The 108,788-nt window shown below is 54.4% G+C and carries 96 protein-coding genes, 2 tRNA genes and 2 rRNA genes (1 of these 100 only partly in view); 67 read left to right on the forward strand and 33 right to left on the reverse strand.

The window, feature by feature from the left end; all coding sequences use genetic code 11:
• The 9 genes from H573_RS18210 to H573_RS18230 all read left to right on the forward strand — a co-directional run.
• Positions 1–2,004, forward strand: partial view of a hypothetical protein gene (locus H573_RS18210; protein WP_051171297.1) — the 3' portion only. It extends 273 nt beyond the left edge of the window; 2,004 of the gene's 2,277 nt are visible here — the last part of the coding sequence; its start codon lies beyond the left edge, outside the window; its stop codon occupies positions 2,002–2,004.
• Positions 2,001–4,379 carry a beta-glucosidase gene (locus H573_RS18215; protein WP_084498077.1) on the forward strand — a complete coding sequence of 793 codons (2,379 nt, stop codon included), beginning with the start codon at positions 2,001–2,003 and terminating at the stop codon, positions 4,377–4,379. Before H573_RS18210 ends, H573_RS18215 begins: the two co-directional genes overlap by 4 nt.
• Positions 4,380–4,476: 97 nt before the next feature.
• Entirely contained in the window at positions 4,477–6,612 is a 2,136-nt protein-coding gene (locus H573_RS0113135; protein WP_027874673.1) for a molybdopterin oxidoreductase family protein, read from the forward strand.
• Between the two features lie 82 nt (positions 6,613–6,694).
• Entirely contained in the window at positions 6,695–9,214 is a 2,520-nt protein-coding gene (locus tag H573_RS0113140; RefSeq protein ID WP_027874674.1) for a TonB-dependent receptor, read from the forward strand.
• Between the two features lie 107 nt (positions 9,215–9,321).
• Positions 9,322–10,785, forward strand: a complete 1,464-nt coding sequence (locus tag H573_RS0113145) for a M20 family peptidase (protein ID WP_027874675.1) — start codon at positions 9,322–9,324, stop codon at positions 10,783–10,785.
• A 169-nt stretch (positions 10,786–10,954) separates the two neighbouring features.
• Positions 10,955–11,950 (forward strand): sulfotransferase, encoded by a 996-nt coding sequence (locus H573_RS19140; protein ID WP_051171299.1) that lies wholly within the window; start codon positions 10,955–10,957, stop codon positions 11,948–11,950.
• Between the two features lie 469 nt (positions 11,951–12,419).
• Entirely contained in the window at positions 12,420–16,475 is a 4,056-nt protein-coding gene (locus H573_RS18225) for a non-ribosomal peptide synthetase (protein WP_051171300.1), read from the forward strand.
• A gap of 5 nt (positions 16,476–16,480) precedes the next feature.
• On the forward strand, positions 16,481–17,794 hold the full coding sequence (locus H573_RS0113160; protein ID WP_027874676.1) for a glycosyltransferase: 1,314 nt from the start codon (positions 16,481–16,483) through the stop codon (positions 17,792–17,794).
• 19 nt (positions 17,795–17,813) lie between these two features.
• On the forward strand, positions 17,814–18,512 hold the full coding sequence (locus H573_RS18230) for a 4'-phosphopantetheinyl transferase family protein (protein ID WP_154653900.1): 699 nt from the start codon (positions 17,814–17,816) through the stop codon (positions 18,510–18,512).
• On the opposite strand, the gene nhaC is transcribed toward H573_RS18230, so the two are convergent.
• Together nhaC and H573_RS0113175 are read right to left on the reverse strand one after the other, a co-directional pair.
• On the reverse strand, positions 18,509–19,933 hold the full coding sequence (nhaC, locus tag H573_RS18235; protein ID WP_036256781.1) for a Na+/H+ antiporter NhaC: 1,425 nt from the start codon (positions 19,931–19,933) through the stop codon (positions 18,509–18,511). The two genes, H573_RS18230 and nhaC, sit on opposite strands and share 4 nt — an antisense overlap.
• 88 nt (positions 19,934–20,021) lie before the next feature.
• Complete coding sequence (locus tag H573_RS0113175; protein WP_036256850.1) at positions 20,022–21,269, reverse strand: cytochrome P450; 1,248 nt, start codon at positions 21,267–21,269, stop codon at positions 20,022–20,024.
• Between the two features lie 155 nt (positions 21,270–21,424).
• Between H573_RS0113175 and H573_RS0113180 the strand changes: the two genes are divergently transcribed.
• The 17 genes from H573_RS0113180 (at position 21,425) to H573_RS18255 (ending at position 37,277) form a co-directional block, all read left to right on the forward strand.
• Positions 21,425–22,303 carry an SDR family NAD(P)-dependent oxidoreductase gene (locus H573_RS0113180; RefSeq protein WP_027874678.1) on the forward strand — a complete coding sequence of 293 codons (879 nt, stop codon included), beginning with the start codon at positions 21,425–21,427 and terminating at the stop codon, positions 22,301–22,303.
• Positions 22,304–22,317: 14 nt separating this feature from the next.
• Positions 22,318–22,974, forward strand: coding sequence for a TetR/AcrR family transcriptional regulator (locus H573_RS0113185; protein WP_234701876.1), 657 nt, complete (start codon positions 22,318–22,320; stop codon positions 22,972–22,974).
• Between the two features lie 165 nt (positions 22,975–23,139).
• Positions 23,140–24,114 (forward strand): Rieske 2Fe-2S domain-containing protein, encoded by a 975-nt coding sequence (locus tag H573_RS0113190; protein ID WP_027874680.1) that lies wholly within the window; start codon positions 23,140–23,142, stop codon positions 24,112–24,114.
• Positions 24,115–24,164: 50 nt separating this feature from the next.
• Positions 24,165–24,935 (forward strand): acetoacetate decarboxylase family protein, encoded by a 771-nt coding sequence (locus tag H573_RS0113195; RefSeq protein ID WP_027874681.1) that lies wholly within the window; start codon positions 24,165–24,167, stop codon positions 24,933–24,935.
• Positions 24,936–25,100: 165 nt separating this feature from the next.
• A complete protein-coding gene (locus tag H573_RS0113200) occupies positions 25,101–25,664 on the forward strand; it encodes a hemerythrin domain-containing protein (protein ID WP_154653901.1) in 564 nt (187 codons plus the stop codon).
• Between the two features lie 17 nt (positions 25,665–25,681).
• Positions 25,682–27,085, forward strand: coding sequence for an oxygen-independent coproporphyrinogen III oxidase (gene hemN / locus H573_RS0113205; RefSeq protein ID WP_051171302.1), 1,404 nt, complete (start codon positions 25,682–25,684; stop codon positions 27,083–27,085).
• A 137-nt stretch (positions 27,086–27,222) separates the two neighbouring features.
• On the forward strand, positions 27,223–27,957 hold the full coding sequence (gene fnr / locus H573_RS0113210; RefSeq protein WP_027874684.1) for a fumarate/nitrate reduction transcriptional regulator Fnr: 735 nt from the start codon (positions 27,223–27,225) through the stop codon (positions 27,955–27,957).
• A gap of 120 nt (positions 27,958–28,077) precedes the next feature.
• Complete coding sequence (locus tag H573_RS0113215) at positions 28,078–28,677, forward strand: Yip1 family protein (protein ID WP_027874685.1); 600 nt, start codon at positions 28,078–28,080, stop codon at positions 28,675–28,677.
• A gap of 188 nt (positions 28,678–28,865) precedes the next feature.
• A complete protein-coding gene (gene ccoN, locus H573_RS18240; RefSeq protein WP_036256783.1) occupies positions 28,866–30,299 on the forward strand; it encodes a cytochrome-c oxidase, cbb3-type subunit I in 1,434 nt (477 codons plus the stop codon).
• Positions 30,296–30,904, forward strand: coding sequence for a cytochrome-c oxidase, cbb3-type subunit II (gene ccoO, locus H573_RS0113225; RefSeq protein WP_027874686.1), 609 nt, complete (start codon positions 30,296–30,298; stop codon positions 30,902–30,904). The genes ccoN and ccoO overlap by 4 nt, the downstream gene beginning before the upstream one ends.
• A gap of 9 nt (positions 30,905–30,913) precedes the next feature.
• A complete protein-coding gene (locus H573_RS19375) occupies positions 30,914–31,084 on the forward strand; it encodes a cbb3-type cytochrome oxidase subunit 3 (RefSeq protein WP_084498078.1) in 171 nt (56 codons plus the stop codon).
• Positions 31,077–31,967: a cytochrome-c oxidase, cbb3-type subunit III gene (gene ccoP / locus H573_RS0113235; protein ID WP_027874687.1), complete on the forward strand. Its 891-nt coding sequence runs from the start codon at positions 31,077–31,079 to the stop codon at positions 31,965–31,967. The genes H573_RS19375 and ccoP overlap by 8 nt, the downstream gene beginning before the upstream one ends.
• A 6-nt stretch (positions 31,968–31,973) precedes the next feature.
• Positions 31,974–33,428 carry a cytochrome c oxidase accessory protein CcoG gene (gene ccoG, locus H573_RS0113240; RefSeq protein WP_084498079.1) on the forward strand — a complete coding sequence of 485 codons (1,455 nt, stop codon included), beginning with the start codon at positions 31,974–31,976 and terminating at the stop codon, positions 33,426–33,428.
• Positions 33,429–33,443: 15 nt separating this feature from the next.
• Positions 33,444–33,962 carry a FixH family protein gene (locus H573_RS18245; protein ID WP_036256785.1) on the forward strand — a complete coding sequence of 173 codons (519 nt, stop codon included), beginning with the start codon at positions 33,444–33,446 and terminating at the stop codon, positions 33,960–33,962.
• Complete coding sequence (locus H573_RS18250) at positions 33,955–36,393, forward strand: heavy metal translocating P-type ATPase (protein WP_036256787.1); 2,439 nt, start codon at positions 33,955–33,957, stop codon at positions 36,391–36,393. The genes H573_RS18245 and H573_RS18250 overlap by 8 nt, the downstream gene beginning before the upstream one ends.
• Positions 36,386–36,559, forward strand: coding sequence for a cbb3-type cytochrome oxidase assembly protein CcoS (gene ccoS, locus H573_RS19380; RefSeq protein WP_084498080.1), 174 nt, complete (start codon positions 36,386–36,388; stop codon positions 36,557–36,559). The genes H573_RS18250 and ccoS overlap by 8 nt, the downstream gene beginning before the upstream one ends.
• Positions 36,552–37,277: a sulfite exporter TauE/SafE family protein gene (locus tag H573_RS18255; protein WP_051171303.1), complete on the forward strand. Its 726-nt coding sequence runs from the start codon at positions 36,552–36,554 to the stop codon at positions 37,275–37,277. The genes ccoS and H573_RS18255 overlap by 8 nt, the downstream gene beginning before the upstream one ends.
• A 13-nt stretch (positions 37,278–37,290) precedes the next feature.
• On the opposite strand, the gene H573_RS0113265 is transcribed toward H573_RS18255, so the two are convergent.
• From H573_RS0113265 to mtnA, 10 genes are all read right to left on the reverse strand, one after another.
• Entirely contained in the window at positions 37,291–38,190 is a 900-nt protein-coding gene (locus H573_RS0113265; RefSeq protein ID WP_027874689.1) for a hydroxymethylglutaryl-CoA lyase, read from the reverse strand.
• A gap of 2 nt (positions 38,191–38,192) precedes the next feature.
• A complete protein-coding gene (locus tag H573_RS0113270) occupies positions 38,193–40,163 on the reverse strand; it encodes an acetyl/propionyl/methylcrotonyl-CoA carboxylase subunit alpha (RefSeq protein WP_027874690.1) in 1,971 nt (656 codons plus the stop codon).
• Position 40,164: 1 nt separating this feature from the next.
• Positions 40,165–40,959 carry an enoyl-CoA hydratase/isomerase family protein gene (locus tag H573_RS0113275; protein WP_027874691.1) on the reverse strand — a complete coding sequence of 265 codons (795 nt, stop codon included), beginning with the start codon at positions 40,957–40,959 and terminating at the stop codon, positions 40,165–40,167.
• Between the two features lie 11 nt (positions 40,960–40,970).
• Positions 40,971–42,578, reverse strand: a complete 1,608-nt coding sequence (locus tag H573_RS0113280) for a carboxyl transferase domain-containing protein (protein WP_027874692.1) — start codon at positions 42,576–42,578, stop codon at positions 40,971–40,973.
• Between the two features lie 17 nt (positions 42,579–42,595).
• Positions 42,596–43,765 (reverse strand): isovaleryl-CoA dehydrogenase, encoded by a 1,170-nt coding sequence (locus H573_RS0113285; RefSeq protein WP_027874693.1) that lies wholly within the window; start codon positions 43,763–43,765, stop codon positions 42,596–42,598.
• Position 43,766: 1 nt separating this feature from the next.
• Complete coding sequence (locus H573_RS0113290) at positions 43,767–44,174, reverse strand: MerR family transcriptional regulator (protein ID WP_027874694.1); 408 nt, start codon at positions 44,172–44,174, stop codon at positions 43,767–43,769.
• 150 nt (positions 44,175–44,324) lie between these two features.
• Positions 44,325–45,005 carry an acireductone synthase gene (gene mtnC / locus H573_RS0113295; protein WP_027874695.1) on the reverse strand — a complete coding sequence of 227 codons (681 nt, stop codon included), beginning with the start codon at positions 45,003–45,005 and terminating at the stop codon, positions 44,325–44,327.
• The gene (locus tag H573_RS0113300) at positions 45,002–45,550 is read right to left on the reverse strand and encodes a 1,2-dihydroxy-3-keto-5-methylthiopentene dioxygenase (protein WP_027874696.1); all 549 of its coding nucleotides are present in this window, start codon (positions 45,548–45,550) and stop codon (positions 45,002–45,004) included. The genes mtnC and H573_RS0113300 overlap by 4 nt, the downstream gene beginning before the upstream one ends.
• 15 nt (positions 45,551–45,565) lie before the next feature.
• Positions 45,566–46,189 carry a methylthioribulose 1-phosphate dehydratase gene (locus H573_RS0113305; RefSeq protein ID WP_027874697.1) on the reverse strand — a complete coding sequence of 208 codons (624 nt, stop codon included), beginning with the start codon at positions 46,187–46,189 and terminating at the stop codon, positions 45,566–45,568.
• Positions 46,186–47,244 (reverse strand): S-methyl-5-thioribose-1-phosphate isomerase, encoded by a 1,059-nt coding sequence (gene mtnA, locus H573_RS0113310; RefSeq protein ID WP_027874698.1) that lies wholly within the window; start codon positions 47,242–47,244, stop codon positions 46,186–46,188. Before mtnA ends, H573_RS0113305 begins: the two co-directional genes overlap by 4 nt.
• A 97-nt stretch (positions 47,245–47,341) precedes the next feature.
• Here mtnA and H573_RS0113315 point away from each other — a divergent pair, with 97 nt between their 5' ends.
• On the forward strand, positions 47,342–47,815 hold the full coding sequence (locus tag H573_RS0113315; protein WP_161624269.1) for a DUF2489 domain-containing protein: 474 nt from the start codon (positions 47,342–47,344) through the stop codon (positions 47,813–47,815).
• Between the two features lie 5 nt (positions 47,816–47,820).
• Here H573_RS0113315 and H573_RS19145 read toward each other — a convergent pair whose 3' ends face one another.
• Genes H573_RS19145 through H573_RS0113335 form a run of 4 tightly spaced genes read right to left on the reverse strand, consistent with a single transcriptional unit; the run spans position 47,821 to position 50,946 of the window.
• Positions 47,821–48,417 carry a TetR/AcrR family transcriptional regulator gene (locus tag H573_RS19145; protein ID WP_051171304.1) on the reverse strand — a complete coding sequence of 199 codons (597 nt, stop codon included), beginning with the start codon at positions 48,415–48,417 and terminating at the stop codon, positions 47,821–47,823.
• A gap of 10 nt (positions 48,418–48,427) precedes the next feature.
• Positions 48,428–49,324: a GIDE domain-containing protein gene (locus H573_RS18265; protein ID WP_051171305.1), complete on the reverse strand. Its 897-nt coding sequence runs from the start codon at positions 49,322–49,324 to the stop codon at positions 48,428–48,430.
• A 6-nt stretch (positions 49,325–49,330) separates the two neighbouring features.
• Positions 49,331–49,906: a LemA family protein gene (locus H573_RS0113330; protein ID WP_027874700.1), complete on the reverse strand. Its 576-nt coding sequence runs from the start codon at positions 49,904–49,906 to the stop codon at positions 49,331–49,333.
• A 38-nt stretch (positions 49,907–49,944) separates the two neighbouring features.
• Complete coding sequence (locus tag H573_RS0113335) at positions 49,945–50,946, reverse strand: cysteine synthase A (protein ID WP_027874701.1); 1,002 nt, start codon at positions 50,944–50,946, stop codon at positions 49,945–49,947.
• A 155-nt stretch (positions 50,947–51,101) separates the two neighbouring features.
• Between H573_RS0113335 and H573_RS18270 the strand changes: the two genes are divergently transcribed.
• From H573_RS18270 to H573_RS0113350, 3 genes are read left to right on the forward strand one after another with little or no spacing between them, the layout of a single operon-like run.
• Entirely contained in the window at positions 51,102–51,509 is a 408-nt protein-coding gene (locus H573_RS18270; RefSeq protein ID WP_154653902.1) for a DoxX family protein, read from the forward strand.
• A gap of 3 nt (positions 51,510–51,512) precedes the next feature.
• On the forward strand, positions 51,513–52,073 hold the full coding sequence (locus H573_RS18275; RefSeq protein WP_036256790.1) for a sigma-70 family RNA polymerase sigma factor: 561 nt from the start codon (positions 51,513–51,515) through the stop codon (positions 52,071–52,073).
• Positions 52,070–52,744: a ChrR family anti-sigma-E factor gene (locus H573_RS0113350; protein WP_027874702.1), complete on the forward strand. Its 675-nt coding sequence runs from the start codon at positions 52,070–52,072 to the stop codon at positions 52,742–52,744. Before H573_RS18275 ends, H573_RS0113350 begins: the two co-directional genes overlap by 4 nt.
• A 65-nt stretch (positions 52,745–52,809) precedes the next feature.
• Here H573_RS0113350 and H573_RS0113355 read toward each other — a convergent pair whose 3' ends face one another.
• The 4 genes from H573_RS0113355 to H573_RS0113370 all read right to left on the reverse strand — a co-directional run bounded on the left by H573_RS0113355 (position 52,810) and on the right by H573_RS0113370 (position 59,632).
• Complete coding sequence (locus H573_RS0113355; RefSeq protein ID WP_154653903.1) at positions 52,810–55,353, reverse strand: TonB-dependent receptor; 2,544 nt, start codon at positions 55,351–55,353, stop codon at positions 52,810–52,812.
• Between the two features lie 169 nt (positions 55,354–55,522).
• A complete protein-coding gene (locus H573_RS18280) occupies positions 55,523–56,296 on the reverse strand; it encodes an alpha/beta fold hydrolase (RefSeq protein WP_161624270.1) in 774 nt (257 codons plus the stop codon).
• Between the two features lie 120 nt (positions 56,297–56,416).
• Positions 56,417–57,307, reverse strand: a complete 891-nt coding sequence (locus H573_RS0113365) for a GGDEF domain-containing response regulator (protein WP_027874704.1) — start codon at positions 57,305–57,307, stop codon at positions 56,417–56,419.
• A 3-nt stretch (positions 57,308–57,310) separates the two neighbouring features.
• A complete protein-coding gene (locus tag H573_RS0113370) occupies positions 57,311–59,632 on the reverse strand; it encodes a hybrid sensor histidine kinase/response regulator (protein ID WP_161624271.1) in 2,322 nt (773 codons plus the stop codon).
• Between the two features lie 542 nt (positions 59,633–60,174).
• On the opposite strand from H573_RS0113370, the gene H573_RS0113375 reads away from it, so the two are divergent.
• Genes H573_RS0113375 through cheD form a run of 6 tightly spaced genes read left to right on the forward strand, consistent with a single transcriptional unit; the run spans position 60,175 to position 64,700 of the window.
• Complete coding sequence (locus tag H573_RS0113375; RefSeq protein WP_027874706.1) at positions 60,175–60,537, forward strand: response regulator; 363 nt, start codon at positions 60,175–60,177, stop codon at positions 60,535–60,537.
• Positions 60,538–60,547: 10 nt separating this feature from the next.
• Entirely contained in the window at positions 60,548–62,614 is a 2,067-nt protein-coding gene (locus tag H573_RS0113380) for a chemotaxis protein CheA (RefSeq protein ID WP_205618943.1), read from the forward strand.
• Positions 62,615–62,631: 17 nt separating this feature from the next.
• On the forward strand, positions 62,632–63,159 hold the full coding sequence (locus tag H573_RS18285) for a chemotaxis protein CheW (RefSeq protein WP_051171308.1): 528 nt from the start codon (positions 62,632–62,634) through the stop codon (positions 63,157–63,159).
• 9 nt (positions 63,160–63,168) lie between these two features.
• The gene (locus tag H573_RS0113390; RefSeq protein ID WP_027874708.1) at positions 63,169–63,585 is read left to right on the forward strand and encodes an STAS domain-containing protein; all 417 of its coding nucleotides are present in this window, start codon (positions 63,169–63,171) and stop codon (positions 63,583–63,585) included.
• Positions 63,586–63,618: 33 nt separating this feature from the next.
• Entirely contained in the window at positions 63,619–64,047 is a 429-nt protein-coding gene (locus H573_RS0113395) for a hypothetical protein (protein ID WP_027874709.1), read from the forward strand.
• 38 nt (positions 64,048–64,085) lie between these two features.
• Entirely contained in the window at positions 64,086–64,700 is a 615-nt protein-coding gene (gene cheD / locus H573_RS0113400; protein ID WP_051171309.1) for a chemoreceptor glutamine deamidase CheD, read from the forward strand.
• 89 nt (positions 64,701–64,789) lie between these two features.
• Here the strand turns inward: cheD and H573_RS0113405 are convergent, their stop codons facing one another.
• Positions 64,790–65,677, reverse strand: a complete 888-nt coding sequence (locus H573_RS0113405; protein WP_161624272.1) for an HDOD domain-containing protein — start codon at positions 65,675–65,677, stop codon at positions 64,790–64,792.
• A 114-nt stretch (positions 65,678–65,791) separates the two neighbouring features.
• On the opposite strand from H573_RS0113405, the gene H573_RS0113415 reads away from it, so the two are divergent.
• From H573_RS0113415 to H573_RS0113435, 6 genes are all read left to right on the forward strand, one after another.
• Positions 65,792–66,151 (forward strand): response regulator, encoded by a 360-nt coding sequence (locus H573_RS0113415; RefSeq protein WP_027874713.1) that lies wholly within the window; start codon positions 65,792–65,794, stop codon positions 66,149–66,151.
• 12 nt (positions 66,152–66,163) lie between these two features.
• On the forward strand, positions 66,164–66,631 hold the full coding sequence (locus H573_RS19150; RefSeq protein ID WP_051171310.1) for a hypothetical protein: 468 nt from the start codon (positions 66,164–66,166) through the stop codon (positions 66,629–66,631).
• A gap of 2 nt (positions 66,632–66,633) precedes the next feature.
• Positions 66,634–67,026, forward strand: a complete 393-nt coding sequence (locus H573_RS18295; protein ID WP_051171311.1) for a DUF454 family protein — start codon at positions 66,634–66,636, stop codon at positions 67,024–67,026.
• A 102-nt stretch (positions 67,027–67,128) separates the two neighbouring features.
• Positions 67,129–67,977 carry a CheR family methyltransferase gene (locus H573_RS0113425; protein WP_027874714.1) on the forward strand — a complete coding sequence of 283 codons (849 nt, stop codon included), beginning with the start codon at positions 67,129–67,131 and terminating at the stop codon, positions 67,975–67,977.
• 60 nt (positions 67,978–68,037) lie between these two features.
• Entirely contained in the window at positions 68,038–70,974 is a 2,937-nt protein-coding gene (locus H573_RS19850; RefSeq protein WP_051171312.1) for a methyl-accepting chemotaxis protein, read from the forward strand.
• A 56-nt stretch (positions 70,975–71,030) separates the two neighbouring features.
• The gene (locus tag H573_RS0113435; protein WP_036256792.1) at positions 71,031–72,128 is read left to right on the forward strand and encodes a protein-glutamate methylesterase/protein-glutamine glutaminase; all 1,098 of its coding nucleotides are present in this window, start codon (positions 71,031–71,033) and stop codon (positions 72,126–72,128) included.
• 12 nt (positions 72,129–72,140) lie between these two features.
• On the opposite strand, the gene H573_RS0113440 is transcribed toward H573_RS0113435, so the two are convergent.
• From H573_RS0113440 to H573_RS0113450, 3 genes are all read right to left on the reverse strand, one after another.
• Complete coding sequence (locus tag H573_RS0113440) at positions 72,141–72,422, reverse strand: late competence development ComFB family protein (RefSeq protein WP_027874716.1); 282 nt, start codon at positions 72,420–72,422, stop codon at positions 72,141–72,143.
• A 117-nt stretch (positions 72,423–72,539) separates the two neighbouring features.
• A complete protein-coding gene (gene arfB / locus H573_RS0113445; protein ID WP_027874717.1) occupies positions 72,540–72,953 on the reverse strand; it encodes an alternative ribosome rescue aminoacyl-tRNA hydrolase ArfB in 414 nt (137 codons plus the stop codon).
• A 13-nt stretch (positions 72,954–72,966) separates the two neighbouring features.
• The gene (locus H573_RS0113450; protein WP_027874718.1) at positions 72,967–73,914 is read right to left on the reverse strand and encodes a glutathione S-transferase family protein; all 948 of its coding nucleotides are present in this window, start codon (positions 73,912–73,914) and stop codon (positions 72,967–72,969) included.
• 265 nt (positions 73,915–74,179) lie between these two features.
• Between H573_RS0113450 and H573_RS0113455 the strand changes: the two genes are divergently transcribed.
• From H573_RS0113455 to H573_RS0113525, 15 genes are all read left to right on the forward strand, one after another.
• Positions 74,180–75,736 carry a fatty acyl-CoA reductase gene (locus tag H573_RS0113455; RefSeq protein ID WP_027874719.1) on the forward strand — a complete coding sequence of 519 codons (1,557 nt, stop codon included), beginning with the start codon at positions 74,180–74,182 and terminating at the stop codon, positions 75,734–75,736.
• A gap of 209 nt (positions 75,737–75,945) precedes the next feature.
• A complete protein-coding gene (locus H573_RS0113460; RefSeq protein ID WP_027874720.1) occupies positions 75,946–76,416 on the forward strand; it encodes a Na+/H+ antiporter subunit E in 471 nt (156 codons plus the stop codon).
• Complete coding sequence (locus H573_RS0113465; RefSeq protein ID WP_036256795.1) at positions 76,416–76,697, forward strand: MrpF/PhaF family protein; 282 nt, start codon at positions 76,416–76,418, stop codon at positions 76,695–76,697. Before H573_RS0113460 ends, H573_RS0113465 begins: the two co-directional genes overlap by 1 nt.
• Entirely contained in the window at positions 76,697–77,011 is a 315-nt protein-coding gene (gene mnhG, locus H573_RS0113470; RefSeq protein ID WP_027874722.1) for a monovalent cation/H(+) antiporter subunit G, read from the forward strand. Before H573_RS0113465 ends, mnhG begins: the two co-directional genes overlap by 1 nt.
• A gap of 48 nt (positions 77,012–77,059) precedes the next feature.
• The gene (locus H573_RS0113475; RefSeq protein WP_267878908.1) at positions 77,060–78,034 is read left to right on the forward strand and encodes a Na(+)/H(+) antiporter subunit B; all 975 of its coding nucleotides are present in this window, start codon (positions 77,060–77,062) and stop codon (positions 78,032–78,034) included.
• Positions 78,027–78,383: a cation:proton antiporter subunit C gene (locus tag H573_RS0113480; protein WP_036256799.1), complete on the forward strand. Its 357-nt coding sequence runs from the start codon at positions 78,027–78,029 to the stop codon at positions 78,381–78,383. Before H573_RS0113475 ends, H573_RS0113480 begins: the two co-directional genes overlap by 8 nt.
• Entirely contained in the window at positions 78,377–79,852 is a 1,476-nt protein-coding gene (locus tag H573_RS0113485) for a monovalent cation/H+ antiporter subunit D family protein (protein ID WP_027874725.1), read from the forward strand. The genes H573_RS0113480 and H573_RS0113485 overlap by 7 nt, the downstream gene beginning before the upstream one ends.
• On the forward strand, positions 79,849–81,321 hold the full coding sequence (locus H573_RS0113490) for a proton-conducting transporter transmembrane domain-containing protein (protein WP_027874726.1): 1,473 nt from the start codon (positions 79,849–79,851) through the stop codon (positions 81,319–81,321). The genes H573_RS0113485 and H573_RS0113490 overlap by 4 nt, the downstream gene beginning before the upstream one ends.
• Positions 81,318–81,569 (forward strand): hypothetical protein, encoded by a 252-nt coding sequence (locus tag H573_RS0113495; RefSeq protein ID WP_027874727.1) that lies wholly within the window; start codon positions 81,318–81,320, stop codon positions 81,567–81,569. Before H573_RS0113490 ends, H573_RS0113495 begins: the two co-directional genes overlap by 4 nt.
• Positions 81,559–83,259 (forward strand): Na(+)/H(+) antiporter subunit D, encoded by a 1,701-nt coding sequence (locus H573_RS0113500; protein ID WP_036256801.1) that lies wholly within the window; start codon positions 81,559–81,561, stop codon positions 83,257–83,259. Before H573_RS0113495 ends, H573_RS0113500 begins: the two co-directional genes overlap by 11 nt.
• A gap of 85 nt (positions 83,260–83,344) precedes the next feature.
• A complete protein-coding gene (locus H573_RS0113505; RefSeq protein ID WP_027874729.1) occupies positions 83,345–83,848 on the forward strand; it encodes a lipocalin family protein in 504 nt (167 codons plus the stop codon).
• A gap of 64 nt (positions 83,849–83,912) precedes the next feature.
• Positions 83,913–84,263, forward strand: coding sequence for a DUF4870 family protein (locus tag H573_RS0113510; protein WP_027874730.1), 351 nt, complete (start codon positions 83,913–83,915; stop codon positions 84,261–84,263).
• Positions 84,264–84,358: 95 nt separating this feature from the next.
• A complete protein-coding gene (rnk, locus tag H573_RS0113515; protein WP_027874731.1) occupies positions 84,359–84,772 on the forward strand; it encodes a nucleoside diphosphate kinase regulator in 414 nt (137 codons plus the stop codon).
• Between the two features lie 72 nt (positions 84,773–84,844).
• On the forward strand, positions 84,845–85,564 hold the full coding sequence (locus H573_RS0113520; RefSeq protein ID WP_027874732.1) for an SIMPL domain-containing protein: 720 nt from the start codon (positions 84,845–84,847) through the stop codon (positions 85,562–85,564).
• 125 nt (positions 85,565–85,689) lie between these two features.
• Positions 85,690–86,562 carry a hypothetical protein gene (locus H573_RS0113525; protein WP_154653905.1) on the forward strand — a complete coding sequence of 291 codons (873 nt, stop codon included), beginning with the start codon at positions 85,690–85,692 and terminating at the stop codon, positions 86,560–86,562.
• A gap of 61 nt (positions 86,563–86,623) precedes the next feature.
• Here the strand turns inward: H573_RS0113525 and H573_RS0113530 are convergent, their stop codons facing one another.
• From H573_RS0113530 to H573_RS0113545, 4 genes are read right to left on the reverse strand one after another with little or no spacing between them, the layout of a single operon-like run.
• Positions 86,624–87,466 carry an SDR family NAD(P)-dependent oxidoreductase gene (locus tag H573_RS0113530; RefSeq protein ID WP_027874734.1) on the reverse strand — a complete coding sequence of 281 codons (843 nt, stop codon included), beginning with the start codon at positions 87,464–87,466 and terminating at the stop codon, positions 86,624–86,626.
• Positions 87,463–88,410 (reverse strand): alpha/beta fold hydrolase, encoded by a 948-nt coding sequence (locus H573_RS0113535; RefSeq protein ID WP_051171313.1) that lies wholly within the window; start codon positions 88,408–88,410, stop codon positions 87,463–87,465. The genes H573_RS0113530 and H573_RS0113535 overlap by 4 nt, the downstream gene beginning before the upstream one ends.
• Before the next feature lie 39 nt (positions 88,411–88,449).
• Positions 88,450–89,265, reverse strand: a complete 816-nt coding sequence (locus H573_RS18305) for an SDR family NAD(P)-dependent oxidoreductase (protein WP_036256804.1) — start codon at positions 89,263–89,265, stop codon at positions 88,450–88,452.
• An 8-nt stretch (positions 89,266–89,273) separates the two neighbouring features.
• Positions 89,274–90,755 carry a flavin-containing monooxygenase gene (locus H573_RS0113545; RefSeq protein ID WP_027874736.1) on the reverse strand — a complete coding sequence of 494 codons (1,482 nt, stop codon included), beginning with the start codon at positions 90,753–90,755 and terminating at the stop codon, positions 89,274–89,276.
• Positions 90,756–90,866: 111 nt separating this feature from the next.
• Here H573_RS0113545 and H573_RS0113550 point away from each other — a divergent pair, with 111 nt between their 5' ends.
• Positions 90,867–91,544 (forward strand): TetR/AcrR family transcriptional regulator, encoded by a 678-nt coding sequence (locus tag H573_RS0113550; RefSeq protein WP_027874737.1) that lies wholly within the window; start codon positions 90,867–90,869, stop codon positions 91,542–91,544.
• On the opposite strand, the gene H573_RS0113555 is transcribed toward H573_RS0113550, so the two are convergent.
• The 4 genes from H573_RS0113555 to H573_RS0113570 form a co-directional block, all read right to left on the reverse strand.
• Complete coding sequence (locus H573_RS0113555) at positions 91,522–92,538, reverse strand: 1-acyl-sn-glycerol-3-phosphate acyltransferase (protein WP_154653906.1); 1,017 nt, start codon at positions 92,536–92,538, stop codon at positions 91,522–91,524. The two genes, H573_RS0113550 and H573_RS0113555, sit on opposite strands and share 23 nt — an antisense overlap.
• Before the next feature lie 81 nt (positions 92,539–92,619).
• Positions 92,620–94,737, reverse strand: a complete 2,118-nt coding sequence (gene recQ, locus H573_RS0113560; RefSeq protein WP_027874739.1) for a DNA helicase RecQ — start codon at positions 94,735–94,737, stop codon at positions 92,620–92,622.
• A complete protein-coding gene (locus H573_RS0113565; protein WP_027874740.1) occupies positions 94,737–95,270 on the reverse strand; it encodes a DUF2058 domain-containing protein in 534 nt (177 codons plus the stop codon). The genes recQ and H573_RS0113565 overlap by 1 nt, the downstream gene beginning before the upstream one ends.
• Before the next feature lie 67 nt (positions 95,271–95,337).
• Positions 95,338–96,552 (reverse strand): BaiN/RdsA family NAD(P)/FAD-dependent oxidoreductase, encoded by a 1,215-nt coding sequence (locus H573_RS0113570; protein ID WP_027874741.1) that lies wholly within the window; start codon positions 96,550–96,552, stop codon positions 95,338–95,340.
• Positions 96,553–96,752: 200 nt separating this feature from the next.
• On the opposite strand from H573_RS0113570, the gene H573_RS18310 reads away from it, so the two are divergent.
• Positions 96,753–99,317, forward strand: a complete 2,565-nt coding sequence (locus H573_RS18310) for a methyl-accepting chemotaxis protein (RefSeq protein WP_051171314.1) — start codon at positions 96,753–96,755, stop codon at positions 99,315–99,317.
• 77 nt (positions 99,318–99,394) lie between these two features.
• Here H573_RS18310 and ilvC read toward each other — a convergent pair whose 3' ends face one another.
• Positions 99,395–100,870, reverse strand: coding sequence for a ketol-acid reductoisomerase (ilvC, locus tag H573_RS0113580; protein ID WP_027874742.1), 1,476 nt, complete (start codon positions 100,868–100,870; stop codon positions 99,395–99,397).
• 130 nt (positions 100,871–101,000) lie between these two features.
• Here ilvC and ilvY point away from each other — a divergent pair, with 130 nt between their 5' ends.
• From ilvY to H573_RS0113620, 8 genes are all read left to right on the forward strand, one after another.
• Complete coding sequence (gene ilvY / locus H573_RS0113585; RefSeq protein ID WP_027874743.1) at positions 101,001–101,912, forward strand: HTH-type transcriptional activator IlvY; 912 nt, start codon at positions 101,001–101,003, stop codon at positions 101,910–101,912.
• 44 nt (positions 101,913–101,956) lie between these two features.
• A complete protein-coding gene (pssA, locus tag H573_RS0113590) occupies positions 101,957–102,784 on the forward strand; it encodes a CDP-diacylglycerol--serine O-phosphatidyltransferase (RefSeq protein WP_027874744.1) in 828 nt (275 codons plus the stop codon).
• 52 nt (positions 102,785–102,836) lie between these two features.
• A complete protein-coding gene (gene msrP, locus H573_RS0113595) occupies positions 102,837–103,802 on the forward strand; it encodes a protein-methionine-sulfoxide reductase catalytic subunit MsrP (RefSeq protein WP_027874745.1) in 966 nt (321 codons plus the stop codon).
• Between the two features lie 11 nt (positions 103,803–103,813).
• Complete coding sequence (locus H573_RS0113600; RefSeq protein WP_051171315.1) at positions 103,814–104,425, forward strand: protein-methionine-sulfoxide reductase heme-binding subunit MsrQ; 612 nt, start codon at positions 103,814–103,816, stop codon at positions 104,423–104,425.
• Positions 104,426–105,096: 671 nt separating this feature from the next.
• Positions 105,097–106,630, forward strand: a 16S ribosomal RNA gene (locus H573_RS0113605).
• Positions 106,631–106,790: 160 nt separating this feature from the next.
• A tRNA-Ile gene (locus H573_RS0113610) sits at positions 106,791–106,867 on the forward strand.
• 53 nt (positions 106,868–106,920) lie between these two features.
• A tRNA-Ala gene (locus H573_RS0113615) sits at positions 106,921–106,996 on the forward strand.
• Between the two features lie 252 nt (positions 106,997–107,248).
• Positions 107,249–108,788 (forward strand): 23S ribosomal RNA (locus H573_RS0113620); the annotation flags it as partial.

Below are 108,788 nucleotides of genomic sequence, written 5' to 3' on the forward strand. Positions count from 1 at the left end.
GCCAATGGTGCCAAGGGCCCCAATGTGCCGTTCTATCGCATTGGCACGCCCACTGGCGGCAGCCTGCATTACCCTGAGGCAAGCATGGCGGGTAACGGTGCCGATTTATTCGTTGTGGCGCTGGGCCGAAAAAATGGCGAATTATTTTTCCGCGTGGATTGGCAGACGCTAATTGACCACAGCGTGCCGGTTGCAGCCTTTGCCATCGACAACCAGGAAGGGGGCAGCGACGAGTGGCCGGGTATTGCAGGCCTGCGCAGCCTCGGGGTCGATGCCCTGCTGATGTTATCGGCTAATGGGGCCTTTATTGATTATAAAGATGGCAGTGGCCCACAGTTTGTGGCACCGGTCACTGTGGATATGGCATCGCGGTCGTTTATTGCGGCGCTGCCGCAGAGCAGCTTGGCGACGGACCAGCCGTGGACGCTGTACGTTGCCTCGGGCATCAACAATGGCGAAGGTGGTTTCCTTAATGACAACGCCGGCTTTCGCAGCCTGCCCAATCAGCCGCCGGTATTTAACCTGGCATTTCGCGACTACGACGATGAGCCGGCGTTATTTAATTTTTGGTTTGATGAAAGTCAGTCGACGGCGCTGAACACGGGTGATGTTTCCGCCTTTTCCAGGGAAATTGACTGGGCGCGAATGGGCGAGACGGAGCCCGAGCCGCTGCGCTATGGCTACAGCAATCGCTGGTATCTGTCCTCGGTATCGGGTGCCGAGCTCGGTGATGGGAGCTTCGCGGCGGGTGTTGATCGCAGCGAGGCGGGGGTGGTCGCCGACCCCGGTTACTACGATGCTGTTCAGCCCTACGGTATTTATATTCCCAGCAGTTACTCGCCATCTTCTGAGTCGCCGAGCCTGTTTACCTGGCTGCTGCACAGCTTTACGCAGAACCATAATCAATACAGTGCCAGCGTCCCGAACTACTTGTTAGCGGCCTGCGAAAACCTTCGCCAGTCAGTGTGTGTTACGCCGCTGGGCCGGGGTTCCGCCGGCTACTATGAGGCCGCCGCAGAGCTGGATTTTTGGGAGGTATGGCGCGATGTGGCGGCGCATTTCAATATCGACAGCGAAGCCGTGTTTACCACCGGCTACTCGATGGGCGCGATTGGCTCGATCAATCTCATGGTGAAATACCCCGAGGTATTTTTCGGCGGGGTGATTCTGGCCGGCTCCCATGCCAATGCCAACCTGTTGCCGTGCTCGCTGGATAACAACGGCTGCGTCGAGCCCAAGGGGCCGGAGTTGATGGAGAACCTGAAATGGAACGGTTACTACCAGGCCCACGGCACCTTTGATCAACTTGTGCCCTTTCCGGATGCGCGCGCCACGGCAGACGGCATGCGCGACTTCGGCTATCGCTATGTCTTCGACCACTACTTAGTTGAGGATCACATTGTCTGGACCCTGAAAGATGCCGGCTACTCTGCCTTTGAAAAAGCCGCGCAGTGGATGGTGGACTGGCAGGCTTCAGAAGGGCAGCGTCGCTCTGCCCCGGGTGAGCTGGTTTATCGCTGGGAGCCAGATAAGGTGAATACAGATTGGGGCATCGGGCCTACTGGGGCGTGGTGGCTAGAAGAACTTGAGGCAGTTGCAGGCGCCGAGTTTGCCGAAATTCGCGCCCAGTCCGGCGCCTTGCCCGAGCCCAGCATTTCGCCGGAGCCCAGCGTCGGCGAGTTGATTTTTCCCGATGCGACTACCCTGAGCCCCGCAGTACGCGACAGCCAGTTGTGGCAGCGAGGGAGTGCCGAGGCGGCGACCGGAGAGCTGCGGGCCAGCCTGGTTCAGGTGGCGGCGCTAACGATCAATTTGCGCGAGGCAGGCATTGCTGAGCGCGACGATAAACGTCTGGTACTCAGTAGCGATGGTCCCTACCAGCTTCGCCTCACCGGCCTTGATGATGGCCAAAGCGCTGAGGTTGAGGGCAGGCGCTGGCAGGTGCGTAACGGCGAGCTTGTATTGAGTATGCCGGCGGGCGACAGCCAGGTGGTGTTCCCATGAAGTGTGGTGTTTCCAGGAAGCGTGACTTCCCCGTTAGCTGGCTACTTTTTCTCGCCGCAGTGAGTGCCCTGTTAGCTGCCTGCGGTGGCAGCTCTTCACCCTCTGGCACAACGCCAAGCCCGGTAAGCCAACATTGCGGCGAGCTTAGCGAACGACCGTGGTGTGACGTCTCGCTATCAGCCGCGCAGCGCGCGGAATTGTTGGTGTCCGCAATGAACCTGGAGCAGAAAATTGATTACCTCGCGGGAGACGATCCCCAGGCCTCGGCCAGTGGTGACCCCTATGTCGGTATCGTCAATGGTATCGATGCCCTGGGCATCCCGCCGCTGAGAATGAGCGACGGCCCGGTTGGCGTGCGCGGTAGTCCGGCCACGGCGATGCCGATACCTCTGGCCTTGGCGGCAAGTTTTAACCCGGCGTTAGCGCGTGAAACCGGCGCGGCGATCGCCAATGAAGTGCGTAACAAGGGTAATGATCTTGTTCATGCGCCGGTGGCCGATTTAGTGCGCAACCCCTTGGCGGGTCGCAGCTTCGAAACCTTTGGCGAGGATCCCCTGCTGGCAACACGAATGGTTGTGGAGTGGGTGAAAGGTAGCCAAGCCCAGGGCGTAATGGCCAATATCAAACACTATTTGATGAACACCCAAGAGGGCATCGTTAGTGTGCCGCCCGTCGCTGCGGTGGTGGGTGGTCGCTCGGTGGTGAATGCGGTGGTGGATGAGCGCAGTATGCGCGAGTTGTATATGCCGCCCTACGAAGCCGCGGTGAAGGAGGCAAATGTTGCTTCGGTAATGTGCGCTTATAACTACGTGAATGGTGCTCCAGCGTGTTCTTCAGAGTACTTGTTGAAAAGCGTATTACGCGATGAATGGGGGTTTGACGGCTTTTTAGTTACCGACTACTTCTTTGCCCAGAAGGATACGGTGCAAACTGCAAATGCCTCGCCCATGATCGAAATGCCCTACGGCGTATTTTTCTCACAGCCTTTGTTACAGGCAGCTGTGCAATCTGGCGCAGTGCCCGAGCAGGTTCTGGACGACAACCTTACCCAGATATTTCGGCGCTTGTTCAGTGTCGGTTTTTTTGACCGCCCCCGTTATCAACGCAACGACGACAATATCGACCAGGCGGCCCATGCGGCATTGGCACAAGATGTTGCCGAGCAGGGGGCGGTGTTGCTGCGCAATGAAGGGGTGTTGCCGTTGAGCGATGATGTTCGCCGCATCGCAGTGATCGGCGCGTCGGCGCAAACGCGCCCGAGCGGCGGTGGTTCCTCTTTTGTCACGCCATTTCGTTTTAAAACGCCACTCGAGGCGTTAAGGGAACGGGCGGGCGAAGATGTAGAAGTTTCGTACTATGATGGCGGTGATATCGCTGCCGCAGTAGCGGGCGCCGCCGAGGCAGATGTCGCACTGGTGTTTGCCAGCAATTTGGCAACCGAGGGCAGCGACCGTTTTTGTTTGGCACTCGACTGCACACTCGCCGATGCGCCTGACTCCCTATTGCTAAACAACCTCCAAGGGGGAGCCCCCACCTTATTGGATCAGCTGACAGATCCGGTATTTGCCAGTTCGCCAATACGCGAGGTACTTGATCAACTGTTTGCGCCGCTGCTGTTAGGCGCGCCGTTGCTGCCGGTGTCTCACGACAACCAGGATGCATTAATCACAGCGGTGGCGGCAGCAAATCGCGATTCCGTGGTGGTGTTACAAAATTCGGGGGCGGTGCTCACGCCGTGGCGCGAGCAGGTTAACGCGCTATTGCAGGTCTGGTACCCAGGGCAGGAGGGCGGTAGTGCCATCGCCCGGCTGCTGTTTGGCGATACCGACCCCGGCGGCCGCCTGCCGCTGAGCTTTCCGGAAGAGGAGCTGGACAACCCTGTTGCCGGAGACCCTCGGCGCTACCCGGGCCTCGCCAATCAAGCGGAGCATAGTGAAGGGGTTTTTATCGGCTATCGTTGGTTTGATCAGCAATCGCGTGAGCCCGCCTACCCCTTCGGCTACGGTTTGTCATATAGCGAGTATTCGTTGACGGACTTGCGAGTTGAGCGCGACGAGGGTGGGGTTGTGGTAACGGCGCGGGCGAGCAATATCGGCGACCGCGCCGGTTGGGTGGTGCCGCAGCTATATGTTGGCCTGCCAAGCCCGGCTGCTGGTATTGAGCAGCCGCCGTGGGCGCTAAAAGACTTCTCCAAGCATTGGTTGGCACCGGGCGAGTCAGCAAGCCTGCGCTATCAGCTTAGCCCACGGGATTTGAGCTATTGGGATCAAAGCGGCAAAGACTGGGCCATGGTGGCCGGTGACTACCAATTCGCGCTGGGCTGGTCCTCTCGCGACCGTGTTATGCAACGGCAGCTATCGCTGGGTGGCCTGTGAGTGCAGTTTACGGCGCTTGCTGCTAGAGTGTATTCACTGAATACATTGTGCGCGATGGCGCGCAGATAATAATAAGCGTGTGCAAGAGAGGCCTGTTATGCCGCGATCCGGTACGTTTTATCGAACCTGTAACCTCTGTGAAGCCATGTGCGGTGTGGCGATAACGCTGGAAGAGGAGCAGATTATCGCGATAAAAGGGGATGAAAACGACCCTTTTAGTCGCGGCCATATCTGCCCCAAAGCGCTGGCTCTAAAAGACCTGTATGAAGACCCCGATCGCCTGCGCAAGCCGATGGAAAAGCGCGATGGCCAGTGGCATGAGCTGGAGTGGGAGGAGGCGCTGGATAAAGTTGCCGAGCGTATGCGCAGTCTCCAAGAGGAGCATGGGAAGGATGCACTTGGGGTCTATTTGGGCAACCCAAATGTGCATAATCTGGGTGGAACCCTGCTCAACGGCGGCTTTTTGCGCGCGCTGAAAACGCGCAATAAATTTTCTGCGACGTCGGTAGATCAACTGCCCCACCATATGGTCGCCTGGAAACTGTTCGGGCATCAATTGCGCATCCCTGTTCCCGACATCGATCGCAGTGATTATTTTGTCATTATGGGCGGCAACCCGCTTGCGTCGAATGGCAGCATTATGAGTGTGGCAGACGTGCGCGGTCGGCTAAAGCAGGTAAGGCAGCGCGGCAAAGTGGTGGTGATTGACCCGCGGCGAAGCCAAACGGCAGAGCTGGCTAATGAGCATCACTTTATACGCCCGGGTAGCGATGTACTGCTCCTCTTGGCCATGTTGAATCACTTGTTTGTCTCAGAGCAGGTGACGGCCGGTCACTATCGCAGTTTGCTCGATAGCGACCCAATGGCGCTAAAACCGCATTTTGATGCCTACACTCCCGAGCGGGTGGCGGAACATATTGGCATCAGTGCCGCCGATATTCGCAGACTCGTCGACGAGTTTTGCGCGGCCGAGGCGCCGGTGCTGTACGGGCGCATGGGCGTGTCGGTGCAGGAGTTTGGCGCGCTGTGTCAGTACTTGATTATGCTGTTCAACGTGCTGACCGGGACTCTCGATAGCCCCGGCGGCTTGATGTTCACCACGCCCGCAGCCGATATTTTGCCCCAGACTGGGCGCGGAAATATGGGGCGCTTTCACAGCCGGGTTCGTCAGCTACCAGAATTTAATGGCGAGCTGCCGGTCTCGACGCTGGCAGAGGAAATTACCACCCCCGGTGAAGGCCAGATTAAAGGCATGGTGCTGATCGCGGGGAACCCCGTACTGTCGACGCCCAATGGCGACCAGTTAGATAAGGCCTTTGCCAGCTTGGACTTACTGGTGTCGGTAGACTTCTATCTAAATGAAAGCAGTCGCCATGCCGATTTTATTTTGCCGCCAGTCAGCCCGCTTGAGCGCGAGCATTTCGATGTAATTTTTAATCTGTTGGCGGTGCGCAACAATGTTCGCTATGCGCCAGCATTATTTCCTCCCGGTGCTGATGCCCGCCACGACTGGCAAATTTTGTTGGGGCTGCGGGACCGCCTGGCACCGCCCCGCTCGCTGAAGGAACGGCTGAGCCGCCGCGTTGAACAACGCCTCGGGCCAAGCGGTCTGTTGGCCTTCCTATTGCGTCGGGGCCCCTACGGCGCAGGTTTGCATCCCTTTAAGGGACTGACTCTTTCCAAGCTCAAATCCGCCCCACACGGTATTGATCTGGGGCCGCTCCAGCAGCAGTTGCCGAAGGGGCTGTTTCACAAAGATAAGCGAATTCACTTGAGCGCGGCGTTTTTCCTGGCGGACCTACCCCGTGTTGAGCAACGCTTCTTCGAACAACAACGCGCAGCAACATTCTTACTTATCGGCCGCCGGGATGTGCGTAGCAATAATTCTTGGCTGCACAATAGCCAGCGCTTGGTGAAAGGGAAGTCGCGCTGCACGGTATTGGTTCACCCCGACGATGCCCGGCGCTTGAATATTGCCGACCATGACACCGTGCGAGTCAGCTCGCGGGTTGGCAGTGTTGAGTTACCGGCATCAGTCAGCGACGAGGTGATGCCCGGCGTGGTGAGCATTCCACATGGTTGGGGCCATCACCGCAGTGGCACGGCCTGGCGCCGCGCAGAGGCTAACGCCGGGGTGAGTGTTAACGACCTCACTGACGAGCAGTTTATTGACACCCTGTCGGGAAATGCGGCATTGAACGGTGTGCCGGTGAACGTAGAAGCGGTTGCATAGGCGATGGCACGGGATTTGCCTCGCAGGGTTTGCCAACAATAAAAAAGATAACCATGTCCCATCGAATGCTGGAGAGCTGTGAATGAAAACGAACAAAGCTGTGTTGTTCCCGCTGGCGATGTCTGCGCTATCGACGTTGTGTGTCGCGCCGAGTTTCGCGCAAACTGAAAATCGCGCCATGCTGGAAGAGGTAGTGGTCACCGCTCGGCGGCGTGAAGAGAGTTTGCAGGATACCCCGCTGGCGGTATCGGCGCTGGGCGCGGATATGCTTGAGCAAATGGGTATCAGCGATATTGAAGACGTGGAAACACTGGCGCCCAGCCTTCAGTTCTCGCAGACCAACTACAAAGCGCCGGCGGTCTTTATTCGCGGCATTGGCCAGCGCTCGGGCAATCCCGTGTTGGACCCTGGGGTGGGCATGTACTTGAACGGTGTCTATGTGCCGCGCTCTGATGCCCAGCTGCTCGATGCGGTTGATGTGGCATCGATACAGGTATTGCGGGGCCCTCAGGGCACACTGTTCGGCAAGAACAATATTGGTGGCGCCATACTGGTAGATTCGAAAAAACCGTTTACCGACGGCTTTGAATTTGGCGCAAAACTTGGCGCGGGGAATTACGGGCAGAAAAGTGCCAAGCTCGATGCCAACCTACCGCTCAGCGACAGCATCGCTATGCGTGTCGCGGTGAATGCCAAGCGCAGCGATGGCTCAATCGATAATGTCGCCGCTGACTATGCGCTGTTTGATCAGGACCGCATGGCGGTGTCATCGCGGCTGATTTGGTATGTCAACGATGAGTTCGAAGTCGACGTCTTCGGCTTTTTAAGTCGCATCGATGAGCGCGGCTCACCCTACAACTGCGTTTTTCAAAACAGCAGTGCCATTCTTGCGCAGGGCATTTACCGAGGGGCTGATGGTTCGGATTTACAGGCCGCCTGTAACGAGAGCTCTGAATTAGCGAAAACCTTTAAGGTCAGTCAAACCGCGGAGGATGCGGTCTATGCGATCGACAACCATATGCTGGCACTCACCTTGCGCGGCTCGGTTGCGGGAATAGATGTAGAGAGCATTACCAGCTACGCGATGCAGGACAATATCCGAATTAGTGGCGACTCTGATGGCACGGCGATTCGTGCAGTGGCGGTTGGCCCTGATGCCGGTTATCAGGTACTCAATGGCTCTGATGATCCGTCGGTCGGCGATGCTGTTCGCGAGCAATTCAGTCAGGAGGTGAAATTCAACGGCACCGCCTGGGACGATACCTTGAATTACACCTTTGGTGTGTTCTACGCCGAGGAGAGTTTGGAAAATAGCATTGACGGCACCGAGGTGGGCGACAACGGCTTGGTGGCGGTAGGGCCGGGCGCTGCGGTTGATCTGGGCATTCCGCTTCCCAATGCCCTGGTGTTGCCCGTGCAGGCCAACGCCGTTGCCTTGGCCGACTACGAAAACACCACTGCGGCAGTGTTTGCGCAGGGAACATGGGATATGACCGAGACCCTGCAGCTGACATTGGGTTTGCGCTATACCGAAGAAGAGCGCAGTACGGTGCAAATTCAAGGCACGCCGGACTACGATGAATACGCGACTCGGCTCAATGCCCAGATTGGTAGCAATCCCGCAATATTGCTGCCCGTCACCCATGTGATGGACGGTATTTTTTCGCCGGTGCCGCTGGCGCAGTATTTTGCCTATGAGGCGCCCTCGGTTCCTCTGCTGTATGCGGCGCCGCTGCGCGGTGATACGCGCTTCTCGGAATTTACGCCAGCGGTCACGCTCAATTACCTGGCCGATGATGAACTGCTTGAGTCCCTGAATCTCGACAGCTTTATCGCCTATGCCACCGTGAGCAAGGGCTTTAAGTCGGGTGGTTTGGATGTGCGCTCGACGCAGACCGATTCGTCGATCAAGCAGTTTGAGCCTGAGATTGTCGTCAACAAAGAGATCGGTTTTAAATTAGATGCCTTGGATAGCCGCCTGCGTTTCAATGTGGCGGTGTTCCAGATGGATTACACCGATCTACAGGTCGCGCTTTATGAGCGCGGCACCACTCAAACAGAAGTGGTGCAGTTTACCGGCAATGCGGGCGAGGCCGTGGTCGACGGGTTTGAATTTGAGATTACCGCCCTGCTGGGGGATTTCACCATCAATGCCAATGCCGGGTATACCGACGGCGACTTTATTGACTATGACCTGGGTACCAATACCGCTGATGGCTTTGCGATTGTTGACCGCAGCGGCGAGGCGTTTCCCCAGGTGCCGCAAAATGTTCGCGGCGTTGTCGTGCAATATGATTGGCACTCGCCGATTGGTCTGATTATTCCACAGCTGCAGTACTACTATTCCGATGAAATATTCATCGGTACGGATTACCTCAGCGGTGACTACGCGAGCTCGACCATCGGCCAGTACGAGCTTTTCAATGCCAGGGCGCGTTGGCAGATCAATGAACAGATGGGCGTATCGGCCTACGTGAATAACCTAAAAGATGACCCATACTTTGTTGGCGGGATCGCAGTAACCAGCGTGATCGGGGTTGCCAATCGCGTTCCCGGAACGCCGCGAGAGGTGGGCGTAGAGTTTAGCTACCAATTTCAATAAACTGTAATGCCGCCAGGCCCGAGGGTGGTTAAGCCATATACGGGCCTGCGTGTTGGTAAAGATGGACGCGGGCCGACAGTCGGCCCACTAGAAATGGACGAGGAACTATGAAGCGTATATTTGGCATGTTGCTGGGTGCAGTGCTGCTACTGACCGCGGTGCTGGTAATTCGCACACTGCAATTCGCGCCACCACAATTTGAGGCGAGCGAAATCTTGGCTGACGTTGATTGGTCAGAGGCGGAGTTGGCAGCGGGGCTTGCCGGAGCGCTGCGTTTTCCCACCATTTCGAATATCGATGCTGATGCCGTGGATCAGCAAGCATTTGAAGACTTTCAGGCCTATTTAAAACAGCGCTTCCCCAAGGTGTTTGCACAAATTCCCCACCAGCGCCTGCCCGGCGGTACCTTGCTGTTTCGCTGGTCGGGCAGCAGTGAAGCGTTAAAACCTATTATGCTGATTGCCCACCAAGACGTGGTGCCCGTGATACCGGGTACCGAAGATCAGTGGAGCTATCCTCCCTTCGCGGGGACCATCGCCGATGGTTACATTTGGGGGCGGGGAGCAATCGACGACAAAGCCAGTGTGATCGGTATTGTAGAAGCCACTGAGCGTTTGCTTGAAGAGGGTTTTGTTCCGCCGCGCACGGTTTATTTGGGCTTTGGTCACGACGAAGAGGTGGGCGGCAAGGGTGCACAGGCCATGGCGGCACTGTTGGCTGAGCGTGGTGAGTCGCTGGCCTTCTTGCTAGATGAGGGCGGGGTGATCGCCAAGGACATGCTACCCGGTGTCGCGGAGCGCGTCGCATTGATTGGCCCGGCTGAAAAGGGCTATGTCAGTTTGAAACTCAGTGCCGACGGTGGCGGTGGTCACTCCTCCATACCACCGCCGCAAAGTGCGGCGGGCATTGTTGCGGCGGCAGTGGCGCGCCTCGAGGCCAATCCGCTACCTGCTGATATGCAATATACGGTGGACTTTATTCGCTATTTGGGTGACAGCGTACCTTTTTACCAACGCTTGCTGTTTGCCAATAACTGGCTGTTTGAGCCGCTTTTGGAAAAAGTACTGAGCAGTCAAGCGCCGATCAACGCCGGTATGCGCACGACGACGGCCGTTACCATGTTGCAGGGCAGTGTGCGGGACAATGTACTGCCGATTATCGCCTATGCCGTGGTGAACTTCCGTATTCTTCCGGGCGATACGATTGATGGTGTGCAGCAGAAGGTGGCGGAGATCATTGATGATCCTCGCATTCGCATTGAGACCTACGGCGGCTTCGGCAACAATCCCTCTGCGGTGGCCTCGCCCGAATCGGCGGGTTTCAACGTACTCGCTGACCTCGTCCGACAAGTGAGTCCCGGCACCTTGGTAGCACCGCGGTTAGTGGTCGCGGCGACTGATGCCCGACACTTCGAGGAGGTATCGGAAAACAGTTATCGCTTTATCGGAGTAGAGGTTGGCCCAAAAGAAATGAAGGGTATTCACGGTACCGATGAGCGGGTCTCTATTGCCAGCTATGTTGAGGCGGTGCGTATTTACTATCATCTTCTTCGCCGCAGCGCTGAATTATAGGTGCTGCTTCTCGCCACTATTTCAGTGTGTTATAGCGGGTAAAAAAAGCCCGCTTTTTGTTGTTGACGACCAAAAACGTCTATCCGTTCTTGGATTTTCTTACCGCTATTCTTATACATTGCCGCCCAAAGCGTGAAGCAGCGCTGTTTAATAGCCCGAGAGACTCCACATGCGTTATCCCGTTGATCCCCATTTCCCAGTGCGCGATGAAGATGCGTCACTGAAAGCTGACCTTGCTGAGCAAAAGGTAAAGCCGATATTTATTATGGGCTTGCACCGTTCCGGCACTACCTTTCTCTACGACAGTGTGGCCAGGGCCTTTCCTCTGGCACAGCTAACCCTCTACGATTTTTTCTACTATGACCGTCTGCTCCGCAACCAACAGCAGGGCGGTGCGAAACAAGACGCGCAGCGCTTGAATGCCTGCTTCGCTGCACTGGGGATTAAAGACCGCAATATCGACTCGGTGCCCGTTTCCGCCGAGGAAGTTGAAGAGTACGGCTATCTCCTCAGGCGTCGCTTCGGCAGTTTTAAGCTCAACGAGCACAGCGCCGAGTTTTTTGAGGAAATGTGCCGAAAGCTTTTGACCGTGCACGCCGGTAGTGAGGCGGTCTTGCTCAAGAACCCCTGGGATACCGGTAATGCGCGCTGGATGGCGGAGCGATTCCCCGAGGCGAGGTTTATCTACATCAGCCGTGAGCCCATCGCGGTGCTCAATAGCATGCTAAACGCGCTGCTTTCCTATCTAGAGGGGCCGCAACATTATCTTGAAATGCTGTTGGACCGTGGGGACGGGCGCCGTAGTTATCGCGCTGGTTATATTGTGTGGCTGGGACTACGGGGACTGCGCAAGCTGATTGGTCGCCGTGCCATTGCCCGCCTCGCGAGGCCGCTGCTGGCGCGAACGGTGGCCAAACAAGTGGCGGCCTACCGCCGCGAGTTGGCGGCAATGCCGGGCCATCAAACGGTCGAGGTGGATTATTCCGCGTTGCGAGAAAACCCTGACGCCGTGATGGAGAGTCTTGCGCCACTACTGGCGGTATCGCGTCGCGCCAGTGATGAAAACATGCGAGCGGTCACTGCCGAGCGGCCCGTTAATCCGGTTTTGCGCGATTACGCCGAGCATCTGGATAGGTTAGTGGAGCGAGAACTGGGCGCCGCTTGATAAGGGATGCCCCCGTCATTCCCTCAAGGCCTGGAAACAGGCCTTATTCACCCGCAGATATTTCCCCTCATTGACAAAAAATATGCGCCATCGGCAGGGCGTTATTTACTTGTGTACGCATAAACCCCTATAGCTATTTTTAAGAGGCTGTATGGCAAGTGTTTTATTGCTCAAAAGCACGCTATGACACATTAGGTGCGAATTGACTATGTCACACTCGTTTCCCAGTGTGCTGCAAGGTATTGAAATATAAGTAAAAATTCTTATCTCCATGTTCTTATGTGTGACTTAAGTCACGCTGGTCGTTTAGTGATGTCCTTATCATCCCTGTGTGTCTTAGCGATTTACACATATAAAAATGCGGCTGCTTAACAGCCGAAATAAAAATGAAAAAATTAAGCAGGGGCTGTTTCCGATTCGTCGGTAGGTTTCCTGTTTAGTGCGATACCTAGCCAGAGAGACGAAGAAGATGGAAAAGTTACCCCGCTCGCAAAATTCGCGAGACCCGTACCTGAGAAAGGACCTTGAAGCCGAGCTGCATTTAAGCCGGGGTAAAGTTGCCACAGGCGGCGCACTTGAGTTGCCAGCCTCACCCGTTAGACCTCTGACGCAGGTTCCCCAACTTCTGCCAATTGCAACAGCGCAGCGCGGTATGTGGATGGGCGAGAAGATCGGCCCCGCCGATGCGGTATATAAACTTGCCGAGTATGTCGATATCCGCGGCCATATTGATGCCGCGGTATTTCTCCGCGCGACTTCCATCTTGACCCAAGAGGCGGAGTCAACGCGAGTACAGATTATTGAAACCGCCGATGGACCTCGCCAATTGGTGGCAGAGGCCTATATGGGAGAGTTGCCGGTTGTCGACTTCAGTAGCCATGCCGACGCCGAGCAGCGTGCATTGCGGTGGATGAACGATGAGCTGCGCCGCCCCGCAGACCTCGCAGAAGATGCACTGTGGTTCAGCGCGCTAATCAAGGTCGAGGATGAACGGTTTTTTTGGTACCACCGCTGCCACCACATCACCATTGACGGTTTTGGTGGCGGTCTGATCGCGCGCCGAATGGCAGAAATTTATAATGCGCTGCTCAGTGGCGAGGAGCTAGGTGAGTCGCCATTTTTACCCTTGGTAACCCAGTTGGAGCAGGAAAAGCTCTATCGCGAATCTGCGCGTTTTGAGCGCGACCGAGATTACTGGAAGCAGCAACTGAGTGGCTTGCCCGATGCAATTTCGCTGTCGCGTCGCAATGCCCAGCGCAGTGGTGGCCTGCGGCGCAGCGGTATTACCCTGTCGCTAGAGCACTCTGCGAAAATTCGCGACATCGCCCAGCAATATGGCGGCTCAGTACCGCAGTTATTAATTGCCATGCTCGCGGTTTACACCTACCGCATGACGGGTCAGCAGGACCTGGTCTTCGGTATGCCGGTTACGGCACGAGCAAACCGCACGCTGCGCAGCATCCCGGCAATGATGGCCAACGCCGTGGCGATTCGCCTGGCGATGGCCGACGATGCTAGCCTTGTCGACCTGCTTGGGCAAACAGCGAAAACCGTAAGGAATGCGCTTCGCCACCAGCAGTATCGCTATGAGGAGCTGCGGCGTGATCTCGGCCTGCTTGCACAGGGGCAGCAGATCTCCTGGATGGGAGTGAATATTGAACCCTTTGATTACGACCTGGGCTTCGGTGGCCACGAGTGCAGTGCACACAACCTGTCGAATGGCACCGTAGAAGACATGACAGTGTTTGTGTTTGATCGCGGTGCCAAGCAGGGCATGAATGTGGTGATTGACGCTAACCCCGCGCTTTACAGTCAGCGAGAGCTCGATGAGCACCGCGATCGATTGGCGCGATTAATCGAAGCGATGATTGCCGCCCCTGAGGGCGCGATCGGTGACTTTGACCTGCTCTCCGAGCAGGAGCGGCACCTGCAGCTGCAGGCCTGGAACGATACCAAGCAGCCGTTGCCGGACAGCCACTTGCCAGCGTTGTTTGACAAAAGTGTCGCCGCTTTCCCAAGCCACGCCGCGGTATCTGACGCCGGGCAAACGCTGAGTTATTCAGCGTTCGGGCAACAGGTCAATCAATTGGCCCGGGCATTGAATGTATTGGGCGTAGGGCCGGGTAAGTTGGTGGCCGTGTCCCTGCCGCGCACCGCGGCAATGCCGATGACGCTGTTGGCGATTATGAAGTGCGGAGCGGCGTATTTACCGCTGGATCCAGAAACCCCCGCTGAGCGCCTGGCCATGATATTGGACGACGCCAAGCCCAGCTTGCTGCTCAGCAGCGTTGAGACCGCCGAAAAGTTGCCTGACTGTGAAATACAAGCGCTGCTGTGGGAAGAGCTCAACTTAAACGCCTTTTCCGGCGACGATGTGCCCCTTGCTGATATTGGCGCAAACAGTCCGGCGTACATCATTTACACCTCCGGTTCGACGGGGCGCCCCAAGGGCGTGGTGATTGGCCATCGCAGCTTGATGAATTTTTTGCTGGCCATGCAGGATGCCTTGGCACTTCAACCCGAGCAGCGGATGTTGGCGCTAACGACCGTGTCGTTTGATATAGCTGCGCTAGAGATGTTTTTGCCACTGCTTGCCGGTGCTCAAGTCCATGTCGCTACCCGCGACATCGCCAGAGACCCGGCGGCGCTGGCCGCGCTGGTGAATGAGCAGGCGATCACGCATATTCAAGCGACGCCTTCGCACTGGCAGGCGCTGCTTGAAGATAATACCGAGGCCTTTACGGGTGTTCAACCGCTGGTGGGCGGTGAGGCGCTGCCGATGGAGCTGGCGCGCAAAATGCGTAAGCTCGGAGCGCCGATTATCAACTTATACGGCCCGACAGAGACAACGATCTGGTCCACGATGATGACTCTGGACAAGCTGGACGGTGGGACGCCGGCCATTGGTCGTCCGATCTGGAATACGCAGGTCTATGTACTGGGTGACGACCTTCAGTTGTTGCCAAATGGCGCTGCCGGGGAATTGTACATTGGCGGAGAAGGCCTCGCGCTGGGTTACCACAAACGTCCCGACTTAACCGCCGAACGTTTTATTGCCAATCCTCACGGCGAGGGCTTGTTGTACAAAACCGGTGACCTTGCGCGCTGGCGTGATGACGGTGCACTGGAATACCTGGGACGCAATGACTTCCAGATTAAAATTCGCGGCTTTCGTGTAGAGACTGAAGAAATTGAATCGCAGTTGATCCGCTGTCAGGGTGTGCGCCGTGCGGCGGTGGTACTGCGTAATGACCCCGCTGGCGTACCAAAGCTGGTGGCGTTCCTGCTCGGTGAGGAGGACTTCGATGCCCAGCACACTGCCTTGGAGGCTGCCACACTGCGCCAACAGATCGAGCGCAGTCTAGCGGAATACATGCTGCCCTCTCACTATCAGGTGCTGGATGATTTCCCGCTGAATGTGAATGGCAAGCTAGACCGCAAAGCCTTGCCGGAGCCTCAGTGGCAACTTGTTAGCGAATACACGGCGCCGCGCAATGCGCTGGAAACGCAGCTGGCCGAGTTGTGGTGTGAAATTTTCAAACTGCCGCGTATCGGCATCCACGATAGCTTTTTCGACCTGGGTGCTGACTCGATTACCGCGGCGCGTATGGTATCGCGTCTGCGTGATGTCGTGGGTAAAGACGTACCCCTGGCGGCCATCTTTGAGGCGACGACGATCGCTGAATTGGCGGAGCAGCTGGAGCGCGGTGACCAAATAGACCCCTTGGCAGGCGTGCAAGCCCTCAACCCCTTAGCCGCGCGTGGCGAGGGTGACGCTCTATTTTGTATTCACCCGGTACTCGGCTTGAGCTGGGGATTCGCGGGGCTAAATCAATACCTGCCTGAAGATACGGCCTTGTTTGGCATTCAGTCGCGTGGCCTCTCTGGCGGGCAAGAGCTGCCTGCGAGTATCGAGGAAATTGCCGCAGACTATATTGCATTGATGCGGGACCGCCAGCCACAGGGCCCCTACCGTATATTGGGCTGGTCGATGGGCGGCGTTATCGCCCAGGAAATGGCGCGTCAGCTGCGCGAGCTGGACGAGTCAGTGAGTTTCCTTGGCGCTTTGGATTCCTACCCCTTTGTGTCGCAGCAGCGTGATGACAAGGCCGGTCAGGTGCGCAGCATATTGGAATTTCTCGACATTGCGGTAGAAGGCGAGCTGCCCGATACCATGGAGGAGCTGAGTGAACTCCTGTGCCGCGAATACGACGTGCTTAACCTGGAGTTTGTCAAACAGTTGCAGGGTAAACAAAGCGCCTTAATTGACGATGTCAGTGCGGTGATTAGCAATAACCTGCAGCTGTTGCAGAATTTCCAGCCGCGACCTGTAGACGTGGACATGCATTTTTTCCAAGCGCTGCAAACGGCCACATCACAGCAGCTGCATCACCGCCCAGATGCCTGGCAGGACGCCGTCGCGGGTCTCAATATTTATCCGGTGGAATGCCACCACCAACAGATGCTGGACGCGGAACCGCTGGCAGTAATCGGACCCTTTGTTAAGCGCGCGCTGGCAGGTTGATAAGCATGAAAATCGCGATCTTCTCCATCGGCACCCAGGGAGATGTCCGCCCTTTTGTCGCGCTAGGCTTGGGCTTGCAAGCGCAGGGGCACCAAGTGTGTATTGTGACGGGCGACAGCTGTGAACAGTTGGTACGCCGTCATGGCCTCGATTACGCGCCGCTGACCGCCGACTTTTTGGAAGTAATGGCCAAGGACCCGGAAGTACTTCAGCGCGGCCTGAACCCCGTTGCGCTTTTGCGTACGGCGCGGCGGGAGTTGTTGGCAATGTCTGCAGACTGGGTCACACAGGCCACGCAGGCGGCGAACGGCGCTGACTTGTTGTTGGGTTGCGGCATGGTGGCCTCGCTGGCCGCCGCCATGGGCGAACGCTACGACATTCCGGTGGTCGAGACCCACTTGCAACCGGTGACGCCGTGTCCTGATATTCCGCCGATGATGTTGCCACCGCCGCGCCGCCCGCGCCCCGGTCTGGTAAACCAAGGCTTGTATCACGCCTGTCGCGTGCTGACGTGGCAGATGCTCAGCCCCGCCTATCGTCAGGTTCGTGAAAAACTCAATTTGGCGCCACTGCCCTGGTATGGGCCGTTTTACCGGCGTCGTCGGACTCACCATGTGTTGTATGGGTTTAGCCCGAGCATTATTCCGCCATCGCGTTATTGGCCAGAGTCGGTGCGGATAGCGGGGAACTGGTTTCTCGATGAAGCTCAGACGTGGCAGGCGCCGGAATCACTGGACGCATTTTTAGCCGCCGGGGACAAACCCATATATGTGGGCTTTGGCAGCATGCTCGGTGATGACAGTGCGGCGCTCAGTGAGGTGTTTTTAAAGGCGCTGAGAAATAGTGGCCGCCGCGCCATTTTTGCAACAGGTTGGGGAGGCTTGGCAGATGTCGACGACGACAATGTGTACTGCCTGACATCGGCGCCTCACGACTGGCTGTTTCCGCGAGTGGCAGCGGCCATTCACCACGGCGGGGCGGGTACGACGGCGGCAGCGGCAAGGGCGGGAATTCCGTCGATAATTATGCCGTTTTTTGGCGATCAGCCATTTTGGTCGTGGCGCTTGCAGCAACTTGGGGTGGCAACCCCTTCGCTGGATCGCAACAGCTTGAATGTCGCGGATGTTGAGCGGGCTATTGAGTCGGCAACAGACGCGGCGCTGCGTCAGCGTGCAGCTACTGTGGGTGAGCAAATGCGCGCCGAAGATGGCGTGGCGGCGGCCATAGCGCAGTTGTCCACGTGGGGCTACCTGTCCCCCGTCAGTGAGTCAAGCCCCGCCGTTGATCGCGACCTTACCGAGCCCAGCCTTGCGCAATAGTGGCGCGGACACGCAGAGCTTGTCATCACCCCTGCCCGCAGGTGGATTTATAGAGCAGGTCTCGTTGCTGCCAATGCCCGAATTGGCCGTCAACGCGGTTCACTGTCGTTTTAAACAAAGCCGTTATACCCGAGACCTGTTGGCGTCTTGGGGCATTGCATTACCAGCCTCTTTGGCGCGGGTGTCCGCCGTGCGCCAAGCGCAATTCCTTGCCGGTCGTTATGCTGCTTGTTATGCGCTGGGTTTAGAAAATGTAGAGAATCGCAGCCCAGCAAGGCGAGATACCGGCGAGGTGATATGGCCGCAGGGGATTACCGGTTCCATCAGCCATTGCGACGACAGCGCGCTGTGCGTGGTTGGGCGTGGAGGGCATTTGGGGATCGATATTGAGCCATTAGTCGCCAGCGATGCCATTGACGAGCTGTGGCGTTTGGTGGGTGATGACAAGGAGTGGCAGCTCCTATCTCGATTGCCTCGCGATTGCGCGTTAACTCTGCTGTTTTCTGCCAAAGAGAGCTTGTACAAAGCGCTGTTCCCGCGCTTGCAGCGCTACATCGATTTTTCCGAAGTGCGTGTTATCGCGGTCGACCTGGAGCGGCGTACGCTCCAGTTCAAGCCGCGCTCCGCACTGGGTTTGGCCTTGCCAAGGGGCTGCATATTTACGGTGTATTGGCAGTGGCTGGGAGAGCGCTGCCTAAGTTACACGCGCTGCGACTAGGCCTCTTCTATCGCTATGTTGAAGCGCATATACAGCATCGACATAAAGGGGCTGATCAAATTAAAAAAGCAAAAGGGCAGGTAGCTGAGCGTTGCAACGCCGAGAGCGGTGGCATGAAATGCGCCGCAGGTGTTCCAGGGAACCAGTACTGAGGTGGCGGTTCCGGCGTCTTCCAGCGTGCGGCTGAGGTTGCGCTGACTCAGCCCCTGCTGGGCGTACATGTCGCCGTACATTCGCCCGCCAATAAGAATGGTCAGATACTGCTCGGCCGCCGTGAGATTGAGCACCCCACAGCTGCCAGCCGTGGTTGCCACGAGCGACGTCCGGCTGCGCGCCAGTCTTTTTAGTCCGCTTGTAATGTCGCCGAGCAAGCCCGAGGCTTCCATCATGCCACCGAAAACCACGGCGCTTAAAATAAGCCATATTGTATTGAGCATGCCTGCCATGCCGCTGCTGGCCAGCAAGGTATCGCTAAAGCTGTGACCGGTGATGATCTCGCTACTTCCTACAATGGTTTGCACCAGCCCCTTGTACAGCCCACTTGCCGAACGCTCGCCACCAATTTGATAGACCAATTCCGGCTGCACATAGGCGGAGATCACCGTGCCGATGAGCGTTGCAATAAACATCACGGGCAGCGCCGGAACGCGTTTTACGATCATGACAACGACGAGCAGCGGCGCAAGCAATAGCCAGCCCGACAGGGTCATGCTGGTGCTCAAGGCATTCATAATCGCTTGCGTCTCGGCGACCTCCCTTCCACTGCTGTGGTGTATACCCAGCCCAACAAAAATAAGCAGGGCAATGGCAAACGAGGGCAGTGTGGTGAGGGCGAGGTAGCGCACGTGACTGAACAACTCGACATTGCACACACCTGCGGCCAGGTTGGTGGTATCGGAAAGGGGGGAGAGTTTGTCGCCAAAGTAGGCGCCAGAGATCACGGCTCCCGCGGTAATGGCTTCACTCATACCGAGCCCCGCCCCGGTTGCCATCATGGCAATGCCGATGGTGGCCGCAGTGGTCCAGGAACTGCCAATGGCCGTTGACACAATGGCGCAGACAATTGCCGCGGCAGCATAAAACCAACTGGGGTCGGCCAGTTGCAATCCATAGTAGATAAGCGTCGGTACAATACCGGCGACCGTCCAAGTGCTGGATAGCGCACCAATCATAAACAGCATTAAGATGGGGATGATCGCAACGCCGATTACTTTTAGCATGCCGTCTTGCAGGGTTTGCCAGGAGCGGCCGCGGTGCAGGCCGATAACGGCCGCGACGCCGCCCCCGAGCAGCAGTGCCAGCTGGTTGGGGCCTTCTATACCGGCATCGCCGTAGAGATAGACATTGAGACCGAGCAGGCCGATTACCAAGCATAGCGGGAGGAGTGCTATGCCGACATGATTAGAGCGGGCTGGGGTCATTGGCTACCACACATTGCTGTTTGTTGTTTGTAGTGGCCAGAATAGCGGGCGCGTTGCGGTGGCGCCACTTTGGCGCCACCACAGAGGCTTAGCGGTTGGTTTTTACCCGCAGGGATTTAAAGCTAATGGAGTTGTGGTCCTCCAGGTCGCGCTCGGGCTCCTCTGCCAGTGTGGCATTGGGGAACTGGCGGAAAAACTCGCGCATACTCAAGTAAAGCTGATGTTTTGCCAGCGCGGCACCGATGCAATAGCGAGGGCCATAGCCAAAGAGTACGTCGGGATTGAACTCGCGGCGTACATCCAGGCGGTAGGGGTCGTCGAAAAAATCGGGGTCGTGATCTTTTAAGTGGGGCATCATTAACACCATTTGCCCTTTTTTCACTTGCTGCCCAAGCAGTTCACGGTCTTCTGGTACGTAGCGGGCGAAGCCCATCTTCGAGTTGCCTGCCCAGCGCATAATTTCGCTAAAGGCATTAGAGAAGGTGGCGGTAGACTCCAGTGCCAGGGGGATCTGATCTGGGTTCTTCAGAAAGGCATAGGCCGACCACTGTTGAGCCATCAGTGTGGTGTCGGCGCCGGCGCCGATCAGTGCCAGGATCAAGGTAACGATATCCCACTCGTCGAAATCGTCATTTTCCGCTTCCACTTGCAGCAGCGCGCTGAGGAAGTCCTCTTCACCTACAGGTGACAGGCGGCGCTCGGCGATGACTTCCAGCAAGATGTCGATGGCCAGGTTGCTGTCTTGCTGGGCTTTTTCCCTGCGCTCATCGGAGATGGTCGGGTTCCAGGTTTCGGTAAAGGTCAGCACCGTCTGCTTGATCTGGGGCCAGTATTTTTCTGGAATACCCACCATGCGAGTGATGGAGATAAAGGGGATGTGTCGCGCGACATCTTCAATGTAGTCGAATTCATCGGCGTCTTTTAAGCCCTCGAAAAGGCGGACGATATCGGGCTCGATGCGTCGGTTGATGTTATCAACAACATTGCGAGAAAACGCCGGGGAGGTGATCTTGCGAATAAGGCGGTGGTGGTCAGGGTCAGCCAGCAGGCTGTGACCCACCAGGGCGCGCTCGAAGTTATTCCAGTTTTCTTCCAGTGGCCGTGGCGGCGCAAACTCCCAGTCGTAAAAGTCTGAACTCAGGTACTCATTCTTCCAGCAGTCCATGATGTCCGGCATGCGGGTCATAATCCAGCACATCCAGGGGGCGTACCATACTAGTCGGCCGCGCTCAGAAAGCGCTTTGCATTGGGGGCCGGGGTCCATGGCGTATTCCATGGAATTAGGGTTGAAGATCGATTCGATCGGGGGCAGTTCCTGCTGTTCAGTGGTTTGCATTGCGTACACTCCTTTATCTTTATTGTTAAACGCCGCCGCCAAGGCACGCGAAATACTGCGCTGTTTGCGAAAAAATATACTACCGTGTATTTTTATTCTCAAGTGACATTATTTTTAATTACCGCGCGTCGCGGCGATAACAATAAGGAGCAGTAATGCAAAACTTTACAGACAAGGTAGCGGTAATAACCGGCGGGGCCAGTGGTGTGGGGCGCGCATTGGCGCTCGCGCTTGCCGATGAAGGCGCCAGACTGGTGATTGCAGACATCGAAGAAAATGCCTTGCAGCGCTGCAAAGCGGAATTGGAGGAGCGCGGAGCCCAGTGTTTAGCGCAACGCGCCGATGTTACGCAGCCGGAGTCGATGGCGGCCCTCGCTGAGGCGGCGTTTACACACTTTTCTTCCGTGCACCTCGTTTTTGCAAACGCCGGTGTGGGGACGGGCGAAGGTGGCAATATGTGGGAGTACAGCGCCAATGATTGGGAGTGGGGCTTTCGGGTAAATACCTGGGGCTTGATCAACACCATTAACGCCTTCGTCCCGCGCTTGGTGGAGCAAGGTGAAGAGGCGCACTTTGTGGTGACGGGCTCAGGGAATGGTGCCTTTTTGGTGCTGCCAGACACACCGATCTACACCGCGACCAAGGCAGCGGCGCAGGCGATTACGGAAAACCTGCATTTTCAGTTGCAGGCCCAGCAATCGCCGGTGAAGGTCAATGCCCTGTTCCCCGGCCCGCATGTGGTGAATACCGGCATCTTTAACTCTGAGCGCAATCGCCCAGAGGATTTGCCCGTCGACCCGAACAAGCCCGATTCGGGTATTCACTCGGTCGATGATATGAAGGCGATCATGGCGCAATACGATATGGAGTTGAAAACCACCGAGCCGGATGAAGTTGCTGCGTTTGCGCTCAACGGGCTGCGCGAAGACAAGTTTTGGATTACGCCAATGTCGGAGAAGTCCAGAGCTGCCTTTATTGAGCGCACCCAGGGCATTCTAAATGGGGTTACACCAACGCCGCCGAACGTACTGTAGGAGGCATTCGCTTGATGGACCGGCTTACGCTACCATTCGATGCTTTGACAGAGATGGGAGAATCATCGGTGCCAGCGAGTCAGCTTGGGCGGCGAGAGCGCAAAAAGAAAGCCGTGCGCGACACCATTCGCAAAGAAACACTGCGTTTGATCGGTCGTCACGGTGTTGAGGGGCTGACGATTGACGCTATCTGTGACTGCGTGGATATCGCCAAGAAGACCTTCTATAACTATTACGCGACCAAACACGATCTCATGGTGGAGCTGTGTCAGGCTGAGTTGTTGCAGCGGACTGACCAGCTTATTGACGAAGTGTTGGACAGTGGTAAGTCTCTTGAACAACAACTCAGCCACATCGTTGAGGTATTTATTAACCGGGAGCAGCTGGCAGGAGGCGTTGAGCGAGAGCTGATTGCCTATTCGGTTGGCACCATGTCAGCTAACATCAGCCAAGGTGCCAGTCAGCTGGCGTTTATAAACAGCAGTTTTCTTCGACTGTATGAGCGCAATAGCAAAGACTTAAAGCCGGGGCTGAGCCCGGTGTTTTGTGCGGAAATGACGGTGGGCATGTTTAATGCCATTACGCTGAACTGGGTTCACGATGAGGATTATGATTCGGAAACCCGCTACCGTGAATTACTTGCCTTTATTCTAAGCAGTATGCTCGCTTAAAACGTCCCTTTACGCTGGCCCCAGCAGTGGTGGCCAGTGTTCTTATCTTCCTGCCTTACCAATCAGTAATCATTTCTCCGCTGCTCTCGCTTGACCGAAATAGGGAAACCGTATACTTTTTTTACATCACGGTTACCTTTTTTGAGAGAAGGGTCAGGAGGGAGAATGAATAATAGATATAAGAAGCCCATCCCATGTGGCTGGTTTGCCATTGAATACAGCAAAGAGCTCGCCCCTAAGGATGTGAAGCCGCTGAAGTATTTCGGCCGAGACCTGGTGCTGTTTCGCACTGAATCGGGTGAGGCAGTATTGCTAGACGCCCACTGCCCGCACTTGGGTGCCCACTTGGGGCACGGTGGTCAGGTGAAGGGGGAAAGCATCGCCTGTCCCTTCCACGCCTGGGAATTTAACGGCGAGGGCTTTTGTACCAAGGTGCCCTACGCGAAAAATATGCCGCCGAAAGTCGATGGCAAGCAGGCCATTGGCAACTATCCTGTGGTTGAACTGAATCAAATGATTTGGGCCTGGTATCACCCCCAAGGGGTGGCGCCGCTGTGGGAGGTTGAGCGCCACGCCGAGCTGCACTCCGACGAGTGGACGGAGATGGATGTCTTCGACTGGCAGATTAACTCTATCATTCAGGAGACCGGTGAAAATGCCGTGGACATCGCGCATTTTGTGACCGTTCACGACTCTCCGGAAATGCCGGATGGCCACGTCACCATCGATGGTTACAAGCGCAGCACGCTGATGGACAGCCTACAACACGCCATTGATGAAGAGGGCAATGTAGACCTGAGTGGCGAGAATTATGACCAGGGACGCTTGGAAACCTATTCATTTGGCCCGGGACAAACCTACCAAAAATTCTCTCGCATGTTCGATATTGTCATGATGGGCACTATCACACCTATCGACGACCAGAACATTCACATGCGCTTTAACTTCTCTATGCCTAAACAGCAGAGTGGTGAGCACAACCTATATGCCAATGCCTTCCGCGACGAGATCGTTCGCCAAGTCGGTCAGGATATCCCTATTTGGGAGAACAAGGTGTATCTGGAGCAACCTACTCTGTGTGATGGCGATGGCCCGATCGCAAAATACCGTAAGTGGTTTGAGCAATTCTACGCGGTGTAGATCGCGGTGCTCAACCCGTCCCAAAACCATAATAATGAGGAATAACTACCATGACTGACTCCAACGCCCCTATGGGTAAACCCGGCGATATTCTCAACTGGCCGATGCTAAAAATTCGCTATAAAACGGACGCTGAGGCGATAGCGAAACTTTTACCGCCGGGTATTGAGCCAGGTAAAGAACCGGGCGTGACCATTACCATTTATAACTTCCCAGTATTAAATGAGCCCGAGTATGGTTGCGTGGTCAACGTTGACGCTAACTACAATGGCATTGAAGGCGAGTACACCCTGGGTATTGCCATCGATCAGGAGGCGGCAATTTACGGTAGTCACGAGCGCTGGGGGCAGCCGAAGTATTACGGAGAGACCCAGTACTTCCGCTTGATGGACTATGTATCAGCAAAGGTAAGCCACCGCGGATATACCTTCCTGGAGTTTAAGGGGCAGGTTACCGGTGAGGGCGAGATTCCCCCTGAGCACGAAACGAACGAGTGGTGGATAAAACACCTGCGCGGTGTGGATATGGAAAACCCCAGCTGGGATTTCCCGCCTCATGTTGTGCGTGTTTACGCAAAATACGGCACGGCGCATATCGAGAAATTGCAGGGCCAGGTCACCCTAAATGACAGCCCTTGGGACCCTCTGGCCAGCAAACTGCCTATGCGAACGGAGGCAGAGGCATGGCTGTGGACGCCGATTTTCCTCGACCGCCGTATCACGCTCGAAGGCCCGCTGGACCCCGAGGGCTTTATGCCCTTTGCTGACACCATCGGCGGCTCTCGCTGGCCCGGTGAAAATGGTGGCCCCAAACAGTCGTAGAATTACCCTCGCCGGGTATCACCGCCCGGCTTTTTTCTCTTTTTCCTTTTTCTGTGAGCTTGTCGCGCCGATAAGCTGATCTCCCTCATCACTGTTGATTCAGGTCAATGGGAATGGCGTTGCCGCATATTATGATGCCTTGGCTAGAATAATATGGAGCGGGCCATGCATCCCATTTTTTTGCAGTTGGAAACGGACCATCAGCGCATGCAGCGAATGCTGTATGACCTCAATCATCAAATTGAGAGCTATTTCGGCTTACATGATGCGCCGGCAGATATTGACGCAATGATGCGTTGCCTGGATTACATCCAAATCTACCCCGAAGTATGGCACCACCCCATTGAAGATATCATTTTTAGGCAGCTGCTCACCAAGCCCGGAGTGAATCAATACGCCGTGGAGAATGTGCTGCGAGACCACGGCATGCTAGAGGCCTTGAGTGATCAGCTGTCGTTGATATTTTCTGAATTACGGCTGAGTGAAAAGCCTGTCCGGCCGGCAATTATTCGCTTAAGTAAGCATTATCACAGTCGTCAGATATCGCACATTCATGAAGAGCGAGGCATCTTTCAGATGGCTGGAGAGTTGTTTGGCGACGCTGATTGGCAGGCGATTGAGCGCGAGGTAGATGCCGTCATCGGGCCGCTTGGTCAGCATGAGCGAGATGACTATTTATCGACATTTACGCCTGAGCATGCGTCTTACTCTGGTACATTCAAACAGTAGTATTGAAGGGAATATACATGCCGACTGCCATCGCAAGAGAATTTGATAACGCCACTGCTATTGCTGCTGATATGGTGCGACGGTATGCGGTGCAGGGGCCGCGCTACACCTCGTACCCCACTGCACTGAACTTTAGCGAAGCGTTCAGCGATGGCGATTATGTGCGCTTTCTTGACGATGCTCGCAATAGCCCGTCGCCGCTATCTTTATATGTCCACATTCCGTTTTGTCGAAGCCTCTGCTACTACTGTGCATGCAATAAAATCATTACCAAAGACCCGCGAGCAAGTCGTCGTTATCTGGACCATTTAAATAGAGAGCTACAGCTCCTGTCACGGCATGTGGGCGTGTCTCGCCGTGTAAGTCAGCTTCATCTAGGGGGTGGAACACCCAATTACCTGGACAAGGCTGAAATGACTGAGCTCGTGCACCAACTTGCCAGCCACTTCAATCTCGATGACAGCGATGACCGGGAGTTTTCCATCGAGCTGGATCCGCGTTGCGTCGATGAGGATTATTTGGCCTTGCTTAAAGGCTTGGGTTTTAACCGTGTCAGTTTTGGCGTGCAAGATACAAACCCCGATGTGCAACAGGCCATTAATCGCGTACAGAGTGAGGATATGATCGCCGAGCTGGTGTCATTGGCGCGGCGTTTTAAATTTAGATCGGTGAGTGCAGATTTAATATACGGCCTGCCACTACAGACCGAGGAAAGCTTTAAAGCGACGCTGGACGCGTTAATTGCCATGTCGCCAGATAGAATTGCCATCTACCATTACGCCCATATGCCACAGCGCTTTAAATGGCAAAAGTCGATGGATAGATACCCAATGCCGGATAGCGAAGAGAAATTGAAAATTTTTGCTCTGGCGAGCCAGCGATTGCAAGCTGCAGGGTATTTGCATATTGGTATGGATCATTTTGTTAAGCCCGATGACGAGTTGGCCATCTATCAGCAGCAGGGCCGTCTGCAACGAAACTTTCAGGGGTATTCGACCTGCCATTCACCCGATGTGCTGGGGATGGGGGTGTCGGCGATAAGCTCTTTGGGGCGCTGCTATGCCCAGAATGAGAAAGACCTTGAAGCGTACTACGCTGAGATTGATGCTGGGCGATTGCCGGTGGCTCGCGGCTTAGAGCTTTCAGCTGAAGATATGCTTCGTCGCTACGTTATTATGCAATTGGCCTGTAACTTAAAGCTGGACTTTAAGGCGTTGTACGGTCGTTATCAGGTCAGCTTTAGAGAAAAATTTGCTGAAGCTCTGCCGTCGCTGGAAGAATTTCATAATTCAGGCGTGTTGTTACTCAGTGATGAGGGGATAAGAATAACCGAAGCGGGGCGGGCGGTTTTGCGAAATGTTTGTATGCTTTTTGATGAAAGGTTGTCTCTGCACCGCGGAGCGTATTCCAAAACCTTGTAGCGATTTACAGCCTTTTGGCGCGCTATTTTATTGTGTAGTAACTTTATCGCGACTACGCCGAAAGTAGACTTGACCCACCCGGAGATAAGGCGTTCAATGGCGGCAGTACTCTCCCCCGACATGTGTAAGGAGACCACATGCGACGCGCGGAAGCCCCCAAAGCCTGCCCACACAACCCTGCTGTTAGCTGTAACAATTGTCGACTAAGTGGCATCTGCTTGCCGCTGGCTTTGGAAAGCGATGAAATTGTTAAGCTGGATAATATTGTGCAGCGCGGTCGCCCACTGCCAAAGAGTCGTCATATATTTCGTGAAGGCGATGCGTTTACCTCTGTATTTGCCGTGCGCTCTGGTGCTGTAAAAACATATAGCATTACCGATGCCGGGGAAGAGCAGGTCACCGGTTTTTATTTTCCGGGCGAAGTTGTTGGCTTGGATGGTATAGGCCAAAACCGCTATGCGAGTTCCGCGGTTTCATTAGAAGTATCGGCGATTTGTGAAATTCCTTTTTCGCAGATTGAAGACCTCAGCGGCCAGTTGCCCAACCTTCAACGACACTTTTTTAAGTTATTGAGTAGTGAGATCGTTGATGATCAGCGGCATATTACTTTGCTCAGTAAAAATACGGCTGACGAGCGTGTCGCATCGCTGTTGGTGAGCATCTCCGCTCGCCAGGCGCGCCGTAAACTGTCAGCATCGGCTTTTAGGCTGCCGATGTCGCGTGCGGATATTGCCAGCTTTCTGGGGCTCACCGTCGAGACGGTAAGCCGCGTTCTGAGCCGTTTTGCAAAACAAGACTTAATTCGAATCGACAATAAGGAAATTAGCGATCTCGATGTCGAAGGCCTTAAGGCTGCCGCTAACCTTCAGTAGTAGCAGTCGCGCGTATTAAGGTGTAGTGCCCAAGGCTTGACTCAGATCAAGGGCCGCCACCTTTGGGTCGGTACACTCTCAGCAAATCTCCCCGGAAAGAGTGAGTAGGCTGTGAGTGCAATGATTAGCAATCCCTTAGGGTTTTTGTTCAGTCCCCGTAAGCAGTGGCGCATGGTTGCCGATGCCGGCGATGAGGGTTTGGCTGCCAAACTGCTGTACCCCATCATCCTTGCCATCGGGCCATGCGTGGCATGGTACTACGGTGCCAGCCAAGTGGGTTGGACAGTGGGAGATGGGGAGGTGGTGCGCCTGACGCAGGCCAGTGCGCTGCAGATTGTCATTGCCTTCTATTTTGCGATGTTGGGCTCGTTGGCGGTGATCGGTTATTTCGTTCACTGGATGTCAGAGACCTATGGCGCTTCCTCGTCGGTGCTCAAGGGCATCGTCTTATCTGGATACACGGCAACTCCGCTTTTCATTGCGGGGCTTTGCGGTTTCTTTCCTCTTTTCTGGTTTGATCTGACCCTGGGTATTCTGGCCTTGGGTTGGTCTGTATACCTGCTGTATTTAGGTATTCCGCTGGCGATGGGAATTCCTGAAGAGCGCGGCTTTTTGTACGCCTCGGCGGTAGTCGCAATCTGTATGGTGATATTTATGGCGCTAATGGGCGCGGTGGTTATTCTCTGGGATATGGGAATGACGCCGGTGTTCACTGATTAGCGGCATAAATGAGTCGGTAGGAAGGTAAATATTCTGCGGCATAGTGTCGCAGGTCTGTTTAGCTTTCTGTTGATCTGGGTCAGCATTGCGGCCCCCACCTGCTGGGACAATACCCACCTCCATCATGTCTGCCCGAACGGCGCTTGTTGCCGGGTCGCGCATAGTCCACCTGAGGTTCGTGAACTGTCATGACATCTTCGCAAGAACATCCAACTTACAACTACAAAGTGGTGCGGCAATTCACCATTATGACTGTGGTATGGGGCATCGTCGGAATGACCGTCGGCGTCCTCATTGCAGCGCAATTGGTTTGGCCGCAACTCAACTTCGATACACCCTGGCTCAGTTTTGGGCGACTGCGACCCCTGCATACTAACGCGGTTATATTTGCGTTTGGTGGCTGTGCTCTGATGGGGTCTTCGCTGTTTGTGGTGCAGCGAACCTGTCAAGCGGCGCTATTGTCGGACCGTCTCGCGGCCTTCGTCTTTTGGGGGTGGCAGCTGGTCATCGTGCTGGCGGCAATTACGCTTCCAATGGGGCTTACCTCCGCTAAGGAGTATGCCGAGCTTGAATGGCCGATAGATATTCTTATCGCCGTAGTTTGGGTGGCCTATGCGGTACTCTTTTTCGGCACGATCATGCGCCGAAAGATGTCGCATATCTATGTGGCGAACTGGTTCTACGGCGCGTTTATCGTGACCATTGCGGTACTTCACATCGTCAATAGCGCCGCGATTCCAGTGAGCATGTCTAAGTCATATTCGGCCTACTCCGGTGCTGTCGACGCCATGATCCAGTGGTGGTACGGGCACAACGCTGTGGGCTTCTTCCTGACGGCAGGCTTCTTGGGAATGATGTACTACTTCGTTCCTAAGCAGGCTGGGCGTCCGGTCTACTCATATCGGCTATCGATCGTTCACTTCTGGGCGTTGGTCTCTGTATACATCTGGGCTGGCCCTCATCACCTTCACTATACCGCGCTGCCTGACTGGGCGCAGAGCCTGGGTATGGTGATGTCGCTGATCCTGCTGGCACCCTCTTGGGGCGGTATGATCAACGGTATGATGACCCTCAGTGGTGCCTGGCACAAACTGCGCACCGACCCCATCCTGCGCTTCCTGATTGTGTCGCTTTCTTTCTACGGTATGTCGACGTTTGAAGGTCCGATGATGTCGATCAAAACCGTTAACTCTCTTTCCCATTACACTGACTGGACGATTGGTCATGTTCATTCGGGCGCATTGGGCTGGGTGGCGATGATTTCCATCGGCATGGTTTACCACTTGATCCCTGTGCTCTTTGACCGTAAGCAAATGTACAGCGTCAATATGATCAATACACACTTTTGGCTATCCACCATCGGTACCGTGCTTTACATCGCATCCATGTGGGTAAACGGCATCGTTCAGGGCCTGATGTGGCGCGCCTACAACGCCGATGGCAGCCTGACCTACAGCTTTGCTGAATCGGTTATCGCCAGCCACCCAGGCTACGTAGTGCGGCTGTTTGGTGGGTTCCTGTTCCTGGTCGGCATGTTGTTGATGGCTTGGAACGTTTGGAAAACCATTTCCAGCAAAGAAACTAAGGAACTGCTGGCAAATACTGCGGGGGCTGAAGCATGAATCACGACGTCGTCGAGAAAAATATCGGCTTGATGATTATTTTTATCATTGTCGCCATTAGTTTTGGAGCCCTGGTGGAGATCGTGCCGCTTTTCTTCCAAAAGCAAACGACAGAGCCGATTGCTGGCTTGAAGCCATTAAACGCGATGCAGCTAACCGGCCGAGATATCTATATCCGTGAAGGCTGCCACGTATGTCATTCGCAAATGGTTCGCCCTATGCGCTCTGAAACAGAGCGCTATGGTCACTACTCTGTTGCCGGTGAATCTGTTTACGAACACCCCTTCCTGTGGGGCTCCAAGCGAACAGGGCCTGATCTGGCACGTCTAGGTGGACGTTATAGCGACGAGTGGCACCGTGCTCACTTGTACAACCCGCGCGATGTCGTGCCTGAATCCATTATGCCGTCGTACCCCTGGCTGTTTAAGAACGAGATCGATGGCGATGAAGTAGGGAAGAAAATGCGAGCACTGCGCAAAGTGGGTGTGCCCTACACCGATGACGACATCGCCACAGCGGCCTCGCAAGTGGAAGGTAAGAAAGAGATCGACGCCATGGTTGCCTACTTGCAGCAGCTGGGAACACTAATCAAGTACAAACGTTGAGGAGGATGTATGTTTGATCAAGACAATCTGCGTGCGTTATCAACGTTGTTGCTGTTCCTGGCATTCATGGGTGTGTGTTTCAACGTGTATAGAAGAAGCCGTAAATCGATGTATGACGAAGCAGCTCAGCTGCCATTTGTAGACGAAAGTAAAGCCAAGCAGGAGAGCCGAGATGAGTGATTTTTGGAGTGGCTGGATCATTGTCTTAACGGCGGTCTCCTATGTGCTTTTGGCATGGCTTCTGCTCTCAAATCGCAAGATCAATCAACCCAAAGACGGTGCGACAACAGGTCACATTTACGATGGTATCGAGGAATACGATAATCCTATGCCATCGTGGTGGATCAAGATGTTTGTGCTCAGCATGGTGTTTGGTGCGGGTTACCTGTTGGCCTACCCTGGCATGGGCAAATTCCCCGGACTGTTGAATTGGACATCGGTTTCGCAGTGGCAGGGCAATGTGGATGCTGCAAAGCAAAAAAACGAAGCGCTCTACGCTGAGTTTATGGAAAAAGATGCCGAGGCCTTGGTTGCCGACCCCAAAGCGATGCGCATTGCCAAGCGGGTGTTCGCCAACAACTGTGCGATTTGCCACGGCAATGATGCAAAAGGAAGCTACGGCTTTCCGAACTTGGCTGACAACGACTGGTTGTACGGAGGCAGCCCGGATCAAATTGCTCACTCTATTCGCGATGGTCGTAGCGGCATGATGCCTGGTTGGCAGTCAGTACTCGGTGCCGAGGGTGTCAAGTCGATGGCGGCTTACGTGCAAAGCTTACGCGATGCTCAGGCGAGCGCTTCTGCGGAGCATGCCGAATCGCGCGAGAAGTTCACCATGCTGTGTGCCGGCTGTCACGGTGCATCGGGCGAGGGCAATATCGCGATGGGTGCCCCCCGACTGAATGACGACACTTGGCTATACGGTGGTGACACCGGCAAGATTATCCACAGCATCGCCAATGGCCGGTCAGGAAAGATGCCCGCTCATGCAGACAATTTGAGCGCAGCGAAGATCCACCTACTCAGTGCCTATGTTTATCAGCTTGCAGAAGAGGAACCATAATCTGCTATGAACACTCAGGAGCGGCAACCGGCTGGCGGGCGTGAAACAAACCCAGAAAACCTTGCGGTAGAAATTGTAGTCCCGGCGGAAGTTGGGGAAATCGACCTCTACCAAAAGCGAGAAAAAATATACACTCGCGCAATTGAAGGGTTTTATCAGCGCATTCGCGTATTCACCGGTTGGCCGCTGTTGTTGGGCTATATCATTCTACCGTGGTTGAATTGGGATGGCCGTCAGTCGGTCCTGTTTGACCTGCCCGCGCGGCAATTCCATGTTCTCGGACTCACCTTTTGGCCACAAGACATGACGATGTTGGCCTGGGTATTGATCATCGCTGCCTTTGGTCTTTTCGCGGTGACTAACCTCGCTGGTCGGGTGTGGTGCGGCTACAGCTGCCCGCAGACCGTATGGACCAGTATCTTTATGTGGATGGAGCAGAAGGCTGAGGGGACGCGGAACCAGCGTATCAAGCTTGACGCGGCGCCCTGGTCCTTCGAAAAGCTGCGCAAGAAGGCGTACAAACACGCCATGTGGCTGGGCTTTGCATTTTTAACCGGCTTCACCTTTGTCGGCTACTTTACCCCCGTTCGAGAGCTTGCCGTCGACTTTATTGACCTCTCAGCGAATGGCTGGGCTTTCTTCTGGATCGCGTTCTTTACCGCCGCGACTTACCTCAATGCCGGTTGGATGCGTGAGCAAGTGTGCATGTATATGTGTCCTTACGCGCGCTTTCAATCAGCGATGTTCGACCCCGACACGCTAATTATCAGTTACGACAGTAAGCGCGGTGAACCCCGTGGCTCAAGGAAACGGGAAGCGCAATCCCAGGACGTTGGCCTGGGTGATTGCATAGATTGCCAGTTGTGTGTGCAAGTCTGTCCTACCGGGATCGATATTCGCGATGGTCTTCAATACGAGTGTATTGGCTGTGCCTTGTGTGTGGATGCCTGTAACTCGGTAATGGATAAAATGGGTTACGAGCCCGGGCTGATTCGCTACGCAACGGAAAATAGCTTGAAGGGTAAGAAGACCCATATCATGCGTCCGCGCCTGCTGGGTTATGTGGTAGCGATGACCCTGATGGTGGGGCTGTTAGCCTATAATATTGCTGATCGCGATGTGATTGAATTAAGCGTGCTGCGCGACCGTCAGGCGCTATTCACCGAAGTGCAGGACGGCATGATTGAAAATAGCTACACCGTAAAGATCGCGAATAAAACGCAGCAGGAACATCGCTATCAGGTCGTTGTCGAGAGTGAGATAAACTTCGAAAACTTCCACAAGCAGGAAATCAGTTTACAATCCGGGGAACTCTTAGACTTACCAATGCGACTGCAGGCTCGCGCAGACAGCCTTCCTTCCAGTCGTTCGCCGATCACGATCAGCGTACGACAAATGGACAAGGAGAATAGTGTTGCCGAAGTTGAAAGCAGTTTCTTTGGTCCGGTTCCTCAGCGTTAAGGTTAAATTTTGCCTATGAATGCCGCCGCTAACACCCCTTGGTATCGCCAATTTTGGCCGTGGTTCTTAATCGTACTGCCAGGCGCTGTCGTGGTGGCGGGGCTGTCCACCGTCGCCATTTCGATGAAGCACGCCGATAACCTGGTTGCCGACGATTACTACAAAGAAGGTTTGGCGATTAACCAGCGCTTGTCGCAGGATCGCCGCGCCGCGGAGAGCAATATCTCGGCGGCGATCGATTTTGCTTCGGGTGGCAGTATTCTCCTCGAACTCTCCGGCAATACCGTGTCCTGGCCAGACCATGTGCAGTTGCTGCTACAACACCCGACCAGCCAGGAGCTTGATCACAGTGTGGTGTTGTCTCGGGAATCTCAGCGCGGCTATCGCGTTGATGTCGATACGCTTGTGCAGGGACGTTGGTATCTGACCTTGCAGAGTGTCGGTTTGCCCGAGGCGGAAAGTTGGCGCTTAAAGGGTGAGGTCGATTTGAGCAGCCGGCGGGACGCCCTATTGGTGAGCCGTATCGGTGGCTGAGACAAGCTGCTTTCATTGCGGTGAGCCGTTGCCAGCGAAAGGCCGTTACAGCTTAATTATCGATGGCCAAGAGCGGTTGATGTGCTGCCCGGCCTGCGTCGCAGTGTCGGAATGCATATTGGGAGCGGGTCTGGACGACTACTACCGAATGCGGGGCCAGCAAGCTAACCGCCCTGCGGCCAGCGCTGAAGATTATCTGCAATACGACTCCCCCGCGGTATTCGAGCAGTTCTCCCACCCCGATGGTGAATGTTGGCAGAGCCAGCTCAGTGTCAGTGATATGCATTGTGCGGCCTGCGCCTGGTTGATCGAAAACCGCCTCGGTGCAATCGATGGTGTCAACGCAGTCCGTGTCAATTTGCAGCGCGGCATGGCAACTGTAGAATGGCGTCCCGCCCAGGTTCAGCTCAGCGAGATTTTTGCGTCGGTTCATCAGCTCGGCTATGGCGTTCAACCCTGGTCCGCTGAGGCCCATCTCCAGCAGCTGCAAGAAGGACAGAAAAGCCTGTTAAGGCGCCTTGGTTTGGCTGGCGTGGCGATGATGCAGTTAATGATGACGGCCATCGCACTTTACGCTGGCGACTTTCAAGGCATCGACACCGATATCCGGCAATTGCTGCGCTGGTTTAGTTTGGCGATTGCCACGCCAGTGATTTTGTATTCCGCACAACCGTTTTTTTCCGGCGCGTGGCGGGGTATCAAGGCCGGCCGAGCGGGCATGGATGTGCCGGTTTCCATCGCGATGCTCGCCGCCTATGGTGCCAGCCTAAGGGCGACGGTGAGCGGGGAAGGTCACGTCTATTTCGATACAGTGAGCATGTTTTGCTTTTTCTTGCTGCTCAGCCGCTACCTGCAAAATGCGGTGCAGCTGCGCCGCGAATCCTCGATTCGACCGTTACTCCCCCTTACCGCCAGGAAAGTTTCGCCCGACGGTGCAAACCAGTGGGTGGCGCTGTCGGCACTCCAGGACGGCGATGAGCTGCTGGTGCAGCCCGGTGAGCTGGTGCCCGTAGATGGTGTGGTTGTCAGCGGTCAGAGTAGTGTTGAAGATAGCGCCTTCACCGGCGAGTTTATGCCGCGCAGTAAAGTGCCCGGCGATACCGTACTGGCGGGTAGCCACAATATTGATGGCAGCTTGTGCCTTCGTCTTCAGGGCCACCCAGAGCAAAGTCGCTTGTCGCAAATTGATCAGTTGCTCGACAGTGCGCGTCTTGCTAAACCCCCTATAGCTGAGCTCGCCGATCGGATCAGTGGCTACTTCACCTTGTTTGTGTTGTTCTGCGCAGCGACGGCCTATACCTATTGGTCTTTCAACCCTGGTCACAGCGCTTTTCTCACCGCGCTTGCGGTGTTGGTGGTGAGTTGTCCCTGTGCATTGTCGCTGGCAACGCCCAGCAGTTATTCTGCGGCGGTCAGCGGCCTGCGTCGTCGCGGAGCCTTGGTTGCCAATGCGGCGGTGCTTGAGAATTTGGCAGGCATCAGCCACGTTATTTTTGATAAAACCGGCACCCTTACCGAGGGTCGTCCTCGGCTGTTGAAAGTGGAGCTTGCGGGCGAGTTAGACCAATGCCAGGCGCTGAGTATTGCCGCCGCACTTGAAGCCCCATCCAGCCACCCTATTGCCGAGGCTTTTTCAGTCGATGCCCTCAGTGCTGCGGGGTATACGCTGATAGCACTGGCGCCCAGTCAGCTGGAATTGCAGGCAGGGCAGGGAATTAGCGCCGTTATTGATGGCGACAGCTATAAAATTGGCCGACGTGAGTTTTGCGGACTTGCCGAGCAAGGTGACAGCGATGAGCTGATGACTGTGTACCTTGCTAAAAACGGCAAACTTGCGGCGCGTTTTTTCCTTGAGGACACCCTGCGTGAAGGCGCTGCGCAAGCGCTGGCCTTTTTAAAGCAGCGCGGTGTGCGCAGTGTGTTGTTAAGCGGTGACAGCTCTGATCAAGTCGCCGTTCTGGCCAACTCGCTGGGCTTTGATGAGTATCAAGCGGGCTGCACGGCAGCCGATAAGCTGGCGCGTATTAGCTCATTGCAGGCGATGGGCGGCACGGTGCTTATGGTCGGTGACGGCGTCAATGATGCGCCGGTTATTGCCGCCGCCGATGTCTCAGTGGCGATGGCGGGGGCGAGTGATCTGACGCGCTCCTGTGCAGATGTGGCGCTATTGAGTGATCGCTTAAGCTTGATCGAGTTGTTGTTTACCAAATCAGCCAAGATGGGGCGTATTCTTCGACAAAATATATTCTGGGCCTTGCTGTATAACGGCACGGCCTTGCCGGCAGCCGCAGCGGGCTTGGTGCCACCGTGGTTAGCAGCAATAGGTATGTCGTTGAGCTCGCTGGTTGTGGTGTTAAATGCCCTGCGCCTGGATAGGCAAGAACAGCAGCGATCGCTGAACGCTCAGCATGTGGAGTTGGCCAGTGTCTAGTTTATATATTCTACTTCCGGTCGCGTTGGTGTTTTTCGTCGCCATTTGCGCACTCTTTTTTTGGGCGGTGAATCATCGTCAATTTGACGATCTTGACCGCGAGGCGCAGCGGATTCTCTACGATGATGAACGCCGCAATACGCGCGCAGATAAAAACGATGATTGATCCCAGTAATATCAATTACACCGCGGCGTTTATGCTCGGCTTGATGGGCAGCCCGCATTGCTTGGGAATGTGCGGCGCTATCAGCGCACTGAGCGCGGCGTCCAGCGCGGGGCGGTCGCCAATCTTAATGCTGGGCTTTCAACTTGGCCGGATCAGCAGCTACGCACTCATTGGCGCGATCGGCGGCGGTATTGCCGCGTGGCTTGGCGCGGAATTTATGGTCGTTGGCAAGGCATTGCGATTATTGGCGAGCGCGCTACTGATTATGGTCGCCGTCGCGCTGGCAGGCTGGTGGCGCGGTGGTGGTCTTATTGAACGCGGCGGCGCAAAAATTTGGCGGCGTATCCAGCCGCTTACTGTGAAGCTACTGCCGGCTGATCGTTTGCCCAAAGCCCTGGCGCTGGGTGTGCTGTGGGGCTTTTTGCCCTGTGGGCTGATATACAGCAGCTTGGCGTGGGCCAGTACCAGTGGCAGCGCGTCGCAGGCGTCGGCATTGATGTTTTTCTTTGGCCTGGGCACGCTTCCGGCGATGTTGGCGGTCAGCGCCGCGCAGCGCAGTGCTCTGGAATGGCTGCGCAACACCTTTTTTCGAAATACCGTTGCGGTGTTAATGATCCTGTGGGCGATCTTTTCCGCGTCGACCCTGTTTGGTTCCCACGGTGGTCACTCGGGGGCGAATGATGGTGCTGGCCAGTCAATGGAGCACCATCACCACTGATAATTACTGATCGCTATGTAGTTTGCTCCGTCAGCGCTTGTGCGGTTCGGGATTGGTTGGGGCGGCCCAAGGTCGCCGAGATAGCGTTACCAGCAGCGATAAGCGCAGACAGGTCAATGCCGTGGTGAATGCCGAGGCCGTTGAGTAGGTACACAACATCCTCACTTGCCACATTGCCCGACGCACCTTTTGCATAGGGGCAGCCCCCTAAACCGGCAACCGAGCTATCGATAGTCGCGATACCGCGCAGCATTGCTGTATAGATGTTGACCAGAGCCTGACCATAGGTGTCGTGACAATGCACGGCGAGCTGCTCGGGCGATATTTCGGCAAGCAAGCTGTCGAGTAAACGGTTCATCGACGCGGGGGTGCCCACGCCAATGGTGTCGCCTAGCGATATTTCGTAGCAGCCCATCGCCAGCATTTCCCGGCTGACTTCCAGTACTTTCTCCGGTGAAACACTGCCATCATAGGGGCAGCCGAGCACGCAGGATACATAGCCGCGCACGCGTATTTTGGCGTCGTTGGCCCTTTGCATTACCGCTTCGAAGCGCTTGAGGCTGTCGGCAATACTGCAATTGATATTCTTTTGCGAGAAGCCCTCCGACGCAGCGGCAAATACCGCCACTTCTTTTGCCCCAGCGGCGAGCGCGCGGTCGAGTCCCTGCAGGTTGGGCGTCAATGCGCTGTAACAGACCTCGTCGTCGGGAAGGGCGGCAAAAACCGCTTCGCTGTTGGCCATTTGCGGCACCCACTTGGGGTTCACGAAGCTACCGGCTTCAATATGCTTGACGCCAGCGTTTGCAAGCCGCTGAATCAAAGCCACTTTGTCGGCAACGCTGATGGCGTGTTTTTCATTCTGTAAGCCGTCGCGGGGGCCGACTTCTACCAGCTTTACGCTATTGGGGAGCATGGCTAGGCCTCCTCGAAACTGAGTAAGCTGGCGCCACCTTCAACCAGGTCACCTTCGCCGAAGTGGAAGCTGGCAACGTGGCCGGCTGATGGCGCGGTCACGCTGTGTTCCATTTTCATGGCTTCCATAATCATCAGTACATCGCCCTGTTGGACTGGCTGCATGGGCTCTACCAGCAGACTGACGATGCGCCCATTCATCGGCGCTAACAGCCCGCCATGTTGCTCGTCGCTGGCACTTTGATAGCGATGGGGCTCACAGCGCAATGCCTGGCCACGTTCGGTGAACAACAGACAATCGTCTTTGGTGCTGCGGCGCAGCTGTTTTCTACAACCATTGATTTCCACCGTCACACTGCTGCCATCGAGGTTACCGTTAACGTGGAAGCGCTGGCCATCGATGGTTAAGGCCCAACCATCACTGAGGTGGCTGACGCCAACATTGACTCGCTGCCCGTCGATCGTTAACGCGAGTTCACGTGAGCGGGATAAGTTCAAGCGCCAACTGTCCTGTTTCCAGGGTGAGTCGCTACTGCACTGAGTGCTTTCGCAAAGCAGGTAGTGGAGAGCGGCTAGGGCGTGCAGCTGGGGCTGCTGCTCCGCTTGACGCTGTTGCTCGTCGCGGCGCATATCGTCGTAGTGTTTGTCGATGAAGCCGGTGTCAAAGTCAGCGGCTTCAAAGGCAGTGTGGCTGGCCAGTTGATACAGGAAGTCTCTGTTCGTGGTCAGGCCATCAATATGACATTCACACAGTGCCTGTTGTAAGCGTTTGAGCGCACGCTCGCGGTCTTCATCCCACACGACCAATTTGGCGATCATGGGGTCGTAGTACATGCTGATGGTATCACCAGCGATGACCCCTGAGTCGACGCGAGTATGGGCGTTTTCAGTGGGAAAGTGCAGGGTGTTCAAGCGCCCCGTTTGCGGTAAGAACTGTTGTTCGGGGTCTTCGGCATAGAGCCTGGCCTCAAAGGCGTGTCCGCGAATTTGCAGGTCCTGCTGTTGGCAGGGCAGTGCCTCACCGCTGGCAACCAGAAGCTGCCACTCCACTAAATCCTGGCCGCTGATCATTTCAGTGACGGGGTGTTCTACTTGCAAGCGGGTATTCATTTCCATGAAGTAGAAGCTATTGTCGCTATTAAGCAGGAACTCCACCGTACCCGCGCCGCAGTAGCCAATTGCTTTAGCCGCTTGCACAGCGGCGTCGCCCATCGCCTCACGCAGTGACGCGCTCATCCCCGGGGCCGGCGCCTCTTCTATGACTTTCTGGTGGCGGCGTTGCAGCGAGCAGTCGCGTTCAAACACATGAACGGCATTGCCGTGGCCGTCACAAAATACCTGAATTTCCACGTGGCGAGGGCCGGTGAGGTATTTTTCCACCAGCATTTTGTCATCGCCAAATGCATTGATGGCCTCGCGGCGGGTGGCCGCCAAAGCGCTGTCAAAGTCCTCGGCTTGCCAGATAATGCGCATGCCTTTGCCGCCGCCGCCGGCGCTGGCCTTGAGAAGTACCGGGTAGCCAATATCGGCCGCCGCCTGCTTTAGCAGCGCGTCGTCCTGGTCGTCCCCGTGGTAGCCTGGCAGCAGTGGCACTGCTGCCTCGCTCATAATCGCCTTCGCTGCCGACTTGGAACCCATGGCCTCAATCGCGCTGACAGGTGGCCCAATGAAGACGATGCCTGCGGCATCACATGCTCGGCAGAAGTCAGCGTTTTCCGACAGAAAACCGTAGCCGGGGTGGACGGCTTCGGCGCCGCTGCGCTGTGCGACGTCGAGAATTTTGTCAGCGCAGAGGTAAGACTCAGCCGCCGCTGAGGGACCGATATAGTAGGCTTCATCGGCTTGTGCAACGTGCTGGGCGTCGCGATCAGCATCGCTGTATACGGCAACGGTTGCCACGCCCAGGCGTTTGGCTGTGGCGATGACCCGGCAAGCAATTTCGCCGCGGTTGGCGATTAGAATTTTATTGAACATTTTACTCTCCGCTATGCCAAGCAGCTTGGCGTTTTTCCAGGAAGGCGGTCAGGCCTTCTTGCCCCTCGGGGGAGACGCGAATATCGGCGATGCGCTGACAGCTATCTTCGATCAGTGCGCTATTGGTTTCGCAATTTTGATAGTCCAGGACTAGCTGTTTAGCGGCCCGCATGGCGCAGGGGCCATTGGCGAGCAGTTGCGCAACCAGTTGCTCCAGACGGTCGTCGAGTTGGTCGTCATCGACACACTCACTCAGCAGTCCGAGTTCGGTGGCGGTGTTGGCGTCGAATCGCTCGGCGCTAAGAAAGTAGCGCCGTGCTGCGCGCCCACCGATAGCGTTGATCACGTAGGGGCTGATAGTCGCGGGGATCAGGCCAATTTTTACCTCGCTCAGGCAGAAGCTTGCTCGCGTGTTTCCAATCGCCATGTCGCAGCAGCTGACAAGGCCGACACCGCCACCAAAGGCCGCGCCGTTTACCCGGGCAATGGTCGGATGGGGGAAGCGGTTCAGTACATCTAACAGGGCAGCTAATGCCCGAGCATCGCGCAGATTTTCCTCAACGCTGTAGTTGGCCATGCGCCGCATCCAATTGGCATCGGCACCGGCAGAAAAGCTCTTCCCGTTGGCGGCTAATATCAGCAAGCGCACCTCGGGGTTGGCTGCCAGCGTCGTCAGTGCGGCATGTATCTCTGCGATAAGGCTATCGTCAAAGGCGTTGTGAAGTGCTGGCCGGTTAAGCGTGAGTGTGGCGACGCCGCGTTGGTCGACGTCACAGATAAGTGTCGCGTCTGTCATTGGCTGCACTCCTACATTCGGAAGACGCCGAAGCGGCTGTCGTCGATGGTTTTATTTAAGCTGGCAGACAAACTCATACCCAGCACGCGGCGGGTATCTGCAGGGTCGATAACGCCGTCGTCCCACAGTCGTGCAGAGGCATAGAAGGGATGGCTCTGCTCGGCAAATTTATCCAGAATCGGCTTTTTGAAGGCCTGCTCCTGTTCTTCGCTCCAGCTCTCGCCCTGGCGTTGGTATTGCGCGCGCTTAATGTCGGCAAGTACGCCGGCCGCTTGTTCGCCGCCCATCACGCCGATTCGCGCGTTGGGCCACATATACATAAAGCGCGGCTCATAAGCGCGGCCACACATGCCGTAATTACCCGCTCCGTAGGAGCCGCCGATAACGACGGTGAATTTTGGCACCTGGGCGCAGGCGACTGCCATCACCATTTTTGCGCCGTGACGAGCAATACCGCCGGCTTCGTACTGCTTTCCTACCATAAAGCCGGTGATGTTCTGCAGGAAGATCAGCGGGATCTTGCGCTGTGCACACAGCTCGATAAAGTGGGCGCCCTTTTGTGCAGATTCACTGAACAGAATGCCATTGTTCGCGACGATGCCCACTGGGTAGCCGTAGAGCCGCGCGAAGCCACAGACCAAGCTGCTGCCAAACAGCGCCTTGAATTCGTCGAAGTCGGAACCGTCAACAATACGCGCTATCACTTCGCGGACATCGAAGGGCTTGCGGCTATCGTTGGGAATAACACCGTACAGTTCATCGGCGGCGTAGAGGGGCGCTTTGGTTTCGCATTGCTCCAGCTGTTGCGGCTTTTGGCGATTGAGCTTTGAGACGGCCTGTCGGGCCAGTTGCAGAGCATGCTCATCGTTTTCCGCGTAGTGGTCAGCAACGCCCGACTCACGGCAATGCACGTCGGCGCCGCCAAGCTCTTCGGCTGTGACTACTTCCCCGGTCGCCGCCTTTACCAACGGGGGACCAGCCAGAAAGATGGTGCCCTGTTGTTTAACAATAATGGTCTCGTCAGCCATGGCTGGCACGTAGGCGCCACCGGCAGTACAGGAGCCCATCACCACGGCGATTTGAGGAATATTTTTCGCCGACATATTCGCCTGGTTATAGAAAATGCGGCCGAAGTGTTCACGGTCTGGAAAAACTTCATCCTGGCGGGGCAGGTTGGCACCGCCGGAGTCCACCAGGTAGATGCAGGGTAGGTGATTTTGTTCGGCGATCGTCTGCGCGCGCAGGTGCTTTTTGACAGACAGGGGGTAGTAGGAGCCGCCTTTGACCGTGGCGTCATTGGCGACAATCATACATTCGATACCACAGACCTGTCCGATACCGGCGATGACGCCTGCCGCGGGCACGGACTCGCCGTAGACCCCTTCAGCCGCCAGCTGGGCGATTTCCAAAAAGGCGGCGCCGGGGTCCAGCAGGGCGTCGATGCGCTCGCGGGCCAGCATTTTTCCGCGTTGGTGATGGCGCTCGCGCGCTTTTTCACCACCGCCCTGGGCAATTTCTTCCGACTTGTTGCGCAGTGCCTCGACCTCTTTGGCCAGGGCCTGGTAGTTTTCCTGGAACTCAGCGCTGTGTTTGTCGACACGGGTGTTAAGCACGGTCATAGCAGGTCTCCAATCACTTAGCGGGTTTCGTTAAACAGTTCTCGACCAATCAGCATACGGCGAACCTCTGAGGTGCCTGCGCCAATCTCGTAAAGCTTGGCATCGCGAAGTAGGCGGCCTGTCGGGTAGTCGTTGATGTAGCCGTTGCCGCCGAGGGTTTGAATCGCTTGCAGCGCCATTTGTGTGGCCTTTTCAGCGGTATACAGAATGACGGCGGCGGCGTCTTTACGGGTCTCTTCTCCGCGGTCACAGCTTTTTGCGACAGTGTACAAATAGGCACGGCTGGCATTGAGATCGCAGTACATGTCGGCGACCTTGCCCTGCATTAACTGAAACTCGCCAATGCTCTGGCCGAATTGGGTGCGCTCGTGTAAGTAGGGCACCACGACGTCCATGCAAGCCAGCATAATGCCCGTGGGGCCACCAGACAGCACCGTGCGTTCGAAATCCAGGCCGCTCATCAAAATGCGCGCGCCGTCGCCCTCATTGCCCATGAGGTTTTCCGCAGGGACCTCACAATCCTGAAATACCAGCTCGCAGGTATTCGAGCCACGCATACCCAGTTTGTCGAGTTTGGGGGAGCGGGAAAAGCCCGGGAAGTCGCGTTCGACGATAAAGGCGCTGATCCCTTTGGAGCCGCCCTGCGGGTCAGTTTTGGCATAGATCACATAGGTGTGAGCGTCGGGGCCATTGGTGATCCACATTTTGTTGCCGTTGAGGATATAGCGGTCACCTTTTTTCTCTGCCCGCAGTTTCATGCTCACCACATCAGAGCCGGCATTGGGTTCTGACATCGCCAGCGCGCCGATATGCTCGCCGCTGCATAGCTTGGGCAGATACTTCTCGCGCTGCGCCGCGTTGCCGTTTTTAAAAATCTGGTTTACGCACAAATTGGAATGCGCGCCGTAGGACAGGCCCACAGAGGCTGAGGCGCGGCTGATTTCTTCCATCGCAACAACGTGCGCCAGGTAGCCCATATTGCTGCCGCCGTACTCTTCGCTGACGGTGATACCCAGTAGGCCCAGGTCGCCGAATTTGCGCCACAGGTCCAAGGGGAACTGGTTGTCCTTGTCTATGCTCTCTGCACGCGGGGCAATTTCGGCCTGTGCAAAGCGATACACCGTTTCACGGAGCATATCGATGTCTTCACCGAGGTCGAAGTTGAGGCTGGGGTAGGCGGTGCTCATATTAGGGCTCCTTAGCAGTGATGCTCTGGTCAGGCGAGGCGTTGTCTAAAGCGTCAAGGCATCGCGTCTCTGCGGCATCGAGTTCTTGTAATAGGGTTTGAATATCGTTGAGTTGTTGCTCTAACTGCTCACGCTTTTCGCGAATTTTGTCGATCAGTCTTTGCAACTGCGGGCTGTTGTCGCGCTGGGGGGCGTACATTTCAATAATGTCGCGGCTCTCCTCCAGTGACAGGCCCAGCCGTTTACCGCGCAGAATCAGTTTCAGCTTGGTGCGGTCAGCGCTGCTATACACTCGCGTTTGGCCCCTGCGTATGGGGCGCAGGAGTCCCTTCTCTTCGTAGAAGCGAATACTGCGGGTGGTAATGTCAAACTCCGAGGCGAGGTCGGAGATGCTGTACTGTTGCGTCATATTGAAGGGTTCAGGCGGCTGTGTTGCATGTTATAGATTACGTTTACGTTAACGTCAACTTTTTGTGTCACTTTTTCGCTGCGCTGTAACGCACTGAGCAAAGGGGGAGGGAGCCGCCGCTTTTACGCAAACGGCGCCAAGAGAGTAGCCTTAATTCAGCTGGATTTGGCCAAAGTGGCTAACGCACTGATGTGTTGCGTGATCGACAAGGTCACCGCTGCGCTGAACCCAGACCGTGCGCATGCCCGCTTGGGCGGCGGCGTCGAGCTCTTCAACAATGTCCGACAGAAAGAGCGTTTGCGCGGCCGGTATATCCAGTGCGCGGCTGATTTCCCGGTAGGAGGCGGCATCGCGTTTGGGGCCGGTGGTCGTGTCGAAGTAGTCACTGAATAGCTTGCGCAGGTCGCCCGCCTCGCTGTGCCCGAAAAAAAGCTTCTGAGCGAGGATCGAGCCCGAGCTGTAAACATAGAGGGCGATGCCTTGTTTATGCCACTGCTTCAGGGCGGTGACGGCGTCGTTGTAGACATGGGCGCGGAAGTCGCCATTCGCATAGCCGTGCTCCCAGATCAGGCCCTGTAAGCTTTTCAGTGGGGTTATTTTTCGGTCTTCATCAATCCATTGCTGCAGAACACGGATGATGGCCGAGTGGTCATCTGTATTGAGTTTGGCAATGCGGGCGGTTTCTTTAAGTATTCCACTGACTTTCGGCTCGCGATGATGCGCGATGACAAAGTCACCCAGGTGTTTGCGGGCGTAGGGAAACAGCACTTGCGTAACGAAGTCGATGGCGCTGGTTGTGCCTTCGATGTCTGTGACAATGGCCTTGATCATAGTGTGTCCAGGCGAGAGTAACGCTGGGCAATATCGCTACCGGTGTAGTGCGCCACCCAGCCGTCGGGATTGTTAAAAAATCGTATCGCGAGCAACGCCGGAGTCGGCCCTAGGTCAAACCAGTGTGGGGTGTTTGCCGGGACGCTAATCAGGTCGCCGCGCTCGCAAAGGACTTCGCAGACCATGGCACCAATATGCAGCGCAAACAGGCCGCAACCGTCGGCAAAGAAGCGCACCTCGTCTTCGCTGTGGCAGTGCTCAGATAAAAATTTCTCGCGCAGCGCAGCCTTGTCGGGATGGCTGTTATCAAGGCTGATAACGTCGACGCTTTGGTAGCCCTGTTGCGCAACCAGGGCGTCTACCTCGGCTTGATACGTTTTTAACACCGTCTCGGCATCATCGCCGGCTTTGACCTCGCTGCGCGTGCGCCACTGCTCAAAGCGCACGCCGAGAGCGGCGAGCTGATGTTGAATCTCGGTAGCGTCGGTGCTTTGGGTAACGATGTCGTCGCTGTTATCGTCGCGGTACACGCGCAATGCTGTCATGGTGTTGATCCTCGGCTAGCGGCGCAAGCGATGCATTTCCAGCTCGCAGTCCAGCATAAATTCAAGGGCTTCCAGGTGGCGTAAACAGTCGCTCAGGGTTTTCCCCCAGCAATACAGGCCGTGACCTTCTATCAAATAGCCTGGGCACGCTGGGTATTCCTGAAGGTACTGGTCTACTTCGATGGCTAACGCGGCGATGTCTTGCGTATTCGCAAAAATCGGAATATCAACCGACGTCGCGTGACTGTCAATGTTGGGAAAAGCCTTTAGCAACTCGTAATCACGCAGCGTAATTTTGCCGTCGCTGGCGTGGAGGCGGGACAGAATGGTGGCCGTTGCGCTGTGGCAGTGCAGGACCGCGCCGAGGTCTGCGAAGCGGCGGTACAGGGCGGTGTGGAGCAGGGTTTCTGCCGAGGGCTTGCCGTCGCTAAGCGCAGCGCCATCGAAGTCGACAGCGATGAAGTCAGTTGGGCCGAGCTGGCCTTTGTGTTTACCTGAGGCGGTGACCAGCGCGCTATCATTGTCCAGGCGGAGCGAAAAGTTGCCGCTAGTGGCTGGCACCCAACCGCGTTGATACAACTCGGCGCCCGCGGCAGCCAGCGCGATCGCTTTGTCGAAAAAGGTCTTGGTCTTTTTCATGAGGCGCCCCCGGTTGTTGCTTTGTCGAGATGAGCGGCGATGGTGTCTCGCCCTGGCTGATGTATGACACCGTGCTCGGTCACGATGGCATCAATGAGTGACGCGGGCGTGACATCGAAGGCCGGGTTGTGTGCCGGGCAGCCTTGCGGCGCAATGGCAGTGCCTTGGCTATGAGTGATCTCCGAGGCGCTGCGCTGCTCGATGGGGATGTCAGGGCCATCCATCGTGCGGTCAAAGGTGCTCGTTGGCGCGGCCACCATCATTTTTACGCCGTGGTGACGCGCAATAATGGCGAGGTTGTAGGTGCCGATTTTGTTGGCGACATCGCCATTGGCGGCGACGCGGTCGGCCCCGACAATGACCCAGCTGGGAGTCAATTCGCGCATTAATTGTGCAGCTGCACCCTCGGTTGCCAGCGTTACTGGGATAGCGTCTTGCATGAGTTCCCAGCTGGTTAATCTGGCACCCTGCATCCACGGCCGGGTTTCTCCGGCAATCACGCCGCGGATAGTGCCTTCACGCCATGCAGAGCGAATCACGCCGAGCGCTGTACCGTAGCCGCCGGTCGCCAGTGCGCCGGCATTACAGTGGGTATATACCAAGCTATCGGGTTCGATCAATGTTGCGCCGTGATCGCCGATGCGTCGGTTAATATCGATGTCTTCCTGGTGGATTTGCTGGGCCAATGCCAGCATCGCCGATCCAAGGCCCGGGCCGTTGCCGTACTGTTCCACGACGAGATCGCAACGTTGCAGCGCCCAAAACAGATTCACGGCAGTGGGGCGGCTGTCTGCGAGGGTTTGGCGGGGCGCCGCTAAGGCTTTTGTCCAAGCGGCAACACTGGGCTGCTCACCGCATTGCCTGCACGCCAATGCCATACCGTAGGCAGCGGTAATGCCGATGGCCGGCGCGCCGCGCACGACCATGTCGCGAATTGCGTGGGCAACGTCTTCAGCACGGTCGTAGCTCAAGTAAGCGCAGGTGTTGGGCAGGGCGCGTTGATCGAGTAGTTCTAGCTGGTTGTTGTTCCAGCGGATAGCATCTGGCGTAGACACGGCAAGCCTCCGTTTTTGGGGGCGTCATTATAAGACAGGGCGTTCTCCGCTGATAGCGGGTAAAATGCTCGCCTTTACGCAACGGCTTGGGGAAATTATGGAAGGCTACACAGTCTGGCTTGTGGCGGGCGCAGTGATCATTTTGGTATTGGCCAGTTACGCCGCGATACTGCTGATGCGGTTGCGCAGTCTGTCCAAAGCTCAGCGCGCTGCAGTGCAGTCTGCCGACGACGCAGTGGTAGAATTTCAGCCAGCGAGCAACGAGCACGCCTTGGGGGCGCGAGAGAGTATTCGCGTGTTGGCAAAGTGTTTTCTTGACGGACAGGTGGGTGGCAGTGAGCTGTGTTTGCGGGTCGCTGTGCTGGTTGATCAGCCGGCTATCGACGCCCAAGTTCGGCAGCAAGCTGGGGTATTTGTTGAAATGGCGGCAGAACTGGCAGATATCCCCACTCACGATGCCTGGAAGTCACTGGGCCGCACCGAGCGTGAGAATTATCGCAAGCATATGGCAGCGCTCGAGGAGAAACACGGCGCTGCGATGCGAGAGGCCGCGGAAATATTAGCCAAATAATGGGTTTATTGCTGCTCGGGCAGCAGTAAATTGAAGCCGTCGACCATATCGTGCTGCAGCTGCAATTGTGCCTCTAACTGTTTTGGCTCCATCGGGTCTATGCCAAAGATGGATTGATGTAATGGGGCCAGTGTCACGTAGCCCAAAATCATACAGTGGAAGGCCATCGCAGTGGGGGCGTGTATCCATTCGATATTGGGGTTGTTCGCGCCGTCGCTGATAAAGGCGAATATTTTCCGGTACCAGCGCTCGCTGAGCAGAGTCAGCGTTTCATCTTGAGCCAGTGTGGCGTGTTGCACCAGGCGAGCAATATTGGGGCGGGCGCTCAGGTCACTCATGATAGTGTGAATTTGCTCGCGGATCTCCAGGAAGTTGGCAGCCGTATGGAGTTTGCTGGTTTTTTCCACCAGGGGGGCCATCAGGCGCTCGCAAACTTCCTCGTAAATGGCGAGTTTGTTACTGAAGTGTTTGTAGATCCCGGGGCTGCTGATACCAACCTGTACGGCGATTTCACTGATAGAAGTCGCGGCGAAGCCCTGCTGTGCAAACAGTTCCTCTGCCACTTGTAAAATGCGCTCACGGGTGTTGCGCCGCGTTGTCATGGTGCTGGTCCTATACTGCGCCTATCGTCGACAGGTTTTCCTGAAGCAAAAGCCAGGCCACGCCAGCGGCGCAGCCCACACTCACTATCAACCATGCTAGCGCTTGCCAGCGGTAGCGTCGACTCAGGGATTCGGGTTCTGAGGTGGCGATGATAAACGGTTGTTGTCGATTGGGCGAGTGACGGAGCGTATTCACTGCTTGGCTCGGCAATCTTTTACGCGCTTCTCGCTCTGCCATGCGAAGGGCCTCCCTGCGCGCCAGCTCCCACTCATCCGGGTCTATCTCGCCATTGTTGTCGCGGTCAAAGCGCTCCACGAGTTTGTCGTAGTCCTGTTTCCAGTCCCTGAGAATTTCTGCCATTCGCGATTGATTGCGCTGAGCGTCGCTCGGCGGGTGGCGGGTTTCAAAAAGGCCAAGCGCGTAGAGTAGGTCGCCCTCGCAGAGAAGCTCTTCGGTATAGCGGTAGCGTCGGCCAAACAGCGAATGCTTCTGCCCCGAAATCGGGTAGCGGCTACTGCCATACCAGCTGCGTTTGCGGTGGCTGGATATATCTGCTTTGTCGGGGAAGATGTAGCAGCGACCACTGCCGTCGTTGAGCAAAAAAGGCTGCTCGCTGCTGAAGCCTTCTATTTTACGCCAGCGGCTGTTTTTGCCACTGCGCTCATAGCGGTCTATGCGATAGCGAAACCAAATGCAGGGGCTGGCCGACAACTTGCTGAGCAACGGCGTGGGTTGCTCCGGACGCTCGCCGCTACCGATTAGCTCCACATAGCCCTGGGGGGCTGAGCGGATCTTGGATGTGGGGGTGTCTTCAATGAGTCGAGCGCGTGCCAGCCGAGAAAAGCTGGCGGCGGCGGCAACCGCGCTTATGATGCCCAATAAGGCAATATGGAAAAGCCCTTCCATGTCGCGCTAGCTGTTGAACAAGGTGCCGATATTCACATCCTTCAATTCTGCTTTTTCGAACTGTAACAAGTCGAAGGCCTTGAAGTTAAATGCTCGGGCAATCAGTACGTCCGGGAACTGTTCTATGCGCACGTTGTTATTGTTGACGGCTTCGTTGTAGACCTCGCGCCGGTCGGCAATGGCATTTTCGAGCGCAGAAATGCGGGTGTGGAGATTTTGAAATACCCCATCGGCTTTGAGCTCTGGGTAATTTTCCGCGAGAGCGAAGAGTTGTCCGAGGCTGCTGCGCAAGCCATTTTCCGCTTGCCCGAGGCTTTTTATGTCGTGTTGAGCTTGTGCATCGGCGACTTGTTGGCGAGCCAGGATAACCTTTTGCAGGGTGTCCTGTTCGAACTGCATATACTGTTTACAGGTCTCGACGAGCTTGGGGAGTTCGTCGTGGCGCTGTTTGAGCAGCACATCGATATTGGCGAGGTGCTTGGCAACGTTGTGCTTGAGATTCACCAAGCCGTTATACATAAGAACCAAGTAGAGTACGGTAAAAACCAGTACTGCTAGAAATACCATTGTGCCTACGGCCATGGCGATGTGCTCTCCGTGTTGTATTGTTATTGCAGGGCTCAGTTTACCGGCCAATCTGGAGCGGGCAGGCCCATATTTTCCAAAAATACCGGGTTGTAGAGCTTACTTTTGTAACGGTCGCCATAGTCGCAAAGAATCGTGACAATCGTATGGCCGGGACCCAGCTTGCGGGCCAGTGCAACGGCGCCCGCGATATTAATTGCCGATGACCCGCCAAGACACAGGCCTTCATTGCGGAGCAGGCTAAAAATGTAGGGCAGCGCTTCCGCGTCAGCGATCTGGTGGGCGCTGTCGACCTCCGCCAAGCGTAAATTGTCGGTGATTAAACTGATGCCAATGCCTTCGGCGATTGAACGGCCTTCGCCCTGCAGTTCGCCGTGGGTGTAATAATTGTAGAGGGCAGAACCTTGTGGGTCGGCAAGACCAATGTGTATGTCCTTGTTGTGGGCTTTGAGTGCGCGACTGACGCCTGCCAGTGTTCCGCCAGTACCCACGGCGCAGATAAAGCCGTCAACTTGCCCGTCGGTCTGACGCCAAATTTCTTCCCCGGTGGTCTCCTGGTGAATTTTTGCATTGGCCGTATTATCGAACTGGCGAGCCCAAATGGCGCCGTTGGCTTCGCTGTCATTGAGGCTTTCAGCGAGGCGGCGGGCGGTATGAATATAGTGGTTAGGGTCGCTGTAGCTTGTGGCTTGAACGAGCCGTAGGTCTGCACCATAGAGATCGAGTAATTCAATTTTTTCGCGGCTTTGACTTTGCGGCATCACAACAACACTTTTATAACCCAGAGCATTGGCGATGAGTGTTAAACCTATACCCGTATTGCCAGCGGTGCCCTCGACAATTGTGCCGCCGGGACGCAGTGAGCCGTCGCGTTCCGCTTCGCGAATAATGCCGAGTGCTGTGCGATCTTTGACGGAGCCTCCAGGGTTAAGAAACTCCGCCTTGCCAAGAATAGTGCAGCCGGTGAGTTCTGATACTCCCTTCAGCTGTATTAAAGGGGTGTTGCCGATGAGCTCCGGCATGCTCTTATAGGTCATTACTACTTCTCCACAGCGAATACGTCCATGTTAACGAGCGGTGGACGCGGTCACAAGCGCCTGTATTTAGACTATTGTTGATAAGTGCCGTTAGCATCTGTGTAGAATCGGCCAGCGCAGTGCTAGGGTACACCTTTGCAAAAATGGAGATTAGGGTGAAGGCAGTAATTCGTGGCTTGATCTGTTTGTTCTTTCTAGCGGGCGGGGTTGCACATTTTCTGCTCGCTCAGGAGTTTGCTGCTATCGTGCCGCCGTTCCTCCCATACCCTGTTTGGATTGTTTGGTTAACCGGTGTATTCGAACTGCTGATTGCGCCACTGATATTTTTATCTAGTTGGCGCCAGCGAGTTGGCCAGATTATGGCGCTGTATTGCATCGCTGTTCTGCCCGCCAATATCTATCAAGCGATGGCGGGCGTGGCAGGCCCGGGCGGTGAGATGCCTGATATGGTTTTATGGTTGCGCATTCCGCTGCAGTTTGTGCTGATAGCCGCTATTTTGTGGGCAACATCAGGGATGATCCGTAATCAGTCCTCCAACGTAAACGAGGCCTCAAGAGGTTAATACATGGCAAAAGAAGCCACACAACAAGAGCGTACCGGCGCATTCTGGGCGGATTGCATGGAGCGCGTTGCCGGTGAAAGGGACAAAAAGAGCTTTATGCTTCTTTTTGACCATTTTTCACCCAGGGTGAACGCTTATTTGCTCGGCCAAGGGGTGGAAGCCTCGCTAGCGGAAGATCTGACGCAGGATGCACTGCTCGCTTTGTGGAATAAAGCGCATTTGTACAAGCGCGAAAAAGCTGCGGTAAGCACGTGGCTTTTTCGCGTGGCACGGAATCTGTGGATAGATCGTTTGCGTAAACAACGTGGGATAGCATACGAATCTGACGAAAATTTGACAGAGACCTATGAACCCGAGCCGAGCATTAACGCAGATGGGGACCGACTTTTGAGAGTCATTGAGCAGTTGCCAAATAACCAAGCTCAAGTGGTGTACAAGTCGTATTACGAAGGCAAAAGTCACAGTGAAATAGCGCTAGAGACCGGGATGCCTCTAGGCAGTGTGAAATCTAGTTTACGGCTGGCGATTCGGGCGTTTCGCCAGCACTTCGGAGATAATGAATGATGGGGCACATCGAGCATCATCCAAACGATGAAACAATTTTGGGCTATGCGGCCGGTTCCTTACCGGCGGCCATGGCGCTGGTTGTGGGTTGCCATTTGCAATACTGCAGCGCATGCCGTGAGCGAGTGGCGCAAGCTGATGCCGTTGGCGGTAGTTTAATGTCGCAGTTGCAGGAGAAGCCGCTCTCTGACGGACGACGCGAATCCATGATGGCGTTGTTGGACGCGAATCCGGATGGCGAAGAAAACCCAGCCTTGGCGCGCGAAAATACGCCTGCTTCGGAATCGCGGAGCGAGTTGCCTCGCTTGCTGCGCAATCTGGTGGATCAAGACGACTTCGATTCTCTGCCGTGGAAAAGTATCGTTCCCGGCATGAAACAGGTGGATTTGAAGTGCGGGGAGGGGGACGCCAAATTATTAAGAATTGCGGCTGGTAAGCAAATGCCCGTTCATTCTCATCGCGGCCACGAACTGACACTGATTTTGCGCGGTGGATATCGCGACAGTCTCGGGAAGTTCAACGCGGGAGACTTTGCTGATTTGGATGGCTCTGTCGAGCACCAGCCAATCGCCGATGCAGATCAAGACTGTATCTGTTTGGCGGGGATGGATGCGCCACTGGAGTTCCGAGGGTGGATCGCTAAATTGGTGCAACCTTTCATTAAGATCTAGAAGGAATTGCATCGTAAAAAAGGCAGCCCTTGGGCTGCCTTTTTTATTGCTTAGTAAGTGGGCGGTTAGAACTCGTAGATTACGTCGATACCATAGGTTCGAGGCTCTCCCCAGATAACGGCTCGGTCACTGTGTGGCAGGTTGTCGATAGCCGTGATTTCGTATTCCTCATCGCCGAGGTTTTTACCCCATAGGCCGATATTTAATGTACCAAATCGACTTACGGGCACTTGGCTGAGACTTAAACGGCCATTCCACAGTCCGTAGCTACCAATGAAGGTGTTGACGGCATTGGCTTCGCGCACACCGCCGTTGCGGTCGTCCATGAAGTTATAGCTGACATTGGCCGACAGCACGCCCCAATCCCAAGAGCCGATCGTCCAGTCCGCAGACGCCGTGTAGCTGTGCTCTGGCGCGGAATAGAACACGAAGGTATCGGTGACATCGTTACCGGCCTTGTCCACGGCCTTGGTTACTTCCGCGTCGAGGTAGGCGTAGTTGAGCATCAGCATCAAGTTGTCTGTCGCCATGAAGGTGATGTCAGCTTCGAGGCCGCGCATTTCCGCTTCACCTGCATTCGCCACCTTGGTGTCGGCAATGGTGCCGGCGAGGATAAAGTTGAGCTGAATGTCGGTGTACTCGCTGTAAAATAGGTTGGCATTTATGCGTAGCCGGCGATCTAGTAACTCGCTCTTGATCCCTGCTTCAATGGAGTCTACGTGTTCTTCGTCGAAGCCGTCAGCAAAGCCGTAGCCGTAGACGACGCCATCTGGTGCGGGCTGATCCGTGTCGTCACCGCGTCCCTCTGGCGTGGTCGGGCCGGAAGGCGTGCCTGTGGAGCCGCGCTGTGGGTCGCGTGTGTTGAAACCGCCTGATTTATAGGCCTGGATAAATTTACCGTAGAGGTTGATGTCCTCGGTCAGGTCAAATTCGGCAATAAAGCTGAAGGAGCTGTCGGTGAAATCCTTCGATGCGTAAATGTTATCGAAAGCGCGATCGCCCGGTAATAAGAAGCCACCTGCACCCAAAACAGGCTGCAATGGACCCAAGTTCTGCATATCTATTGCTTGGTTTAACGTGCCTATTTCTAGGTAAGTTTTATCTGTCTGATTCTTCAGTGCTTCGCGGGAGTCTTTGGAATAGCGAGCGCCAAAGGTCAGGTGTAAACGCTCATCGAGAATGCCTGGTGTCCAGGTAAACTGGCCGAATACCGCTTTGGCGGTGTTCTCGATGTCGTAGCGCTGCGACAACATATTGACGATCTTAACGTCGCCAGCTGTGAGTAGCGTGCTTCCCAGAATTTCTCCCAAGACAGGGATAGGAATAACGTTATCACTGATTTCCGAGCTGAACTGGTGGTGTAGCGGCGCGTTATTTTCTGTAGCCTCTTCTTCGAAGTAGTACGCGCCCACGATGTAGTCAACAGAATCTTTAAACAAGCTCCCTGCAAACTGCAGCTCGTGAGAGGTTTGTTCTTGAGAGATTTTCGGCACGACGAGAGGCAGGCATTCCTCGCCAGTTTGTGCCTCGACTGCGGGCCCGCAGTATTCATGTGAATCGGTGCGGTAGCGGCCTGAGCCTATTCCGCCGCCTAAGTCGGCATACGACGCGTCATACAATTCGCGATAGGCTGCGATGTATTTCACCTGAACATTTTCAAAATCTTTGGTCAGGATAAGGGAGTGGCCTTCAATCTCGGTTTCTGACGTCTCCATCGGGCGGAACGTTTCCATGGAGTCGAAGCGGTCTTCACTGTGCTTAGCTTGGCTTACCGAAAACTCTCTAACGGGCTCGGCTTGCCCTTTGTTTTGTTCGCCGGGGCGAATCGACTGATACATGTAGTTTATGTATTCATACTCGGATTTGTCATAGGCGTAATCCAAGGTCATGGTGTCACTGATATCCCAGCGAAAGTCGATGCGATAGCCCTCGACTTCGCGGTCGCCAAAATCACCGCCGGGGCCGGTGTTTTCGATGAAACCGTCCATTTCCGTCGTCAGATAGGCGACCTTGGCCGCCAAGGTATCGCTGATGGGAATGTTAGCGGTGGTTTTAGAGGTGAACTGGTTGCGGTTGCCAAATGTGAGTTTTTCTTTGAATTCGAAGGCCTCAGTCGTTGGGCGCTTAGTCACTAGATTGATGGCGCCACCAGTGGTATTGCGGCCGTATAGTGTGCCCTGGGGGCCGCGGAGTACTTCTATGCGCTGTAATTCAGCGACGTCTAGCGCCGTGCCTGTGGAACGTGCGATATAAACGCCGTCCACATAAATCCCGATCGGCGGATCCTGCGTTACCTGAACGTCAGACAGGCCGATACCGCGGATAAAAATTCGCAATGTTGCATTGTTGATCGGAAATGGCTCAATAGTCAGGCTGGGGACCTTGGAGCCGATATCGTTCAAATTATTGATGCCGTCAATTTCTAGGCGCTCTTCGCCGAAGGCGGTCAGTGAAATGGGCGTATCCTGTAGGGACTCCGCTTTTTTCTGGGCGGTAACAATCACCTCTTCCAGACCGCGAGGCGTATTTTTCTCTTGGGCGTAGCTTAATTGGGCGATTGAACTGGCGAGCAGGCACAGCCCTGCTGCAATAGGGGTTGTGTTCTTCACGTAGTGCTCCATTGGTGCTGATTATTGTTATGTTGCAGTGTGCAGTTAAAGCATATTCGACTACTGCACGCAACAGCCCATTTGTACTAGGGGCTGTTGGCACACCGCGCTGGGGGAGCGCGCCGCTACGATGTGGGGGGATTGCCGCAATGACGCGGCGATAACGTGCTCAGGGGAGGGGGCGAGCGAGAACCTCGGCGACTTTCTCCATAACGGCGGGATTCCAAGCAAAAGCGAGGTGACTGGACTCGACCTCGATATTGTCGATATTTGGCCCTTCAAGTCGGGCGATAGAGGGCGACACAATCCCGTCGCAGGGGCTATAGATCACCGTTGTCGGCACGGTGCGCGGCCCTGCATTCAGTTCTACCCACTGATCCGTGTTTTGCTCGTGGTCGGGCGTTGTGCTGCGATTGAGTAACTTGAGGACATTCCAAGCAGCGGTCCCTTTCGGGTCACCGTAGGGGGTGCCAAGGCTAATCACGCGACGGATTTTCTCCGGCTCACGCTGCGCCATGGCGTTGGCGTAAATGCCCCCCAGGCTCCAGCCAATAAGACTGATTGGTTGTCTGTCGCACAGTTCGTATAAATCATCTACGCGCTGCTGGATGCGGCTTAGCATATGCTCTTGAAACTCGTGCATGTGCTCCATTTGTGAGATGCGCCCGGCGGGAATATTTCGGCCCAGTTTCCACGGTTCAGCCTGGTAGTTCCAGCGCCGTAGCCAGTATCGCAATGCTGACATGCTGCCATCGTCGCCGCCATAGCCGGGGAGGGCGATAACAGGATGACCGTCGCCTCTGGGTAATTTTGCGAGCTGCCGATGGCGGGAAACTAGCAAGCTGCATTCCTTGGCGGCGCGACCAAATTCTCCGAGGGTGTTCATGAGACGCGGAGGCCGAATATCAGAGCCATGGCTCAATGTGAGACTGGGGCTAGGCATGATCATTTCCATTGTGTTGGTGTTACGGCGTTATACGCGACTCATGACGAGTGAGATGTGTTTTGGTGTTTTTAATTCGTCTATATTAAAACGAGCGCGGCGCCAAAGAAAGTTCAGCGCCTAATCACCATAGACGACGCGGTTACGGCCGGAATGCTTAGCGGTATACAGAGCCCGATCGGCCCGCTCAAACAGGCTTATGCGGCTGTCGCTACCGTCGTGCCGGAACTCTGTAATACCAATGCTTACCGTCATTGATATACCGAGCTGAGTGTCAACCTGAGCTGGGTGGTACTGCAGAGAGGCGCGGATACGTTCGGCAACGCCCCACGCAGAATCCTTGTCGGTGGAGGGTAGGATCACCACAAATTCCTCTCCGCCATAGCGCCCGACCTGGTCGTACTCTCGTAAATTGGTATTGAGAATATTCACCATATGCTTAAGGGCAACATCGCCGGCGGCGTGGCCGTGGGTGTCGTTTACTTTCTTAAAATGGTCGATATCCAGCACCATCAGCGACAGGTTTGAGGTTTTGCGGCGGGCTTCGGCAATCGCTGAGTCGAGTAGCTCATCGATCATTCGACGATTCCAGCACTGGGTTAAAGAATCGCGGGAAGCCAGTTGATTGAGGGTTTGCTCCAGGCGAACGATGCGGCTGCCTGCGGCGAGCCGAACCTTGAGCACGCGGTGATCAAAGGGTTTGCTCAAGAAGTCGTCGGCGCCAGACTCCATCGCTTCTATAACCGCCTCATTGCCCTCTTTGCCGGTGAGCATAAGAATGTAGAAGAACTGGCCGTCATCTCGCAGCCGTATATTTTCACACAGTTCAGGGCCACTCATTCCCGGCATCGACCAGTCGATGATAAGAAGGTGAGGCGGGCTGTCTTCATTCAGGATCTCGAGCGCTTGTTCACCACTTTTCGCGACAATGGGCGTAAAGCCCCAGTCTTCTACTGCGGCGCAAAGCGCGAGGCGAGTGATTGGGTCGTCGTCGACCAGTAAAATATCCATTGGCTAGAGGCCCGCTATATCCTTTAACTCATTTTCCAGTAATTGTAGTTTAAGGATGACTGTATCCCATTTTTCACGCCACAGGGATAGCGGTTCGTCAGACTCCTTGGCCTGGGCCTCCAATCCACTAACGTCGCGGTAGTATTCCTGCGTTGCGAAATTCCCCAGTGCGCTTTTCAGCCTGTGAACGGCCTGAGCGAGCTCGTCGCGCTCGCCCTTGGCATAGGCGTCATCGATACTTTGCAACATATCTGGAAGCTCATCGATAAAGAGCTGAGAGATGCTGGTGATGAGTGCAGGCTTGTTGCGGGTAATATCACGCAGGCGTTGTTCATCCAGTATCATGTGTCTATCGTCCTCTACCGCCGGTTCTGGCAACGACGTGCAGTCATCTATAAATGCCAGTGTAGCTGCTTGTGATGAGAGTTTCGCCGTTGCAGGTCTCATTCTGGTTTGCGCCGCTCGCTGGGCTGGCGGCTGTAGTTGATGTACGTTCCCACTCGCTGGCGAGCTGGACTCTATGTTTGCTGTGCTTGCATCGGCATGTTTGCCATTAACGTGATCCGTTCTCTGGCTTGCCAGTGGTGCTGGCTCAGCAACGAGTAATTCGGTAGTTACGGTGAATGTCGTGCCGCGGTTCTCCGTGCTGGTGACGTCAATGCGGCCGTTCATGATGGCGACGATGTGGGAGACAATGCTCAACCCTAAACCGTTGCCCCCGTAGCGGCGAGTGCTGCCACCGTCAGCCTGAACAAAGGGCTTGAAGACATCTTGTTGTTTTGATGGCGGGATACCGATGCCGGTATCGGTAACGGACAGGCAAAGCTGACCGCGAGAAGCAGACGTCGCCGACCAACTAATTTTAACGTCTATGTTCCCTGACTGGGTAAACTTCAAAGCATTGCTAAGCAACTGCTTTAACACCTGCGTAAGTCGTGTAGCATCGCCGTGCAAGGTGCGTGGCACATTGCTGGAAAACGCTACGGTAAATGCGAGCCCTTTCTCCCTGGCCGCATCAGCAGATGATTTCAGTACAGTGGAAAAGACATCGCGGGCGCTAAAGTCGTCGTTGTGAAGACAGAGTTGCCCGGTGTTTGCGCGCGATAATTCTAATATGTCATCGATAATGACAAGCAGGTTTTGCCCAGAGTTTTCGATGATGTCGAGGTACTCTTGTGTTCGGTCGTCACTGACCGACCGTTTTAGTATGCTCGCGATACCCATAATACCATTCAGTGGTGTGCGGACTTCATGGCTCATATTGGCCAGAAACTCGCTTTGTAGCCGGCTATTTTCCTCGGCTCGCTCTCTTGCAGACTCCGCCTCGAAGGTGCGCTGCGCGACGGCTTTCTCAAGCTGGGTATTATCGTCGATAAGCTGGTCGAGCATGCCGTTAATAGCGCGACCCAATACCGCCATTTCATTGTGACCGCACTCATCGGCCCGCTTGCGTAGATCACCTGTGCGAATGCGCTCTGCGGTTTGCGTTAGCTTCGCCACGGGGCGATGAATAATCGCTGCTGCACGCAGGGCAATAATTATGCTGAGTCCGGCAATCGCGATAATGAATATGTTGAGGCGGGATAGCATAGCCTTGGCAGGACCTAGTATCTCGCTGATATCGCGCTTAACAATAATTCCCCAGTTCAACTCGGGAAAGAATTGACCCACTAAGAGCACGGCTTCGCCGCGATAATCAAAAACGTCGTACGCCTCTTTGTGATTGCTATTAAAGGGCGGACGAAAGGGGTTGTAGGTCAAGTCGCCACGGTCATTATATCGGCGTTTGTGTAGCGCTTTGACTCGGAGGTCCTGGTCGGGTTGGATCAGTATTGATTCGCCGGTCTCACCCATGCCGCTGTAGTCGGTAAATATGTGCAGTAGCGGTTCAGCATTTGTGTACAGGCGAATCCGGCCGACAAATTTTCCACTGTGGTAAATGGGGGCTTCGTCGACGAGCAGCGCCTGCCCATTGGTGTCGTGGGATAACGAGATCTCAGAATATCGGCGGCTGTCAGTTGGTGTCTGCGCATTATATCCCGCACCAAAAACGCGACTCTGCAGTGTGTTTGCGGGGCCATAGATATGCGCTTCGGTCACGTTTGGCGCTAGGGAAAGCGCGTCTTCCAGTGCTGCCCCCAAATTATGGTTGTCGGCATCGCCCTGCCATACAGCGTAGGCTGCCTGCGTCAAAGCGGGTGCCTGGGCAATCATTAACATTTGTTGTTTGTGTTGATTAACCTGGTTGAGTAGGCGCTCTCGCTGGATGTCGCTTAGCGCTGTTAGCTCCCGCATAGCCGCGGCTTTGAGTTGAGCTACAGACATGGAATAGTCCACCGCACCAAAGAACAGCAGCGGCAGGAGCGCGAACGCGCATAAAATCAGCGTTAGTTGCTTGCGTAATGTCATACCTAATTAGCTGTGTTGGTGCCAGCCACTTAACGCTGCAGCGCTAAGAAGTAAGATCGCTAGCATAGCGATGCCGCTCATGATGCTAATTTCAGTCGGCGCGACAGCCGCACTCACGCACAGAAGTAAGACATTTGCAAAGATAGCGAGCCCCGTTGGTTGCTTGCGTTCCATAGCGGCGAATCCCTTGTGGCGTTCAGTGTGAATTAGAGTATCTGAGATGTTTGTCAGAGAAGGGATTCGAGTTTGTACCTAGCTGATATTCGCATAACGAAGTTGGGGCTTCGTAGCGTAGCGATGCCCTCAAATCATCGCGTGGGCTTGCGTACTGTCTGCGTGATGTCCCGCCCAGATTAGTACAATTACGAATACTTAGGCTTTCGTGAAGTCTATGTACTGACTAGCGTTGGGGACTCTAAAAATCAGCAGTGCAGCGAGTAAAAAGATGGAGCGGGGCTATGGCGAATATTTTAGCGGTTGACGATTCACCATCTATCCGGAAGCTGGTGTCTGCCACGCTGAGCAAGGCCGGCCATAGTGTGGAATCGGCAAGTGATGGTCAAGAAGGGTTGGAGCTGGCAGAAGCCAATGCCTACGACGTCGTCATTACCGACGTCCACATGCCGATAATGGATGGTATTACGCTGACTGAGCATCTACGCAAGCTGGATACCTGTCGGTTTACCCCCATTTTGATCCTGACGACCGAGTCGGCGTCTGATATGAAACTTCGTGGCAAACAGGCCGGTGCAACAGGCTGGATAGTGAAGCCGTTTAACCCTGAGTCGCTGATAAAGGTTATCGATCGCGTGCTTGGCTAGGAGTTGATATATGTCCATTGATTTGGATATGAAGGAAATCCACGATATTTTCTTCGAAGAGAGCGAGGAAGGTATCGATGTAATGGAGTCGGGGCTTCTGGGGCTGGAGCCTGGCAATGCCGACCCAGAGCTTATCAATACGATTTTCCGAGCGGCACATTCGATAAAAGGGGGTGCCGCAACATTTGGCTTCACCGCAATTTCAGAATTCACCCACGGTGTTGAGACGCTTTTAGACCAGCTGCGCAGTAATCAGCGAGCGGTGAGCGAAGACCTTATCGAAGTGTTACTCGGCGCCGTTGATTGTGTGCGCGGTATGCTCGCTGCGCTCAAGGATGATGCCGAGCTTGACTTGAATTCCGTGACGGAGTGCCAGGAGAAAATAAATGCCCTGCTGGGCAGCACGTCAGTCTCTGCAACGCCGGAGTCTGCAGCTGAAAGCAATGAGATTGTGGCTCTAGGATCGGGCGTAAAAGTCTGGGACATCGAGTTCAGGCCGGATGCGAATATATTCAAAACCGGCAATGAGCCCGTTCGCATTTTTAGAGAGCTGGAGTCGCTGGGAAAGCTACATGTCGTCGCTGAATTGTCAGGCGATACCGAGTTTGATTCCGTTGACCCGGAAAGTTGTTACTGCGGCTGGTTTCTGGAATTGGAAGCCGACGTAGACGCTGGGGCGATTGAGGCTGCGTTTGAATGGGTGAAGGAGCAGTGTGAGCTAAAAATACACTGTCGGAACCTGCAAGCTGACGTAACAGCCGATACGGGCGCTGTTGAAAGTGCCAATACCGTCGCCCAACTTGAGCCGCCAAAAAGTGAATCAAATGTCGCGAAGCCTGCTGCCGCTCCTGCCGCCGCTAGCCGGGACTCGGGGTCGATTCGCGTAAATATCGATAAAATTGATGCCCTGTTGAATCTCGTCGGTGAGCTGGTTATCACGCAGTCTATGCTGGCGCGGTTTGGCGAAGATGGCGGTGAAAGAGGTGCGAAATCCGGTCTGCGCGATGGACTTATGGTGTTAGAACGGCACACTCGGGAGCTGCAAGAGAGTGCGATGCAAATACGCATGTTGCCGATTAGCAGTAGCTTTAGTCGCTTTAAGCGCTTGGTACGGGATATCAGTAGTAAGCTGGGCAAGAAAGTAGAGCTCGTATTATCCGGGGAAGACACTGAGCTGGATAAAACCGTTCTCGAAAAGATGAGCGACCCGTTAGTACACCTGGTTCGCAATTCCTTAGATCACGGCATAGAGATGCCTGAGCAGCGCCTCGCGGCAGGCAAGCCGGAAGTGGGCACGCTTAAACTGAGCGCGTACCACGAAGGCGGCAGTATCGTTATTGAAGTTGAAGATGACGGCGCGGGTCTGAATGCCAAAAGAATTCACCAAATTGCGATAGAGCGTGGTGTGGTTAGCGAAACTGAGCAGCTCAGCGAAGAGCAAATTCATCACCTAATCTTCCAGCCGGGCTTTTCGACAGCCGAGGCCGTGAGCGATTTGTCTGGCCGCGGTGTAGGTATGGATGTCGTGCGACGAAACATCGCCGACTTGGGCGGTCGAATTGATATTCACTCCGAGCAGGGAAAAGGCTCCTGTCTGAAAATACGTCTTCCCCTCACGTTGGCTATTCTCGATGGCCAGCTCGTGCGGGTGGGTGATGATGTCTACATCTTCTCGCTAAGGTCCATTGTAGAAACGGTGCTTGTGCCGCCAAACCAGATAAAGCGTTTGGCCGGGGGCTCTGTTGTCTATCGGTTGCGGGAGGATTACATCCCCGTGGTGAGACTGCGTGAGCGCTTTAATTTAAATTGCTCCGCACCGAGAAAAACATATCTCGAGAGCGATGGCGAGTTGATGGTCGTCGTGGAGAGTGATGGAAAGCGCTTGGGGCTATTTGTCGACGAGCTATTAGATCAGCAGCAGGTCGTCATTAAAAGCCTTGAGGAAAACTACATGCCGGTCACCGGCCTTGCGGGTGCAACAATTTTGGGAGACGGCAACGTTGCCATGATTATCGACGTGCCGGGCCTGGTACGCGACGCAGGCGATGCCAAAGCCAATGACTCAAACGCCGCTTAAAAAGTAGGGGAAATCGAATGACAAGTGAATACAGCAACAGCCCTGACGATCAGTTGAGCGCCGGCGATGCCAACCAGTATCTGACCTTTGTGTTGAACGGTGAAGAATACGGCGTCGAAATATTGCGTGTTCAAGGTATTCAGGGTTGGGACACCGTGACACCTATTCCGAATTCGCCGGACTTTGTCCTTGGTGTCATGAATTTGCGGGGCGCTATTGTTCCAATTATCGACCTCCGAAAGCGTTTTAATATGGAGGCCATACCCCACGGTCCGACCACGGTGATTATTGTTGTCAAAGTCGAGAGCGCTGACAAACCCAGAACCATTGGTATGGTGGTTGACGGGGTATCGGAAGTGTATCGCTTAGATGATGCCAACATACAGGCCTTGCCTGAAGTCGGCGCGGGTGGCGTGAGTAGTGACTATGTGAAAGGTTTGTCTACCGTCGATGAAAAGATGCTCATTCTTCTAAATATCGACAAGCTTTTCTCTGGGAATGAACTCAACCATGATGCGCCGGCGCATATGGCGAAAACGGCGTGAGAAAACGCGATGGCAGATGAAGAATTTATTATTCTTTTGGGTGATGAGCCTGAAGAGGGTTCGGGCGCCGACGTAAACGGCCCAGAACAAGGTTCGGCGGCTTCGAACGCCGAAGACGACGGTTTTGTTGTTCTACTCACCAGCGAACAGAGTGAGGTCGGTGGTAGGTCACTTCCCAGTGAACTTGTTATTGCCAGTGCCGGTTCTCTCTATCAGGTTTTGGCTGAATTTGCTGCCGACACAGACGGCGATATCAGTATAGATGCATCGACCGTTGAGCAGGTCGATAGTGCCGGTCTGCAGTTATTGGCGTTGTTCCGACAGAGTCAGCAGAAAACCGGTCGAGAGGTTAGCTATCAAGGCTTTCCTGACGAAATCGATGCCGTGATACGTCGTGCAGGGTTCGCCTCGTTGTTGGCAGCATGACCCCTTAAGTGGGAACCCGGGAAAGAGGCTTTAATGGTGGTACTCAGTCGAGAGGTAAATCGCGGTATGTCACCGAGGTCGGAAGAGGACCGGCGAGTACTCTCTGTATATACGGCTCAATTGCGCGCGGTTGCATCGGAGCTCGAGGATGAAGCCTGTGACATTATTCTTCTGTTCATGGAGATTACTTCAGCACTGGATCGGATGGAGCGCGATGGCGGCAGTGAGCCTGAGGATGTTGAGGCGGTCCGCAACGCATTAACTGCCATTACAGAGCGCCTGCAGATGTTTGATAGCAGTGCTCAGCGCCTTGGTCATATTGCAGACAGCGCTGAGCGAATGAAGGCATTGGATAGCGAGCATTCTGAGCTTGCAACATTAGCTAGCAGCTACAGCTGCCCGGTAGAACATGACGTGCATCGCCAAGTATGTAATGAGGCTGGCGACGCACTAGACCAATAGTAGGGCCATAACAACGGGCGGAGCGCGTTTGCTTGAATATGCCAAATCGCAATCGAAGTGAAATCTCCGAACACTACCCTGGCGTCTCCTGCCACTGGGACAGTGTACACAACGTGTATGCGGTTCGCGTATTGCCAGGGCAATACTACGTTACAGACCGAAGTGATCAGATGATATCAACCGTGCTGGGGTCGTGTATCGCAGCCTGTATTCGCGATCCTGAGATTGGTGTCGGTGGTTTAAATCACTTTATGCTGCCCGGCGGCGACGTCGCTGCAGATGGTGTGGCGGCGCGCTACGGTATTTACGCAATGGAGCATTTGATCAACGATATTGTCCGTCGTGGCGGTGATAAAAGGCGCTTGGAGATCAAACTGTTCGGCGGCGGCAAAATAATGCGAGGACTCACTGATATTGGTGCAAAAAATATCAAATTTGTTCGAGAGTTCCTCAGTGTAGAAGGCTACCCGATAGCTGCCGCAGACTTGGGCGAGAGTTTTTCCAGGAAGGTGAATTATTTTCCCACTACGGGCCAGGTGTTAGTGAAGAGATTGCGTTCTCTGCATGCACAGCAAATTGCCAGAGAAGAAATCGACTACGGTAAAACATTGGTTGAGAAGCCGGAGTATGGTGATATTGAACTCTTTGACTAGGGCCTGTTAACACTGGATGAATCCCACCTATTGAAGGTTATTTTGCCGATAGCTAGGAGGAGTGAGCGACGTTAAGTGGGCCTAAATATTTAAGCAGAAAATGCCTGGAGAATGTCTTCAGCACTGGCTTTGATGTCGCCAATAATCTCTGTTGCCTGGCTTGGGCTCAGACCTAAAGTCTGCCACGCTGCGTCCAAAATCGGCGCCGCCTCAGAAAAATCGTTGCTGTCGAGTTCACATAACACAGCGAGGCTATTTGCGATATGCACCACATATACCAGGTCTGGAATGTCCTCTAGTTTACTCGGTGTGTGGTGAGCAAGAATACTCTCTTGAATGGACGTTGGCAGTGACCACTGACTGGCTAATTCGTAGCCGACGTCACTGTGGTCAAAGCCAAAAAAATCTTGCTCAGTTCTATAAGTTTCCAGACCGTCGTTGTCGAGCAGCGATTGTGAGAAACATTGTTCACCATGCTCTTTTGTCGCGTTATATAAAATAAGATCGCCAATATCGTGTAGCAGGCCTGCGGTAAACGCCACGCCGGGCTCCACTTTCCCGCAAATGTTGGCGATATTCTGCGCGATCAGTGCGGTATAAATGCTGTGGCGCCAAAACTCGTCAATGGAAAAGGCGGCGTTTTCGACGCCTTCGAAGCAGCGTGCAACCTCGATTCCCGTTAATACTTGATTGATCGTGCGAGAACCAATGCGGGTAATCGCTTTAGGGACAGTGTCGACCTCCGAGACACTGGGGAAGGCTGCGCTGTTTGCCACTCGAAGTAATTTTGCTGTTAAGGCAGGGTCTGATTCAATGAGTTTAGCGACGTCTCGAACGGAACCATCTTCGCTATTAATCACTTTGCCAACTTCAATGGCGATACTCGGAAAAGACACCAAGGAGCTCGCATTTGTTACCAGTGATTTTGCACTTTCCATTGGCGTAATCCCGGAAAAGTTATCTGTAAACAATCTCATTGGCAGCGCCTTTGCAACAATAGGTATGTTCACTAATTGGGGGTTTCGCGATGTGTGTGCTGGAATTATTAGCATAGAGGTATTGCGCAATTTCGATGAAAAAGGTGGCTAAGCATGAACATACTTGTGGTCGACGACAGTGCGGCGATGAGAAATATGATTATTAGAACATTGCGTCAAGCAGGCTTTGACGGCAATGACGTTTCTCAGGCTGAGGATGGCGCCGTGGCCCTGGAAATGGTGAAAGGGCAGTTGCCAGATTTAGTCCTCGCAGATTGGAATATGCCAAATATGACCGGCATCGAGCTTTTAGAAGCCATGAATGAGGAGGGGCTGAAAACCAAGTTTGGGTTTATAACCACCGAAGCCACTTCAGAAATGCGTGCCAAGGCGACCGCCGGTGGCGCGAAGTTCTTGATTTCAAAGCCGTTCTCTGTGGACTCCTTTCAAAAAGTACTAAGCGCGATCATGTAGAAGGAAAATTCCATGGCATCACTGTTAAAACCCAAGGCCGGTTCGGTAGCGAGTATGCTCGCCATGCTTTTCGGCGTCGATGACTTAGAGGTGGGCGACGGTGATGCGTCTCTGCCATCATCTGCGATAGGGGCGAGCTATGTCGATGATGAGGGTGCACTGGTTGCTATGCTCGTTGCCGATTATTCATTCGCCGCATTTTCGGGAGCCGCACTTTCAATGATTCCCAAAGGTGGCGCTGAGGATATGGCTAAAGACGAGGATCTCTCCGAGGGTGTGCGGGCTAACTTCTACGAAGTGGCGAACATTTGTTCGCGATTGCTGATGAATGATCAATCCACCCATATAAAGCTGGTGGAACTCGTCGAAGGGGCTGCGTTGGCAGATGCCGTTGGCACCCTAGAGGGTTCAGCGGTGGTAGGTTTTAACGTGCCGATCCCGCGCTATGGTAATGGCAAGTTATACTTCGTCGTCTCGTAGCGATGAAAGCGATAGAAGCGACTGGCGTCGCACGGATGTTTTATCTGTCTGCGGGGCTTCTGTTCCTGTTACTGGCATTGGCTGGTGTGTTTCTGCCATTACTCCCGACCACTCCCTTTTTGCTGCTTACCGCAGCGTGTTTTTCAAAGAGTTCTGAGCGCTGTCATCAACGTTTGTTAGCGAGTCGTTTGTTCGGCCCGACGATAAAGCGCTGGGAACGTCAGCGCTGTGTAAACTGCCGAACAAAATGGATCGCCGTCTTCTCTATGCTTGCCGTTGGAGGGTGCTCGGTTGTCTTTGCCGTCCCGACACTCGCCGGACAAATCGCCTGCGCCGCCTTAATGGCTGTTGGAGGCGCGGTGGTGATTTCTCTGAAGACCTGTATTTCTCATTGATGGTTATCGTAATTGCGGTAGGTGCCATTACTTATGGTCTGTGAGGCAATCGCTATGATGTACTCAGAGTGAAGTTTCAGTGCTTAACCTAGGGGCGTTGCTGTGAGTGCTGCGGAAGATCTATCTGACGTGAAGTTTGAATTTCAGTTCAAAGATCGCGACTTCGATAAGTTAAAAGAGATAGTGTACGCGCGCACAGGGATTACCTTGGGGGAGGAAAAGCGTCAACTCGTATACAGTCGCTTTGCCAAGCGTCTTCGTAAATTGAATCTTCGCAATTTCTCGGAATACATTGAGTACTTCGAGCAAAATGAGGAATCGGAAGTCACCGATTTTATCAACGCCATCACGACAAACTTCACCAGTTTTTTCCGGGAGCCGCACCATTTCGAGTTTCTTAAAGACTTTATTGCCAGCCGTGATATGGCGTCCAAGTATTGCCGGATTTGGTCAGCTGGATGCAGCAGTGGTGAAGAGCCTTACAGTATCGCGATGACGGTATTGGATAGCATCGCTAACCCAGACTCATGGGATCTGAAGATTCTGTGCACCGATATCGACACGTCAGTATTGCGCAAAGCAGAACAGGGTGTTTATGACGCAGCGCGCGTTGAAGGTATTGATGAGCGGCTGCTATCCCGTTTTTTTATGCGCGGAAAAGGCCCGCGCAAAGGATTCGTTAAGGTTCGCGATGACGTGCGCACCAATATGGTGTTTCGCCAACTGAATTTTTTAGATGAGTTCCCGTTTAAGAAGGGTTTCGATCTTATTTTTTTTCGCAATGTCATTATCTATTTTGATAAAGACACGCAAAGAAAAATATTTAGCAAAATTGCAAAACTACAAAAACCTGGTGATGTGTTGATCATTGGCCACTCTGAAAATCTCGCGGGGGTGACCGATAAGTACGCACTGATCGGCAGAACGATATATCAGCGATTAGATAATTAGCCGGCTCTCATGACCAGAGGTATGAGATAGGGCAGCATAGATAGGTTCAGGAGAAATCATATGGCAGCGCAGAATACAAAACCCGCAACGGCCCGCCGTACTACTAGCACTGCGAAGACCCCCCGTCGCAGCAAAGCCGATCAACAACAACTTCAGGAGTTGGCGCGTTGGCGAACTGCCGTCGGTGGGGCGATGACCGCTATCATGATGGTCGACCGCGACCTCGTGGTCACCTATGTGAATGACTCCACGCAAAAGCTACTTGCTAAGCACGCAGATGCCTTGGCGGCCACGTATCCAGGCTTTGATGCGAATAATATCGTGGGTACCTGCATCGATATTTTTCACAAGGATCCGGCCCATCAGCGCGGCTTGCTGGCGAACCCTGGCAACCTACCACACTCGGCCGATATTCATGTCGGCGAACTTATTTTCAATATCAACGTGACTGCGCAAATTGATGATAGCGGTAATTATATTGGTAACACGCTTGAGTGGTTAGACGTGACGGCTCAACGCGCTCACGAAGATAAGGTTGCGCGGCTACAAACGGCGGTAGATAGTGCGATGACCGCTATTATGATGGTCGATCGCGATTTGACGGTGACCTATGTGAATACGGCAACTGAGGCGTTGCTGCAAAAGCACGGCGCTGCGTTGGCGTCGGTATATCCAGGCTTTGACGTGCAAAATATCGTCGGCACCTGCATCGATATTTTTCACAAGGACCCTCAACACCAGCGGCGGTTACTGGCAGACCCTGCAAACTTGCCGCACTCGGCAGATATTCATGTGGGCGATCTCACCTTCAATATCAATGTGACTGCGCAGATAGATGGCAAAGGCAATTACATTGGTAACACCTTAGAGTGGCTCGATGTGACAGACGTTCGAGCTAAAGAAACGGAGGTTGCACGTCTGCAGACGGCTGTTGGCTCGGCGATGACAGCGATCATGATGATTGATCGCGATTTTAATGTCACCTATGTCAACGAATCTACGCAGACCCTATTGGGCAGTCATCGAGAGGCTTTGGCAGCGATATACCCAGGCTTCGATGTCGACAATATCGTTGGCACTTGCATTGATATCTTTCACAAGAATCCCGCTCATCAGCGCAAAATGCTCGCCGACCCAGCCAACCTGCCGCATTCGGCCGATATTCACGTAGGGCACCTGACTTTCAATATTAATGTGACCGCGCAAATCGACGCCAAGGGTAATTACATTGGCAACACCTTGGAGTGGCTCGATGTTACCGAGCAGCGCGCACGCGAAACGCAGGTGGCGGCATTACAGTCTGCAGTAAACGGCGCTGATGCGAACTTTATGATGTGCGACGCTGACCTGAATATTACCTACGCGAATCCCGCGGTAGTAGAAATGCTAAAAAACCGCGAAGCAATACTAAGGGAGCATTTCCCGGGCTTCTCTGCTGATAATCTTGTCGGGCAGTCTATTGACCAATTCCACAAGAACCCCGCGCATCAGCGTGGGCTGCTTGCCAATGTGGCCGCGCTGCCGGCGAAGGCGGAAATTAAAATTGCTGACCTGGAATTTGAGGTGAACGCCACCGCAATTTTGGATGCAAATGGCGACTACATGGGCAATATGGTCGAGTGGAAGGATATTACGGAGCAGAAGGATGCCGAGCGGCAGATTGCCAGCCTGATTTCCGCAGCGGCTGAGGGGCAGCTTGATCAGCGCTTGGATGCGGAGAACTATTCTGGCTTTATGCAGCGGCTTGGTAAGTCTGTTAACGGTTTGATGGATGCCATTGTCGATGATCAGAATAATGCAGAGCAGCAGATTAAAGAGCTGGTAGATAGCGCCATTGCAGGCCAGCTTGAGGCGCGGATTGACCTTGATGGGACGACCGGATTCCTACAGCGCCTTGGCGAGGGTTTGAACAGCCTTATGGACACCATTGCAGAGCCGCTTAGAGAAAGCTCGCGCGTCATGGAAGCGCTTGCTGAAGGTGATTTGATGGAAGTGATGGCCGGTCAGTATCAAGGCCAGTTCGCGTCGATGCAGGATGCAGTCAATACCTCTGTGGGTAACTTGAAGGACATGGTGGTGCAGATTCGAGAGGCCGCGATGGGTATTCGCAGCTCCGCGTCTGAGATTGCGCAAGGTAACCTCGACTTATCGAATCGAACGGAAGCTCAGGCCGCGTCGTTGGAAGAGACCGCATCCAGCGTTGAGCAATTTACTGCAACGGTTAAACAGAATGCTGAGAATGCCTCGCAGGCAAATACCCTGGCTTCCGGGGCGCGGGGACAAGCAGAAAAAGGCGGCGATGTTGTCGGCCGCGCGGTCGATGCAATGCGCGAGATTAATTCGTCTTCGAAACGTATTTCCGACATCATCGGGGTGATCGATGAGATAGCCTTCCAGACTAACCTGCTTGCGCTTAATGCCGCCGTCGAGGCCGCGCGCGCGGGAGAGCAAGGGCGTGGTTTCGCTGTGGTGGCATCAGAGGTACGTAATTTGGCACAACGCAGTGCGGAGGCCGCCAAAGAGATTAAAACCCTGATTAAAGACAGCGTCGAGAAAGTCGAAGAGGGTTCAAGGTTGATAGACGAGTCTGGCTCAACGCTTGAAGAGATTGTTCAAAGCGTGAAAAAGGTATCGGACATTATTTCTGAAATCGCGCTGGCCAGTCAGGAGCAGTCAGCCGGCATTGAGCAAGTGAATAAAGCGGTATCAGAGATGGATAAAGTGACCCAGGAGAATGCGGCACTGGTAGAGCAGGCTGCGGCGGCCAGTCAGTCAATGGATACTCTCTCTTCTGGCCTGAGTGACCGGATGAACTACTTTAAAATTGGTGAGCAGGCAGAGGCGCCCATGGGCCATGGCGTAGCGCCTGCAAGCAAGACGGTGGCACCGCTGCGTAGCCCCTCCAGAGCGAAGCCCGAGGCGGCGGGAAGCAGTGCAAACTATCACGGCGTAAGTGGTAAGCGCGTATCCGGCGGCGACGAGTGGGAGGAATTCTGAGTGTATTGAAAGTCACTCAGGGAAGGGGATAAGGCGTTCATTGGTTAGAGGTGTTTATGCCGGAGCAGCGTATTAAGGTATTGGTGGTTGATGATTCAGCGTTGATTCGGCACTTACTGACGGAAATTCTGTCTTCAGACCCGGGTATTGAAGTGGTTGGCGTGGCCTCAGACCCGTTTATCGCCAGAGAAAAAATTAAGCGGTTATCCCCAGATGTGATCACCCTCGATGTAGAAATGCCGCGCATGGATGGCTTGCAGTTTTTGCGCAATATTATGCGCCTGCGGCCGATGCCTGTGGTGATGGTGTCATCCTTAACTCAGGCGGGGGCAGCGGTCACTCTCGAGGCTTTAGAGCTTGGCGCGGTGGATTTTGTCGCGAAGCCAGAGGTCGATGTTGCAGAGGGGATCAAGGCCTATGCCGACGACTTAATTGAGAAGGTTAAGGCGGCGAGTGTTGCCAATGTAAGCCGCTTAGCGAGCGAAGTAGAGCACAAAAAAGTAGCGAGTAAAAAGGCGAACAAAACAGCCTTGAACTTTGGTACTACGGATAAGATTTTGGCGATTGGCGCTTCCACGGGTGGAACCGAGGCGATTCGCGAGGTCTTGCAAGGGCTACCTGCCGACACACCTGGCACGGTCATCGTTCAACATATACCTGGTATGTTTAGCTCGGCTTTCGCCAAACGTATGGATGGCTGCAGCGAGATGGCGGTATGTGAAGCGGAAGACGGCATGCGGGTGCTGCATGGTCACGTCTATATTGCGCCAGGGGGCAAACACTTGCGATTGCGGCGCGACGGTGCGCGCTATTATTGCGTGGTTGATGAGACGGAGCCGGTCAATCGTCACCGGCCCTCTGCCGATGTGTTGTTTGAGTCAGTGGCCCGTGAGATGGGCAAAAATGCAATGTGTGTATTGCTCACCGGCATGGGGAAAGATGGCGCCGCAGGCATGCTGGCGATGCGTGAGGCAGGAGCCCTGACGCTTGCCCAGGACGAAGCCAGTTCGGTGGTATGGGGGATGCCGGGTGCGGCATATCAATTGGGCGCTGTACAGGAATTACTGCCGTTGAGAAAAATTGCGCCTCGCCTCTCTGAGCTTTACCAAGCCTCAAAAGCCAGTAAGGAGCTGGCGGTGGTCAAGGGGCAGTAGTGTTGCCTGATATTATTCCGACCGCGACTCTTTTCGACGGTTGCTCCCCATCACAATTGTTGCATCATTCAATGCTCGCGTAACCTGTTTTTGCAGAGCCGCACGCTCTTCTTTGCTCATGTACATAAGCACATCAATAGCATAGCGAACATACTTTGGAGGTAGTGCGTTTAGCGTCAGACAAAAAAGGTCTTGCAGATAGTCGTTGTCATATTTGTCGGCCAGGCCACGCAGGGCAATCTCTTCCTCCACCAGCGTTTCCATATAATTTTGAATATCTTCTGCCAAACGCATCGTGCTCTCCTTGGATTTCGCTATCGCCCTGGGCCGTGCTAACGCTATGAGTGATAGTGTCAGATGCCTCGGGCGAGGGCGGTATACGGTATATCCGAGGGGCGTCGGGGAGAGGGGTTAATCGAACACTTTCTTGCGAAGGGCTTTGATGTTCCCCCGTTTGGTTTTGCTGTCCATCCTTTTTGCTTTGGCGCTTTTGCTTGGCTTAGTGGGGCGACGCGCTTTACGGGTAACAGCGACGCTGCGGATCAGTGCCTGAAGGCGTTGCAGGGCATCTTCGCGATTTTGTTCCTGAGTGCGAAACTGCTGGGCTTTAATCACCACGATACCGTCTTTGCTGATGCGTTGATCTTTCAGGGCCAGAAGTTCTGTTTTATAAAACTCAGGCAGCGATGACGCGCGAATATCAAAGCGGAGGTGTATGGCCGAAGACACCTTGTTGACATTTTGACCGCCCGCGCCCTGAGCGCGAATCGCACTCAGTTCAATCTCGTTATCAGGTAAGCGGACGGCGTTTGAAATTTCCAGCATTTTCAATAAGGCGCTATTGGTTGCGATTGTGTGGGCGACGGTAGTCGATGTCTGGGCCGACAGGTACGACCTGCGTGGGATTGATCATCGGGTGACTAACGTAATAGTGCCGTTTGATATGAGAAAAATCCACCGTATCGGCGACGCCAGGCCATTGGTACAGGTGGCGAAGGTAGTTTGACAGGTGGGGGTAGTCCTCAAGGCGCTGGCGATTGCACTTGAAATGCCCATGATAAACAGCATCAAAGCGAATAAGGGTGGTGAAAAGCCGCCAGTCTGCTTCGCTTATGGTATCACCGCACAGAAAACGCTGTGTGCCGAGCTGGCTTTCAATCGTGTCTAAGGTTGAAAAAAGGGCCTCGTAGGCGTCTTCATAGGCCTGTTGCGTTGTCGCAAAGCCACAGCGATATACGCCATTATTTACCTTGTTGTAGATCTCGTCGTTGATGGCATCGATATCCGCTTGCAGCGATTCAGGGTAGTAGTCCTGCGTTTTTTCAGCGAGGTCTGCAAAGGCGTAATTGAATTGCCGAATAATATCGGCGGACTCGTTATTCACTATGCGCTGTTGTTTTTTATCCCATAGCACCGGCACGGTAACGCGTCCGCTGTAGTCATGCTGGTTTCGGGTATACAGTTCGTGCAAGTACTGTGCGTTGTGAAGCGGATCGCCGCTGCTGCCCTGGTCAATATCAAAGGTCCAGCCGTGTTCAAGCATGATTGGGCTTACCACGGAAACAGAGATCAGCGTTTCAAGCTTTTTTAAGCGGCGAAAAATCAGCGCTCGGTGTGCCCATGGGCAGGCTAGCGATACATACAGGTGATAGCGGTCGGCCTCTGCCGGGAATTCATCGCTACCGATTTGGCCGCGGAACTGTGATTGTTCGCGCTTGAATTCTCCTCGATTGTTATCCGTATCGTACCAGCGGTCGTGCCATTTTCCGTCTATGAGTAACCCCATCGTTCTCTCCGTATCTCAGTGTTCACGGATAGTGTATGGCCAGAGCGATTAATTATGGGTCGTGTTTGTTGTTGAATCCGATCGAAAAACCCGATGCCTCATCTAAAGGGTTAGTTACAAGGTAACTGGCGTGTTTCCTGCAGGTGAAATGCTTACAAAGCGGCTGACGGGATGTCAGCGCGGTGTCATGTGGTCGTCAACTGTGCTTGCTAGCGTTAGAAGCCGATCAATGTGGCGTTGAAATTCGCGATAGGGGGCAATAAGGATGCGGGATCTGAATCGAGATAAGTCGTCGACGATAGCGGCCCTGACGGGTAAGCAGGTGCTGATTACCGGTACAACGGGGTTCTTGGGCAAGGTGTTGTTAGAGAAGGTTCTGCGCACGACGCCGGGCGTGGGCGGTATTTACTTGCTCATGCGGGGCAATCGCCATTTTCGTGATGCCACTGACCGCTTTCGGGAAGAAGTGATCTCCTCCTCCATTTTTGACACCTTGCGGCATGAACTGGGGCAGGAGGGCTTTGAGGCGCTGATTGCAAGTCGCGTTCACTGTGTGACGGGGGAAATTACCGCACCGCGGTTTGGTCTGACGCGCACAGTCTTTACGGCGTTGGCCGACAAGCTCGATGTGGTGATCAATTCCGCAGCGAGTGTAAATTTTCGTGAGGAGTTGGATCGAGCGCTGGAAATCAATACGTTCTCCCTGGAAAACGTCGCGAAACTCTGTGAGTTGGGGGGGAATATACCACTTGTTCACGTGTCCACCTGCTACGTAAACGGCTACCGGTCGGGTGATATCCACGAGACGTCCGAGGGCCCTGTTGGGCTGGAGTTACCTGAGGGGCCGGGTAGTTTCTACGAAACCTCGGCCTTGATTGAGCGCTTGCAGCGCCTTGTTGAGGAGTTGCGCGGGCAATACGAGGGACGGGCGCTGAAGGCCAAGCTCATAGAGCATGGCGCGAAGGAAGCGCAAGCTGCGGGCTGGAACGATACCTATACCTTCACCAAGTGGCTGGGTGAGCAATATTTGTACAAGGTGATGCGAGGCTACTCGCTGACGGTTGTTCGTCCGTCGATCATCGAGAGCACACTGCGCGAGCCAAGCCCAGGGTGGATTGAGGGAGTCAAGGTCGCCGACGCGGTGTTGATGGCATATGCGCGCGGTAAGGTTGCGTTCTTTCCCGGTAAGCGGGCCGGGGTGATCGATATTATTCCGGCCGATCTCGTGGCCAATGGGGTATTGCTCTCGACAGCCGAGCAGTTGCTCGAACCGGGCCAGCATCGCATCTATCAATGTTGTAGCGGTGGCCGTAACCCACTAATGCTGGGAGACTTTATTGACCACTTGGTGGCAGAAGCCAGCAGTCATCACGGTGACTACGACAAGCTTTTTAAGGCGCCGCCCCGCCGGCGATTCACGGCGGTGGATAAGCGTGTATTCAGTAGCGTCGCAATGTGCGTTCAGGTGGCGCTGACGATTGTTGGCGCGATATTGCGTCGTCTCGGACGGCGCGGCAAGCTTAGAGCGCGGCGAAATATCGACACGGCTGTCGAGCTCTCCAAAATATTCTCTTTCTATGCTCAGCCCAATTACTGCTTTCACGGCGACAAGCTGCTTTCATTATCGAAGTCGATGGGCGCTGTCGATCAGGAGCTGTTCCCTGTGGATGCCGGCGTGATTGATTGGCAGCACTATATTCGTCACGTTCATATGCCGGGATTAAACCACTATGCGCTGCAGGGGCAGCCCTCAGTAAGGTCACAGCAGCGGCGCGAGGAAGTGAAAACGGCGCCGAAAAACCTGACGGCGACCGAGGCTTGAGTGGGCCGGGGGCAATTAGAACCGATTTTTCTGGACTCTGTGAGAGAACCTTTTTTACAATCCAAGGGCCTCGGCGACCAAAAACGACGATTTTTCGGGCTTTTGGTATGATCTAGGTCAATAAAATAACAATCCGTTGTCGGAGTTCGTGGGGTGATGCGCCTCAGGTTTTCGCAAGGCAACGACTCGCTGTGCTGTTTAGGAGACTTATGCGACATACTGCCAGTGTAACTCTGGTGTTGGCCGCTATTTGGCTGGGGAATTCCGGTCATTATGATGCGCTGTTACTGAGCTTTGGGGTTGTTTCCATCGCCCTCGTGCTGTGGATCACACATCGTATGGATGTTGTCGACCACGAGTCACAGCCGCTTCATCTCACCACAAAGCTTCCTGCTTACTACTTCTGGTTGTTCAAAAAAATCGTCGCCAGCAATATCGATGTGATGATACGTGCCTGGCGGGGACCGTCGTCAATCAGCCCGCAGTTCGAGCGTGTGCCGGCGCCTCAGAAGACGGATATCGGCCGGGTGATTTATGCGAACTCCATTAATCTGACACCGGGTACGCTCTCCGTGGTGGTTGAAGACGATTACATCTTGGTGCACTCCCTGAGTAGCGACGGTATGGCTGAGTTGAAAAGCGGTGAGATGAGCCGACGAGTTTGCGGGTTGGAAGAATAATGCTGACAGTTACTACAGTGACGTTGCTACTGGTTATGGCCTTGGCGCTGTCCAGAGCGTTCGTGGGGCCCACCGTATTTGATCGCATTCTTGCAGCGAACATGTTCGGAACAAAAACCGTCCTGCTGATAGCGGTAATTGGCTTTCTATTCGGTCGGCCCGAATTTTTAGATATCGCGATGGTATACGCGCTGATTAACTTTATTGGTGTGATCGGTATGCTCAGGCTTATCGAGTACCTGGAAGATGAAAATCGCAATGCTCACGAGGACGATGTGTGATGGATGTCTATGAGCTGCTAAGTGCCATTTTGCTTGCCATCGGTAGCTTCTTGCTGCTGTCTGGCGGCATTGGGGTTTTGCGCTTCCCCGATGTGTACAGCCGTATGCATGCGGCTGGCATTACTGACACCCTCGGTGCATGCCTGATACTGCTGGCGCTGATGCTGCTTGCTGGTTTGAGCCTGGTGATGGTTAAGCTGCTGATGATACTCGCGTTTTTGTTGATAACTGGCCCAACCTCAAGCCATGCTTTGGGTAAAGCTGCATGGAAGTCAGGCGTTAAGCCGCTGATGGGCAAAGCGTTAAATCGCTGAAAGTGTGATAGAGGCCGGGAGGACTTCACCATAGAACTTTTTATTGATATCAGTTTGCTGAGTATGCTGGTTGCCACCGCGATCGGTATAGCGGTGAATCGCGATCTGCTGTCTGTGGTGATGCTGTCGTCCATTTACGGATTGTTGTCAGCGAACTTCTTCGTGACGATGGATGCCGTGGATGTGGCGTTTACTGAGGCAGCCGTCGGTGCTGGGATCTCGCCGCTGCTTATGTTTACAACCATGGCCATTGTCGGGCGCTACGAAAAGCTTCCCCACCGCTGGTCGCTGTCTGCACTGGTATTGGTGAGCATTACCGGTGCGCTATTGTTAGTGGCTACCATGGATATGCCCGCGTTTGGTGCGCCGGATGCACCGGCACAGCAGCATGTTGCGCCGCGCTACATCGAGCAGTCGGGGCAAGAGGTGGGTATTCCCAATATTGTTACGTCTGTGTTGGCGACCTATCGTGGCTTCGATACCTTTGGTGAAGTCACGGTGATTTTTACCGCGGGTGTCGGTGTGCTGTCATTACTGATGATTGGCGATAGGGCGACCAAACCGCTTTCCAGTCATCTACTGAAAGCCAGTCAGCACAAAATCCTGCGCATCGTCAGCAAGGTGCTTATTGCGCCTATTCTGCTTTTTGCACTGTATGTTCAATTCCACGGCGACTATGGCCCCGGCGGCGGCTTTCAGGCGGGGGTGATCTTCGCCGCGGCGATTATTGTTTACACCATGTTGTTCGGGCTGGATTCCGCGCGCCAGGTGATTGATCAAGGCTGGGTAAGGGTGATGGCGGCGGTCGGTGTGCTGCTGTATGGCGCCGTCGGTGTGGTCTCCATGGTCAACGGTGGCAACTTTCTTGACTACGATGTGCTGGCCAAGGACCCAATTCACGGCCAACACTACGGCATCATCGTTATCGAGCTGGGCGTTGGCATTACCGTTGCAGCAGTGATGGTGCTGATTTATTTCTCCTTTGCCGGGCGCTTGGTCGACAGGGGGCATCAAGATGACTGACATGCTGCTTACCCATTACAACTATTGGGTTGTGATGGTGTTGATGATGATTGGTTTTTATATCGTGATCGCCCAGGGCAACCTGGTCAAAAAGCTCGTGGGTTTGAACATCTTCCAGACCTCGGTGTTCATTTTGTATATCAGCGCGGGCAAGGTATCGGGCGGCAGTGCACCCATCTTGGATGACGCGATTTCGGTCTATTCCAACCCGCTACCCCACGTATTAATTCTGACTGCGATCGTTGTGGGCATTGCGACCACTGCACTAGGGCTGGCGCTGATCATACGCCTGCGCGAGGCATACGGCAGTGCGGAAGAAAAAGATATTCAGGAACAAAATCAGTGTTGAGTCACCTTCCCATACTGCAGGTTATTTTACCGCTTCTTGCGGCGCCGTCGTGCTTAATTCTTGGTCGCCCGGCGCTGGCGTGGGGATTTAGCTTTGCTACCAGTGCTGCCGCCATGCTCATTAGCATGCTATTGCTGCAACAAGTTTGGTTAGAGGGCCCCATCAGCTATTTTCTCGGCGGCTGGGAGGCGCCCTGGGGGATTGAATACCGCATAGACCTGCTCAATGCCTTTTTACTGCTGATCGTCTCGTCGTTAAGTACGGTAGTGTTGGCGGGAACCCGTCAGAGCGTGGCAGCGGAGGTCGAAGCGAATAGACAAACGCTGTTTTACGTGTCGTGGTTGTTATGCCTCGCCGGTTTACTTGGCATCCTCGCAACAGGCGATGCGTTCAATGTTTTCGTCTTCCTGGAAGTGTCGTCGCTGTCGACTTACACGCTAATCTCTTTAGGCCGTGACCGCAAAGCGCTGTGGGCCAGTTACCAATACCTGATTGTTGGCACCATCGGCGCCACCTTTATCCTGATTGGTATTGGTCTCATGTACATGATGACCGGCACCCTCAATATGCAGGACCTCGCACAGCGCCTGCCGGTTGTTGCGGACACTCGCACGGTTTTCGCTGCCTACGCCTTTGTGATTGTTGGCGTGTGTTTGAAATTGGCGCTGTTTCCGCTGCATTTGTGGCTGCCCAATGCGTATGCGTATGCCCCGTCGGCAGTGACTGCATTTCTTGCAGCGACAGCGACGAAAGTTGCGGTGTACTTGCTAATTCGCTTTAGCTTTACGGTATTTGGTGCCGACTTCAGCGCCATGGATATACCCCTTCATCAGCTATTTATCGCCCTGGGCTTGATCGCGGTGTTTAGCGCTTCGCTGGTGGCAATCCTGCAGATCGACATTAAGCGCGCGATCGCCTATTCAAGCGTCGCTCAGATCGGTTACATGATTATCGGCTTGGGGCTTGGCACTGCGGCGGGCTTGCAGGCAACCCTGTTGCATTTATTTAATCACGCGCTGATGAAAGGCGCGTTGTTTATGAGCCTGGCAGCGGTGGCGCTGCGTATGGGCAGCACACGTCTGGATGACTTGGCAGGCTTATCCCAGCGTATGCCACTTACTGCCATGGCATTTGTTCTCGGTGGCTTGAGCCTGATCGGCGTGCCGCTCACAGTCGGGTTTATCAGCAAGTGGTATTTGGTTATCGCGACGCTGGAAATGGGCATGTGGCCGGTTGCGGCACTGATACTTGTCGGCTCTTTACTTGCCGTTATGTACATTTGGCGCGTTGTTGAGGTGATGTACTTCCGCGACCCGCCGGCATCGACTCAGGTTTCAGAAGCTCCCGTCAGTGTATTGCTGCCGCTCTGGTTACTGGTGATCGCCAATATTTATTTCGGTATCGATACGGCGCTACCCGTATCCGTGACGGCTGATGCAGCCCAAGCGCTGTTGGGGTGGGGCAAATGACAATGACCACAGAGCTGTTGATCAGTCTAACGATCCTTACGCCTGTATTGGCAGTGCCGGGTATTTTACTGTTCGGCAACAAGCAAAACCTGCGTGAAGCGGTGTCACTCATAGCCGCCGCGGTATTGACCTGGCTTTCATTGAACCTCTTTCAGCAGTTGCAGGCGGGCACCGTGCTGGCCGCGCAGTGGTGGGAGCTATTGCCAGGGTTGACGATCGCTTTCCATATCGAACCCCTTGGGATGATGTTTGCGCTAATCGCGAGCTCGCTGTGGTTTGTGACAGTGGTGTACGCCATCGGTTATATGCGTGGCCATAACGAACAGAATCAAACACGTTTCTATGCCTATTTTGCTGTGGCGATCGCCGCCGTGATGGGGGTCGCTCTTGCCGAAAATCTGTTTACGTTATTTGTATTCTACGAAGTGCTGTCGCTTTGCACCTACCCACTTGTTACCCACGCGGGTACGGATAAAGCCAAGCACGGCGGGCGTGTTTATCTGGGCATCTTGTTGAGTACATCCATCGCGTTTTTTCTGCCGGCGATGATTATTACGTGGATGCAAAGCGGCACGCTGAGCTTCACACCGGGAGGCGTCTTCGCGGACGGCACATCCGTTGTTTTGCTGTCGGTGTTGTTGTTGCTATTTGCCTTCGGTGTCGGCAAGGCTGCATTGATGCCGTTCCACCGGTGGTTGCCGAGCGCGATGGTGGCGCCGACGCCGGTTTCAGCTTTGCTTCATGCCGTGGCGGTGGTAAAAGCGGGTGTCTTCACCGTGCTGAAGGTCGTGGTATTTATCTTTGGTATTGATGCGGTGCAGTCGCTACCGGTTACGCAGTGGCTGATCTATCTGGCATGTGCGTCTATTCTTCTGGCGTCGCTAGTGGCCATGCGCCAGGACAATATTAAGGCGCGATTGGCATATTCCACTATCAGTCAGCTTGGCTATATTACCTTGGGCGCCTTCCTTGCCAGCGCCAATGGCGTGTTGGGAAGTGCTCTACACATTGCCATGCATGCGGCGGGCAAAATCACCCTGTTCTTTTGTGCGGGTGCTATTTATGTTGCTGCGCATAAAACGTTGGTGAGTGAGCTGGACGGGTTAGGTCGAAAAATGCCCTATACCTTTGCGGCGTTCACTATTGCGGCCTTGTCGATTATTGGCTTGCCACCCACTGGCGGAACATGGAGCAAATGGACGCTGATGCTGGGGGCTGTTGATAGCGATCAGTTATTTGTATTGGCAGTGTTAGCGCTGAGCTCGCTGTTGAATATTGTTTACCTTTTAGAATTGCCGGCGCGGGCCTTTTTGCGCTCTGCTCCTGCTAGTGAAAGCGATCACCACCATGGTGGGGAGGCGCCCTGGCCATCACTATTGGCGCTGTGCGTTACAGCGCTTAGCTGTATTGTGCTGTTTTTTACCGCAGGGCCCATTATGCAGTTTCTGCAAGGAATTAGCCTGACATGAAGACATCGGATAAAAAAGCATGGCTGGAGCAGCCGGCCAATGTCGACAAGTTGGTCTACCTGGTCTATCTGATTTGTGGCGTCTTACTCGTCGCTGAATTTTTTTACGAAAAGCACCCTTATTTTGGCTTTGATGGATCTTTCGGCTTTTACGCGGGCTTCGGTTTTTTGGCGTATTGCACGATCGTTTTCTCTGCAAAGGCGCTGCGTCGTGTGTTGAAACGTAGCGAGGATTATTATGGCGAATGATTGGCTGATGAATCCCGCCCTGTTGATGATGTTGGCAGGGCTGCTGGCGATTCGCCTTCCCACCAAATTACTGGGCCCCCTGGCGGTAGTAACGCCGGCGCTGGGCTTGCTGATGCTTTGCCAGTTGCCCAATGGCGAACAAGGGATTGTTTCGTTATACGGTTTAACACTGACGACGCTGCGCGTGGACGGCCTCAGTTTCGTTTGGGCGGTGATCTTTCATATTGCTGCGATACTGGCGGGATTGTATGCCTGGCATGTGAAAGACCGCATGCAGCAATCTGCAGCGCTGGTTTATGCCGGTGCCGCCATTGGCGCCGTGTTGGCCGGCGACTTACTGACCTTGTTCTTGTGCTGGGAATTAACAGCCATTTCCTCTGTGCTGTTGATCTGGGCAAATCGCACGGCACGCGCTTATACCGTGGGTCTACGCTACCTGGTTATTCAGGTGATTTCCGGTTTGTTATTAATGGCCGGCGCGATTGTTCACTATCAAGCGACAGGCTCGTTGGCGTTTGATCACCTGGGTTTAGATAGCCCCGGTGGCTGGATTATTTTCCTGGCCTTCGGCATTAAATGTGCGTTTCCACTTCTGCACAATTGGTTGCAAGACGCCTATCCAGAGGCCACCGCAACGGGAACCGTGGTACTGTCGGCGTTCACCACTAAGCTGGCGGTTTACGCTCTGGCGCGGGGCTTTGCCGGCGAGGATATATTAATCACCATTGGCGCGGTGATGACGGCGTTCCCGATCTTCTTCGCGGTAATTGAAAACGATCTGCGGCGGGTACTCTCCTACAGTCTGAATAACCAGCTTGGTTTTATGGTCGTTGGCGTTGGTTTGGGTACCGAGCTGGCGTTGAACGGCGCCGCGGCCCACGCTTTTGCCCACATCCTCTACAAGGCCTTGCTGTTTATGTCGATGGGGGCTGTACTGCTGAGAGTCGGTACGGTTAAGGCCAGTGAGCTGGGCGGCTTATATAAATCCATGCCGTGGACCACGCTATTTTGTATTATTGGTGGCATGTCAATTTCAGCGTTCCCGCTGTTCTCTGGCTTTGTTACCAAGTCAATGATTCTTACCGCGGCAGCTGCCGAGCACCAGTGGTTGGTCTGGACGGTGCTCCTGTTTGCCTCGGCCGGGGTGCTGGATCACTCGGGCATTAAAGTGCCGTTCTTCTCCTTCTTTTATCACGACGCCGGGCATCGCGTTAAAGAAGCACCCTGGAACATGCTACTGGCGATGGGGGTGACGGCCTTCCTGTGTATTGCTATTGGTGTTTGGCCTGAACCCTTATACGCGATTCTGCCTTTCCCCGTGGATTACAAGCCCTATACCAGCTACCACATCATCACGCAGTTGCAGCTACTGATGTTTGCCGCGCTGGCGTTTTGCGTGTTAATTCGCAAAGGCTGGTACCCGGAAGAGATTCGCTCTACGAACCTGGATTTCGACTGGGTATACAGACGTTTGTTGCCGGCCGTCGTGAAGAAACTGTTGGCGTGGATGTGGCGACTCGACTCGGCAGTGCGTGCTGTGGTGATGAAGGCCGTTCATGCCGTTATTGAAAAAGTGGCGCAGAGCCACGGACCGGGCGGAGTGATGTCGCGCAACTTGTCTACGGGCACCATGGTAAGCTGGCTGTCGGTATTCTTGGCGCTGTATTTATTCTTTAGCTTTTACTGGTAAGCTGTTCCCAGATTAGGCGTTGTGACGGGAGCTTTGGCTCCCGTTTTTGATTGGGTGACCACTGGATAATTGAGGAGCGCCAGCCATGCGTAGCGTGTCATTGTGTCTGCTGATTTGTTTTCTGTGCGGTTGTACCTCGTACCCTGCCGGGGCGCCGCCGGTGGATAACTTTGTGCTCGATCGTTATCTGGGGCAATGGCATGAAATCGCTCGGCTTGATCATCGCTTTGAGCGCGGTTTAAGCAAGGTTACCGCCCAGTACGAGCGCCGTGAGGATGGCGGGGTACGCGTGATTAACCGAGGCTATGATGCTGAGGCTGGCGAGTGGAAAGAGGCAGAAGGTCGCGCCTATTTCGTTGGAGATACGTCGGTTGCGCATTTGAAAGTGTCATTTTTTGGTCCTTTTTATGCGTCTTATGTCGTGTTTGGCTTGGACGAAAACTACCAGCACGCCTTTGTTTCTGGGCCAGACCACGACTATTTGTGGTTGCTGGCGAGGGAGCCGGAGGTTAGCGAAGACGTTTGGCAGTCCTTTTTGCTCAAGGCAGAGCAAGCGGGTTTTGACACTGGCGCGTTGATACGCCCTTAATCGTGATCTAAGGTCGTCGGATAGCGATTGTGTTAAGTGCATCTATCAACAAGGAGTGGACGATATGACGCAAGCTGCGATGCCTTCATCGTCGGCGGAAAATATGGCCAAGGTTGTCTATGTGTTGTATCTGGTCAGTCTGGTATTTGGCATTACCGCTATCGTTGCGGTTGTTATTGCCTACATCAATCGCGATGACTGCGCCCCTTGGTTGCGAAGTCACTATCAGTTTCAAATACGCACATTTTGGATTGGCGCGCTTTACGTCACGCTGGGCACGGTATTGTCGTTGGTGCTGGTGGGCTGGCTTATTTTATTTTTTTGTCTAATATGGCTGGTAGTGCGCTGTATCAAAGGGCTCAAAGCTCTGGACGCACGCGAGCCATACCCGGATCCCCTCGGCTGGCTGTTTTAACCTCATTTAGATTTACTCCACAGACACGCTCGCAGCGCGAGGGTGTTCGCTACGTCGCATGTGTGGAAAGGCTGGACGTAACAAAGAGAGACATCATGGATATCAGGCCAAATATTACTATTTCATCCTTGGACGCGGAGCGTCTTGAGGCTTTGCTGGACTCGCCGGCGGCGGCCAATGCGCCGGGCTGCGAGGAGCTGGAGGTCGAGCTGGGACGCGCAGAAATTGTCTCGCCAAGCGACATGCCACCCTCAGTAGTGAGTATGAACTCGACGGTGCGCTTTAAAGAAGTCTCCACTGACCGCGAGTTCTGCATGACCTTGGTATACCCGCGGGATGCTGATGGTCAGGGTGATAAAATCTCGATTTTGGCGCCGGTAGGAAGCGCTTTGCTGGGGCTTTCTCAGGGGGATACTATCGAGTGGCCAAAGCCCTCTGGTGGTGTATTGCAGGTGCGAATAGAAGAAGTTATTTATCAGCCCGAGCGGGCGGGCGAGCTTCATCGCTAGTGCGACTGGAATCTATTTCAGCTATGAGGGGCTGTTGGCTATCACTATGCCGCCCCTAACGAGGACAATACGATGAACCTCTTTTCCCGAAGCAGTGCCGCCATGTTGGGCGTCAGCCTGATAATCGGTCTGGCCTCGCTGGGGGTGTTGCTTGCCGGTGCCGTTCATGACTTTAAACAGTATGAGCGCAGCGTGCGTGTGAAAGGCTTGTCTGAACGCGAGTATAAAGCTGATATTGTCATCTGGCCCATTCAATATACCTTGGCCAGCAATCAGCTCGGTGCGCTCTATGATCAGCTTGAAGCGAATGCGGCAGCGGTTAGCAGCTTTTTGCTTGAAAATGGCATTAGCGCGCAGGAGATCACGCGAGCGGCCCCCGTCATTATCGATAAATCGGCACAACAATACGGTGGCGGCGGGCGCGCGGAGTTTCGCTACACCGCGAATCAGTCGGTAACGGTGTATTCCACGAAGGTGGATGCCGTTCGCGAGCTGATGGGGCAAGTTTCGCAGCTTGGCAAGCAGGGGATTGTGTTAACGGGCGGTGATTACCAGTCACAGACCGAGTATCTGTTTTCGCGCTTGAATGAAGTCAAACCGTTGATGATCGAGAAAGCGACGACGAAGGCCAGAGAAGTTGCGCTAAAGTTTGCTGCAGACTCACAGAGCGTTCTGGGCAAAATCAAACGCGCGAGCCAAGGCCAGTTCTCGATCAGCGACCGCGATCGCAACAACCCACATATAAAGCGTTTACGGGTTGTGTCGACGGTAGAATACTACCTGTCTGACTAAGGTTCACAGTATGGGGTGTTGGCGCTAGTGAAGCGCTCTTTCTCCTGATACATTCTACATCGTGAGTCAGCGCGGCCTCCCTGCGCTGCCATAGGATATGGAACGCACTCTCAAGGACGATAACAATGAACACACCAATCAATAAAACTCTCCGCTCTTGTCTCGCTATGTCATTCGTTGTGGTGGGCGCGAATGTGACCGCCGGTACGGCAACTATCGAATCAGATGGGGAGCGAAATCTTCTGGAGTTTCGCGGTGAAGAGTACCTGCGTATGCAGGCAGACCGCGATGGCTACATGTTACACAGAAACGGCACGCTCTATGTTGTCAGTGGTGACGAGGGCGAGGAGACCGTTATTGACGCCTCTGCGGCGATGAAAATGTTCGGGGGAATGATACCCGATGTAGGCCCGAGCGCGACGGGCGTTCACAGTTTGCGAAATACCGGCCGAAAAGAAACGGTGGCAGGTGTGAAAGGCGAGGTGTGGATCGCCGATTACACTGACGAAGAGGGCCGGCATCAGGTGGAGATGGTGCTGTCAAAGGATGCCGCCGCCAGGGAAATGCGCGATGCGATGATGGGCTTCATGCGCAGTATGGTTAAAGCCAGTGGATCAAATTCCGATCAGGCCGATGAGATGTTCGAGCAACTGCGAAAGCGCGGCTATGGCTATCTTCGTGTTGGCAATGACATGAAAGTTGTTGCGTTGTCGGGCAAGAAGATCGATAAGCGCCGTTTTGTGTTGCCTGCAGAGCCGATGCAGATGCCTAACTTAGGCAACTTTGGTGCGGCGATTTCAGCAGGTGCTGAAGTGGAAGGTGATGAGCAGAACGCGCAGGGCAGTGCCGGCTTTAGTTTTGGCAGCATCTTTCAACAAAAGGCTGCACGTCAGCAAGAACGAGCGAAAGATAGAACGGAAGAGGAAGTCGACAAACAAACCGATAACGTTGTCGATAAAGCGTTGGATAAGGCGTTTAATAAACTCTTTGGTAACTGAGGCAACGCGCTGTCTGGAGGCTGGCAGGAGCGCAGGAGCGCTGCCAACCTCCGAGCGGTCATCAATGGGCTTGGCGGCGTGATTTCACCGCAAAGGTGAACAGGCGTTGATAGCCCGCCGGGAAGGCGCGCGCTAAGAAGTCAAAAACCCGGGCGTCCGGGCCGATCAGCACGCGGCGGCGATTTTTCTCCACGCCTTTGATAATTACTTTGGCAGCACTCTCTGGCGTATTGAAGAATAGCTTTTCAAACTGATTTACGGCGTCATTGGCGCTGTTGCCAGTGGCTTCGGCCACGCTGGCGTTCACCTTTGAGTGCTTTGCGATGTTGGTTTTAATCCCACCGGGATGAACGCAGGTTGCGCTAACGTTGGCGTCCGTCAGCTCCAGGTCCTGCCGCAGGGACTCGGTAAAGCCCCGCACCGCGTATTTACTGGCGTTGTAGCCACTCATCAGTGGTTGTGCGGTTAAGCCAAACACACTTGATATATTGACGATATGCCCGCTTCCGGACTGCTCCAGCAGAGGGAGGAAGGCCTTGCTGCCGTAGACCGTTCCCCAAAAATTAATATCCATTATCCACTCGTATTCTTCCAGGCTTAAGCCCGCTACGGTGCCTGACAATGCAACGCCCGCATTGTTGATGACGACATTCACTTTGCCGTGATCGCGCTGCACGGCGTCGGCCCATTTGAATACCGCTGCTTTATCGCTGACATCCAGCACTTGCTGAGTGACTTTTAGGTTACTGGCGGAAATAAGACTGACAGTTTCCTCGAGCCCGGTTTCATCGATATCGGCCAGCGCCAAGTGGCATTTCTTTTCCGCCAGTTGCAGGGCGAGGGCCCGACCTATTCCCGAGCCAGCACCTGTAAGCGCGACGACCTTGCCTGCTAGGTTTTTCATTGGGCTGACTCCGAGTATTTGGTCAAAAACTGTTGGTAGCGCGCAGCACTCTCTGCGGGAATTTCCAGCATGGGCATATGGCCGATGCCTTCCCACACAGTGACTTCCAGCGTAGGAATCGCCGTGCGCCAGGTGTCGACACTACTCACGTGGATAAGTTGGTCTTCACTGCCCCAAAGTAATAAAGCAGGGGAGCGCAGACTGGCCAATCGCGGTTCTAGCAAGGCGGTACTGTGAAAGTCATTGAAGATTTCAGCGAGTTCAGTACGACGCTGCTGGTAGTCTTCAGCCATTGCATCCAGTACGACGCCGGGCATCCATGGCGGTTTGGCCATCGTCATGGCATAGAACTCACGGAACTGATCGCGTTTTTCCACGAGGAAGGGATTGCGCCCTTCGGCGAGCAATTTTTGCATTGTACTGGGCTCTGGCGAATTCACTCCCGCCGGGTCAACGAGCCCGGTCGTTAATACGCGCTCTGGGTAGCTGAGTGAAAAGTCGGCACTGATGAAACCACCCATAGAGTTGCCGATGATATGCACCTGGTCGATGTGCAGTGCATCCAGCAAGCCTTGGAGGCGCCGGGATTGCGCGCTGATACTGTAGTCGCCGCCGCTGACAAACGCGGTGTCACCGTGACCGGCCATATCCGGGATAATAACGTGGTAGTCGTCGACAAAGTGCTTGGCAAAACGCAGCCAGACGTCCTTATCGGCGCTATAGCCATGCAGCATCAGCAGCGTAGGCTGCTCTGGATTGCCGCCTTGGTACAGACTCATCTCCAGTTCGCCGATATCGACACGGCGCTCCTTGAAGCCATAGATCGATGCCTCGCCCGCCATACTGGCGGTATAGAGGAGGTGCCCCAAAGCGGGGTAGCTGTGATAACTCCACAGTCCACCGGCAATCAGGGTGACAAATGCAATCAGTAGAAACTTTTTCACGAGCGCGTTCCTTTGTAGTGTTGGAATTATTATGGCGGGTTAACGTTGTTTGGGGTATTCGCTTAGGTCGATGACCGAGCGCATTTCGCGCCATATGATTCTGGTTAGCCACTTAAGTGGGACGAATCGCGCGCCCAACCAGGTTTTTCCCGACCCGTTGCCGTACACCAGGCGCGGCTGGTTACGGCGAATACAGGTAATAAGTTTGGCGGCAATTGCCTCGGGTTTGGTGCTGAGGAAGTGATCGGAGAAAGCGCGGCTGCGATCCTGGCGCGCAATATTGGTGTCGATGCCGCCAGGGTGCACGAGGTGGACTTGAATGGGACTGGTATGCAGTTCGGCCATCAGTGCTTCGGTATAGCCGCGCACCGCAAATTTACTGCCGCAGTAGTCACTGTGATTCGGGGTGCCCACCAAACCGAAGATGCTGGAGATGTTGACAATGGCACCCTCATTATTGGCCAGTAGTTGGGGGAGAAAGGCCTGGCAGCCCTGGATAACGCCGAAGTAGTTCACATCCATTACGCGGCGATAGTCACTAAGGTCTGTTGCCCAAGCCGGTTTGGCGCTGCCCTCGATACCGGCGTTATTGATAACAATATGTGCCGGCCCCAATTTGCTTTTCACCGCGTCGGCAAAATCCGTCATGGCCTCGTGGTCACTGACGTCTAGGCACTGATGAAAGACGTCTGTCGAGTTGGCGTCCAGCTGCGCCACGGTCTCGGTCAAGCCGTCGCTGTCGAGGTCACACAGCGCGAGTTTACAACCTTGTGCGGAAAAGGCATGGGCGTAGGCGCGGCCCATGCCCGAGCCGGCGCCCGTGATCACAACAACTTTGTTAATCAGGTTTTTCATTATGTTGCCTAAGAAAGTTGGTGGTCGTTGGGGCGGAAATTCCGTGTCCAGCGTCGATACGTAAAACTGAATCCCGGGAACATGGCGATGACATGGCCACTTTTACTCTGATACCAGCTGTTGCAGCCGCCGGACTTCCATACGGTGCGCTCCATTTCGCTGTGAATGTGCTCGGTGTAGCGTTTCTCCGCGTCGCGATTGACCTCGATAGTCTTACTATCGCTGCGTTGAACAGCGCGAATACTGTTCATGATGTAGTCCATCTGCGCCTCGATGATCACAATAGCCGAGGTGTGGCCGATGCCGGTATTCGGCCCTGTCACCACAAATAAATTCGGGAAGCCGGGCATACTGGTGCCGAGGTACGCCCGTGGGAACTCCGACCATGCCGACTGCAAGGTTTGGCCGCCACGGCCTTCAACGGAGTATGAGATAACACCGTCAGTGGCATCGTAGCCGGTGGAGTAGACGATCAAATCCAGATCCAGATCCAGGTCTTGGCCCTGCTGCGTGCGAATACCGCGCTCGGTGATCTCGGCAATGCCGTCTTCGTTGCTGTGAAGCGTGACGTTATCGCGGCAGTAGGCGGGGTAGAGGGTATCTGACAAGATGATACGTTTGCAGCCGATGGTGTAGTCCGGCGTTACTTTAGCGCGAAGCTCAGGGTCAGCAATCTGTTTGTTAATGTGCTTGAGAGCACGGCGTTTGGCGAGAATATTCAGCATGGCTTCTGAGTATTTAAAGCCAATAACGCGGCTCTCCAGTGCCCAATATACGGCTTGGCGAAGTAGCTTGTACCCCCAGCGGCGCCGCAGAATTGCGCGCTGCCAAGGTTTGAATCGATAGTCTGGGCGTGGAATCACCCAGTGGGGACTGCGTTGGAAGACATGCAATTGCGCAACGTCTTCTGCGATAGCGGGAATCACTTGTGCTGCACTGGCACCACTGCCAATAATTGCCACCTTTTTACCGCGGTAGTCGTAATTGTGATCCCAATTATTGGTGTGGAAGCTGTGCCCCTCGAAGCGCTCGCGACCTTTGAAAGCTGGAATAACCGGGGTGCTTAGCGGGCCGGAGGCGTTAATGATAAATTGCGCCAGAAAGCGGCGGCCATCCTCACAACTCACCTGCCACTGCTGTGACGCTTCCTGCCAGCGAATACTGCTGACATTGCAACCAGTGCGTGTTTTCTCTCTGAGACGGTGTTTATCGATGACGTGATTGGTATAGCGTTGTAGCTCGTCACCGTCGGCAAACATCTGTGACCAGTCGTAGGGCTCTGAGGCGATGGAGTAGAGCGCTGATTGCACATCTACCGCGGCGCCGGGGTAGGTATTCTGGCACCACGTGCCGCCCATAAAGTCGCGCCGTTCGAGGATGACGTAGTCATCGATACCATTTTTCTTCAGGTTTATTGCCGCGCACTGCCCCCCGAAGCCACTGCCAATAATCACAACCTGGTGGCGGCTTGCCTGCTGTTGTTCACTCATCGTTGTTTTTCCTATCTGTGAGCAGCCCATTCGGCTATATCTGATGACAAGTGTCTTCACTTTACTTTTGACGACACGTGATGTCAAATTGCTGTCATGGCAAATGACAGTGTGAAAACAGTTGCTGAAAATGCGACCGGTGGCCGGGTGTACGGCGGTGTAAATGCTGAGGAGAGGCGGGCTGCTCGGCGGCAGCAATTCCTCGAAGCAGGGTTAGAAATCTTTGGCAGTGAGGGGTTTCGCGCTGCGACGGTGCGCAAATTGTGTCGCCAAGCAAAATTAACCGATCGCTACTTTTACGAAAGTTTTGACAATTTACAGGCGCTATTAACCGAAGTGTACGAGCTTCATATGGGGCAGATACGCCAGCGCATTTACGACAGTGTGATGAATGCGCCGTCTGGCATGTCGGTAAGGCAGCTTGTTGAGCGAATGCTGGACGCCTACTTCACCGCGCTGGAAGATCCCCGCGTCGCGCGCGTATGTATGGTGGAGTTAGAGGGAATCAGCCCTGAAGTTGAGCAGTTGTACCATGGTTACATAATGTCATTTTCAGACTTAATTCTGGAGTTGGCTCGTTACGTCTACCCTCAGTGGCAGCTCGACGACGAGGAAGCGCTGATGCTGGGTATGTCGCTGGTTGGCGCCATGCGGCAGGCGGCAACGCACTGGTTGCGCAGCGATTATGCCATTGCAAAAGGGACCGTGGTGCGCGCCGCGGTGCGTTTAGTGATGGGGCTTATCGAGAATATTGCTGCCGAGCAGGCTAGCCCACACCGCGATGCATAGCATCGACTTCATCTTGCATTCTATGCCATTGGTTTATGAGTAGCTCGCGTCGGCCAGCGTCATCGGCAGGAATGCTACTAGCGGGTATGCGCCAGAACTTGAGTTTAACGGTGGTATCCATCCAGCCGCCGTTGAACAAACTGGCGAAGCTGGATGACTTCTCGAAGCCACTATGCGCAAAAAACACGAGGTCTTTGTCCGGGGCGCCGGCCATCAGTGCCAGTGCGCCGGCGGGCCGAATAGGCAAGAGGTGGCTCCACTGCTCGGCATTTCGCAGGGCTTTCTGATCGTTCTTTTTTTGAAAGGATTCAAGCAGCCGCTGGCGCTTGGCCGTCGAAAACCGCGTTCCTTCCATATAAATAATCAGCGTCTCTTGCTCGGAGGCACTGGCGGCCAAGGTGCTCAGAGCGCTGAGTTCGGGTCCCATGTCCTCGGCTACGCGGTTTAGGAAGGCGTTCGGTAGGCGGTTACCCACGATATCCAGGCAGGGGTCCATGAGCAGCTCGCGTTTTAAAACATAGCGCACGCGAAAAGCCTTCGGTATTGCATAAAAAGACATGGGCAATACCGTGTCGCCAATACTTGTATGCCGTGGCAGCAGTATCGCGGCGTTGCCTTCCAGGGCCTCCTGGCCGGCGATTTCGAAACGCAGGCGAAACAGGCGTTCTGCGCCGCGTCGCAAGGTGTCTGCCCACCAGTATTGCAGTGCGCTGTTGGCGCGTAAGTAGCCCTCGGACTGGGTGTTAGCGGTTATGGCGTAGCGTATCCACAGCCAAGTGCTGGCGATAATGCCAGCGACCTCGCAGAAGAGAAACAGGCTAATAAATGTAAGGCAACGCAGGCCCGACCGGCTTGCGGGAAAGATCCAACCGAGTAGCCAAAAGAGTGGCACCCATATGACGGCGGTGGCGAGCATCAGTGCGGCGAAAGTCGTGATAAGCAAAATGGAGAGGAGCCGGCGGGGAAGGGTGTGTTGGCTAAGCCAGGAAACCAAGGTGAGATCCTCTCTGTGATACAAATTGCGAAACCGTGTAATACGCAGTATAGGCAATGATGGATCTTGTTGGCAGTTGGCTTAACTGGCGGCGCGTACACACTCCAAAATGCCGTAGTCGTATTCGCCGCCAAGGGCCTCGTAGACCGGCTTTAGGCGCTTGTCTTCGCTGTGTTCGAAGGCAAAGCGAATTTCCTGCAGTTCGGCCTCGTCGAGGGCGACCACATCAGCGAGCTCCAATTCGCCCTCGCGGATGGCCTTTGCCAAGTGGCGGTATACGGTTGCGGTGGTGAGTTCTCTGCGGTGGGCGATTTCCAATGGGGTCATGCCCTGGCAGAGCAGAAGTACTGTCTCGGCATTGCTGTCACTGGGTTGGGGTTGGCTGCCAATATTCTCGTGAATAACCTCGAGAAAACTGTCTCCGTAGGCGTCGAGCTTGCGCTCGCCAATCCCGGAGATGCGTGCGAGTTGTTCACGGTTTTGCGGCTGCCTCTCCGCCATTTCAGCCAGTGTTGCGTCGTGAAAGATAACGTAGGCGGGAACGCCCTGCTCGTCGGCCAGTTGTTTGCGATGAGCGCGTAAAGCCTCCCACAGTTGGCTGTGGGCGGTATTGGCGAAGTTGCTGGAGCGTGTCTTACCGGCGCTCACCTTCGCTAACTTGCGCAAGGTTAAGGTTTGCTCGCCGCGCAGAACCGGTCTGGCGCCTTGGCTGAGTTGCACGCTGCCATGGCCATCCAGATCTACGCTAAGCAGGCGCCTAGCGATAAGCTGACGAAACAGGCCTCGCCATTGGCTGGTATTTAGCTCCTTGCCGATACCGAAAACCTTGAGTTTGTCGTGCCCGAATTGCTGGATGCGGCTATTGGCCTTACCTTGCAAAACGTCTACCAGATAATTTACGCCAAAGCGCTGGCCGGTCCGGTAGGCGCAGGATAGTGCTTTCTGCGCGGCAACGGTGGCATCCCATGTTTCCGGTGGTGATAGACAGTTGTCGCAATTGCCACAGGGCTTGTCCAGCTTGTCGCCAAAATAGTGCAGCAGGGCCTGCCGGCGACAGCTTTCCTGTTCGCAAAGCCCAAGCATGGCATCTAATTTGTGCCGCTCTATGCGTTTGTAGCTGTCATCGGCATCGGAACTTTCCTGCATTTGGCGCAGCGTGATGACATCCTGCAGGCCGTAGAGCATCCAGGCATCAGAGGGTAGGCCATCGCGCCCGGCGCGGCCGGTTTCCTGGTAATAGGCCTCGATGCTTTTGGGCAGGTTAAGGTGGGCAACAAACCTCACATCGGGTTTGTCGATACCCATGCCAAACGCGATGGTGGCCACGATAATTATGCCGTCTTCGCGTAAAAATCGGCTTTGGTTTTGTTGGCGAGTCTCGTTGGAGAGACCCGCATGATAGGGCAGGGCCCTAAGTCCTTTCTCACTGAGCCACTTTGCGGTGTCGTCGACACGTTTGCGTGATAAACAGTACACAATGCCGGCCTCGCCTTCGTGCTCATTGCGTATAAAGCGCAACAATTGCTCTCGGGCATTGCCATTATTTTCTGCGATGCGGTAGCGGATATTCGGGCGGTCAAAACCATTGTTGAAGACGCGTGCCTGTTCTAAGCCGAGACGCTGAATAATTTCCTGTTGGGTGCGCTCGTCGGCCGTTGCGGTTAAGGCGATGCGTGGCACGTCGGGGAAATGCTGATGAAGGATCGAAAGCTGGATGTACTCGGGGCGGAAGTCGTGCCCCCATTGGGATACACAGTGAGCTTCATCGATGGCGAATAAGGCGATCCGCACTTGCGAAAGCAAGTTCTGCATGCGCGGCATCATCAATCTTTCTGGGGCGATGTAAAGCAGGTCGAGTTCGCCGCGTGTTAACTGCTGCTCGACGTCGCGTACGGCCATACCGTCTAGCGCAGAGTTCAGGCAGGCCGCGCGAATGCCGTTTTGCTGCAGGGCATCAACTTGGTCTTGCATCAGCGCAATTAAAGGCGAGATCACGATAGCGGTGCCGCTGCGGATCAATGCCGGGATTTGAAAGCACAGTGATTTACCGCCGCCGGTGGGCATTAACACCAGCGCATCACCGCCGTCGATCAGGTGCTCAACAATCTCTGCCTGGTGGTTGCGAAAGTCCGAATAGCCGAATACCGATTGCAATACCTGTCGGGCATTGTCATGAGTGCATAGAGGGGTGTTTATCATTACCACATCAGGTCGTCAGGGATTTGGTAATCGGCGTAGGGATCGTCTTCCTCTGGCTGGTCGGTAGACTTGTCATTGTGCAGGACGATCACGCTGGCATCGCGTTGTTTAATTTTATCGGCGATGGCAGCAGGCACGAGCTCAAAGCTGTCCCGGACCTTGACGATGGCAAGCAGGCCTTTTACCAGTTGCTCCTGCAGAGCATTGGTGACGTAAATGCGCTTGATCTTCTTGCCATCGGTAAATTGGTAGGCGATATCGCCCTGTTTGCGATCGACCTTATTGATGTCGACTAACTGCAAAATTTGCGCATAAATAGCCTTTTTCTCCGCTTCGGCTTGGCGCTGGCGATTTATCTCGCGGTCGCGCTCGGCCTTTTCTGCCAGTGCGCGTTGCGCGGCGAGCTTGCCCTCATCGACCTGAGGCTTACCCTTGTTGGCTTTTTTGGCCTTGCGCTGCTCCTGCTTAATTTTTTTGGCTTTCTTTTCGTCGGCGATGCCTGCCTTAAGTAGCTGTTCTTGCAGCGATGCCATGCTGGGCCTCAAGCGTTGGGTAGAGAGGACGGTATTCTATCCTGTATTGCGCTGTGCTTCGAACACCCTAAACGTGTAATCCTGCGACATAACCTGAGGACCAGGCCCATTGAAAGTTAAAACCACCCAGCCAGCCGGTGACATCGAGGACTTCGCCGACAAAGTACAGCCCAGGCTGTGACGTTGCCTCCATGGTTTTGGAGCTGATGCCATCGGTATCAACGCCACCCAAGGTGACTTCTGCTGTCCGGTAGCCCTCGGTTGCAGAGGGCTTGACGACCCAGTTGTTCAGCTGTGCGGCGATGCGTCGCAGCAATTTCTCGCTGAGCCCGGCCATAGGGGTATCGGCGTTTTCGGGCCACCACAGGGTCTGACATTCGTGCACCAAGCCTTTCGCCAAGCGTTGCCCCAAGACACTGCGCAATAGTGATTTAGGCTGTTGTGACTTCGCCTCAATGAGCCATTGCTCGGCATTGATATCTGGTAGCAGGTCGATGTGAAGGGTGTCACCGGGGTGCCAATAGTTGGAGATTTGTAGCATTACCGGGCCGCTTAGGCCGCGGTGAGTGAACAGTAAATTTTCGCGAAAGGTCTGGTCATTACATGTTGCTGAGACATCAACAGCCAGGCCCGCCAAGCGTTCGCACAGCGCTTTGCTCTGGTCGCTAAACATAAAGGGCACCAGGCCCGCTCTGCGCGGTGTCACGCCAAGGCCAAATTGCTCTGCGAGTTGATAACCAACGCCACTGCCACCCAAGGTGGGTATCGAAAGTCCGCCCGTTGCCACAACAAGTGACTGGCAGTGCAGAGACAGAGCGGTGGTATCCTGATGGATATGCAATTGGTAGCCCGCGCTCCCCTCTATGGCTTGAACGCCATCCAGCTGGATTTTGCAGCGAATCTCAACACCCGCTTGCGAACACTCCTCAAGGAGCATGTTCAGGATATCTTTGGCAGAGTTCAGGCAAAAAAGCTGGCTGTGTTTGCGCTCCTCATAGGCGACGCCGTGCCGCTCGACCATGCCGATAAAATCCCAGGCACTGTAGCGTTTTAAGGCCGATTTACAAAAGTGCCGATTCTTCGAGATGAAGTTGTTTGCATCGACGAAGTAATTGGTGAAATTGCAGCGGCCGCCGCCGGACATCAGGATTTTTTTGCCGACCTTGTTTGCGCGTTCAAGCAGCAACACTCGGCGTCCGCGCTGGGCGGCTGTGAAAGCGCAAAGGAGGCCCGAGGCACCACCGCCAAGGACGATAACATCGTAATTTTGCGCGTTTTGCATAATTGCTGAGAGGCCGTTGAAAACGCTGAATTATCGCAGATATCCACGGTGATTGGGGGGACTCTTATCGAATTATCCGCTGGCGGCTTGCGCGCGGACTTTACGTATAGGCAGTCGCTGGATTTTTAACCACACTCGACAAGAAATTAATGCTACTGCTTTCCCTGAAACACCTATATAAATAATCAGGACGCATTGTCATGGCCCCCTCAGCACCCAGTCGAGATCAGCTGCTGCAGACCCTTGCGGCGATAGAAGATTCTCAGGCCGTCATAGAGTTTGACCCCGACGGCAATATTCTACGAGCCAATCATAATTTTTTAGACGTCTCCGGATACGGCAGCGACGAGCTGAAGGGCTCACATCATCGGCTATTTGTCAGCGCTGACTATGCTGCCTCGCAGGAATACCGCGCATTCTGGCAGTCACTTCGCGACGGGCAGTCGCAGAGCGGCGAATTTTGCCGCTATGCCAAGAATGGTTCGGTATTTTGGATTCAGGCCTCGTATAACCCGGTTGTCGATGGCGAGGGTCACGTTGCGCGTATTATCAAAGTCGCGACTGATATTACCCAGCAGAAGGCGCTCGACCTCGACTACTTGGGACAGATTACGGCGATCAGTGCCAGCCAGGCAGTTATTCAGTTTGACCCCCGCGGTACCATTCTCGATGCCAACCCGTTGTTTCTGCAAACGATGGGGTACCAGCTTGAAGAGATACAAGGCCAGCATCACTCGCTGTTTGTTTCGCCTGAAACGCGGAATTCTAGTGACTATGCGCTATTTTGGCAGTCCTTGGCTCGTGGTGAGGCGCAAGTAGGCGAATATCGACGCATTGCCAAGGGTGGCCGAGTGGTGTGGATTCAAGCCTCCTACACGCCAATCAGGGATGTTCAGGGTGATGTGGTGAAGGTGGTTAAATACGCCACCGATATCACTGAGCAAAAAATAATGCACGCCGATTTCAAAGGTCAGATCGATGCAATTAATTCGGTGCAGGCGGTTATCCATTTCGATGTCGACGGAACGATAATTGACGCCAATGACAACTTTCTTGCGGTGATGGGCTATTGCCTTGACGAGGTAGTTGGCAAGCATCACGGCATATTTGTTGACCCGGCTTACCGAGCCGGTCAGGAGTACCGGCAATTTTGGCTCGACTTGGCTGAGGGGCAGGCGAAGCTCGGCGAGTTTTGTCGGCTCAATAAACGCGGTGATGATGTTTGGATTCAGGCGTCCTATACGCCCATTCGCGATGTCGATGGCAAGGTGTTCAAAATAGTGAAATATGCCAGTGACATCACTCAGCAAAAGCGCGTGAATGCCGACTATCAGGGGCAAATAGAGGGCATTTCTGTGAGCCAGGCAGTTATCGAATTTGAAGTCGATGGCACGATCTTGTCGGCGAATGATAATTTTCTTCAGGCAATGGGGTATTCGCTGGAGGAAATAAAAGGCCGGCATCACCGGCTTTTTGTTGATGGCGAGTACGCCAAGTCAGAGGATTACGCGCAGTTCTGGCGTTCTCTGGCGCAGGGGCAAGCCCGTGTTGGTGAATTCAAGCGCTTGGCGAAGGGCGGCCGTGAAATATGGATACAAGCGTCTTATACCCCGATAAAAGACCTTCGGGGGCGCGTTTTCAAAGTTGTGAAATATGCGACGGATATCACCAAGCGCAAACAGGCAATGTCAGAGGTTGCGCGACTGATCGACGCCGCCCGTCAAGGCTACCTTGATGATCGAGCGACGTTAGATGGCTTCCAGGGCGATAGCTTAGAGTTGTTGTCGAGTATTAACTTTATGCTTGATGCCATAACGCTGCCGATCAATGAGGTGGCAGACGTGATGCAGGCAGTGGCGAGCAATCAACTTACGCGCAGAGTGAAGAGTGACTTTAAGGGGCGCTTTGGTGAGCTGAAGGGCTATGTGAACTCGGCGGTTTCCCAGCTGCGAAGCTCGCTCAGCCACGTGTCGGTGGCGTCGGAACAGGTGTCGTCTGCCGCAGGTTTGATTGCGTCGAGTAGTCACTCGGTGGCCATTGGCGCGTCGCAGCAGGCGGCCTCCCTTGAGGAAACCGGACGTTCCTTAGAGAGTCTCAGTGAGGAAACGCGCAAAAATGTGGATAGCACGCGATTAGCCAAAGACCGAGCGGCGCAGACCCAGGGGCTTGCTGAGCGAGGCAGCGAGACAATGGAGAAAATGCTGGCGGCGATGACGCGAATTAAAAGTGCGACGCAAGATACACAGGATATTATCAGCGATATCAACGAGATCGCTTTTCAAACCAATTTGCTGGCTTTAAACGCGGCGGTTGAAGCTGCCCGGGCTGGAGAAGCAGGGCGTAGTTTCGCAGTGGTTGCGGAAGAAGTGAGGAACCTGGCGCTTCGCGCGAAGACGGCGGCAGATAAAACGCAGTCATTGATTGCGCAGAGCGCCGAATCTGCGGAGGATGGCGGTGCGCTGTCGAGCGAGGTCAATAGTGGTTTTTCAAACATTATTTCGGCCATTGGCCAGGTGACTGAACTGGTGAATGAAATATTCAGCTCCAGTGAGGTCCAGGCAAAGGGCATTGATGAAATCACCAAGGCAATGGCGGCAATGGACAAGGTCGTGCAATCAGCCGCTGCGGACTCTGAGGAATCTTCCAGTGCTGCCGAGCAGTTGGCTGCTCAAGCGGAAGAGCTCAATAACATGGTTGGTGATTTCGATTTGGGGAGCGCCGTTGGTGCCAAAGATGAGCGGGCGGCGATGAACGCGCCGCGCTGAGATCAACGCGATTACTAAAGCATGCAGCATAAAAAAGGGCGCCTATAGGCGCCCTCTCGTCTAAGCCTTAACGGTGTTTAGACAATTTTCTTCATCGCCGTCATGTAGCTACGCAGTTTCTGGCCAACGACCTCGACGGGGTGGTTGCGAATTTCTGCGTTAACCGCGATCAGCTCAGCGTTATCAACACCGCCATCTTTGACGTTAAGGCCTTTGCCGATAACATCAGTAGAGACCTTGCTCATAAAGTCTTGCAGCAATGGGCGGCAAGCATGGTCGAACAGGTAGCAGCCGTATTCTGCGGTATCAGAAATAACCACGTTCATCTCATACAATTTGCGACGCGCGATGGTGTTGGCGATCAGGGGCGTCTCATGCAGCGACTCGTAGTAGGCTGACTCAGGCTTCATGCCGGCAGCAACCATGCATTCGAAGGCCAGCTCAACACCGGCTTTAACCATCGCGACTAGCAAAATGCCGTGGTCGTAGAACTCTTGCTCACTGATTTCCATGTCGCCAGAGGGCGTCTTTTCAAACGCGGTTTCAGCGGTAGCGGCGCGCCAGTTCAGCAGGTTTTTGTCGTCGTTGGCCCAGTCTTCCATCATGGTTTGCGAGAAATGACCGCTGATGATGTCGTCTTGGTGCTTCTCGTACAGTGGGCGCATGATGTCTTTCAGCTCATCGGCCAAATCGAACGCTTTGATTTTGGCGGGGTTGCTGAGGCGGTCCATCATATTAGTGATGCCGCCGTGTTTCAGGCCTTCGGTAACGGTTTCCCAGCCGTACTGAATCAGCTTGGAGGCGTAGCCGGGCTCAATGCCTTCTTCAACCATTTTGTCGAAGCACAGGATCGCGCCGGTTTGCAGCATGCCGCACAAGATGGTTTGCTCGCCCATCAGGTCAGATTTAACTTCGGCAATCGGAGAAGACTCCAATACGCCAGCGCGGTCGCCGCCAGTACCCGATGCCAGCGCTTTAGCAATGGCCATGCCTTCGCCTTTGGGGTCGTTTTCACGGTGAACAGCGATGAGCGTCGGTACACCAAAGCCGCGCTTGTATTCTTCGCGAACCTCGGTACCTGGGCATTTCGGGCAGCACATAACAACGGTAATGTCTTTGCGGATTTGCATGCCTTCTTCAACGAGGTTGAAGCCGTGGGCGTAGTCGAGGCAAGCGCCTTCTTTCATCAGCGGCATTACCGCGTTGACCACGGGGGTGTGCTGCTTATCTGGGGTCAGGTTCATCACCACGTCCGCGGTGGGGATCAGCTCTTCATAAGTGCCGACGGTAAAGCCGTTCTCCGTGGCGTTTTTCCAGCTTTGGCGCTTTTCTTCGATCGCTGCTGCGCGAAGTGCGTAGGAAACATCCAGGCCGGAGTCGCGAAGGTTCAGGCCTTGGTTCAAGCCTTGGGCGCCGCAGCCAACGATAACGATTTTCTTACCTTTTAGGTAGTTGCAGCCATCTGCAAATTCGCTGCGATCCATAAAGCGGCATTTACCCAGCTCTTCGAGCTGCAGGCGCAGCGGTAAGCTGTTGAAGTAGTTCTGACCCATGGTGAGGCTCCTGATACGTGCTCGTGTAATAAAGGGGGTTTTTAGTGCGACGCACTCTACCAAGTCTTTATTGTTGCGTAAATTGATATATAGTGGAAACTGTGTTGCGTTTTTCGATATTGAGGCCGTTGTGAAAACCAAAGAGCTGGAGATCTATATTCACCTGAGCCAGTCGCTGCACTTTGGTAAAACGAGTGAGGCAATGCACCTCAGTGTTTCAGCCGTCAGCCGGGCGATACAGCGTTTGGAAGATGAAGCAGGGGTGGCCTTGTTCGAGCGGGATCGACGCAGTGTCAGATTAACACCGGCCGGCAGAGAATTCTTGCGCTACGCCGAGCAGGCGGTGTTGAGTTGGCGCTCGCTTTCTCAGCGCCTGCGGCAACAGGGGGAATCTCTGCAGGGGGAGGTCAGTCTGTTTTGTTCGGTGACCGCAGCCTACAGCGTGCTCAGTACGATTTTGGAGACTTTTCGTCAGCGCTACCCTGGCATCGACCTGAAACTGCATACCGGCGACCAAGCTGATGCGGTAGACCGTATCGCTGATGGTGGGGAAGATCTAGGTATCACTGTGAGGCCCCCGCAATTGCCAAACAAACTTGATTACCTGCCGCTGAGCCGTTCTTCGTTACAGCTATTAGTACCGAATATACCCTGCGCCGTCAGTGAACAGATTGCTGGGCATGATGGTGAGCTCAGTTCGTCCTTGCTTGATACTCTGCCATTTATTCTCCCCGAGCGCGGTGTTGCGCGCACTTTGATAGAGCAGTGGTTTCGTCGCCAGCGCCTGCGGCCCAATGTTTATGCCCAGGTGAGTGGTCACGAGGCGATTGTCAGCACGGTGGGCCTGGGTTTGGGGATCGGTGTCGTACCAAGCCTGGTGCTCGATACATCGTTCTTGCGCGACAAGGTTCGTGTGGTCGCCGTCTCGCCCGAGCTGCCCAGTATGGATATCGGTGTTGTGGTGCGCCAGCAGCGCCTGGCCGATCCGTTGGTCAAAGCGTTTTGGGACTGTGCGCAATCATCGTACCGCAACGTTATTTAATTTATCATGCACTCTTAATTGCTGTTTGAACGGACAAGGACACTATGGCTGACGAGCAAACCGAAAAGAAGTCGATGCCGGCCTTTGATAAAGAGGCGTTGCTGCTAATTGATGATCACGAAGAGGAGGTCTCTGTTGACGGCAAAACGGTGCGCAAGCGTGGCATTTATTTGCTGCCGAATTTGTTTACAACCGCGGCGCTGTTTTCGGGTTTCTTCGCCATTGTTTCGGCGATGAATGGTCGCTTTGAAGCGGCGGCCATGGCGATATTTGTGGCCATGGTTTTTGACGGCCTCGACGGCCGGGTGGCGCGCTTGATGAATGCGCAGAGCAAGTTTGGCGCGGAATACGACAGCCTTGCCGATATGGTGTCTTTCGGTGTTGCTCCGGCGCTGGTTGTTTTCAGCTGGGGCGTTTCGGAACTCGGCAAGTTCGGCTGGGCAGTCGCTTTTGTCTATGTGTCTTGTGCGGCGCTGCGGCTCGCGCGTTTTAATACCCAAATTGATACCGCCGATAAAAACTACTTCACTGGCCTGGCAAGCCCGGCAGCGGCAGCCGTCATGGCGGGGGTGGTCTGGGTTTCTGCAGAAGAGGGCTGGATCGGCGCGGCGTTGCCCATTGAGTTAGCGGCGGCTGTCGGTGTGTTAATGGCCGTCGTTGGCATGTTGATGATTATGAACGTCCGCTACAACAGCTTTAAAGGCATCGACTTCCGCGGACGCGTTCCCTTTGTGGTGATGATATTGGTTGTGCTGGCCTTCGGCCTGGTTTCGGTCGACCCCGCGCGGATACTGCTGGGGATTGTCTTGCTCTATGCCTTGTCCGGTCCCGTACAAGCGATTTATCGACGAGTAAAAGCGCCAAACGTGTAACGCTGGCGCTGTGGCTGCGTCGTATCACTAGTTATGGTTGAGGAGTGCGACGATGCTGATAAAAAAGCCGGATGATATTGCAAGCAGCGAAATTACCCCGGAGGCGGTCTACCTCCGCCGCAGAGAGTTTATGCAGGGGGCTGCAGCGATGGCGGCAATGGCCGTGGCCCCGATGGCGTTTTCTGCGCCTTCGCCGCTGTCGCACACGCCGGTGGATGCGCGGGCGGGCAATCCCTTTTATACAGGTGAAACTCAGACGCCGTTCTCAGATGCCAGCCGGTACAACAATTTCTATGAGTTCGGCACCGATAAATCTGACCCTGCGAAATACGCCAGCGCTTTGACGGTTGATCCGTGGTCAATCGACGTTGAGGGTGAGGTTGATAAGCCGGGCAAGTATGCGCTGGAAGACATTTTAAAAAGTGTCGATATAGAGGAGCGGGTATACCGCTTGCGCTGTGTAGAAGCGTGGTCAATGGTTATTCCCTGGCTCGGCTTCCCCCTTAGTGACTTAATCAGACAGTGGCAGCCAACAAGTAAAGCGAAATATATCCAGTTTGAAACCCTGTATCGTCCATCTGAAATGCGCGGACAGCGCTCTGCATTCTCAACTATCGATTGGCCGTATATTGAGGGCTTGCGGATGGATGAGGCCATGCACCCCCTCACATTAATGAGTGTGGGAATGTATGGCAGAGAATTGCCAAATCAAAACGGCGCGCCGATTCGCTTGGTGGTGCCGTGGAAGTACGGGTTTAAGAGTGTTAAGTCGATCGTAAAAATTCGCTTTACCGAGCGTCAGCCCAAAACCAGCTGGCAGGGCATTGCGCCGCGGGAGTACGGCTTCTACGCCAATGTGAACCCCAAGGTGGACCATCCGCGCTGGAGTCAGCGCTACGAACGACGCCTTCCCAGCAGCTTGTTGTCCCCCAACCGCATTCGCACGCAGATGTTTAACGGCTACGAAGAGCAGGTCGCCGGTTTGTACAAAGGTATGAACCTGCGGCGCTACTACTGAAGGTTGGGTTGATGGTTGATGTGACAGACAGGGCGCGGCAACTGCGCGGAAAGGGGTGGGATAAGCCCTTGGTGTTCGTGCTATGCCTGCTGCCGCTCGCGGCGGTGGTTTATGGTGCCGTCCTTGGTGGCTTGGGGCCCGATCCGGTTAAAGCGTTAATCGTGATGACGGGTGACTGGGCGATTCGTGCCCTGCTGGTGGTTTTTTCGGTTTCCGCGCTGCGAAGTTGGTTGGGCTGGTCACGGTTGCTGCGGTTTCGGCGTATGTTGGGCTTGTTTGCTGGTTTCTATGCCAGCCTTCACTTATTGGTTGTTGCCACCTATCTGTTTGCATGGGACTGGACCATTGTTTTGGAAGAGCTCAGCGAACGCCCCTATATCATCGCCGGCTTCGCGGCGTGGTTATTACTGCTGCCGATGGTAGTTACCTCTAACAACTATTCGATTCGTCGCCTCGGGCGCCGTTGGCGTCAACTTCACCGGCTTATTTATCCCGTCATGGGCTTGGCGTGGCTGCATGTTGTTTGGCAGGTTCGCTCTAGCTATCTGGAGGCCCTAATTTATGGGCTGCTTATCGTGGTATTGGCCCTACCGCGTTTACGGCGCTTCCAGTTCACCCGCTAATCTGCTCAAGAGCTGATCAGATTGCTGCTGTTTTGACCGTTAATTGCTGTTGTTTTGATCGATTGTCATTTTTTTGTAATTAGTTTGTTGTGGCGTGTTGACTCTGGGGTTTGGGTCTCTATAATGCGCCTCCTCGCTTACGGAGACGGGCCTTTCGAGAAGTTTGGAAGGGGTTGTTGCTGAGGTTGGCGGGGGTGGTTTCAAGGTGCTTTTGAAGCGGTTTAAAAACTTTTTCAAAAAGCGGTTGACTCTACCAGGGGCGGCTCTATAATGCGCTCCCTCGCTTGCGGAGACGGGCTTTCAGCTGAGGTTGAAATTGCTGGTTGAAGAGGTAGGTGAGACGGCAAAACGGCTTTTGAAAACGCTTTAAAAACTTTTCAAAAAACGCTTGCCAAACAGGACGAAGTATTTATAATACGCGTCCTCGCTTCGGGGATAACTTGAAGCGGATATCAAAGCCCTGGCGGTTTTGAGTTATTTAAAAAGATGAGATCAAGTAATTCGTGTGGGTACTTGTTGATGGATATTGCGACATAAATATTCAGAGATAAGTAACTCGACAATTCAAGTATTTGAAGAATCGATTAACACATCTCTGAGCCGAGATTTTGGATGGTAAAGCAGGTTTTGCGTAACTGTCCCATCATGTCGAAAGGCTGATGTAAAAGATTAAACTGAAGAGTTTGATCATGGCTCAGATTGAACGCTGGCGGCAGGCCTAACACATGCAAGTCGAACGCGAAAGCACTTCGGTGTGAGTAGAGTGGCGGACGGGTGAGTAACGCGTGGGAATCTACCTAGTAGTGGAGGATAACTCGGGGAAACTCGAGCTAATACTGCATACGCCCTACGGGGGAAAGCGGGGGATCTTCGGACCTCGTGCTATTGGATGAGCCCGCGTTAGATTAGCTTGTTGGTGAGGTAATGGCTCACCAAGGCGACGATCTATAGCTGGTCTGAGAGGATGATCAGCCACATTGGGACTGAGACACGGCCCAAACTCCTACGGGAGGCAGCAGTGGGGAATATTGCGCAATGGGCGAAAGCCTGACGCAGCCATGCCGCGTGTGTGAAGAAGGCCTTCGGGTTGTAAAGCACTTTCAATAGGGAGGAAAGGTTGTAGTTTAATACGCTGCAACTGTGACGTTACCTATAGAAGAAGGACCGGCTAACTCCGTGCCAGCAGCCGCGGTAATACGGAGGGTCCGAGCGTTAATCGGAATTACTGGGCGTAAAGCGCGCGTAGGCGGCTTTGTTAGTCAGATGTGAAAGCCCTGGGCTCAACCTAGGAACTGCATTTGATACTGCGAAGCTAGAGTATGGTAGAGGATAGTGGAATTCCAGGTGTAGCGGTGAAATGCGTAGATATCTGGAGGAACATCAGTGGCGAAGGCGACTGTCTGGACCAATACTGACGCTGAGGTGCGAAAGCGTGGGGAGCAAACAGGATTAGATACCCTGGTAGTCCACGCCGTAAACGATGTCTACTAGCCGTTGGGGAACTTGATTCTTTAGTGGCGCAGCTAACGCACTAAGTAGACCGCCTGGGGAGTACGGCCGCAAGGTTAAAACTCAAATGAATTGACGGGGGCCCGCACAAGCGGTGGAGCATGTGGTTTAATTCGATGCAACGCGAAGAACCTTACCAGGTCTTGACATCCTGCGAATTTTCTAGAGATAGATTAGTGCCTTCGGGAACGCAGTGACAGGTGCTGCATGGCTGTCGTCAGCTCGTGTCGTGAGATGTTGGGTTAAGTCCCGTAACGAGCGCAACCCTTGTCCTTAGTTGCCATCAGGTAATGCTGGGAACTCTAAGGAGACTGCCGGTGACAAACCGGAGGAAGGTGGGGACGACGTCAAGTCATCATGGCCCTTACGACCTGGGCTACACACGTGCTACAATGGGCGGTACAGAGGGCTGCAAACTCGCGAGAGCAAGCCAATCCCTTAAAACCGTTCGTAGTCCGGATTGGAGTCTGCAACTCGACTCCATGAAGTCGGAATCGCTAGTAATCGCGAATCAGAATGTCGCGGTGAATACGTTCCCGGGCCTTGTACACACCGCCCGTCACACCATGGGAGTGGATTGCACCAGAAGTGGATAGTCTAACCTTCGGGGGGACGTTCACCACGGTGTGGTTCATGACTGGGGTGAAGTCGTAACAAGGTAGCCCTAGGGGAACCTGGGGCTGGATCACCTCCTTAACTTGAGCGCAAGAAGTTGGCAAGTGCTCACACGAATTACTTAGATCTCAATTGATTGAAAGCGATAATTTCACGGGCCACTGGGTTACGTGATAAAGCCCTCTGCATGAGAATGCAGAATTGCTTGGTTCAGCTGTTGATTAGCTGGATATGCAAGATTGGGTCTGTAGCTCAGGTGGTTAGAGCGCACCCCTGATAAGGGTGAGGTCGGAGGTTCAAGTCCTCCCAGACCCACCACTATCTCGCGGCATTTACTGAAAAGTAAGCGGGGTAGAGTTGGGCATTGACATGGGGCTATAGCTCAGCTGGGAGAGCGCCTGCCTTGCACGCAGGAGGTCTGCGGTTCGATCCCGCATAGCTCCACCACTTCCCACTTTGGGAAGGGTGACCAGATTATCGCCAAGAAGTCAGAAAGAAAAGCTTTTGCATGGTATGTGAAGAGTTTTTGTTTCTGGTTTTTACAATCAGATGTTCTTTAACAAGGTAAATAAGCTGAAATAAACACTGTTTTCTCAAGTGTTGTAATAATCCGGCGAAAACTGATTACGCAGCAAGTCGCGTGTAATCAGATAGCAGTTTCTTGATTGATATAACGATGGCTAGTCTATTTGCTTATATGGTCAAGCGACTAAGCGCATACGGTGGATGCCTTGGCAATTGGAGGCGATGAAGGACGTTGGAGCCTGCGAAAAGCTCTGGGGAGGTGGCAACCAACCTTTGATCCAGAGATGTCCGAATGGGGAAACCCACCTAACATAAGTTAGGTATCTCTTGACTGAATACATAGGTCTTGAGAGGCGAACCAGGGGAACTGAAACATCTAAGTACCCTGAGGAAAAGAAATCAAACGAGATTCTCTTAGTAGCGGCGAGCGAACGGGGATCAGCCAGCAAGTGATAGCTTTTGTGTTAGTGGAACGGTCTGGAAAGTCCGGCGATACAGGGTGATAGCCCCGTACACGAAAACACAATTGTGGTACTAAGCTTGCGATAAGTAGGTCGGGACACGTGTTATCTTGACTGAAGATAGGGGGACCATCCTCTAAGGCTAAATACTACCAATTGACCGATAGTGAACCAGTACCGTGAGGGAAAGGCGAAAAGAACCCCGGAGAGGGGAGTGAAATAGATCCTGAAACCGTATGCGTACAAGCAGTAGGAGCAGACTTGTTCTGTGACTGCGTACCTTTTGTATAATGGGTCAGCGACTTAATGTCAGTAGCGAGCTTAACCGTATAGGGGAGGCGTAGGGAAACCGAGTCTTAATAGGGCGAATTAGTTGCTGGCATTAGACCCGAAACCCGGTGATCTATCCATGGCCAGGTTGAAGATGCCGTAACAGGCATTGGAGGACCGAACCCACAAATGTTGAAAAATTTGGGGATGAGCTGTGGATCGGAGTGAAAGGCTAATCAAACCGGGAGATAGCTGGTTCTCCTCGAAATCTATTTAGGTAGAGCGTCGTGTCTTACCCTGGGGGGTAGAGCACTGTTTGGGCTAGGGGGTCATCCCGACTTACCAACCCCATGCAAACTCCGAATACCCAGGAGTACAATCACGGCAGACAGACAGCGGGTGCTAACGTCCGTTGTCAAGAGGGAAACAACCCAGACCGCCAGCTAAGGTCCCAAATCTACGTTAAGTGGGAAACGATGTGGGAAGGCTCAGACAGCTAGGAGGTTGGCTTAGAAGCAGCCATCCTTTAAAGAAAGCGTAATAGCTCACTAGTCGAGTCGGCCTGCGCGGAAGATTTAACGGGGCTAAACGTAGAACCGAAGCTGCGGATGCACCTAGTGCATGGTAGAGGAGCGTTCTGTACGCCTGCGAAGGTGAGTCGAGAGGCTTGCTGGAGGTATCAGAAGTGCGAATGCTGACATGAGTAACGACAAAGGGGGGGAAAAACCCCCTCGCCGGAAGACCAAGGTTTCCTGCCCCATGCTAATCAGGGCAGGGTTAGTCGGCCCCTAAGGTGAGGCTGAAAAGCGTAATCGATGGGAAACGGGTTAATATTCCCGTACTTGTTATAACTGCGATGGAGGGACGGAGTAGGCTAGGCGATCGCGGCGTTGGTTGTCCGCGTTTAAGCTAGTAGGCTGAGGACTTAGGCAAATCCGGGTCCTTAAGGCTGAGAGGTGATGACGAGCTCTCTTTTGAGCGAA

This window comes from Neomelitea salexigens DSM 19753, assembly GCF_000422345.1.
In the GTDB taxonomy this organism is placed as follows: Bacteria; Pseudomonadota; Gammaproteobacteria; order Pseudomonadales; family Spongiibacteraceae; genus Spongiibacter; species Spongiibacter marinus_A.

Bases quoted from the DNA above. Each gene is read 5' to 3' on its own strand.
- H573_RS0113365 (WP_027874704.1), bottom strand. From the start codon at position 57,307: ATGGATATTTTACTGGTCGACGACGACCCAATCACTCGCCTCGCGCTT.
- H573_RS19375 (WP_084498078.1), top strand. From the start codon at position 30,914: ATGTTTGATCAAGACAATCTGCGTGCGTTATCAACGTTGTTGCTGTTC.
- H573_RS0113195 (WP_027874681.1), top strand. From the start codon at position 24,165: ATGACTGACTCCAACGCCCCTATGGGTAAACCCGGCGATATTCTCAAC.
- H573_RS0113490 (WP_027874726.1), top strand. From the start codon at position 79,849: ATGACAATGACCACAGAGCTGTTGATCAGTCTAACGATCCTTACGCCT.
- H573_RS0113275 (WP_027874691.1), bottom strand. From the start codon at position 40,959: ATGACAGACGCGACACTTATCTGTGACGTCGACCAACGCGGCGTCGCC.
- H573_RS0113330 (WP_027874700.1), bottom strand. From the start codon at position 49,906: ATGGCCGTAGGCACAATGGTATTTCTAGCAGTACTGGTTTTTACCGTA.
- ccoO (WP_027874686.1), top strand. From the start codon at position 30,296: ATGAATCACGACGTCGTCGAGAAAAATATCGGCTTGATGATTATTTTT.
- H573_RS0113495 (WP_027874727.1), top strand. From the start codon at position 81,318: ATGAAGACATCGGATAAAAAAGCATGGCTGGAGCAGCCGGCCAATGTC.
- mnhG (WP_027874722.1), top strand. From the start codon at position 76,697: ATGGATGTCTATGAGCTGCTAAGTGCCATTTTGCTTGCCATCGGTAGC.
- H573_RS0113300 (WP_027874696.1), bottom strand. From the start codon at position 45,550: ATGACAGCATTGCGCGTGTACCGCGACGATAACAGCGACGACATCGTT.
- H573_RS0113565 (WP_027874740.1), bottom strand. From the start codon at position 95,270: ATGGCATCGCTGCAAGAACAGCTACTTAAGGCAGGCATCGCCGACGAA.
- H573_RS0113545 (WP_027874736.1), bottom strand. From the start codon at position 90,755: ATGAGTGAACAACAGCAGGCAAGCCGCCACCAGGTTGTGATTATTGGC.
- H573_RS0113370 (WP_161624271.1), bottom strand. From the start codon at position 59,632: ATGTCTGTAGCTCAACTCAAAGCCGCGGCTATGCGGGAGCTAACAGCG.
- H573_RS19150 (WP_051171310.1), top strand. From the start codon at position 66,164: ATGGCATCACTGTTAAAACCCAAGGCCGGTTCGGTAGCGAGTATGCTC.
- H573_RS0113390 (WP_027874708.1), top strand. From the start codon at position 63,169: ATGGCAGATGAAGAATTTATTATTCTTTTGGGTGATGAGCCTGAAGAG.
- H573_RS0113285 (WP_027874693.1), bottom strand. From the start codon at position 43,765: ATGAGCACCGCCTACCCCAGCCTCAACTTCGACCTCGGTGAAGACATC.
- arfB (WP_027874717.1), bottom strand. From the start codon at position 72,953: ATGCTGGAAATTTCAAACGCCGTCCGCTTACCTGATAACGAGATTGAA.
- pssA (WP_027874744.1), top strand. From the start codon at position 101,957: ATGGCTGACGAGCAAACCGAAAAGAAGTCGATGCCGGCCTTTGATAAA.
- ccoG (WP_084498079.1), top strand. From the start codon at position 31,974: ATGAACACTCAGGAGCGGCAACCGGCTGGCGGGCGTGAAACAAACCCA.
- H573_RS0113380 (WP_205618943.1), top strand. From the start codon at position 60,548: ATGTCCATTGATTTGGATATGAAGGAAATCCACGATATTTTCTTCGAA.
- H573_RS18265 (WP_051171305.1), bottom strand. From the start codon at position 49,324: ATGGAAGGGCTTTTCCATATTGCCTTATTGGGCATCATAAGCGCGGTT.
- H573_RS18255 (WP_051171303.1), top strand. From the start codon at position 36,552: ATGATTGATCCCAGTAATATCAATTACACCGCGGCGTTTATGCTCGGC.
- H573_RS0113305 (WP_027874697.1), bottom strand. From the start codon at position 46,189: ATGAAAAAGACCAAGACCTTTTTCGACAAAGCGATCGCGCTGGCTGCC.
- rnk (WP_027874731.1), top strand. From the start codon at position 84,359: ATGGATATCAGGCCAAATATTACTATTTCATCCTTGGACGCGGAGCGT.
- ccoP (WP_027874687.1), top strand. From the start codon at position 31,077: ATGAGTGATTTTTGGAGTGGCTGGATCATTGTCTTAACGGCGGTCTCC.
- H573_RS0113315 (WP_161624269.1), top strand. From the start codon at position 47,342: ATGGAAGGCTACACAGTCTGGCTTGTGGCGGGCGCAGTGATCATTTTG.
- ccoN (WP_036256783.1), top strand. From the start codon at position 28,866: ATGACATCTTCGCAAGAACATCCAACTTACAACTACAAAGTGGTGCGG.
- H573_RS0113215 (WP_027874685.1), top strand. From the start codon at position 28,078: ATGATTAGCAATCCCTTAGGGTTTTTGTTCAGTCCCCGTAAGCAGTGG.
- H573_RS0113570 (WP_027874741.1), bottom strand. From the start codon at position 96,552: ATGCAAAACGCGCAAAATTACGATGTTATCGTCCTTGGCGGTGGTGCC.
- H573_RS0113505 (WP_027874729.1), top strand. From the start codon at position 83,345: ATGCGTAGCGTGTCATTGTGTCTGCTGATTTGTTTTCTGTGCGGTTGT.
- H573_RS0113520 (WP_027874732.1), top strand. From the start codon at position 84,845: ATGAACCTCTTTTCCCGAAGCAGTGCCGCCATGTTGGGCGTCAGCCTG.
- H573_RS0113455 (WP_027874719.1), top strand. From the start codon at position 74,180: ATGCGGGATCTGAATCGAGATAAGTCGTCGACGATAGCGGCCCTGACG.
- recQ (WP_027874739.1), bottom strand. From the start codon at position 94,737: ATGATAAACACCCCTCTATGCACTCATGACAATGCCCGACAGGTATTG.
- hemN (WP_051171302.1), top strand. From the start codon at position 25,682: ATGCCGACTGCCATCGCAAGAGAATTTGATAACGCCACTGCTATTGCT.
- H573_RS0113265 (WP_027874689.1), bottom strand. From the start codon at position 38,190: ATGCTCCCCAATAGCGTAAAGCTGGTAGAAGTCGGCCCCCGCGACGGC.
- H573_RS0113600 (WP_051171315.1), top strand. From the start codon at position 103,814: ATGGTTGATGTGACAGACAGGGCGCGGCAACTGCGCGGAAAGGGGTGG.
- H573_RS0113415 (WP_027874713.1), top strand. From the start codon at position 65,792: ATGAACATACTTGTGGTCGACGACAGTGCGGCGATGAGAAATATGATT.
- H573_RS19145 (WP_051171304.1), bottom strand. From the start codon at position 48,417: ATGACAACGCGGCGCAACACCCGTGAGCGCATTTTACAAGTGGCAGAG.
- H573_RS0113435 (WP_036256792.1), top strand. From the start codon at position 71,031: ATGCCGGAGCAGCGTATTAAGGTATTGGTGGTTGATGATTCAGCGTTG.
- H573_RS18310 (WP_051171314.1), top strand. From the start codon at position 96,753: ATGGCCCCCTCAGCACCCAGTCGAGATCAGCTGCTGCAGACCCTTGCG.
- H573_RS0113290 (WP_027874694.1), bottom strand. From the start codon at position 44,174: ATGACGCAACAGTACAGCATCTCCGACCTCGCCTCGGAGTTTGACATT.
- ilvC (WP_027874742.1), bottom strand. From the start codon at position 100,870: ATGGGTCAGAACTACTTCAACAGCTTACCGCTGCGCCTGCAGCTCGAA.
- fnr (WP_027874684.1), top strand. From the start codon at position 27,223: ATGCGACGCGCGGAAGCCCCCAAAGCCTGCCCACACAACCCTGCTGTT.
- cheD (WP_051171309.1), top strand. From the start codon at position 64,086: ATGCCAAATCGCAATCGAAGTGAAATCTCCGAACACTACCCTGGCGTC.
- H573_RS18305 (WP_036256804.1), bottom strand. From the start codon at position 89,265: ATGAAAAACCTGATTAACAAAGTTGTTGTGATCACGGGCGCCGGCTCG.
- H573_RS0113145 (WP_027874675.1), top strand. From the start codon at position 9,322: ATGAAGCGTATATTTGGCATGTTGCTGGGTGCAGTGCTGCTACTGACC.
- H573_RS0113460 (WP_027874720.1), top strand. From the start codon at position 75,946: ATGCGACATACTGCCAGTGTAACTCTGGTGTTGGCCGCTATTTGGCTG.
- H573_RS0113405 (WP_161624272.1), bottom strand. From the start codon at position 65,677: ATGAGATTGTTTACAGATAACTTTTCCGGGATTACGCCAATGGAAAGT.
- H573_RS18215 (WP_084498077.1), top strand. From the start codon at position 2,001: ATGAAGTGTGGTGTTTCCAGGAAGCGTGACTTCCCCGTTAGCTGGCTA.
- H573_RS0113525 (WP_154653905.1), top strand. From the start codon at position 85,690: ATGAACACACCAATCAATAAAACTCTCCGCTCTTGTCTCGCTATGTCA.
- H573_RS0113395 (WP_027874709.1), top strand. From the start codon at position 63,619: ATGGTGGTACTCAGTCGAGAGGTAAATCGCGGTATGTCACCGAGGTCG.
- H573_RS0113375 (WP_027874706.1), top strand. From the start codon at position 60,175: ATGGCGAATATTTTAGCGGTTGACGATTCACCATCTATCCGGAAGCTG.
- H573_RS18275 (WP_036256790.1), top strand. From the start codon at position 51,513: ATGGCAAAAGAAGCCACACAACAAGAGCGTACCGGCGCATTCTGGGCG.
- H573_RS18285 (WP_051171308.1), top strand. From the start codon at position 62,632: ATGACAAGTGAATACAGCAACAGCCCTGACGATCAGTTGAGCGCCGGC.
- H573_RS0113270 (WP_027874690.1), bottom strand. From the start codon at position 40,163: ATGTTCAATAAAATTCTAATCGCCAACCGCGGCGAAATTGCTTGCCGG.
- H573_RS18295 (WP_051171311.1), top strand. From the start codon at position 66,634: ATGAAAGCGATAGAAGCGACTGGCGTCGCACGGATGTTTTATCTGTCT.
- H573_RS19850 (WP_051171312.1), top strand. From the start codon at position 68,038: ATGGCAGCGCAGAATACAAAACCCGCAACGGCCCGCCGTACTACTAGC.
- H573_RS0113180 (WP_027874678.1), top strand. From the start codon at position 21,425: ATGCAAAACTTTACAGACAAGGTAGCGGTAATAACCGGCGGGGCCAGT.
- H573_RS0113510 (WP_027874730.1), top strand. From the start codon at position 83,913: ATGACGCAAGCTGCGATGCCTTCATCGTCGGCGGAAAATATGGCCAAG.
- H573_RS0113200 (WP_154653901.1), top strand. From the start codon at position 25,101: ATGCATCCCATTTTTTTGCAGTTGGAAACGGACCATCAGCGCATGCAG.
- H573_RS0113465 (WP_036256795.1), top strand. From the start codon at position 76,416: ATGCTGACAGTTACTACAGTGACGTTGCTACTGGTTATGGCCTTGGCG.
- msrP (WP_027874745.1), top strand. From the start codon at position 102,837: ATGCTGATAAAAAAGCCGGATGATATTGCAAGCAGCGAAATTACCCCG.
- H573_RS0113175 (WP_036256850.1), bottom strand. From the start codon at position 21,269: ATGCAAACCACTGAACAGCAGGAACTGCCCCCGATCGAATCGATCTTC.
- H573_RS18225 (WP_051171300.1), top strand. From the start codon at position 12,420: ATGGAAAAGTTACCCCGCTCGCAAAATTCGCGAGACCCGTACCTGAGA.
- nhaC (WP_036256781.1), bottom strand. From the start codon at position 19,933: ATGACCCCAGCCCGCTCTAATCATGTCGGCATAGCACTCCTCCCGCTA.
- H573_RS0113140 (WP_027874674.1), top strand. From the start codon at position 6,695: ATGAAAACGAACAAAGCTGTGTTGTTCCCGCTGGCGATGTCTGCGCTA.
- H573_RS18245 (WP_036256785.1), top strand. From the start codon at position 33,444: ATGAATGCCGCCGCTAACACCCCTTGGTATCGCCAATTTTGGCCGTGG.
- H573_RS19140 (WP_051171299.1), top strand. From the start codon at position 10,955: ATGCGTTATCCCGTTGATCCCCATTTCCCAGTGCGCGATGAAGATGCG.
- H573_RS0113500 (WP_036256801.1), top strand. From the start codon at position 81,559: ATGGCGAATGATTGGCTGATGAATCCCGCCCTGTTGATGATGTTGGCA.
- H573_RS0113280 (WP_027874692.1), bottom strand. From the start codon at position 42,578: ATGACCGTGCTTAACACCCGTGTCGACAAACACAGCGCTGAGTTCCAG.
- H573_RS0113185 (WP_234701876.1), top strand. From the start codon at position 22,318: ATGGACCGGCTTACGCTACCATTCGATGCTTTGACAGAGATGGGAGAA.
- mtnC (WP_027874695.1), bottom strand. From the start codon at position 45,005: ATGATCAAGGCCATTGTCACAGACATCGAAGGCACAACCAGCGCCATC.
- H573_RS0113335 (WP_027874701.1), bottom strand. From the start codon at position 50,946: ATGACCTATAAGAGCATGCCGGAGCTCATCGGCAACACCCCTTTAATA.
- H573_RS0113450 (WP_027874718.1), bottom strand. From the start codon at position 73,914: ATGGGGTTACTCATAGACGGAAAATGGCACGACCGCTGGTACGATACG.
- H573_RS0113135 (WP_027874673.1), top strand. From the start codon at position 4,477: ATGCCGCGATCCGGTACGTTTTATCGAACCTGTAACCTCTGTGAAGCC.
- H573_RS0113350 (WP_027874702.1), top strand. From the start codon at position 52,070: ATGATGGGGCACATCGAGCATCATCCAAACGATGAAACAATTTTGGGC.
- H573_RS18280 (WP_161624270.1), bottom strand. From the start codon at position 56,296: ATGCCTAGCCCCAGTCTCACATTGAGCCATGGCTCTGATATTCGGCCT.
- H573_RS0113530 (WP_027874734.1), bottom strand. From the start codon at position 87,466: ATGAAAAACCTAGCAGGCAAGGTCGTCGCGCTTACAGGTGCTGGCTCG.
- H573_RS0113480 (WP_036256799.1), top strand. From the start codon at position 78,027: ATGACTGACATGCTGCTTACCCATTACAACTATTGGGTTGTGATGGTG.
- H573_RS0113440 (WP_027874716.1), bottom strand. From the start codon at position 72,422: ATGCGTTTGGCAGAAGATATTCAAAATTATATGGAAACGCTGGTGGAG.
- H573_RS0113190 (WP_027874680.1), top strand. From the start codon at position 23,140: ATGAATAATAGATATAAGAAGCCCATCCCATGTGGCTGGTTTGCCATT.
- H573_RS0113160 (WP_027874676.1), top strand. From the start codon at position 16,481: ATGAAAATCGCGATCTTCTCCATCGGCACCCAGGGAGATGTCCGCCCT.